The organism is Streptomyces sp. NPDC087906 (assembly GCF_055584925.1).
The window spans coordinates 1-111,883 of the sequence record NZ_JBVJLC010000010.1 but is presented as its reverse complement, the minus strand read 5'-3'; the positions used below and the strand labels follow the sequence as shown (position 1 = coordinate 111,883).

At 70.1% G+C, this 111,883-nt stretch carries 106 protein-coding genes (1 of these 106 cut by a window edge); 59 read left to right on the top strand and 47 right to left on the bottom strand.

Annotated elements, in window-relative coordinates; all coding sequences use genetic code 11:
• On the bottom strand, positions 1-1,143 hold the 5' portion of the coding sequence (locus ACZ63I_RS26315; RefSeq protein ID WP_469341476.1) for an FAD-dependent monooxygenase. 75 nt of this gene lie to the left of the window's left edge; only the first 1,143 of its 1,218 coding nucleotides appear in the window; the start codon lies at positions 1,141-1,143; the stop codon falls past the left edge of the window.
• Positions 1,144-1,459: 316 nt separating this feature from the next.
• Between ACZ63I_RS26315 and ACZ63I_RS26310 the strand changes: the two genes are divergently transcribed.
• The gene (locus tag ACZ63I_RS26310) at positions 1,460-2,395 is read left to right on the top strand and encodes an NADP-dependent oxidoreductase (protein WP_469341475.1); all 936 of its coding nucleotides are present in this window, start codon (positions 1,460-1,462) and stop codon (positions 2,393-2,395) included.
• Positions 2,396-2,416: 21 nt separating this feature from the next.
• Here the strand turns inward: ACZ63I_RS26310 and ACZ63I_RS26305 are convergent, their stop codons facing one another.
• Positions 2,417-3,757 carry a PP2C family protein-serine/threonine phosphatase gene (locus ACZ63I_RS26305; RefSeq protein WP_469341474.1) on the bottom strand — a complete coding sequence of 447 codons (1,341 nt, stop codon included), beginning with the start codon at positions 3,755-3,757 and terminating at the stop codon, positions 2,417-2,419.
• A gap of 167 nt (positions 3,758-3,924) precedes the next feature.
• Between ACZ63I_RS26305 and ACZ63I_RS26300 the strand changes: the two genes are divergently transcribed.
• Positions 3,925-4,668 carry an N-acetylmuramoyl-L-alanine amidase gene (locus tag ACZ63I_RS26300; protein WP_469341473.1) on the top strand — a complete coding sequence of 248 codons (744 nt, stop codon included), beginning with the start codon at positions 3,925-3,927 and terminating at the stop codon, positions 4,666-4,668.
• Between the two features lie 248 nt (positions 4,669-4,916).
• Here ACZ63I_RS26300 and ACZ63I_RS26295 read toward each other — a convergent pair whose 3' ends face one another.
• From ACZ63I_RS26295 to ACZ63I_RS26285, 3 genes are all read right to left on the bottom strand, one after another.
• Positions 4,917-5,375 carry a hypothetical protein gene (locus ACZ63I_RS26295; RefSeq protein ID WP_469341472.1) on the bottom strand — a complete coding sequence of 153 codons (459 nt, stop codon included), beginning with the start codon at positions 5,373-5,375 and terminating at the stop codon, positions 4,917-4,919.
• 44 nt (positions 5,376-5,419) lie between these two features.
• The gene (locus ACZ63I_RS26290; RefSeq protein WP_469341471.1) at positions 5,420-6,250 is read right to left on the bottom strand and encodes a heavy metal-binding domain-containing protein; all 831 of its coding nucleotides are present in this window, start codon (positions 6,248-6,250) and stop codon (positions 5,420-5,422) included.
• A gap of 87 nt (positions 6,251-6,337) precedes the next feature.
• Entirely contained in the window at positions 6,338-7,351 is a 1,014-nt protein-coding gene (locus ACZ63I_RS26285; RefSeq protein ID WP_469341470.1) for a heavy metal-binding domain-containing protein, read from the bottom strand.
• Positions 7,352-7,483: 132 nt separating this feature from the next.
• Between ACZ63I_RS26285 and ACZ63I_RS26280 the strand changes: the two genes are divergently transcribed.
• Together ACZ63I_RS26280 and ACZ63I_RS26275 are read left to right on the top strand one after the other, a co-directional pair.
• Positions 7,484-7,630 carry a hypothetical protein gene (locus tag ACZ63I_RS26280; RefSeq protein WP_469341469.1) on the top strand — a complete coding sequence of 49 codons (147 nt, stop codon included), beginning with the start codon at positions 7,484-7,486 and terminating at the stop codon, positions 7,628-7,630.
• A 251-nt stretch (positions 7,631-7,881) separates the two neighbouring features.
• Positions 7,882-8,784: an RNA polymerase sigma factor SigF gene (locus ACZ63I_RS26275; RefSeq protein ID WP_469341468.1), complete on the top strand. Its 903-nt coding sequence runs from the start codon at positions 7,882-7,884 to the stop codon at positions 8,782-8,784.
• A gap of 122 nt (positions 8,785-8,906) precedes the next feature.
• Here the strand turns inward: ACZ63I_RS26275 and ACZ63I_RS26270 are convergent, their stop codons facing one another.
• Together ACZ63I_RS26270 and ACZ63I_RS26265 are read right to left on the bottom strand one after the other, a co-directional pair.
• Positions 8,907-9,578, bottom strand: coding sequence for an HAD family hydrolase (locus ACZ63I_RS26270; protein WP_469341467.1), 672 nt, complete (start codon positions 9,576-9,578; stop codon positions 8,907-8,909).
• A gap of 2,511 nt (positions 9,579-12,089) precedes the next feature.
• Entirely contained in the window at positions 12,090-12,314 is a 225-nt protein-coding gene (locus ACZ63I_RS26265) for a hypothetical protein (protein ID WP_469341466.1), read from the bottom strand.
• Positions 12,315-12,412: 98 nt separating this feature from the next.
• On the opposite strand from ACZ63I_RS26265, the gene ACZ63I_RS26260 reads away from it, so the two are divergent.
• Positions 12,413-14,350 (top strand): N-acetylmuramoyl-L-alanine amidase, encoded by a 1,938-nt coding sequence (locus ACZ63I_RS26260; RefSeq protein ID WP_469341465.1) that lies wholly within the window; start codon positions 12,413-12,415, stop codon positions 14,348-14,350.
• An 86-nt stretch (positions 14,351-14,436) separates the two neighbouring features.
• On the opposite strand, the gene ACZ63I_RS26255 is transcribed toward ACZ63I_RS26260, so the two are convergent.
• From ACZ63I_RS26255 to ACZ63I_RS26235, 5 genes are all read right to left on the bottom strand, one after another.
• Positions 14,437-15,522, bottom strand: a complete 1,086-nt coding sequence (locus ACZ63I_RS26255) for a DUF5937 family protein (protein ID WP_469341464.1) — start codon at positions 15,520-15,522, stop codon at positions 14,437-14,439.
• 82 nt (positions 15,523-15,604) lie between these two features.
• Entirely contained in the window at positions 15,605-17,614 is a 2,010-nt protein-coding gene (locus ACZ63I_RS26250; protein ID WP_469341463.1) for a CocE/NonD family hydrolase, read from the bottom strand.
• Complete coding sequence (locus ACZ63I_RS26245; RefSeq protein ID WP_469341462.1) at positions 17,611-18,447, bottom strand: substrate-binding periplasmic protein; 837 nt, start codon at positions 18,445-18,447, stop codon at positions 17,611-17,613. The genes ACZ63I_RS26250 and ACZ63I_RS26245 overlap by 4 nt, the downstream gene beginning before the upstream one ends.
• Positions 18,448-18,518: 71 nt before the next feature.
• Positions 18,519-19,253 (bottom strand): amino acid ABC transporter ATP-binding protein, encoded by a 735-nt coding sequence (locus tag ACZ63I_RS26240; protein WP_469341461.1) that lies wholly within the window; start codon positions 19,251-19,253, stop codon positions 18,519-18,521.
• Complete coding sequence (locus ACZ63I_RS26235) at positions 19,250-20,056, bottom strand: amino acid ABC transporter permease (RefSeq protein WP_469341460.1); 807 nt, start codon at positions 20,054-20,056, stop codon at positions 19,250-19,252. Before ACZ63I_RS26235 ends, ACZ63I_RS26240 begins: the two co-directional genes overlap by 4 nt.
• A gap of 414 nt (positions 20,057-20,470) precedes the next feature.
• Between ACZ63I_RS26235 and ACZ63I_RS26230 the strand changes: the two genes are divergently transcribed.
• The 4 genes from ACZ63I_RS26230 to ACZ63I_RS26215 all read left to right on the top strand — a co-directional run bounded on the left by ACZ63I_RS26230 (position 20,471) and on the right by ACZ63I_RS26215 (position 26,510).
• Complete coding sequence (locus tag ACZ63I_RS26230; protein WP_469341459.1) at positions 20,471-22,450, top strand: amidase; 1,980 nt, start codon at positions 20,471-20,473, stop codon at positions 22,448-22,450.
• Positions 22,447-22,614 (top strand): hypothetical protein, encoded by a 168-nt coding sequence (locus ACZ63I_RS26225; protein ID WP_469341458.1) that lies wholly within the window; start codon positions 22,447-22,449, stop codon positions 22,612-22,614. Before ACZ63I_RS26230 ends, ACZ63I_RS26225 begins: the two co-directional genes overlap by 4 nt.
• Positions 22,615-22,825: 211 nt before the next feature.
• Entirely contained in the window at positions 22,826-25,891 is a 3,066-nt protein-coding gene (locus tag ACZ63I_RS26220; RefSeq protein ID WP_469341457.1) for an HD domain-containing protein, read from the top strand.
• The gene (locus ACZ63I_RS26215) at positions 25,875-26,510 is read left to right on the top strand and encodes an SLATT domain-containing protein (protein ID WP_469341456.1); all 636 of its coding nucleotides are present in this window, start codon (positions 25,875-25,877) and stop codon (positions 26,508-26,510) included. Before ACZ63I_RS26220 ends, ACZ63I_RS26215 begins: the two co-directional genes overlap by 17 nt.
• 323 nt (positions 26,511-26,833) lie before the next feature.
• On the opposite strand, the gene ACZ63I_RS26210 is transcribed toward ACZ63I_RS26215, so the two are convergent.
• Together ACZ63I_RS26210 and ACZ63I_RS26205 are read right to left on the bottom strand one after the other, a co-directional pair.
• Positions 26,834-27,454 (bottom strand): TMEM175 family protein, encoded by a 621-nt coding sequence (locus ACZ63I_RS26210; RefSeq protein WP_469341455.1) that lies wholly within the window; start codon positions 27,452-27,454, stop codon positions 26,834-26,836.
• Positions 27,455-27,533: 79 nt separating this feature from the next.
• On the bottom strand, positions 27,534-28,622 hold the full coding sequence (locus ACZ63I_RS26205; RefSeq protein ID WP_469341454.1) for a mandelate racemase/muconate lactonizing enzyme family protein: 1,089 nt from the start codon (positions 28,620-28,622) through the stop codon (positions 27,534-27,536).
• 144 nt (positions 28,623-28,766) lie between these two features.
• Here ACZ63I_RS26205 and ACZ63I_RS26200 point away from each other — a divergent pair, with 144 nt between their 5' ends.
• The 4 genes from ACZ63I_RS26200 (at position 28,767) to ACZ63I_RS26185 (ending at position 31,719) form a co-directional block, all read left to right on the top strand.
• Complete coding sequence (locus ACZ63I_RS26200; protein WP_469341453.1) at positions 28,767-29,090, top strand: L-rhamnose mutarotase; 324 nt, start codon at positions 28,767-28,769, stop codon at positions 29,088-29,090.
• A 77-nt stretch (positions 29,091-29,167) separates the two neighbouring features.
• Positions 29,168-29,863, top strand: a complete 696-nt coding sequence (locus tag ACZ63I_RS26195; protein ID WP_469341452.1) for a GntR family transcriptional regulator — start codon at positions 29,168-29,170, stop codon at positions 29,861-29,863.
• Between the two features lie 459 nt (positions 29,864-30,322).
• Entirely contained in the window at positions 30,323-30,757 is a 435-nt protein-coding gene (locus ACZ63I_RS26190; protein WP_469341451.1) for a hypothetical protein, read from the top strand.
• 185 nt (positions 30,758-30,942) lie between these two features.
• Positions 30,943-31,719 carry a hypothetical protein gene (locus ACZ63I_RS26185; protein ID WP_469341450.1) on the top strand — a complete coding sequence of 259 codons (777 nt, stop codon included), beginning with the start codon at positions 30,943-30,945 and terminating at the stop codon, positions 31,717-31,719.
• 19 nt (positions 31,720-31,738) lie between these two features.
• On the opposite strand, the gene ACZ63I_RS26180 is transcribed toward ACZ63I_RS26185, so the two are convergent.
• Positions 31,739-32,284, bottom strand: coding sequence for a hypothetical protein (locus tag ACZ63I_RS26180; RefSeq protein WP_469341449.1), 546 nt, complete (start codon positions 32,282-32,284; stop codon positions 31,739-31,741).
• 606 nt (positions 32,285-32,890) lie between these two features.
• Positions 32,891-34,579 (bottom strand): bifunctional 3'-5' exonuclease/DNA polymerase, encoded by a 1,689-nt coding sequence (locus ACZ63I_RS26175; RefSeq protein WP_469341448.1) that lies wholly within the window; start codon positions 34,577-34,579, stop codon positions 32,891-32,893.
• Between the two features lie 93 nt (positions 34,580-34,672).
• Here ACZ63I_RS26175 and ACZ63I_RS26170 point away from each other — a divergent pair, with 93 nt between their 5' ends.
• Positions 34,673-35,587, top strand: coding sequence for an NADP-dependent oxidoreductase (locus ACZ63I_RS26170; RefSeq protein WP_469341447.1), 915 nt, complete (start codon positions 34,673-34,675; stop codon positions 35,585-35,587).
• Between the two features lie 162 nt (positions 35,588-35,749).
• Complete coding sequence (locus tag ACZ63I_RS26165) at positions 35,750-36,319, top strand: ATP-binding protein (protein WP_469341446.1); 570 nt, start codon at positions 35,750-35,752, stop codon at positions 36,317-36,319.
• Here ACZ63I_RS26165 and ACZ63I_RS26160 read toward each other — a convergent pair.
• Positions 36,247-36,858, bottom strand: a complete 612-nt coding sequence (locus ACZ63I_RS26160) for a TetR/AcrR family transcriptional regulator (protein ID WP_469341445.1) — start codon at positions 36,856-36,858, stop codon at positions 36,247-36,249. The genes ACZ63I_RS26165 and ACZ63I_RS26160 overlap by 73 nt on opposite strands.
• 43 nt (positions 36,859-36,901) lie before the next feature.
• Positions 36,902-37,459: a sugar O-acetyltransferase gene (locus tag ACZ63I_RS26155; RefSeq protein WP_469341444.1), complete on the bottom strand. Its 558-nt coding sequence runs from the start codon at positions 37,457-37,459 to the stop codon at positions 36,902-36,904.
• An 85-nt stretch (positions 37,460-37,544) separates the two neighbouring features.
• Here ACZ63I_RS26155 and ACZ63I_RS26150 point away from each other — a divergent pair, with 85 nt between their 5' ends.
• Complete coding sequence (locus ACZ63I_RS26150) at positions 37,545-38,801, top strand: DUF2786 domain-containing protein (RefSeq protein WP_469341443.1); 1,257 nt, start codon at positions 37,545-37,547, stop codon at positions 38,799-38,801.
• 14 nt (positions 38,802-38,815) lie between these two features.
• On the opposite strand, the gene ACZ63I_RS26145 is transcribed toward ACZ63I_RS26150, so the two are convergent.
• A complete protein-coding gene (locus ACZ63I_RS26145; RefSeq protein WP_469341442.1) occupies positions 38,816-39,292 on the bottom strand; it encodes a hypothetical protein in 477 nt (158 codons plus the stop codon).
• 281 nt (positions 39,293-39,573) lie between these two features.
• Here ACZ63I_RS26145 and ACZ63I_RS26140 point away from each other — a divergent pair, with 281 nt between their 5' ends.
• Complete coding sequence (locus ACZ63I_RS26140; RefSeq protein ID WP_041986408.1) at positions 39,574-39,816, top strand: DUF397 domain-containing protein; 243 nt, start codon at positions 39,574-39,576, stop codon at positions 39,814-39,816.
• 94 nt (positions 39,817-39,910) lie between these two features.
• Here ACZ63I_RS26140 and ACZ63I_RS26135 read toward each other — a convergent pair whose 3' ends face one another.
• The gene (locus ACZ63I_RS26135; protein ID WP_469341441.1) at positions 39,911-40,405 is read right to left on the bottom strand and encodes an ATP-binding protein; all 495 of its coding nucleotides are present in this window, start codon (positions 40,403-40,405) and stop codon (positions 39,911-39,913) included.
• Between the two features lie 49 nt (positions 40,406-40,454).
• Here ACZ63I_RS26135 and ACZ63I_RS26130 point away from each other — a divergent pair, with 49 nt between their 5' ends.
• The 4 genes from ACZ63I_RS26130 to ACZ63I_RS26115 all read left to right on the top strand — a co-directional run bounded on the left by ACZ63I_RS26130 (position 40,455) and on the right by ACZ63I_RS26115 (position 43,769).
• On the top strand, positions 40,455-40,625 hold the full coding sequence (locus ACZ63I_RS26130; protein WP_469341440.1) for a hypothetical protein: 171 nt from the start codon (positions 40,455-40,457) through the stop codon (positions 40,623-40,625).
• 90 nt (positions 40,626-40,715) lie between these two features.
• The gene (locus tag ACZ63I_RS26125; RefSeq protein WP_469341439.1) at positions 40,716-41,588 is read left to right on the top strand and encodes a helix-turn-helix domain-containing protein; all 873 of its coding nucleotides are present in this window, start codon (positions 40,716-40,718) and stop codon (positions 41,586-41,588) included.
• 89 nt (positions 41,589-41,677) lie between these two features.
• Positions 41,678-43,135: an aldehyde dehydrogenase family protein gene (locus ACZ63I_RS26120; protein ID WP_469341438.1), complete on the top strand. Its 1,458-nt coding sequence runs from the start codon at positions 41,678-41,680 to the stop codon at positions 43,133-43,135.
• 19 nt (positions 43,136-43,154) lie between these two features.
• Complete coding sequence (locus ACZ63I_RS26115; RefSeq protein WP_469341437.1) at positions 43,155-43,769, top strand: PadR family transcriptional regulator; 615 nt, start codon at positions 43,155-43,157, stop codon at positions 43,767-43,769.
• Between the two features lie 9 nt (positions 43,770-43,778).
• Here ACZ63I_RS26115 and ACZ63I_RS26110 read toward each other — a convergent pair whose 3' ends face one another.
• The 3 genes from ACZ63I_RS26110 to ACZ63I_RS26100 form a co-directional block, all read right to left on the bottom strand.
• Entirely contained in the window at positions 43,779-45,227 is a 1,449-nt protein-coding gene (locus ACZ63I_RS26110) for a glutamate decarboxylase (RefSeq protein ID WP_469341436.1), read from the bottom strand.
• 120 nt (positions 45,228-45,347) lie between these two features.
• Positions 45,348-46,658 (bottom strand): ion channel protein, encoded by a 1,311-nt coding sequence (locus ACZ63I_RS26105; RefSeq protein WP_469341435.1) that lies wholly within the window; start codon positions 46,656-46,658, stop codon positions 45,348-45,350.
• A gap of 342 nt (positions 46,659-47,000) precedes the next feature.
• Entirely contained in the window at positions 47,001-47,369 is a 369-nt protein-coding gene (locus tag ACZ63I_RS26100; protein WP_469341434.1) for a YbjQ family protein, read from the bottom strand.
• 171 nt (positions 47,370-47,540) lie between these two features.
• Between ACZ63I_RS26100 and ACZ63I_RS26095 the strand changes: the two genes are divergently transcribed.
• Positions 47,541-48,287 carry a DedA family protein gene (locus tag ACZ63I_RS26095; protein WP_469341433.1) on the top strand — a complete coding sequence of 249 codons (747 nt, stop codon included), beginning with the start codon at positions 47,541-47,543 and terminating at the stop codon, positions 48,285-48,287.
• A 27-nt stretch (positions 48,288-48,314) separates the two neighbouring features.
• Here ACZ63I_RS26095 and ACZ63I_RS26090 read toward each other — a convergent pair whose 3' ends face one another.
• Together ACZ63I_RS26090 and ACZ63I_RS26085 are read right to left on the bottom strand one after the other, a co-directional pair.
• Positions 48,315-49,991 carry a threonine/serine exporter family protein gene (locus ACZ63I_RS26090; RefSeq protein WP_469341432.1) on the bottom strand — a complete coding sequence of 559 codons (1,677 nt, stop codon included), beginning with the start codon at positions 49,989-49,991 and terminating at the stop codon, positions 48,315-48,317.
• A 155-nt stretch (positions 49,992-50,146) separates the two neighbouring features.
• Positions 50,147-50,647 carry an inorganic diphosphatase gene (locus ACZ63I_RS26085; protein WP_041986385.1) on the bottom strand — a complete coding sequence of 167 codons (501 nt, stop codon included), beginning with the start codon at positions 50,645-50,647 and terminating at the stop codon, positions 50,147-50,149.
• A 177-nt stretch (positions 50,648-50,824) separates the two neighbouring features.
• Here ACZ63I_RS26085 and dacB point away from each other — a divergent pair, with 177 nt between their 5' ends.
• From dacB to folE, 6 genes are all read left to right on the top strand, one after another.
• On the top strand, positions 50,825-52,258 hold the full coding sequence (gene dacB / locus ACZ63I_RS26080) for a D-alanyl-D-alanine carboxypeptidase/D-alanyl-D-alanine endopeptidase (RefSeq protein WP_469341431.1): 1,434 nt from the start codon (positions 50,825-50,827) through the stop codon (positions 52,256-52,258).
• Positions 52,259-52,353: 95 nt separating this feature from the next.
• Positions 52,354-53,505 carry a zinc-dependent metalloprotease gene (locus ACZ63I_RS26075; RefSeq protein ID WP_469341430.1) on the top strand — a complete coding sequence of 384 codons (1,152 nt, stop codon included), beginning with the start codon at positions 52,354-52,356 and terminating at the stop codon, positions 53,503-53,505.
• Between the two features lie 202 nt (positions 53,506-53,707).
• Complete coding sequence (gene tilS / locus ACZ63I_RS26070) at positions 53,708-54,724, top strand: tRNA lysidine(34) synthetase TilS (protein ID WP_469341429.1); 1,017 nt, start codon at positions 53,708-53,710, stop codon at positions 54,722-54,724.
• Between the two features lie 87 nt (positions 54,725-54,811).
• Positions 54,812-55,366, top strand: coding sequence for a hypoxanthine phosphoribosyltransferase (gene hpt / locus ACZ63I_RS26065; protein WP_041986371.1), 555 nt, complete (start codon positions 54,812-54,814; stop codon positions 55,364-55,366).
• Between the two features lie 174 nt (positions 55,367-55,540).
• On the top strand, positions 55,541-57,568 hold the full coding sequence (gene ftsH / locus ACZ63I_RS26060; RefSeq protein WP_469341428.1) for an ATP-dependent zinc metalloprotease FtsH: 2,028 nt from the start codon (positions 55,541-55,543) through the stop codon (positions 57,566-57,568).
• 113 nt (positions 57,569-57,681) lie between these two features.
• Positions 57,682-58,287 (top strand): GTP cyclohydrolase I FolE, encoded by a 606-nt coding sequence (gene folE / locus ACZ63I_RS26055; RefSeq protein ID WP_469341427.1) that lies wholly within the window; start codon positions 57,682-57,684, stop codon positions 58,285-58,287.
• Between the two features lie 14 nt (positions 58,288-58,301).
• On the opposite strand, the gene ACZ63I_RS26050 is transcribed toward folE, so the two are convergent.
• From ACZ63I_RS26050 to ACZ63I_RS26025, 6 genes are all read right to left on the bottom strand, one after another.
• Positions 58,302-58,796, bottom strand: coding sequence for a DUF3180 domain-containing protein (locus ACZ63I_RS26050; RefSeq protein WP_469341426.1), 495 nt, complete (start codon positions 58,794-58,796; stop codon positions 58,302-58,304).
• A gap of 66 nt (positions 58,797-58,862) precedes the next feature.
• Complete coding sequence (gene folK / locus ACZ63I_RS26045) at positions 58,863-59,459, bottom strand: 2-amino-4-hydroxy-6-hydroxymethyldihydropteridine diphosphokinase (RefSeq protein ID WP_469341425.1); 597 nt, start codon at positions 59,457-59,459, stop codon at positions 58,863-58,865.
• On the bottom strand, positions 59,456-59,815 hold the full coding sequence (gene folB, locus ACZ63I_RS26040; protein WP_469341424.1) for a dihydroneopterin aldolase: 360 nt from the start codon (positions 59,813-59,815) through the stop codon (positions 59,456-59,458). Before folB ends, folK begins: the two co-directional genes overlap by 4 nt.
• Positions 59,816-60,005: 190 nt before the next feature.
• Positions 60,006-60,479, bottom strand: coding sequence for a nuclear transport factor 2 family protein (locus ACZ63I_RS26035; protein WP_469341423.1), 474 nt, complete (start codon positions 60,477-60,479; stop codon positions 60,006-60,008).
• Positions 60,479-61,348 carry a dihydropteroate synthase gene (folP, locus tag ACZ63I_RS26030; protein WP_469341422.1) on the bottom strand — a complete coding sequence of 290 codons (870 nt, stop codon included), beginning with the start codon at positions 61,346-61,348 and terminating at the stop codon, positions 60,479-60,481. The genes ACZ63I_RS26035 and folP overlap by 1 nt, the downstream gene beginning before the upstream one ends.
• A 27-nt stretch (positions 61,349-61,375) precedes the next feature.
• Entirely contained in the window at positions 61,376-62,548 is a 1,173-nt protein-coding gene (locus ACZ63I_RS26025; protein WP_469341421.1) for an ABC transporter ATP-binding protein, read from the bottom strand.
• Between the two features lie 141 nt (positions 62,549-62,689).
• Between ACZ63I_RS26025 and ACZ63I_RS26020 the strand changes: the two genes are divergently transcribed.
• The 4 genes from ACZ63I_RS26020 to ACZ63I_RS26005 all read left to right on the top strand — a co-directional run bounded on the left by ACZ63I_RS26020 (position 62,690) and on the right by ACZ63I_RS26005 (position 66,430).
• Positions 62,690-63,376 carry an ABC transporter permease gene (locus ACZ63I_RS26020; protein ID WP_469341420.1) on the top strand — a complete coding sequence of 229 codons (687 nt, stop codon included), beginning with the start codon at positions 62,690-62,692 and terminating at the stop codon, positions 63,374-63,376.
• Between the two features lie 2 nt (positions 63,377-63,378).
• Positions 63,379-64,128, top strand: a complete 750-nt coding sequence (locus ACZ63I_RS26015) for an ABC transporter permease (RefSeq protein WP_469341419.1) — start codon at positions 63,379-63,381, stop codon at positions 64,126-64,128.
• A gap of 34 nt (positions 64,129-64,162) precedes the next feature.
• Positions 64,163-65,158, top strand: coding sequence for an ABC transporter substrate-binding protein (locus ACZ63I_RS26010; RefSeq protein ID WP_469341418.1), 996 nt, complete (start codon positions 64,163-64,165; stop codon positions 65,156-65,158).
• A gap of 105 nt (positions 65,159-65,263) precedes the next feature.
• Positions 65,264-66,430, top strand: a complete 1,167-nt coding sequence (locus ACZ63I_RS26005; protein ID WP_469341417.1) for a hypothetical protein — start codon at positions 65,264-65,266, stop codon at positions 66,428-66,430.
• A gap of 28 nt (positions 66,431-66,458) precedes the next feature.
• Here the strand turns inward: ACZ63I_RS26005 and ACZ63I_RS26000 are convergent, their stop codons facing one another.
• Both ACZ63I_RS26000 and ACZ63I_RS25995 read right to left on the bottom strand, forming a co-directional pair.
• Entirely contained in the window at positions 66,459-67,610 is a 1,152-nt protein-coding gene (locus ACZ63I_RS26000; RefSeq protein WP_469341416.1) for an NADH-quinone oxidoreductase subunit D, read from the bottom strand.
• Positions 67,611-67,623: 13 nt separating this feature from the next.
• Complete coding sequence (locus tag ACZ63I_RS25995; RefSeq protein WP_469341654.1) at positions 67,624-68,658, bottom strand: SAM-dependent methyltransferase; 1,035 nt, start codon at positions 68,656-68,658, stop codon at positions 67,624-67,626.
• A 126-nt stretch (positions 68,659-68,784) separates the two neighbouring features.
• Between ACZ63I_RS25995 and ACZ63I_RS25990 the strand changes: the two genes are divergently transcribed.
• Positions 68,785-69,984: a sensor histidine kinase gene (locus ACZ63I_RS25990; RefSeq protein ID WP_469341415.1), complete on the top strand. Its 1,200-nt coding sequence runs from the start codon at positions 68,785-68,787 to the stop codon at positions 69,982-69,984.
• 48 nt (positions 69,985-70,032) lie between these two features.
• The gene (locus ACZ63I_RS25985) at positions 70,033-70,707 is read left to right on the top strand and encodes a response regulator transcription factor (protein WP_469341414.1); all 675 of its coding nucleotides are present in this window, start codon (positions 70,033-70,035) and stop codon (positions 70,705-70,707) included.
• 89 nt (positions 70,708-70,796) lie between these two features.
• On the opposite strand, the gene ACZ63I_RS25980 is transcribed toward ACZ63I_RS25985, so the two are convergent.
• Positions 70,797-72,011, bottom strand: coding sequence for a threonine aldolase family protein (locus ACZ63I_RS25980; protein WP_469341413.1), 1,215 nt, complete (start codon positions 72,009-72,011; stop codon positions 70,797-70,799).
• A gap of 80 nt (positions 72,012-72,091) precedes the next feature.
• Between ACZ63I_RS25980 and ACZ63I_RS25975 the strand changes: the two genes are divergently transcribed.
• From ACZ63I_RS25975 to ACZ63I_RS25930, 10 genes are all read left to right on the top strand, one after another.
• Positions 72,092-73,081: a Rossmann-like and DUF2520 domain-containing protein gene (locus ACZ63I_RS25975; RefSeq protein ID WP_469341412.1), complete on the top strand. Its 990-nt coding sequence runs from the start codon at positions 72,092-72,094 to the stop codon at positions 73,079-73,081.
• Positions 73,078-73,971, top strand: coding sequence for a pantoate--beta-alanine ligase (gene panC, locus ACZ63I_RS25970; RefSeq protein ID WP_469341411.1), 894 nt, complete (start codon positions 73,078-73,080; stop codon positions 73,969-73,971). Before ACZ63I_RS25975 ends, panC begins: the two co-directional genes overlap by 4 nt.
• Positions 73,968-75,797 (top strand): L-aspartate oxidase, encoded by a 1,830-nt coding sequence (locus ACZ63I_RS25965; protein ID WP_469341410.1) that lies wholly within the window; start codon positions 73,968-73,970, stop codon positions 75,795-75,797. Before panC ends, ACZ63I_RS25965 begins: the two co-directional genes overlap by 4 nt.
• A 2-nt stretch (positions 75,798-75,799) precedes the next feature.
• The gene (gene nadC, locus ACZ63I_RS25960) at positions 75,800-76,852 is read left to right on the top strand and encodes a carboxylating nicotinate-nucleotide diphosphorylase (RefSeq protein ID WP_469341409.1); all 1,053 of its coding nucleotides are present in this window, start codon (positions 75,800-75,802) and stop codon (positions 76,850-76,852) included.
• The gene (locus ACZ63I_RS25955) at positions 76,852-77,649 is read left to right on the top strand and encodes a type III pantothenate kinase (RefSeq protein WP_469341408.1); all 798 of its coding nucleotides are present in this window, start codon (positions 76,852-76,854) and stop codon (positions 77,647-77,649) included. The genes nadC and ACZ63I_RS25955 overlap by 1 nt, the downstream gene beginning before the upstream one ends.
• Before the next feature lie 144 nt (positions 77,650-77,793).
• Positions 77,794-78,324 carry a hypothetical protein gene (locus ACZ63I_RS25950; protein ID WP_469341653.1) on the top strand — a complete coding sequence of 177 codons (531 nt, stop codon included), beginning with the start codon at positions 77,794-77,796 and terminating at the stop codon, positions 78,322-78,324.
• Positions 78,325-78,338: 14 nt separating this feature from the next.
• The gene (locus tag ACZ63I_RS25945) at positions 78,339-78,503 is read left to right on the top strand and encodes a hypothetical protein (RefSeq protein ID WP_469341407.1); all 165 of its coding nucleotides are present in this window, start codon (positions 78,339-78,341) and stop codon (positions 78,501-78,503) included.
• A gap of 125 nt (positions 78,504-78,628) precedes the next feature.
• Positions 78,629-79,051: a BlaI/MecI/CopY family transcriptional regulator gene (locus ACZ63I_RS25940; RefSeq protein WP_469341406.1), complete on the top strand. Its 423-nt coding sequence runs from the start codon at positions 78,629-78,631 to the stop codon at positions 79,049-79,051.
• A 10-nt stretch (positions 79,052-79,061) separates the two neighbouring features.
• Positions 79,062-79,601, top strand: coding sequence for an amino-acid N-acetyltransferase (locus ACZ63I_RS25935; protein ID WP_469341405.1), 540 nt, complete (start codon positions 79,062-79,064; stop codon positions 79,599-79,601).
• Between the two features lie 143 nt (positions 79,602-79,744).
• A complete protein-coding gene (locus ACZ63I_RS25930) occupies positions 79,745-80,080 on the top strand; it encodes a histone-like nucleoid-structuring protein Lsr2 (protein ID WP_041986287.1) in 336 nt (111 codons plus the stop codon).
• Here ACZ63I_RS25930 and ACZ63I_RS25925 read toward each other — a convergent pair.
• Positions 80,059-80,652: an SCO3374 family protein gene (locus ACZ63I_RS25925; protein ID WP_469341404.1), complete on the bottom strand. Its 594-nt coding sequence runs from the start codon at positions 80,650-80,652 to the stop codon at positions 80,059-80,061. The two genes, ACZ63I_RS25930 and ACZ63I_RS25925, sit on opposite strands and share 22 nt — an antisense overlap.
• A 450-nt stretch (positions 80,653-81,102) precedes the next feature.
• Here ACZ63I_RS25925 and ACZ63I_RS25920 point away from each other — a divergent pair, with 450 nt between their 5' ends.
• A complete protein-coding gene (locus tag ACZ63I_RS25920) occupies positions 81,103-83,628 on the top strand; it encodes an ATP-dependent Clp protease ATP-binding subunit (RefSeq protein ID WP_041986281.1) in 2,526 nt (841 codons plus the stop codon).
• A gap of 95 nt (positions 83,629-83,723) precedes the next feature.
• Here the strand turns inward: ACZ63I_RS25920 and ACZ63I_RS25915 are convergent, their stop codons facing one another.
• On the bottom strand, positions 83,724-84,569 hold the full coding sequence (locus ACZ63I_RS25915) for an alpha/beta fold hydrolase (RefSeq protein ID WP_469341403.1): 846 nt from the start codon (positions 84,567-84,569) through the stop codon (positions 83,724-83,726).
• Positions 84,570-85,005: 436 nt separating this feature from the next.
• Here ACZ63I_RS25915 and ACZ63I_RS25910 point away from each other — a divergent pair, with 436 nt between their 5' ends.
• On the top strand, positions 85,006-85,734 hold the full coding sequence (locus ACZ63I_RS25910) for a M23 family metallopeptidase (protein WP_469341402.1): 729 nt from the start codon (positions 85,006-85,008) through the stop codon (positions 85,732-85,734).
• Here the strand turns inward: ACZ63I_RS25910 and ACZ63I_RS25905 are convergent.
• Positions 85,724-86,323, bottom strand: a complete 600-nt coding sequence (locus ACZ63I_RS25905) for a TetR/AcrR family transcriptional regulator (RefSeq protein ID WP_469341401.1) — start codon at positions 86,321-86,323, stop codon at positions 85,724-85,726. The genes ACZ63I_RS25910 and ACZ63I_RS25905 overlap by 11 nt on opposite strands.
• 109 nt (positions 86,324-86,432) lie before the next feature.
• On the opposite strand from ACZ63I_RS25905, the gene ACZ63I_RS25900 reads away from it, so the two are divergent.
• On the top strand, positions 86,433-88,052 hold the full coding sequence (locus tag ACZ63I_RS25900; RefSeq protein WP_469341400.1) for an MDR family MFS transporter: 1,620 nt from the start codon (positions 86,433-86,435) through the stop codon (positions 88,050-88,052).
• 95 nt (positions 88,053-88,147) lie between these two features.
• Here ACZ63I_RS25900 and cseC read toward each other — a convergent pair whose 3' ends face one another.
• From cseC to ACZ63I_RS25875, 5 genes are all read right to left on the bottom strand, one after another.
• Positions 88,148-89,467 carry a two-component system sensor histidine kinase CseC gene (gene cseC, locus ACZ63I_RS25895; RefSeq protein WP_469341399.1) on the bottom strand — a complete coding sequence of 440 codons (1,320 nt, stop codon included), beginning with the start codon at positions 89,465-89,467 and terminating at the stop codon, positions 88,148-88,150.
• A gap of 13 nt (positions 89,468-89,480) precedes the next feature.
• Positions 89,481-90,188, bottom strand: a complete 708-nt coding sequence (gene cseB / locus ACZ63I_RS25890; RefSeq protein ID WP_469341398.1) for a two-component system response regulator CseB — start codon at positions 90,186-90,188, stop codon at positions 89,481-89,483.
• A gap of 18 nt (positions 90,189-90,206) precedes the next feature.
• Entirely contained in the window at positions 90,207-90,890 is a 684-nt protein-coding gene (locus ACZ63I_RS25885) for a hypothetical protein (protein ID WP_469341397.1), read from the bottom strand.
• Complete coding sequence (locus ACZ63I_RS25880; RefSeq protein WP_469341396.1) at positions 90,878-91,414, bottom strand: SigE family RNA polymerase sigma factor; 537 nt, start codon at positions 91,412-91,414, stop codon at positions 90,878-90,880. The genes ACZ63I_RS25885 and ACZ63I_RS25880 overlap by 13 nt, the downstream gene beginning before the upstream one ends.
• A 186-nt stretch (positions 91,415-91,600) precedes the next feature.
• Positions 91,601-92,530 carry an HhH-GPD family protein gene (locus ACZ63I_RS25875; protein WP_469341395.1) on the bottom strand — a complete coding sequence of 310 codons (930 nt, stop codon included), beginning with the start codon at positions 92,528-92,530 and terminating at the stop codon, positions 91,601-91,603.
• A 227-nt stretch (positions 92,531-92,757) separates the two neighbouring features.
• On the opposite strand from ACZ63I_RS25875, the gene ACZ63I_RS25870 reads away from it, so the two are divergent.
• Complete coding sequence (locus ACZ63I_RS25870; protein ID WP_469341651.1) at positions 92,758-93,624, top strand: hypothetical protein; 867 nt, start codon at positions 92,758-92,760, stop codon at positions 93,622-93,624.
• 24 nt (positions 93,625-93,648) lie between these two features.
• Here the strand turns inward: ACZ63I_RS25870 and disA are convergent, their stop codons facing one another.
• A complete protein-coding gene (gene disA / locus ACZ63I_RS25865) occupies positions 93,649-94,773 on the bottom strand; it encodes a DNA integrity scanning diadenylate cyclase DisA (protein ID WP_041986243.1) in 1,125 nt (374 codons plus the stop codon).
• A 44-nt stretch (positions 94,774-94,817) separates the two neighbouring features.
• The gene (radA, locus tag ACZ63I_RS25860) at positions 94,818-96,227 is read right to left on the bottom strand and encodes a DNA repair protein RadA (protein WP_041986239.1); all 1,410 of its coding nucleotides are present in this window, start codon (positions 96,225-96,227) and stop codon (positions 94,818-94,820) included.
• Positions 96,228-96,372: 145 nt separating this feature from the next.
• On the opposite strand from radA, the gene ACZ63I_RS25855 reads away from it, so the two are divergent.
• On the top strand, positions 96,373-98,289 hold the full coding sequence (locus ACZ63I_RS25855; RefSeq protein WP_469341394.1) for a hypothetical protein: 1,917 nt from the start codon (positions 96,373-96,375) through the stop codon (positions 98,287-98,289).
• 6 nt (positions 98,290-98,295) lie between these two features.
• Here ACZ63I_RS25855 and ACZ63I_RS25850 read toward each other — a convergent pair whose 3' ends face one another.
• Positions 98,296-99,114: a DUF3109 family protein gene (locus ACZ63I_RS25850; RefSeq protein ID WP_469341393.1), complete on the bottom strand. Its 819-nt coding sequence runs from the start codon at positions 99,112-99,114 to the stop codon at positions 98,296-98,298.
• Positions 99,115-99,155: 41 nt separating this feature from the next.
• On the opposite strand from ACZ63I_RS25850, the gene ACZ63I_RS25845 reads away from it, so the two are divergent.
• The 4 genes from ACZ63I_RS25845 to ilvD all read left to right on the top strand — a co-directional run bounded on the left by ACZ63I_RS25845 (position 99,156) and on the right by ilvD (position 103,726).
• A complete protein-coding gene (locus ACZ63I_RS25845) occupies positions 99,156-100,088 on the top strand; it encodes a Ppx/GppA family phosphatase (protein ID WP_469341392.1) in 933 nt (310 codons plus the stop codon).
• A gap of 43 nt (positions 100,089-100,131) precedes the next feature.
• Positions 100,132-101,127, top strand: coding sequence for a sugar phosphate isomerase/epimerase family protein (locus tag ACZ63I_RS25840; RefSeq protein ID WP_469341391.1), 996 nt, complete (start codon positions 100,132-100,134; stop codon positions 101,125-101,127).
• Positions 101,124-101,747, top strand: a complete 624-nt coding sequence (locus ACZ63I_RS25835; RefSeq protein WP_469341390.1) for a TetR/AcrR family transcriptional regulator — start codon at positions 101,124-101,126, stop codon at positions 101,745-101,747. The genes ACZ63I_RS25840 and ACZ63I_RS25835 overlap by 4 nt, the downstream gene beginning before the upstream one ends.
• Before the next feature lie 128 nt (positions 101,748-101,875).
• Positions 101,876-103,726: a dihydroxy-acid dehydratase gene (gene ilvD, locus ACZ63I_RS25830; protein WP_469341389.1), complete on the top strand. Its 1,851-nt coding sequence runs from the start codon at positions 101,876-101,878 to the stop codon at positions 103,724-103,726.
• 35 nt (positions 103,727-103,761) lie between these two features.
• Here the strand turns inward: ilvD and ACZ63I_RS25825 are convergent, their stop codons facing one another.
• Entirely contained in the window at positions 103,762-105,879 is a 2,118-nt protein-coding gene (locus tag ACZ63I_RS25825; protein WP_469341388.1) for a protein kinase domain-containing protein, read from the bottom strand.
• Between the two features lie 125 nt (positions 105,880-106,004).
• Here ACZ63I_RS25825 and ACZ63I_RS25820 point away from each other — a divergent pair, with 125 nt between their 5' ends.
• From ACZ63I_RS25820 to proC, 6 genes are all read left to right on the top strand, one after another.
• Positions 106,005-106,319, top strand: a complete 315-nt coding sequence (locus tag ACZ63I_RS25820; RefSeq protein ID WP_469341387.1) for a hypothetical protein — start codon at positions 106,005-106,007, stop codon at positions 106,317-106,319.
• A 146-nt stretch (positions 106,320-106,465) separates the two neighbouring features.
• A complete protein-coding gene (locus tag ACZ63I_RS25815) occupies positions 106,466-106,975 on the top strand; it encodes a hypothetical protein (RefSeq protein WP_469341650.1) in 510 nt (169 codons plus the stop codon).
• A 23-nt stretch (positions 106,976-106,998) separates the two neighbouring features.
• A complete protein-coding gene (locus tag ACZ63I_RS25810; protein ID WP_469341386.1) occupies positions 106,999-107,772 on the top strand; it encodes a class I SAM-dependent methyltransferase in 774 nt (257 codons plus the stop codon).
• A gap of 48 nt (positions 107,773-107,820) precedes the next feature.
• Complete coding sequence (locus ACZ63I_RS25805) at positions 107,821-108,588, top strand: ABC transporter ATP-binding protein (protein ID WP_469341385.1); 768 nt, start codon at positions 107,821-107,823, stop codon at positions 108,586-108,588.
• Positions 108,585-109,322, top strand: a complete 738-nt coding sequence (locus ACZ63I_RS25800) for an ABC transporter permease (RefSeq protein ID WP_469341384.1) — start codon at positions 108,585-108,587, stop codon at positions 109,320-109,322. Before ACZ63I_RS25805 ends, ACZ63I_RS25800 begins: the two co-directional genes overlap by 4 nt.
• Positions 109,323-109,448: 126 nt before the next feature.
• Positions 109,449-110,261 (top strand): pyrroline-5-carboxylate reductase, encoded by an 813-nt coding sequence (gene proC / locus ACZ63I_RS25795; protein WP_469341383.1) that lies wholly within the window; start codon positions 109,449-109,451, stop codon positions 110,259-110,261.
• A gap of 28 nt (positions 110,262-110,289) precedes the next feature.
• Here the strand turns inward: proC and trpS are convergent, their stop codons facing one another.
• Positions 110,290-111,288: a tryptophan--tRNA ligase gene (gene trpS / locus ACZ63I_RS25790; RefSeq protein ID WP_469341382.1), complete on the bottom strand. Its 999-nt coding sequence runs from the start codon at positions 111,286-111,288 to the stop codon at positions 110,290-110,292.
• Positions 111,289-111,883 lie beyond the last annotated feature (595 nt).

The following is a 111,883-nucleotide window of genomic DNA, read 5'->3' as shown; positions in this document are numbered from 1 at the left end:
CTCGAACTCCGGCTGGCCCATCGCGGACCAGTCCGGGGTGTTCTCCACCTGCGCGCTGCCCATCCGCCGTGCGAGCGCGACCATGGCCGAGCCCACGGCGCCCCGGTTCACGTCGTACCTCTCCAGGGCTTCCTTCCAACTGCCCCCGGCCACCAGGGCGGCCTCCAGCGCGGTGGCGTCCTGGAGCGCCTTCACGCTGCCGGCGCCGATGTGCGGTCGGGCTACGCTCGCGGCGTCGCCGACCAGCACCATCCGGCCCGAGGTGTAGTGCGGCACCTCCAGGTCGTAGATGGGCTGGATGAAGGTGGTCTCGGCGGGTGTGCCGAGGACCTTCTCCGCCCAGTACGGCGGGAAGTGCTCCGCGACGAGGTCGCGAAGGTGCGCGGTGAGCTGCGAGTTGAGGCGGCCCGGCGGCAGGGAGGTCGGGGTCTTCAGGTCGGGGTGGAGGCCGTCGACCTGCGGGGGCTCGGTGTAGAGCACCCAGTTGAGCAGGTGGCCGCCCGAGCCGTTCGGGATGCGGTAGGCCATGCAATGACCGCCGGGGAACACGATGTTGTGCGCGTCGTTGCCGTCCGACGGAAGCCCCGAGGTGTCCGGCGACGCGCCGCGCCAGCCGATGTAACCGGCGTACGTCGCCCCCGCGCCGGGGAACATGGCCTCACGGACGACGGAGCGGTACCCGTCGGCCCCGATCACGACGTCGAAGCGCTCCTCGTAGCCGTCGGCGAGCCGCAGCGACACGCCCTCGTCGTCCGGGTCCAGGCCGGTCACCACCGCGCCGGAGCGGTAGTCGACGTCCTCGGGCACGCGGCGGCGCAACTCGCTCCACAGCGAACCCCAGTTGTAGGCGCGGAAGGGGAACGGCTGCTCGCCGAGGGCCCTGCCGTGGTGCGCGTCGCCGTCGCGTACGGTCCACACCCGGCGGGTCAGCGGCGCCCACGGCATCTCGGGGGCCACGTACCCGGCGTCCCGCAGCTCGTCGTACCGGTCGCTCTGGAGGGCGATACCCACCCCCCTGTCGCGGAGTTGGGCATCGGCGCGCTCGAAGACGGTGATCTTCTCCGCTCCGCCGCGCGCCGCTGCCAGGGCCGCGGCGCACCCCGCTATGCTGCCGCCGACGACCGCTATGCTGCCTCCACGCATGACTGGCTCTCCACTCACTTGGTGTTCCGGTCGCCGTTCCCCGCGCTGTCGCGCCGGGCGCAACCGGGAGAAAATCCGGCTGAGTTGGCGCTCGTTGTCCCGCTTCGCGCGGTCGGCGCCTGCCGGGGATCCTACCGAGGGGCGCGCGGGCGCCCGGCGGCGCGACCCTGCCGTACGCCGGATCGTCACCCTCCTGACCCCGCCGGGCGGCGCCATTCGGGCCACGGCGCGGTAAGTCCGCCCCGTGTGCAGTGTCCAGGAGGCTCCAGCGACGTACGGTCGTGGTTGAACACCCCCCGGCCCGGAGGAATGACGCATGCGAGCCATCACCGTCCAGGACCGTGACGCCGGAGTCGGCGGCTTCACCCTTACGGATCTGCCGCATCCGCACGCGGCGGAGAACGACGTGATCGTGCGCGTCCACGCAGCCGGGTTCACCCCCGGCGAGCTGGCCTGGCCCGCCACCTGGACCGACCGGGCAGGGCGTGACCGTACCCCCAGCGTGCCCGGCCACGAGCTGTCCGGTGAGGTCGCCGAACTGGGCTACGGCACGACCGGCCTGACGGTCGGTCAGCGCGTCTTCGGGCTGGCCGACTGGACCCGCGACGGTTCACTGGCCGAGTACACCGCCGTGGAGGCCCGCAACCTCGCCCCGCTCCCCGCCGATGTGGACCACACCACGGCGGCGGCCCTGCCGATCTCCGGACTCACCGCCTGGCAGGCGCTCTTCGACCACGCCCAACTGGCCGCAGGCCAGACGGTGCTGATCCACGGCGCGGCAGGCAGCGTCGGGTCCTTCGCCGTGCAGCTCGCCCGCGAGGCGGGCGCCCGGGTGATCGGCACCGGCCGAACCGGCGCCCGCGACACCGCCGTCGGGCTGGGCGTCGACACCTTCGTGGACCTCCAGAACGAGCGCCTTGAGGACATCGGGGAGGTGGACGTGGTCTTCGACGTCATCGGCGGCGACATCCTCGACCGCTCCGCCGCGCTGGTGCGGCCCGGCGGCACGCTCGTCACCATCGCCCAGCCGGTGACCGTCCGCCCCCGCGACGGCCGGGCCGTCTTCTTCGTCGTCGAACCCGACCGCACCGTCCTCACCGAACTCGCCCGGCGGGTACGGGACGGCCGGCTTGAGCCGCTCGTCGGATCGGTGCGGCCACTGGCCGAGGCCGCCGCCGCGTTCGGTCCGGACAGCGGCAATCGCGACAAGCGCACGCCCGGCAGAACCATCATCCGCGTCACGGAGGAATGAGCGCCGCACAGCGGGCGGTGGTCAGACCCGGTCCGGGACCCGGAGCGCCAGCAGCGCCGTGTCGTCGCTCGCCCAGCCGTCGTGGCGCGCCGCCAGGGCCGCCGCGATGTGGTCGATCGTGGCCGCCGCGTCCAGGCCGTGGCAGTCCGCGAGGGTGCGGGCCAGTTCTTCCTCGCCGAACATCGGGCGGGCCGGGCCGCCGTCCTTGCCCGGCCGGGGACGGGCCTCGCAGGCGCCGTCCGTGTAGAGCAGCAGCAGATCGCCCGCGGCCAGCCGGAAGCGGACGTCGGCCAGCCGTACCTTGTCGACCACCCCGAGCAGCGTGCCGAACTTGCCGAGCTGCTCCACCCGCCCGTCGGCCCGTCTGACCAGCGGCGGGGGATGGCCGGCCAGGCACAACCGGCCCGTCACGCCCGACGGCGACGTACGGAACGTCGTGTACGCGGCGGTCAGGAAGCGGGTGGCGCCCTGGCTGCGCATCGCCGTGTTCAGCCGGTCGAGGACCGTCGCGGGGGACAGGTGCTCGGACGCGTCGGCCCGCAGCGTGTACCGGGCCAGCGCCGTGACCTTCGCCGCTTCGACGCCCTTGCCGCAGACGTCGCCCATCACCGCCGACCACCACGGCCCGCGGGCGTGGAACAGGTCGTAGAAGTCACCGACGACGAGGCCGGGGGAGCCGGTGGCGGAGAGGTACAGGGCCGCCGTGTCCAGGTTGGGCACCGGTTGCAGCGACGGCGGCAGCAGGCTGTCCTGCAGGCTGCGGGCCAGATCGCTGGAGACCTCCAGGGCCGCGCGGGTCGCGGCCAGCGAGATCCGCAGATTGATCTCGTTGCTGACGGCGCGCGACAGGGCCGCCATCGTCTCCAGGTCCTGCGGCCGCCATGTGCGCGGACTCGGATCGATCACGCACATGCTGCCGATCGCCTCGCCGCCGGGGCCGAGGATCGGGAAGCCGGCCCAGGCCCCCACCCCCCACGGCTTGATCGCGGGGTGGCCTTCGGTACGCGGGTCGACGGCGGCGTCCTCGATGATGAACGGAGCGCCCATGCCGACGGGGAAGTAGCAGAAGCTGTCGGGGACCGCGTTCTGCCAGGCGGCGACACCGCCGTACTCAAGGCTGGGGACCGACTTCCAGAACGTGCGGTACTCGTCGACGAAGGTGATGGCCGCGAGTGAGCAGCCGGTCACGGCGGCGGCGAGCCGGGTCAGGTCGTCGAAGACGGGCTCGGGGCCGCTGCCCACCAGGCCCGCGGTCCGCAGTGCCGCGAGTCGGTCCGGGTCCGACAGCACGGCCGGCATCCCGTCCGCGCGCACACCGCCCGGATACCTCACGCCATCCACCTGCGACCTCGCTCTCCCCATGGGTGTCAGTGCCAAGGTACTGACAACGGAGCCGTAACCACCAAGAGCGGGTGCACCGGACAGGTAACTCCGAGGGAGGCTGAGCGTCTACTTCGTGGTAGTCGCAAGGTCACTCGACTGGCCGCAGTGAAGTTGGGCGCGGCCGGTAACCGGGCCAGGGTGAGCAGATGTGGCCAAGACGGCTCAAACAGTGGATAGCGCTCCTCCCGCTGACCCTGGTGGTGACATGCGACGCGCCGGGACACGAACACCGGGCGCCCGAGCAGCGGCCCCCCGCCGCGCGGGCGGCACGGCTGGCGCCCCGCCCCGTCATCCTGGGCCGGCGTGAGTGGCACGCGGACGAGAAGGCCGTGCGCGAGAAGCCGGTCTACTCCGGCCCCGTGGAGGTGATCTTCGTGCATCACACGACGCACTCCGACCACTACGACTGCAAGCGGGACGTGCCCGAGATGCTGCGGTCGATGGAGGAGCACCACATCCACGACATGGGATGGAACGACCTCGGATACAACTTCGTCGTCGACCGCTGCGGAAACATCTACGAGGGCCGCCGCGGCGGCATCGACCGGCCGGTGCGCGGCGCGCACACGAAGGGGTTCAACGTCCGCAGCGCCGGTATCGCCGTGCTCGGCAGCTTCGAGAACGGGTCGAAGGCGCCCCGCGCCATGCTGAGGGCGATCGCGGCCATCGCGGCGTGGAAGCTGTCCCCGGGCGTGGACCCGCAGGGTCGGGCGAAGCTGACGTCCACGAGCGACGAGAGCCGGTACCGCAAGGGCACGTCGGTGGAACTGCACACCATCTCGGGCCACCGGGACGGGTACGACACCGACTGCCCGGGTGCCGAGCTGTACGCGGCGCTGCCCTGGATCAGGAAGACGGCGGCGCGCATGCGGCACGACGCGGCGCAGTGAGCAGCCGTGGGGCAGGGCCAGGAGGGGAGAGGGCGGCTGCCGTCGGCAGCCGCCCTCCGTACGTACGGTCCTGAGTCCCGGGGGTCAACGGCACCCGGGCGGAGGTCTTCTCCGTCGACAACGCCACCACCCTGGCGGAGTTCGCGCGGTCCAAGGGCATCCAGGAGCTGTCGTTCCGTGCCCTCGGCCGGGCCAAGGCGTGCGGCAGCGAGAGCAGTTGTCGGTCATCGGGGTACGGTCGGCCGCCCTCAGCCGCCCAGGACCAGCTTCTCCAGCGCCGCCCGCATCCGTGCGTCCGTACGCGCCCGCGCGGCGACCGCCGCGGCGAGCCGCTGCGTCCACTCGTCCAGCGGCACCGGCGTACGGGACAGCACCACGCCCCGTACGACCTTGGCGATCTCGCACGCGGGGCGTCCGTGCGTCAGCGTCAGGATCAGCCGCTGGTCGTCCAGCGAGATCTCGACCCGCTCCACCCGGCCCTCCCGGCCCGCGAGCCGGTCGCTCATGGTGCGCTTGCGGTCGAGTACGACGGCGTCCGGCGGCAGTGCCTCGGCCAGCGAACCGCTCAGCACCTGGGCGTACAGGTCCAGATCGGCGGCGTCCCTGCGGAGCGCGGCGGCGAGTTCGTCGACGGAGCCGGTCGTGGCGTCGTCGGCCTTTTCGATCTGGCCGTCGGGGGCGCTGTCCGCACCGTCGTCGTCGCTCATCGGGCTCCCCTTCGTCGTGTCCCCCCACCCTCACCGGCGGGCGGTCAGCCGTCCAGGCTGAGCACCATGGTCGGGCGCTCGATCTCATGGTCCGGGCGCAGCGGCCGTACCGCCGTGCCGATCGAGAAGAACTCCGTGGTGTGACCGCCCCAGCGGTGGTTGTGCGCGTTCAACTGGACGCCGACGACACCCTCGGCCGCCAGCTCCTCCGCCTCGGCCTGCATCCGCGCCATGGCCAACTCCCGCGCGTCGTAGAGCGCCTGGGTGAACTGCTCGATCTCCACGTTCTTGCCGATGTTGGAGAAAGCGGCCGTCATCCGCTGGTGCGCGATGTGGTAGACGCAGGTGCCCATGACCATGCCGAGCGGCGCGTAGCCCGCCCTGATCAGCGTCCAGAAGTCCTGGCCCGAGAGGTCGGAGGTGAAGGGCTGGCCCTTGTTGTTGCGCCAGATGCCGCCGCCCGGCGGCGGCTCGTCCGCCTTCACCGCCGTACCGATGGCGATGAACTCGGCGATGTCGTTGCCGAACTCCCGCGCCTCGACGCTCAGTCGGACCCCGACGATGCCGTCGGCGCCGAGCTGCGCCGCCTCGGCCTCCATCCGGGTCATCGCCAACTCGCGGGCGTGGTACATCGCCTGGCTGAGCGTCTCCAGCTCCTGGTTCTTGCTCCAGCGGCCGAGCTGGATACCGACGTGGTAGATCGACGAGCCGAGCACCAGCCCGATCGGCCGGAATCCCGCCTCCCTGACCAGCAGGAACTCGTTCACCGACAGGTCGCTCGTGAAGATCGAACCGGCCTTGCCCGGCTCCAGATCCGCCAGCCTGCGCATGGCATCGGCGGGCACACCCTGATCGCTGGGACCTTCACCGCTCACTTCGCCACATCCTCACTGTCGGTGCTGCTGGTTTCGGTGCTGCTGGTTCGGTGCTGCTGGTTCGGCGCTGTTGATCTGGTGCTGCTGTCATCCCTGATCGCCGAGTTCCGCCAGTTCGGCGGCGATCCTGCGCTGCTCGGCCGGGTCGCCGTACGGGCTCGACTCCACCGCTGCGAGCCGCGCGCGCAGCCGCTCCCCGCGCTTGCCGAGCGGCATCACGGCGAGCGTCGGCGGGCGCCGGGACCGCGTGTCGAAGCGGGCGATGGTCGTCCCCACCATCGTCGACTCGGCCACGTGGTCCTCGCCCTCGCCGCCGAACCGGGAGGCCCGCATGCAGGGTTCCCGCCAGACGCGCAGGCCGCCGTTGGCGAGGATGACGCCGTCGCCGCCCTGGCGCGTGCTCTGCAGCTCCAACTGGTGGCGGGCGTCGGCCCGTACGTCACCGACCAGCTCGCTCCACCCGTCCACCTCGATGTTGCCCCACGCCATCGCCTGGGTGCGGGTGCCGAGGTCGTCGTGGCGTACGCCGACGGACATGCCGATGAGCAGCTCGACGGGCACCCAGCCCGCGGCGACGAGCTTCGCGAACCCCTGGCCGTCGAGGTGGCAGGTGAAGGGGCGCGGCGACCGTACGTCGCCGTGCGCCCGTACGGCTGTGCCGATCACCTTGAACTCCAGGCAGTTCGGCTGGGTGGGGAACGGTGCCATGGTCAGTTCGGCGGCGACCACCCCGTCACCGCCGAGCGCGGTGCACTCGGCGGACAGCCGGTCCAGCGCCGTACGCCGCGCGTTGTCGAACACCTCGACCAGCCCGGCGGAGGGCGCCCCGTCGCCGGACAGCGCCACGGGGCCCGGCGCTGTGGACATCGTGAAGCCCGCGTTGAGGTAGAGGCAGTCGTAGTAGCCCCAGTACCGTCCTGCCCGTCCGACGTGGTAGACGGCGGAGCCCATCGCCTGGCCGACCGGTTCGAAGCCGGCCGAGCGGATCGCGGTGAACTCGCCGGTCGAGAGCGCCGACGACCAGGTGCCGCTGCGCCGGGCCCCGTCGATGCGTTCCCGGGCCGCCGGCGGCAGACCTTCACCGCTCCATGGCACCGACACCTGGCCCACCACCTGTCGCCGAGGATCCGCCGCGAAAGTCCGTCCTGTCTCCTCCGCAGCCTAATCGAGGCGGGGGAACGGATCTTGTCCGACGCTCGGGTTCGTTTAGGAAGGAGAAACGGGGCAACCAGTGTGCAGACAGCGAATGAGATCCATGGAGAGCCATGGAAATCCGAGGAAAATCAAGCAAGAGGAGAAACTCAGATGTATATAGGCGTCGGTACCGTGGTGGTTATTCTTATTATTGTCGTCATCGTGCTGCTGATGCGCCGTCGTTGATGGATGGCGTGCCCGGGTCTGCGGGTCGACTCCGGGGGGCGGCCGGTTCTCCGGAGTCGGCGCCCCCCGAGTCATGACCGGGGCAGGCGTGTCCATACATGTCCCATGTGACCTATATGGGCGAATTAAGTTATTTGTTAGTTATGTCGGCACAAGATAATTGCCGTCTAGAAACTGTTGCTCTCTGGGTGGGTAATCGCGGACTTCGGGGGCAGGCGCCTGTTGGCACCCCGACGAGGTAAGGCGATGACATGACGATGCCCACCCCATCCACGAACGCGTCCATACAACTGGCGGACGGTGCTCTCCCCACGCGTACCGACGACGGAACGGGCGCGCTTCCCTGGATCGAGGATGCGGGGAAGGTCGCACCGAAGGACGCACGCGAACTGTCGAGGATGTTCTTCGACCAGTTGCAGATCCTCGAAGAGGGCACGCGCGAGCACCAGTACGCGCGCAACACCCTGATCGAGATGAACCAGTCGCTGGTGCGCTTCGCCGCGAGCCGCTTCCGTAACCGGGGCAGTGGCGACATGGAGGACATTCTCCAGGTCGGCACCATCGGACTGATCAAGGCCATCGACCGGTTCGACCTCTCGCGCGAGGTCGAGTTCACGTCGTTCGCCATCCCGTACATCGTCGGGGAGATCAAGCGGTTCTTCCGGGACACCACCTGGGCCGTCCATGTTCCGCGCAGGCTTCAGGAGTTGCGCGTCGAGCTGGCCAAGGCGCAGGACCACCTGGGCACCGTCCTCGACCGCAAGCCCTCGGTCGCTGAGCTGGCCGAGCATCTCGACCTGACCGAGGAAGAGGTCATCGAGGGGATCGTCGCGGCCAACGGCTACACGGCCGGCTCGCTCGACCTCCCGAACGACACGTCGGACGACGGCCAGGTCAACAAGAGCGGCCGCACGTTCGCCGACACGCTCGGCGGCTGCGACCCCGCCATGGAACTCATCGAGGACTTCCACTCGCTGGCCCCGCTGCTGCATGAGCTGGACGACCGCGAGCGCGCCATCGTCGAGATGCGCTTCGGTCAGGAAATGACCCAGTCGCAGATCGGGGAGAAGCTCGGCGTTTCGCAGATGCATGTGTCGCGACTGCTGGCTCGTACGTTGTCGAAGCTGCGTGCGGGGCTGCTTGTCGAGGAGTAGGAGTGAGCGGAATGGATGCCCGGAGGTGGGAAACGCCTCCGGGCATTTTTTGGTTTTCGGTCGCCGTCTCCCGGTCAGGGATTTTCCGCGTCGGCGATTTTCCGCGTCAGTGGCTTTCCGCGTCAGTGACTTTCCATGTCGGCGAAGAGGCTGGTGTCGAGCCGCGCCAGCAGGTCGGCCGGGTCCTCGTAGACGCCGCCGGCGCCCGCTGATTCGAGCGCGGCGCGCGGGATGCCGCCGGACAGTACGGCGATGCTGCGCACGCCCGCTCGCGCCGCGGCCTCCATGTCCCAGACGGTGTCGCCGACGAACACCGCACGCTCGGCCGACACGTCGGCCAGCCGCAGGGCCTCCCGGACGGGCTCGGGAGCCGGCTTTCCCGCGGATACGTCGTCGGCGCTGGCGGTTCCCGTGATGACGTCGTCGGCGTTGATGGCGCGGCGCAGCGCCTTCAGCTCGGATCCACCGGCGGAGGTGGCGAGCACGATCCGCCAGCCGCGGTCGGCGAGGGCCCACAGCAGCTCGGCCGCGGACCGGAGGGCGGGCAGCCGGTCGAAGTACGTCCCGTAGAGGGTGGAGTGCGCGGCGCTGATGGCGTCGTCCTGGCCGGTGTCCCGCTCGTCACCGAGCAGATGAGCGATGAGATCGCCGGAACCGAGCCCGATGGCGCGGTGAATGGCAGGCATGGGCACCTGGTGCCCGGCCTGCCGGAACGCCTCCCACCAGGAGGTCACGTGGAGGTGATTGGTATCGACAAGGGTCCCGTCGACATCGAACAGCGCCGCCCGCGTCATGTCAGTGCCCGCACGTTGTGGCTCCCGGTGGGTGGGTGGGTTGGTGGGTTGCTCGGTTGTTCGTCGGTGCGTTCGTGTACCCCTCTTCTCAGGGGAGAACCTACGGCGAGCAGCGCCGAGGCACGCACGGAAGGGGTCCGGAAGGGTGACGGGGGACTCACGGGGGCGCGGGGTTCGTGGTGGCGGGTGCTGCGCGGTGGTTGCGTGGGGGGACTCGGGCCGGCTCGGCGTCCACCCCGGTGGGTGGTGGGCTGGGGTGCATGCCCCGCTGGTCACTGTGGGTGGCCGGGTGCAGGTCAGGACGGCATGAGCCGGGTCCTGTGTGGGCCGGAGGGATTAGCCGCCCGTGGGGCCGCCCCCTGAGGTTTGAGTGTCGCGGTTGCGGTCCGGGCGTCAAGGGCGCTCCTTTGTCGCGTCGCTTCGCGATGGGCTGCGCCCACCCTTGACTCCCGGCCCTCCACCGCAAGTACCTCTTTTTTTTGGGGGGGGGCGGCCGGGGGGACCACGGGCAAGCTGGGATCGCGGTGACGGGTGCTCGGCCGGGTGCGGGTGCCACGCACCAGTTGCATGGGGCGACTCGGGCCGTCTCGGCGTCCACCCCCACCGGGTAGTGGTTGCGACTCATGCCCCGCTGGTCACTGGGTGTGGGTGGGGGACGGGAGGGTGCCCTGGTGGGGGTAGTTGGGCTGGGGCGACGGGCCGGTGGGTGGGGCGGGTGTGACTGGGGTGACGGGGGATAGCTCCTGGGGCGGTGGTCCGGAGCCTTTTGCGTGGGGAGTTGCGTTAGGTGCGCGGTAGGGCGCACCCGGCCGGTGGAGCGACTTCGACGGTGGGTCGGGGGCGACTGGGGTGACGGGGGATAGCTCCTGGGGCGGCCATCGGGCGCACTGGGCCGGTGGAGCGACTGCGGCGGTGGGGCGGGTGTGACGGGAGGGACGCAGGGTGGTCCGTGGGGCGACCATCGGGCGCCTTATGCGTGGGGCGTTGCGTTAGGGGCGCCGTAGAGGGCACCAAGCCCATGGATGGGCCTGATGGTGGGGTGGAAGTGAGGGTCGGCCGGGCCTGTTGCGCGGGCGGGTACCCGCAGCCCCTGCCGGGTGCCTCCCTGGGCACACAGGTCACACCGGCCCCGCCGCTCGGACGCTCCATCGGCCTGATGCGCCCCGACGCGCGCTTAACGCAACCACCCACGCATAAGGCTCCAGATGGCTGCCCCAGGAGCCATCCCCCGTCACCCCAGTCACACCCGTCCCACCCACCGGGTGCTCCCACCGGCCGGATGTGCCTGGTGGCGCGCTGAACGCAACTCCCCACGCATGAGGCGCCCGACGGCTGCCCCATAAGCCATCCCCCGTCCCACCCGTCCCACCACCCACCCCCAGTGACCAGCGGGGCATGTGTCTCAGCTACTACCCGGCCTGGGTGGACGCCGAGACGGGCCGAGTCGCCCCATGCAACTGCCGCGTGGCACCCGCACCCGGGCAAGCACCCGTCACCGCGGTCCCAGCTTGCCCGTGGTCCCCCCGGCCGCCCCCCCCAAAAAAGTGGTACTTGCGGTGGAGGTTCGGGGGTCAAGGGTGGAGCGGAGCGGAATCGGCGTAGCCGACGCGACGCAGGAGCGCCCTTGACGCCCGGACCGGAGCCGCGACACTGAAACCTCAGGGGGCGGCCCTACGGGCGGCTAATCCCTCCGGCCCACCCAGCTTCGGGCTCATGCGCATTGACCCGCACCCACCAACCCCGAGTGACCAGCGGGGCATGAGTGGCAACCGCTACCCGGTGGGGGTGGACGCCGAGACGGGCCGAGTCGCCCCATGCAACTGCCGCGTGGCACCCGCACCCGGGCAAGTAGCCGTCACCGCGATCCCAGCTTGCCCGTGGTCCTCCCGGCCGCCCCCCCAAAAAAGGAGGTACTTGCGGTGGAGGTTCGGGGGTCAAGGGTGGGCGCAGCCCATCGCGAAGCGACGCGACGCAGGAGCGCCCTTGACGCCCGGACCGGAGCCGCGACACTCAAACCTCAGGGGGCGGCCCTACGGGCGGCTAATCCCTCCGGCCCACACGGCTTCGGGCTCATGCGCACTCACCCGCACCCACCCACCCCCAGTGACCAGCGGGGCATGTGTCTCAGCCGCTACCCGGCCCGGGTGGACGCTTAGCCGGCCCGAGTCGCCCCATGCAACTGACGCGCGGCACCCGCACCCGGGCAAGCACCCGTCACCGCGATCCCAGCTTGCCCGTGGTCCCCCCGGCCGCCCCCCAAAAAGGAGGTACTTGCGGTGGAGGGCCGGGGGTCAAGGGTGACCGCAGGTCATCGCGGAGCGACGCGACGAAGGAGCGCCCTTGACGGCCGGACCGGAGCCGCGACACTCACACCTCAGGGGGCGGCCCTACGGGCGGCTAATCCCTCCGGCCCACCCGCTCCCCGGCCCATGCGCACTCACCCGCACCCGCACCCGCCGAGCCGGCCCGAGTCGCCCCACGCAACCGCCATGCGGCACCCCCGCCCCCCCCTCAGCGTCGTGCCGTTCTTACCGCCACCGCCAGGGTTACCGCCATCGCTACCAGCGACGACACGATGCCGTAGACGTTTCCCTCCACGATCCAGAAGATCGTCAGGCCGCCCAGGACCACTACTCCGCCCAGGGCCGGGTTTTCGAAGACCGCCTCCACTGCGATACGCCACCACGCGAGGCCGCGGCGGGTGGCGGTGGAGAGTTTGCGGGGGACCTGGTTCATGCGGCCATCATCCTCCCGAATTCCCCACAAGGGCGTTCCAACATCGTTGGCGGGCAAGTGCTTTACTCCCAACGACGCCTGGACGAGAGGAAATCCCCTTGCTGAAGCGAAAGTCAGGACGGTTGCTGCCTGCGATCGTCACGAGCGGCGCGCTCGCCGCGAGCTGTCTCGCGCTGCTTCCGTCCGTCGCCGCGCAGGCGGACGGTGCCACCAGCGCCACGCCCGCAGCCGCCGGCAGACAGGCGGACTTCGCCGCCGCCGCTGCCGAGTTCCACGTACCCGTGTCCGTGCTGCTCGGTGTCGCCTACCAGGAATCGCGCTGGGACGCGCACGCCGGCCAGTACAACACCGGCGGCGGCTACGGCCCCATGAACCTCACCGACGTGACGCCGAAGATGCTGGCCGACGGCGCCGCGGGCGCCGCCGGGCGGGCCGATCTCGGGGCGCTCACCGCCGACCCGGCCCTGCACACCCTCCCCGCCGCCGCGAAGCTCGCCGGTGTTCCCGCCGAGCGGCTGCGCGCGGGCGGCCGGGACAACATCCGCGGTGGCGCCGCGCTGCTCGCCTCGTACGAGAAGGCGCTGACCGGCACCACGTCCGCCGACCCCGCCGAGTGGTACGGCGCCGTCGCCCGCTACAGCCAGTCGCCCGACCGCAAGGCCGCGGCCGGATTCGCCGACCGGGTGTACGCCGGGCTCAAGACCGGCGTGCAGCGGCAGACCACCGACGGCCAGCGGATGCGGCTGCCCGCCGACCCGTCCGTACGGCCCGCCACCGCGCAGCTCGACCGGCTGAAGCTGCGCAAGGCGCCGGACGCCGCCACGCCCACCGCCGCCGCCACCGAGTGCCCCGCCACCGTCGACTGCACGTTCATCGCCGCCGACCCGTCCAACGGGCAGGTCGCCAACCGGCCCGCCGACGGCATGGACGTCAAGTACATCGTCATCCACGACACCGAGGGCTCCTACGCGTCGGCCATCGCCACCTTCCAGCAGCCCGGCGGCTCCTCCGCGCACTACGTCATGCGCTCCTCGGACGGCGCCGTGACCCAGATGGTGCCCACGAAGGACCTCTCCTTCCAGGCGGGCAACTACTGGTTCAACATGCACTCCATCGGCATCGAGCACGAGGGCTTCGCCGCGCAGGGCGCCACCTGGTACACGCAGACCCAGTACCAGGCCACCGCCGATCTGGTGAAGTACCTCGCCGCGCGCTACGACATCCCGCTCGACCGCGAGCACCTCATCGGCCATGACAACGTGCCGGGCCCGGTGAACAGCTCCGTCGCCGGCATGCACTGGGACCCGGGACCGTCCTGGGACTGGTCGCTGTTCATGGGCCTGGTCGGCGCCCCGACCAACGTGCACCGCCCCGGCGTGGGCCCGGTGGGCTCCGTCGTGACGATCACGCCCAAGTTCGCCACCAACAAGCAGACGGTCCGGGTCTGCCCGGCCGAGGACCCCAGCGGCAACACGCCCGCCTGCGTCAACCGCACGCAGCCGGTGAACTTCCTGCCCGTCCGCACGGCGCCCAGCGCGACCGCGCCGCTCTTCGGCGACCAGGCCCTGCACCCCGGCGGCGCCGCCGGTACGAACGAGATCAACGACTGGGGCAGCGTCGTCCAGGACGGCCAGCAGTACGTGGTCGCCGGACGCAGCGTCGACTGGACGGCGATCTGGTTCAGCGGGAAGAAGGTGTGGTTCTACAACCCGCTCGGCAAGAACACCACGATCGCCACCGGAACGAAGGTGATCAAGGGCGCGGGTGCGGCGCCGGTCGACGTGTACGGCTCGGGCTATCCGCAGCCGGGGGAGTACCCGGCCGGGCTCTCGCCCTCCACGGAGACCCCGCTGACCTCGTACTCACTGCCCGCCGGGCAGGCGTACGTGGCGACGCAGCCGCCCGTGAGCACCGACGACTACTTCGCGACCAGCAAGACCCTGGTCGTCGGCGCGGGGAAGATGTACACGATCCAGTTCAACCACCGGGTGGCGCTCGTCAACGCGAGCGACGTCACCGTCGGCACCAGGAACTGACCGCAGGGAACCGACCGCGGGGAACTGACCGCGGGGAACTGACCGCAGAGAACCGACCAGCGGGATCAGCCGCGTGCTCACCACGCTCAGCGCATGACCGTGGTGAGCACGTCGGCCCCCAGGTTCAGCAGCAGCTCCGCATGCAGCCGGTGGTACACCATCCGCCCCTCCCGCTGCGACGTCACCAGACCCACCTCCCGCAGCCGCCGCAGATGCCGGGACACCTGCGGCTCCCCGATGCCCATGCGGACCGCCAGTTCCGACGTGGTGATCGGCTCGCTCAGCAGATGGCGGCAGAGTTCGAGCCGCGCCGGCTCCGAGATCGCGGACAGCCGGTCCCGTACCAGCGACTGCGAGACCGAGGGGCGCTGCTCCCAGTCGTCGGCGATGAAGTGCACGACGAGCGGCAGCCCTTCGTCCAGCTTCAGGATCAGATGCGGCCAGCCGTGCATGGTCGGCACCAGGAAGCAGCCGCGGTCGCGGACCTTCCCGCGCGCCGACTGGAGTTTGTCGTACGAGACGCGCGCCGGCTGCTGGGTCGCGGTGGCGGTCGGGCTGACGGACGCGAGGACCGCGTCGGCGGGTTCGGTACGCAGTTGCTCCCGCACCCGCGCGGCGACATCGCTCAGCCGGGGGCCGACCCTGCGCCACTCCTCGTCGAAGAACGCCTCGGCGCAGTGCCCGACCGTCTCGACCAGGCCGGTGCGGAACGCCTCCGGGTCGTCCACCAGCGCGTTCGCCAGCTCGCCCCGGGAGAAGGAGCGGCGCTCGCACGCCTTGACGAACTCGCGCTGCTCGGTCCTGCCGCTCAGCAGCAGGTTCGAGCCGGGGAAGACCACACCGCGTATCGCGTTGGCGGCGAGCGGTACGAAGGTCGCCAGGTCCAGGTCGAGCAAGGCGTCCAGCTCGTCGTACAGCTCGCGGCCGAGCGGCCCCTGGAGCGGGAAGAACAGCCGGCAGCGGTAGCGCGCCCACAACGGAGAGTAGTACCGCAGCTCCTGCGTGAGACTCGCGGGCAGCCGCTCGCCGGCCCGCGCCAGCCAGGTGCGGGACTCGGGGTGGTGCTCGGGCTCCGCCAGAACATGCAGGCAGGACAGAAGCTCCGCGAGAGGCGACGTACCCGCCACCAGATCCGAAGCGCCTGCCCCCGCTACGTCGAGCACGACTACCACGCGTCAACTGTAGGCGTGCGACGCGCGTCCTGCCAGGGACCGAGGTCCCGGCAGAACACGCGGCGCAAGCCCACCGCCCCGACTACCGCTCCGCCTCTGCCGACGAGGTCTCGGCCGATGCGGCCTCCGACGACGGCAGCACGAACAGCGTCAGCCACGACGGACTCTCCGGTGCCAGATGGATCCGGTTCGTCGCGACGGCCCTGCGCCGCGACGCCGCCTCGCTCTCGCCGGTGTTGGGGTTGACGTCGAACCGGGGGAAGTTGCTGGACGACACGTCCAGCCGGATCCGGTGGCCCGCCTTGAACAGGTTGGCCGTGTCCGGCGCCGTCACGGTGATCTCGTACACCTCGCCCGGATACAGCGGCTCCGGCTTCTCGTACGAGTTGCGGTAGCGGGCGCGCAGGATGCCGTCCGTCAGGTTCATCGCGTACCCGTTCGGATAGTCCGGGGTCGGCGGATGGACGTCCACGAGCTTGACGGTGAAGTCGGTGTCCGGCGCGTTCGACGACACGGAGAGCCGCACCTCGACCGGGCCCGCCACCGCCACGTCCGCGGTCAGCGGCTCCGTCTCGAAGGCCAGCACGTCGGGCCGCGACGCCAGCGGCAGATGCGGCGGCACGCTGCCGTACACCGTGGCGTCGGGCCGCTGGTCGAAGGCGCCGCCGACCATGACGGGCTCGCCCGACGTGATCTGGCCGCCCATGGTCGGTACCGGCCTGGCGGGGTCGAAGTCGTAGGCGACCTGGGTGTCGATCCCGGCCAGCGGCGCGGCCTCGGTCAGCGCGCCCTGCTCGCGCAGATAGAGCCGTACGGGCTCGGTCTCACGCGGCGGCCAGGCGTCGGCCACCCGCCAGCCGCCCCCGTGGTCGAGCCTGCCGGTCTCCGTGCGCCGGCCGGTGCCGCCGCCCATCAGGAAGTACTGCACCCGCGGGTAGTCGTCCTGGTCACCCGCGGCCGACAGCCCCAGATGGCGGTCGAACCAGCGCGCCCGGAACTTCAGATAGTCCGGCGCGAGATTACCGTCCAGCGTCGCCGCAGCGCCGAAGTCCACGTCGCCCGCGTAGCTGTCGCTGCGCGCGCCGTGCGTCCAGGGGCCCACGACGAGGTACGCCGGGCTGGTCTTGCGCGCGCCGAGCTGCTGGAAGTTCTCCACGGCCGTGCGGACGTACGGGTCGTACCAGCTCACCATGTGCAGGCTCGGTACGTCGGGGAAGTCGGCGTAGAAGCCGCGGCCGTAGATGCCGAGCTGCTTCCAGAAGCCGTCGAACGGGCCGCGCTCCCACTGGTCGAGCAGATACTCCTCGTACTCCGGTACGGCGCGCAGCGGCGAGACCCCGCGCCGCCAGGGCATGGCCTGGAACCACTCGCGCATGTCCTGCGACTCCAGCGCGGCCAGCGTCACCGGGTCGGCCTGCACCTTGGGGCTCTGGAACGCGTGCCGGAACGCCCACGTCGCCTGCTTCAGCTCGAAGGCGCCGCCCATCCGGACCCCCGCCTCGTACGCGCTGGCGAAGCCGCCCGAGTCGACGAACATCGCGGCCAGATGGCGCGGCGACAGCGAGGCCAGCGCGGTCTGGGCGTGCGCCGAGTACGAGACGCCGGTGGTCGCGACCCGGCCGTCGCACCACGGCTGCCCGGCCAGCCACTCGACGGTGTCGTACCCGTCGGTGGCCTCGCCGAGGTACTTCACGAACGTGCCCTCGGAGTCGCCCCGGCCCCGGCAGTCCTGCCGTACGACGTTGAAGCCGCGCCCGGCGAAGAAGGCCGCCTGGTCCTCGGGGCTGATCGGGCCGCCGTGCGCGTGCAGACCGTCCGAGTAGCGGCGGTCCCTGCGCCCGTACGGTGTCCGCTCCAGCAGGACCGGCGCCGGGGCCGGCTCCTCGTGCGGGGTGTAGAGGTCGGCGACGAGGACGACGCCGTCGCGCAGCAGGGTGCGTACCGTACGCCGCCAGACGGAGCCGCCGTCGGGCAGCCGGATCTCTTCGGACGTGGTGCCGGTGGAGTCTGTGGTGCCGGTCGTGCCAGTGGTGCCAGTGGTGCCGGTCGTGCCGGTCGTGCCAGTCGTGCCGGTGGTGCCGGTCGTCGTCACTTATTGACCTGCTTCGCCAGACCGGGCCAGATCTTGATCAGCTCCGGGGCCGGCGCCTCGGTGAACCACTTGTTGTAGATCTTCATGAACGTGCCGTCGTCGACCATCTTCGCGAGCTGCTCGTCGGTCGCCTTCTGCAGCTTGGTGTTCGACTTCGGGACGGCCATCGCCGTCGCGTGGTCCACCGGCGCCGAGACGGCGACGCGCAGGTTCTTGTACTGCTTGCGGTACGCGTCCGAGTCCGGGCCGCCGACCACGAACGCGTCCAGGCCGCCGGAGAGCAGCTTGGAGACGGCGGAGGGCTGCGTCTGGAAGCTGCTGAGCTTGGCGCCGGGCATCTTCGACTTCACGAAGTCCTGCTGCACGGAGCCCGTGACGGCGCCGACGTCCTTGCCCTGGAACCCGTCGAGGGCCGTCGCCTTGTCGTCGAGGCGGGTCAGCACGTCGGTCGTGGACCAGTACAGGCCCTTGGTGAAGGCCACCGACTTCTGCCGCTCGGCCGTGACACCGAGCCCGGAAGCCGCGAGGTCGTACTGGCCCGAGGTCAGCCCCTGGAGCGCGCCGGGCACGGTGCTCGCCTTGTAGGTGACCTTGACGTCGAGGCGCTTGGCGACCTCGTCCGTGATGTCGACGATGAAGCCGACGGGCTTGCCGCTCTTGGTGGCGCTGGCGAACGGCGGCTGGTCGGTGGAGACCGCTGCCGTGATGGTGCCCGACTGGTGGAGACCGTACTTGTCACCGGCCGACGAGTCGCCGCCGCCGCACGCGGCGAGGACGAGCATGGCCGAAGCGACCGCTCCGGTGGCTGTTGCCTTCATGGCGAGATTTCTCATGGCACTGTGTCCTGTCTGTGCTGTGATCATCGGGGTGTCGTTCAGAGGACCTGGGTTCAGAGGACCTGGGTTCAGAGGACCTGGGACAGGAACGCGCGCAGCCGCGGGCTCGACGGGTTCTCCAGCAGGTCCTGGGCCGTGCCCTGCTCCGCGATCCGACCCTCGTCCATGAAGATCACCCGGTCGGCGACCTCGCGGGCGAAGCCCATCTCGTGGGTGACGACGACCATGGTCATTCCGGACGTGGCCAGCTCGCGCATCACGTCGAGCACGCCCTTGACCAGCTCGGGGTCGAGCGCGGACGTCGCCTCGTCGAAGAGCATCACCTCGGGCTGCATGACCAGCGCCCGTGCGATGGCCACCCGCTGCTGCTGCCCGCCGGACAGATTGGCCGGCCTGCTGTCGGCGAGATGGCCGAGGCCGAGCCTGCGCAGTTGGGTGTGCGCCCGCTCCTCGGCGTCCTCGCGCTTCATCTTCCGTACGTTGCGCAGGGCGGCCGTCAGGTTGCCGAGCACGGTCAGGTGCGGGAAGAGGTTGAAGTGCTGGAACACCATGCCGATCCGGGCGCGCAGCTCGTCGACGTTCACGCCGGGGTCGGTGAGGGGCACCCCCGACACGACGACCGAGCCGCCGGACGGCTTCTCCAGCAGGTTGAGGCACTTGAGCACGGTCGACTTGCCCGAGCCGGAGGGGCCGATGACACAGACCACCTCGCGGGGCGCGACGTCGAAGCTCACCCCGCGCAGGATCTCGTTCGAGCCGTAGGACTTGTGGAGGTCCTTGACGCTGATCACGGGCTCGCTCATGCCCGTACCTCCTTGTCGAGGGGACCGGCGGACAGGCCGACACCCGGCTGCTCCTCACCGGTCAGCGGAGTGACGGGCGTCGGCGCGGCGGCGGCGGGGCGCGGACCTGACGGGCCGTTGCGCATCTTGCGGTCCAGCCAGTTCACGAAGTAGGTCAGCGGGACCGTGATCACGAGGTAGCAGAGGGCCGCCGCCACCAGCGCCGACGAGTTGTACGTGGCCGCCTGGTGCTCCTGCGCGATGAAGTACAGCTCCCGCTGGCCGACCGAGAGCCCCAGCAGGTAGACCAGGGAGCTTTCCTTGACGTCGACGATGAACTGGCCGGTCAGCGCGGGCAGGACGTTGCGGATGCCCTGCGGCACCACGACGACCCGCATGGTGTTCAGGTACGACATGCCGAGGCTGCGGCCCGCCTGCATCTGGCCCGGCGGTACGGACTGGATGCCGGAGCGGAAGATCTCGGCGCAGTAGGCGGCGGAGATCAGGCCGACGGCGACGACCGCGTACCCGAGCGGGCTGCGCCCGAAGGGCCGGATACCGGCCGCGGGGAGTCCGAGGCCGACGAGGCTGACGGTCACGATCGCCGGCATGCCCCGGAAGACGTCCACGTAGATCCGGGCCGGCAGCCGCACCAGCCAGTTGCCGGAGAGCAGCAGCACGGCGAGCAGCATGCCGACGACGAGGCCGAAGACAATCGCCAGCGCCGCGATCAGCAGGGTGTTGCCGAGTCCCTCGGTGAGGAGGCTGGGCAGCACGTTCCATATCTCGTGCCAACTGAAGAACGTGTGGAGGAAATCGTGCACGGTCGCTCCGCTCGACATGGGACGACACACGCCCCCGACCTCGGTATTCGCGTCACCATAGGGGCGCTGCGGCAGGACGGCCCGGACAGTTGCGCCACAGTGGTAACTGTCGGCGGAGGCTCTGATTCCGTATTGCGTGGGGGATGCAGGCAGTTCTGGACGCCCGGCCGGCGCTGTCGGATGTGGCGGATCTGACACCGTTTGTCCATGGGGTGGTCAGCCGCGGGACGGTCCGGGTGATCAAGCGCAGTTCCGGTCACATGATCGGTACGCAGCCGAAACAGCCTGGTAGGTACGCTGACGGCGCCCATTCGGTGCTTCCTACACATGCCTTCGGCGACCCTCTTTTTCGCCGACTTCACATCCCCCCACGCGTCAGGGCCATCCACCTACGACGACAGGGAAACTCGCCTGATGTCAGCGGACACCACCCCCGTCAGCACCCCCCGTACCTCTTCCGCTCCCGCCTCCCGCGGGCTGAGCCGGCGTGCCGTCCTCGGTAGCGCCGCCGCCGTGACCGGAGCCGCCGCCGTCTCGGCGGCGACCGCAGCCCCCGCCCTCGCCGCGACACCGCCCGCCGCCGTACCCGCCGCTTTCACACCCGCCGCTTTCACCGCCGCGCTCCCGAGCGTGTCGGGCATCAAGAAGCGCGCCAGACTCGTCGACTACGAGGTGATCGAACTCGCCGCGCTGCTGAGAGCCGGGGCCACCACCTCCGTCAAGGTCACCCAGGCGTACCTGGACCGGATCGACCGCTTCAACGGCCCCTTCGAGACGTACGCCGACAACGGCCTCTACAACGCCTTCGTCCGGGTCGACAAGGCCGGCGCCCTGGCCCAGGCCCGCGCGGCCGACGCCCGGTTCGCCAAGGCCAGGCAGCACGGGCACGGCCGTTCCGGCGGCCACGGCGACAACGGCGGTCATGACGACGACGACCTGCCGCCGCTGCTCGGCATCCCGTTCGGCATCAAGGACTCCGTCGCCGTCAAGGGCTTCGAGGCCAAGGACGGCAGCCACGCCTTCGACGGGAACGCGGCCCTGCGGGACGCGACCGTCGTCCACCGGCTGCGCGAAGCCGGTGCCGTGATCCTCGGGCACACCATCTGCTCCGCCTTCTCCGGCTCGATCACCGGCACCTTCGCCGGCAACGCCTGGGGGCTGAAGTACGTACCCGGCGGCTCCAGCCAGGGCTCGGGCGTCGCCACGGTCGCGCGGCTCGCGGCAGCCACCATCGGCGAGGAGACCGGCGGCTCGATCGTCATGCCGTCGGCCGCCAACGGCGCGAGCGGCATCAAGCCGTCGCTCGGCACGTCGTCCGTCGCCGGGCTGATGCCGCTGTCGCCGGGGTACGACGTGCTCGGCCCGATCGCCCGGTCCGTACGCGACGCCTCGCTCATCCTGTCCGTCATGCTCGGCCCCGACCCGGCCAACGACCCGCTGACCCTCGCCGCCCCCGACCCCTTCCCCGCCATGCCGCTCACCCCGCGCAAGGGACGCAAGCCGCTCGCGGGCATCACCATCGGCATCCCGCAGACGGACTGGATGCGCACCAGCGCCGGTGTCCAGGTCGGCGTGCCGCCGCAGGACACGTACGACGACGACCACCGCGCCGCGTTCGAGCGGCTGCGCCGCCAGCTCACCGCGCTCGGCGCGAAGGTGAAGGAGTTCGCCGGGCTCGATGTGACGAAGGCGGAGAACGACCCGTACTTCTCCAGCTCCGACGTGCTCGCCACGGTCGACGGCTCGCCCGTCTCGCCGTCGTCGGCGGTGCTGAGCCCCAACCGGTACGAGATCCGGTACTGGGACGCGGTGAAGGACTTCGCCGCCACCCGCCCCGCCGACCAGGCGAAGACGCTCCAGTCCCAGTACGGGCGGCGCGCCCCCGGCGAGTCGGCGGCCTCGTTCGAGTCGGCCACCCGGTTCGGCGGCGCGATACCGGCGTCCGTGCGGGTGGAGGGCGAGCACCGGCGCCGTACGCTCCAGGCCAACTACCAGGCGGCGCTGGACGACGCCGGGGTCGACTTCATGCTCGTGATGAGCCTCGGGGCGCAGATCGGGCCCCGTACGGGCAGCGGCTTCCCGGTCTACCGGGCGTACTACCAGCTCCCCAACGCCCTTGCCTGGCCCATGGTCTCGTTCCCCGTCGGCTACGACAGCACGGACGCGGGGCTGCCCATCACCGCGCAGTTCTGGGGGCCGCGCTTCAGCGAGCCGGCGATCGTGCAGGCGGCCATCGACTACCAGGACAACTATCCCGAGTACCACAACGCGGCCCCGCCCGACCCGCGTCCGGCGCCGGCCGCCGAGCGCGTACCGCGCGCCCTGACGGCCGAACTGCCCGTGCCGCCCGAGCTGTCCAACGACCCGCTGATCGCCGAGGAGGCCCTGCGATGAGTTTTCTGACCGTGGGCTGGGAGCCGGTGCTGAACGCGGGGCTGCTGCCGCAGCACCCGGGCGACGGCGACGAGCCGGTGGCGACGGTGGGCTGGCTGCCGAAGCTGGGGACGGCGTTCTACCCGTACCCCGACGACGACCCGGAGGCGCCGGAGCGGACCTGACGGTCCGTGAAGGCCAGCCGGGATACCGGGCGGGCCCGCTCCGAGGTCGGTCGGAGCGGGCCCCGTACTAAGTTGCAGGGCGCCAACCTCGAGGGTCAGTTTGCCAGAATCTGCCATGAGGCGGGCCGATAAAGGCTAGCCTCATGGCCAAGACAATGACCAGGGGGGCCTTGTGGCTTTACTACCTTCGTACGCCGAGCAGTCTGCAAGCGTGGCATGTGACCTTCCAGCATTTGGTGGGTTCAGCCTTACTCAGGCTCGAAGGGAGTTGGCGGAGCTATTGGGAAGAATCGGGCAGAGTGGTTTCTTCGATGAATACACCAAGCACGACATCACCCACATTGACGAGATGCTCAAAAAGCTCGACTGGCTTGTCACGCCTCAGACACGCGAGGCTATGACACCGGCCGACTGGCTGCTTCTGGTCCTTTCTGTTTATTTCCATGACCTTGGAATGTTGGTCACCAAGGATGAATATGAAAGTCGCGACGACTCTGAATTCGCCGACTTCTGTAAGGAGATTCTCAACACGCCGGACGCTGAGGGTCGTGACTATTTCGCTCGACTGGGCGGCTTGAGTGAGCCAGATAAAGAGCGATTCCTGTATCAAGAATTTGTCCGCTACTACCATGCCACCAGAGTTCGTAAATGGATCGAGGGGGATCTCTCCCCAAATTTTGGCGTGAACGCAGTTATTGTTGAGGAGATTCAACGACTTCTGGGCTCGATTGACTCGGTCTTCAAGGAAGACTTGGCCAAAGTGTGTGAGAGTCACCATCTGAACGACCTCTATGATGCGAAAAAATATCCCGTTGACCAGTATTACGGATCGACGGAACATGAACGAGCCAACGTGCAGTTCGCAGCCATTCTTCTTCGCACGGTAGATCTGCTTCACATCACACGTGACCGGACTCCTTCGGTTGCATTTCGGGTTTTCAATCCTTCTGATCCTATTAGTCAAAATGAATGGGCTAAGCAGTCGGCCGTGCGTGCCGTTGTGGCGCTGAAGGGTACTGATAAGGACGGAATTCCGTCAGATTCTGCGCCGCAAGACACTATTTCTGTTCATGCGACCTTTACGGATGAGAATGGATTTTTTGGCCTCACTTCATATTTGAAGTACGCGGCCGATCAGTTGCGTAAAAGCTACGAGTGGGTTCAGCGTTCGAACTCAAGCAAGGGCACAAGATACTTCTTTCCTTGGAGGATTATCGACACGACACGTGTTGAGGCACGCGGATTTCTCACCGAACCGTTCCAGTTCACTATTGATCAAGAGCGAGTCCTGGATCTTTTGACTGGCCATACTCTCTACAACGACACGAATGTTGTCCTGCGGGAGCTGGTCCAGAATTCGCTTGATGCTGTTCGAGTGAAGCATGATATCCGAGCGCCCCACGATGGTTCAGTGAGCATTTCATGGAATAGTGAGGAGCGTACTCTGGAAGTATGTGATAATGGCACCGGAATGACACAAGAGGTCATTGAAAACAATCTACTGAGGGCGGGTTCAAGTCTCTATCAAGACCCTGAATTCCGTAAAAAACATCCGTCTTTCAACCCTATTAGCCGATTCGGCATCGGGGTCCTCTCAACCTTCATGGTTGCCGACCAAGTGGAGATCATCACCTGCCACCCGGACGAAGAAAAGGCTCGACAGCTTTCTTTGCGCTCAGTTCATGGACAATACTTGGTGCGCACCCTGGATAAAAACCATGAAGTTCCAGCATCTATTCGGCCTCACGGAACTATTGTTAGACTGACCCTCCGTCCGAGTGCGGAGCTGAAGAATGTAACCAAGACCGCGCAACACTGGGTGGTATTGCCTCAGTGTAATGTCACGGTACAAGAGGACAAAGAAGCCGTCGTGACGGTGGGTTATACCTCTGTGGGAAAAGCCCTTGAAGATGCAATCAAGCGCTCTAGCCCAAGCTCCGCTTCAGCGTTGGAAAAGGGAAATATCAAGGTAGTCGAGCGGCACAACGCAGGTCTGTCTATTGCCTATGGCCTTAGGTGGAACCAGCATTTCAGAGAATGGACGTTCCTGTGGGCCGAGCCACATGGCGCTAGGCGGGGGGTTGTGCATGATGATTTGGTGGTGACCACGGGTGTATGCGTCGCAGGCGTGCGCGTCGAATCATCCACTCCGGGTTTTCGCGGTACTGGCCCTATCGCGGCCCTTGCGAATACTTTTGGCCCTGTGTCTCCTCGCACAAATGTGGCCCGGTCGGCTCTGGAACCTACTTCGGAGCGGAATTCATTCGTTCAACAGTGTTACGAGTCCTACAGTCAGCATGTAATCGAGGAAATTCAGCAGTTGCAAACGGAACGCCAGCATTCGATTACATGGGCGACTGAAGAAGCAGTTATCATCGCTGGGCCACTTAAGGGGCAAGGGAGCCCCGTCTCGCCGGATCTGCTGAGAAATGCTATTCGAGGAATTCCCTTCTTCCTGATTGAAGAGGACGGCATCAGGAAGAGAGTAACAGCGCAAGATTTGCGACAGTATGAAAAGATCGAGACCACAGAGAGCGCCGTCACGGAGCATGTGGAGTATCTGCTTAGGGAGCTTCCAGGAGGCACTCGGGAATCTGTCCTAAATCTCCTTAGCGCTAATCAACAGGAGGGCATCTCATCGAATAATCCTATTTTGTGCTCCCGTCTGGGGAGAACCGATGAAATTGACGAACTATTTCTATCCGAATGGGAGGTATCTGAGGTCGCGGGGGACATCGATAACCGTAGCTGTAGCGTCACATGGGTAAAGAAGGAAGGGAGTACGCGATGGACGCCGGGTGACGTTATGAAGAGCCCACTTGAAACTTTGGAGCGTGAACGCGAAAGTTATGGAGGGAGAGCTGCGCCTCTCGTTCTGATTCCAATTGGTGAAGTCGCTGTCTCGGGCTTCAGTGACAGCATGCAGGGATTTATTGCAGGAGATAGACGATACCTTCTGCCCAACCACCCCTGGCAGAGAATGGTGGATGAACTCGCTACCAAATATGATTCAGAAGATTTCCAGACACGCCTACTTCTGCTCTGTTGGCTCATTACTCGGCGAGTAGGCACCGGTGATCAATTCAATCGTTACGGCACGTCACGTAAAGCATACTCGGTGGCGGAGACGCAAGAAGTTTTGCAGAGGCAAGGGTTTTTGCATTTGGTCGACTGGCCGGAATTTTCGAGAATCGCAAGCTCCAATGGCGGGGCGGTAGATTTTTTTGATACTCGTAAATGGCAGAGGTGGGGTGGGGGGAATGGCCTCTTCTTCTAGTGATGAGACTGGCGAAGTCGTTGCAAACAGTCGTTATCGCGACGGGGACTTGCGGGCTCTTGTGTTGCGGAGAATCTCAGAGCCGGATGATACGGCAGAGGCCGTAAAGGAGCTATTTGTGTGGGTGGAGGAATTCGTCGTAGACTCCATCAACTGGTATACGCGCGAAAAAATATCAAAGGCGAGATGGTCTCGATTCTTGCGAATTTCTGCCGTATTGAGTTTTGCCCTAGGGGCGGTTACGCCAGTGGTCGTGGTAGGAATGGGCTGGTCGCGGCAAGCGATTTGGGGGTACGGGATAATCGGAATAGGCGCCTCCTGTGTTGCTGTGGATAGAGTTTGCGGATTCTCTTCTTCGTGGATGAGGTACGTCTCGACCGCCATCTCTCTCAATCGTCAGTTAATCATGTTTCAGGCGTCGTGGCTGAGAATTGAGGCGAAGTTGACTCATCAGCCGATTTCAGAGAACTTTGCCGAAGCGGTGCAGGAACTAATCAACTTTGTGGATGCGGCCTCCCTGCTGATGGAGAATGAGACCTTGGCTTGGGTGTCGGAGTTCCAAAACCACGTTGTGCAACTTGAGTCCGGATCTATTCCTGCGTTGCCAGCGCGGAGTTAGCAAAGAGAAGGCAGTGTCGTTGCGCTAGTATTCGGGGTTTTGATGAGCGGTACTTGAAAGGCGTTACCGAACTCGCCGAGAGTGCCGCAAAGGCGACCTGGTTGTCTGACCCCGCATCACTGTGTCGTGGGGGGTATTCGAATGGGATGCCCTGGTCAGCAACGTGCCGCTCCTTGACACACTGCCCAGGAAGTAGTCCACCCTTCGCAGGCGGCGCCCTAGAGGAAGTTACGGACGGTATGCGGCGTTCATCGGGCGACTGTCTGCCCACGTTGGCGTGTGTTTGCTAAGCATCTAATAGATGATTCGCGGGTCCGCCGCCGTCAGTCCCGCTCGGTGCGCTTCCTGGCGCGGTGGGCCAGGACGAATCTGAGCGGGACCAGCAGTACCAGCGTCCACAGCGCGCCCCTCGGCGAGGCGAAGGCGATCAGCAGCGCCGCGCCGAACACGACGACGTTCGACGCCAGGTCGGTGATCAGGTTCCGGTGGGCGGGCTCGGGGCCGGAGCCCGCGGCGCGCGGCTGGTAGTGGATCGTGCGGAGCACCGCGATCTGGAGTACGTCGATGACGATGACCGTGGCCGCGTAGATGACCACGGACAGGGTCTGCGACGCGTACTCCGAGAGCAGCGTGGTCGGGAAGGGCAGCAGCGCGATGGCGCCGAGCCCGGCCAGGGAGAGCCGCAGCGACAGGCCCTCGACGCGCTGCGCGAGTTGCAGGATGCGCCGGTGGTCGCGCCAGAAGCCGGCGAGGATCGCGAAGCTCAGCGCGTACGCGCCGATGTGCGGCAGCAGGTCCTCGACCATGTCGTGGAAGCGCGGCCCGTCCAGGTCGGGTGTGACATGGATGTCCAGCACCAGCAGCGTCATGGCGATGGCGAAGATCCCGTCGGACAGCGCGATCAGCCGGACCACGTTCCGCTCGTCGGCTCTGCTGTCGGTCATCGCCCCAGCCTGACCGTGCCGGTGCCGCCGACCGGTTCATTACGCCTCTCGCGGGCACGCCGGTCCGCTCCCGCGGCGGTCATGCGACCCGCAGGTCGGCCATCGCGTCCTCGTCCCACTCGATGCCCAGGCCCGGGGTCTCCGGCGGGACCACCTCGCCGTTCTCGATCGTCAGCGCGCCGCGCGTGATCGCGCCGAGTTGCGGGATGTGTTCGACGTACATCCCGGCCGGTACGCCGCAGGCCAGGCTGGCGTGCAGCTCCATCAGGAAGTGCGGGGCGACCTGCACGCCGAACGCCTCCGCCGCGTGCGCGACCTTCAGCCACGGCGTGATGCCGCCGATCCTGGCCACGTCCACCTGCACGATGCCGGCGGCGCCCGCCGTGAGGTACTCGGCGAAGTGGCCCGCGCTGTAGACCGATTCGCCCACCGCGACGGGAACGGACGTGGCGCGCGCCAGCAGGGCGTGGCCGGTGACGTCGTCGGCGGGGAGGGGCTCCTCGAACCAGGCGATGTCGAGCGGCTCGAAGGTACGGGCGCGACGCACCGCCTCGGCGCGGGTGAGCGACTGGTTGGCGTCCACCATGAGCTCGAACGCGGGCCCCACGGCTGCCCGTACGGCGGCGAGCCGCTCCGCGTCCTCGACCGCCGTCGGCTTGCCCACCTTGAGCTTCGCGCCGCGCAGCCCGGCCGCCTTGGCCGCCGATACGTTCGCGACCAGCTCCTCGGTCGACAGGTGCAGCCAGCCGCCCTCGGTGTCGTACACCGGCAGCCGCTCGTGCGCACCGCCGGCCAGCCGCCAGAGCGGTTCGCCGGCGCGCAGGCAGCGCAGGTCCCACAGGGCGGTGTCGACGGCGGCCAGGGCGAGCGAGGTCAGCACGCCGAAGGCGGTCGCACGGGTCGACGCGAGCATGCGGGCCCAGACCGCCTCGACGTTGCGGGCGTCCTGGCCGACGAGGGTGGCCGCGAGATGGTCGCGCAGCAGCGCGAGTACGGAGCTGCCGCCGGTGCCGATCGTGTACGAGTAGCCCGTGCCGCGCAGCCCGTCGGCGGTCTCGACCGTGACGAGGACCGTCTCCTGCCGGAGGAAGGTCTGAGTGGCGTCCGTGCGGAGCGTCTCGGGTTCGATGGTGACGAGCTTGCAGTCGACGCGCTTGATCTCGCTCATAGGTCAGTTCCGGTGAGTTTCCTATAGGAAATAGAGAGCCCCTGGAGGTTAGTCGTCCGATGCGCCCATACGTCAAGGGCTTGGGCTGGATTTTCCCTGCCCGAGGGGTTCTGTGCCCGCTGCCTTTCCTATAGGTTCCCGGTCATGCAACGCATCGCGCAGGTGATCAGGGTGAAACCGGAGAAGGTGGCCGAGTACCGGGAGCTGCATCGCGCGGTGCCCGAACCCGTACTGGCCAGGCTGCGGGCCTGCCGGATCTCGAACTATTCGATCCATCTGCTGGGTGACCGGCTGTTCGCCTACTTCGAGTACCACGGCGACGACCTGGCGGCCGACCTCGCCGCGATGGCGGACGACGAGGCGACCAAGGAGTGGTGGAAGCTGACCGACCCCTGCCAGGAGCCGGTGCCGGAGGCGGCGGCGGGCGACTGGTGGACCCGGCTTGAGCAGGTCTTCCTGATGGAGTGACCGCGGACGGCTGACGGCCCGGTCCGAGCCCGGGAAACCTATAGAATCCGCGCTGGGCGAGCGGAGGAGGCCGGGCGTTGGACGGTACGGGCAGTACGGGAGGCGGTACGGGCCGGCAGCCGCAGCGCCAGGTGCTGGCCGACAGCGTCTACGAGTCGGTCAAGGCCCTGGTCATGGACCATGAGATCCAGCCCGGCGCCCGCGTCGGTATCGAGGCGCTGGCCCGCAGGCTCGACGTGTCGCCCACGCCCGTACGCGAAGCCCTGGCGCGGCTGGAGGCGGACGGACTCGTCACCAAGCGCTCGCTGGCCGGCTACCGCGCCACCGAACTGCTCACCCGGCAGGGGCTCGACGAACTCTTCGAGATGCGGCTGCTGTTGGAGCCCCGTGCCGCCGCGCTCGCCGCGCTCCACGCCGACGAGGCGCAGCTCGACGCCATCGAGGCGCTGGTCGAGGAGATGCGCGACCGGCCGGGATCGGGCGAACGGTACGCCGTGTACCGCGAGTTCGCCGCGCTCGACCAGCGGTTCCATGACGCCGTCGCCGGCGCGGCGGGCCGGCCGCTGCTCGCCGAGGCGGTCGGCCGGCTCCACAGCCACCTCCATATCTTCCGGCTCGGCAGCATCCCGGGCGCGGGCCCGCTGACTCTCGCCGAGCACGACCGCGTCCTGCGCGCCGTGCTGCGCCGCAACCCGGAACGGGCCGCCGAGGCGATGACCGGCCATCTGCGGCGCAGTCTGGACCGCCAGCACCATCGGCCCCGCGCGGACTGAAACATTTCCGCCGTGCCAGCGCGTCAGTGGGGCTCTTCAACCTCTCTGCCCGGAGCTTCACAGCTTGTCTATCCATCACGGAACTACCTGTTCAGGTCGAGCTCGCGCCACACGTCCAGACCTGCTGACGCCCTGACGCCGGGGGTTTGGCGCGCTCTGACGTTGCCGCCGTGGACCGACAGGCCCCTGCTCGCACTCACCGGGGGAAAAGGTTGAACCGTTCGCCTCACGCACCGGCAGCCACCGCCGATGAATCGAGGCCAGCCAACCCTTTCACGCCAAAAGGTCGACCGCTTTTGAGGTTTTATCTGGGAGGGGGCTGCTCTGCTCGACGGACCCGAGCAGTCAAGGTGTGTCCATTCGCAAAAAGTGGGAAGTAAGCCGCATTTTTTATCCGTTGACCTCCTACGGGTGCGCCGATAGCATCCGAACATATTCGCCCCGCAGGAGGTAATTGACTTGCGCAAGAAGTTGGCTTTCGTCGCTGCATCGGTCGCCGCAGTGGGTTCGCTTTTCGCTTTCTCCGCACCCGCACAGGCCGCGTCCGGTTCGTGTCCCAAGGAGGCCTCCACCGGAATAGGATTTTGCCTGTACTACAACTCGGGCCAGGCCGGTGCCTACTACAGATGGAGTGGGAACACGGCAGGAGTCTCGAACCTCGCCGGTCTCGTGTACCCCAATAACGGTGCTGGTGCGGGACAGGCCGTCAAGAATAACTCCGCTTCCGCTTCTTACACCATGGGCGGCGGCTGCGTGTGCACCGGAGAATACGTGCGCGTCTTCTACAGCTCCGGTTATCTCGGCAACTACGACACCGTGACGTCAAACACCGACAAGCAGCTGGTGGAGACGTACAACCAGAATGCCTCATGGCGGTACTACAGTAACCTGTAGAATTCGTTATTCGCACAGGTGCCCGCCACGAGCGGGCGCCTTTCATTCTCCGCCTGGTATTCCAACGCGCTCTCGATGGGCAAATTTCAATTATGCGAGTTAGAGTTAATTCAGTCACTCTTGGCCTTCTTTTTCTCGCCTTTTCAAGCGGCCTGACCTCGGCGTGTAGTACGAATTCTTCACCCGTGGGCCAGGGCTCCGTTCCCCGAGCTTCGACGTCGCGGATTCCTGCCTCGGTCGCCGGGTCGGGCAAGCTGACCGATCCGCTTCCCGGGCTCAAATTTCCCGTCGAGGCGTACCTGGAGTCGCCCGAGCAATTGCGCAAAGTAGCCATGGCTCAACGCTCTTTATTCGTCCGCTGCTTGGCTTCGGAGCATGTCTCCTACCGCCCTCCGGAACCCTCCCACCAGCAGCCCCCCGCTCTCACCGCCGGCCGTTATGGACCGGTAAACGAAGACCAGGCGGACTACGGCTACCACTTCATGGTGGTCGCGGCAGCCCCACCTGTCCAGCAGAATCAACCGCGGGCCGATGAGCAGAAGGCCGTCGAGGAGTGCTCCGGCAAAGCGGCCAGGCACTTCCCTCCGCTCGATGACGACGGCGTGCCCGACCGCATCAAAGCGGCGAGCTACAAAGACTCCATGATCGAGTCCGGAATGCGCGCGGTTTTTACCCGTTGGTCGAAATGCATGGCGACCGAGGGTTTTAGGTACGCGACACCAGAAGAGGCCATGCGTGATCCGCGCTGGAATTGGCAAGAAGCAAAGGCGAGCAGTATGGAGATACGCGCCGCTCACCAGGATGTCGCCTGTAAGGAGAAAACCGAACTTGTCACCGAATGGTTCGGTATCGAGACTGAAATTCAGAAGGAAGCCGTTAGAGCGAAGAGTAAGAAGCTCGAAAGAGTGCGTGCGAGGATAACTGAACGTGCGGAAACTGCCCGCGAAATACTCAGGTCCTGATCCGGAAGATAGTTCGCACTCAGTCGACCACGTGAATGACGGTCTCTTTTTTGGTGAAATCCCACAGGGCGGCTCCATCCGCGATGCTCTCACGAATGGCGCCGGTCTTCACCGTTCCGTTCGGCGCGGGAGAGGCTCCGTCGACAGCGTTAGAGAAGGCCGATTGGGCCCCGAAATAGACCGCGTGCTCAATCCGAACGCCGTCGCTTCCCGTGCCCTCAGCACGTCGAAAAGCGACTGGATACTTCCCCTCTGTCGGGACTACATTGCCCGGCCATACCGTGAAAGTGCGGACGGTAGACTCGCTCTCGGAGATCAGCCATACCCTTTTCTGGAGAATTGAATAGACAATCCGTCGCCCGACTCCGGAGTTATTGGGAACCTTTTGCATCTTGGGCTTGGTGATTGAAGGATGTGGCTTCTTACTCGGTTTGGAATCGGCCCTCGCGGTATTCTTCACGGGCTTGCTCCGGGAAGCTTGTACCGCCATAAAGGAAACCACGGCGAGGGCGGCGACCAGTAGAACGACAATCCAGGCACCGGCGGGTATCCTGCGGGTCGACACCAGACTGCTCCCTATGTCGTACTCTGCCCTTTATGGGTAAGCCTTCGCGATCATCAGCTTATCCAAGCATGCCCTATCGCGTGCTCGTCATATCACCTGCGACGCATCGAGCGGCGGTAGCCCACGCGGGAGAAGGCATGATGAGGATTTGTCTGTATTCGTCATGTGAGTCCGAAGTTCGAAGGGGGCAACGGTGGCCGAGGCCTGGCTGGCGGAGGGCGGCGAAGCCGAGGACACCCGTGACACGCCGTGCGGCATCCGCGGTCCACTTACCGATCACGATCAGCGAGTGAGCGCCGGTCGGTGCCGTCGAGGCGGCCGCACCTAGCAGCGCGAGTGCCGGATACCGCAGTTCCCGCGTGTCGCGGGGATAGGCGACCAGGACCAGGAAACGTCGCAGATCGGCTGTATCGCTCAACGCGAGGGAATCGGTCGGGAAGCCCAGACGCCTCACCAAGAAAGAACCGGCGATGACATTCGGGCAGGCATGGACTCGCTCGGTCTGCCTGGGCCCCTTTCACTCACGGGACCGGCGAGCCAGACCAAGCCCAAATATGCAATGACCCTGGTATTTAGTGGTCGTGCTCCTAGGGGTAGCAGGGGGTGTCACTTCGCGTCGGAGTACCGCTCCACCGTCGCCGTCGTGAACGGGAAGCGCACCGGTGTCTCGCCGAAGGTGATCCGCCCGGCCAGCTCGCCGGCCGCGCGGATCGCCTCGGCGACGTCCGCCGCCTCCTCGCGCGGGCAGTGCACGATCACCTCGTCGTGCTGGAAGAAGACCAGCTCGGCGCGCATCCCGGCGGTCGCCCGGCGCAGCGCCGCCAGCATCAGCAGCGCCCAGTCGGCCGCACTGCCCTGCACGACGAAGTTACGGGTGAAGCGGCCGCGGGCGCGGGCGCGTGAGCCGCTGTCGCCGCCCCGCGGTGCGTCAGCGTCCGTCCCCGGCGGGCCCTCCTGCGGGAGTCCCGCCTCCTCGTCGTCCGCGGCGCCCGCAGCGCGCGGACTCGTCCGGCCCAGCCACGTCCGTACGAGCCGGCCCTCCTCGCCCGCCCGCGCCGCTTCGTCCACGTACGCGACGGCCAGCGGGAACCGGCGGCGCAGCGCGGCCAGATTCTTCAGGCCGTCCCCGGACGTCTGGCCGTAGATCGCGCCCAGCAGCGCGATCTTCGCGTGGTCGCGGTCGCCGGAGAACGCGCGGTCGGACAGGGCCGTGTACAGATCGCCGCCATGCCCGGCGACCTCCATCAGCCCGGGGTCGCGGGAGATCGCGGCCAGCACCCGCGGCTCCATCTGGTCGGCGTCCGCCACGACAAGGCGCCAGCCCTCGTCGGCGACGACGGCGCGGCGGATCACCCGGGGGATCTGCAGCGCGCCGCCGCCGTTGGTGGTCCAGCGGCCCGAGACGGAGCCGCCCGGCTGGTACTCGGCGCGGAACCGGCCGTCCCGTACCCAGTCCTGGAGCCAGCCCCAGCCGTGCGCCGTCCAGATGCGGTACAGCTTCTTGTACTCGATGAGCGGCCCGACCGCCGGATGGTCCAGCTCGGCCAGCTCCCAGCGGCGCGTCGACTTCACCTTGATGCCGGCCTGCCCGAACGCCTTCACCACGTCCGCCGGCAGATCGGGCCGCACCCTGCGGCCGAACGCCGCCGAGACCTCGTCCGCCAGCTCGGCCAGCCTGCGCGGCTCACCGCCGCCCGCGTACCGGTCGCCCAGCAGCTCGGCCAGCACCTCCCGGTGCACGTCCGCCCGCCACGGCAGCCCCGCGCGGTGCATCTCGGCGGCCACCAGCATGCCCGCCGACTCGGAAGCGGTGAGCAGCCGCATCCGGCCGGGGTGCTCGGCCGCCGCATGCCTGCGCTGCTGCTCCGCGTACACGTCGAGAAGCGCGTCGAACGACAGCTCGGCCCCGGCCGACGGCTCGAACAGGGAGGACTGCGAGCCGGGCTCCGCCGAACGGGCCGGCGGATCGGGCGGTACGGGGCCGTGCCGCAACCGGGCCCAGGCGGCGGCGGCCGAGCGGGGCTCGCCGAGCTTCCCCTCATGGCCGAGCAGCAGCCCCTCGGCCACCTCGATGTCGTAGCACCGGTCGATCCGCACCCCGGCGGCCAGTAGCCTCGGAAAGAGGGCCGCGGTCGAACGCCAGACCCACCGGCCGGCCTCCGGCAGCCGCGCGCGGACCGCACCGACCAGATCTGGCTCCCGCAGCACCGGCCCCGCCGGACGGCCGTCAGGACCGAGCGGCGCCAGCAGCGCGCCTCCGTCGCCCGTCTCCGCCACCGCCCACCGTTCGGTCATGCCAGCGAGTTTCGCAGGCAGGACTGACAGCGGCGGGGCAAGATCGATCGTGGAGACGCGGAGACGCGCCGACGGACCCCTATGGAGGCTGATGTGAAAGCGATCGTGTTCGACGAGTTCGGCGGCCCCGACGTACTGCGGCTGCGCGACGTCGAGGAGCCGCACCCCGCCGCCGACCAGATCCGGATCCTGGTCAGGGCCGCGGGCGTCAACCCGATGGACTGGAAGATCCGCAACGGCTGGTTCCAGCAGATGACGCCCACCACCTTCCCCGCGATCCCCGGTGTCGAGGTGGCGGGGGTCGTGGACGAGATCGGGGACTCCGTGACCGGCTTCACCGTCGGCGACGAGGTCGTCGGCTGGTCGGCCACCGGCTCCTACGCCCAGTACGCCATCGCCGGGGTCATCGCGCCCAAGCCGGCGGGGGTGGCCTGGGACGAGGCCGTGGCGATCCCCGTCGCGGGAAACGCGGCCGAACGGGGTCTTGACCTGCTCGACCTGCGGGAGGGCGAGACGCTGCTGGTGCACGGCGCTGCCGGGGCCGTCGGCTCGATGGCCGTGCAGCTCGCCGCGGCGCGCGGCGCGACCGTGGTCGGCACGGCGTCGCCCGCCAACCACGACTACGTGCGCTCGCTGGGCGCGGTCCCGGTCACGTACGGCGACGGGCTCGTGGACCGCGTGCGCGACGTCGCCCCCCAGGGCGTGGACGCCGTCTTCGACGTCGCCGGCAAGGGCGCGCTGCCCGACTCGATCGAGCTGCGCGGCGGTACGACGGAGCGGATCGTCACCATCGCCGACATGGACGCCGAGAAGCACGGCGTGGTCTTCTCGGCCGGCGGTATGACCGACGAAGAGCGGCGGGACGTCCTGCTGCGCCATCTCGGTCTCGCGGCGGAACGGGCGCTGCGGACGCAGGTCGCGCACACGTACCCGCTGGCTGAGGCGGCGAAGGCGCAGCAGACGAGCGAGGCGGGGCACGTGCGGGGAAAGCTCGTCATCGCCCCCTGACGTACCCCCTGACACACCCCCCGACCCGCCTCCCGGCAGCCGCCCCCGCATCGCGTGCGCCCCTGACGCGCGCTCCCCTGACACGCGCTGAAGTGGCATCGCGGCGCTCCTCTCGTGCACGATGGGTAGCTCACAGTGACCTAGTGATGTCCGAGAGTAATGATGCTCACCGACAATGGACTTGTGGCCCACGACGTCTACGCACCCGAGCGGCCCTGGCTGCCCCTCACCCGGCTGCCCCTGCCGCACAAACCGGAGGCCGCTTCCAGGGCCCGTCGGCACACCAGGGAGATCCTCGCCGTCCGGCGGGTGGACAGCGAACTCGCCGCTTCCGTGGAGCTGGCCGTCAGCGAACTCGTCACCAACGCGGTACGGCACGGGGTGTGCCCCTGCGGCTGCACCCGCGGCACCGTCTCCCTCGCCCTGCTCGGGGCGGGGGAGCGGTTACGGGTCGAGGTCCGCGACCCGTCCCGTACGCCGCCGCGCTGGCCGACCGGGGTCGGCGCCGTGGACGCCGAGTCGGCGGCCGCGGAGGGGCGCGGGCTGCTGCTGGTCACGGGCCTCGCGACGGACTGGGGCGATCACGCGCGGCAGTACCGCGGCAAGGTGGTGTGGTGCGAGTTCGCGGCGGCGGCCGTAGCGGCGGCGGGCGCGGTCCCTCAGCCGCCGGTGCCCGCTCCGGCCCTGTGGCGCAGCGCGTCCAGAGCCTCGGCCAGCCCCTCTTCGAGATAGCTCAGCCGGTCGGTCGCGATCAGCAGCGTCGCACCGCCGGTGACGGCCGTCAGGATCGCCGTCGCCGACCGGCCCACGTCGACCCCGGCGTCGATCTCGCCGCTGTCCTTCAGCGCCTGCACCCCGGCGACCAGATACGCGTGCCACCGGTCGTACAGCTCGGTGACGATGGTCCGGGTGGCCGGGTCGGCCAGCCCGAGCTGCGCGGTGAGGGCCGACAGCGGGCAGTTCCTGCGCTGCGCGTCGTACTTCGCGATCACCCGCTCCCGCCACGCCTGCCAGGCGGCCCAGCTCGTCAGCTCCCCGAGCATCGGCTGCTGGTCGGCGAGGACCTGCCCCGCCTCGTACTCCGCGACGGCCAGCAGCAGATCGGACTTGCCGTCGGGGAAGTAGTGGAAGAGCTGGCTCTTGCTGGTCGAGGTGACGGCCCGGATGTCGTCGAGGCCGATGGCCGTGCCCCGCTCCCGGATGAGCGTGGCCGCGCCCTCCACGATCCGCTGCCGGGTGGCGGCACCCTTCGGCGTCAACACGCGCTCCATACGACCCACGATAGGCGACACCCGCCGCGGCGGCGCCGGGCGTTCAGCCGTCCAGCCGCCTGATCACCCGGGCCGGGTTGCCCACCGCCAGCACGCCGGCGGGCAGATCCTTCGTGACGACGGACCCCGCGCCGACCACCGTGCTCTCACCGATCGTCACACCGGGGCAGACGATCACGCCGCCGCCCAGCCAGACGTTGTCCCCGACGGTCACCGGCAGGGCCTTCTCCCAGCCGGCCCTGCGGCGCTCGGCGTCCATTTCGTGGGCCGGGGTGAGGAGCTGGACGTTCGGGCCGATCTGGACGTCCGAGCCGATGGTGATCGCCGCCGCGTCGAGGAAGACCGCGTTGAAGTTGATGAAGGTGCGGTCGCCGATGGTGATGTAGGAGCCGTAGTCGCAGTGGAACGGCGGGCGTACCTGCACGCCCTCGCCCACCGAGCCGAGCAGCTCCTCCAGGGCCTTCTCCCGCGCCGCGCGGCTCGCGCCGCCCGCGTTGTAGGCGGCGCAGAGCGCGATCCGGGTCTCGGTCTGCGCCATCAGCTCCGGGTCGTCGGGGATGTACCAGTCCCCGGCCAGCATGCGGTCCTTGTTCTCGCCCACAGGGGTCCTCTCGTCGCCGCCCGCTCCTCCCGCCACCGTAATCGATTCGTGATCCACAGCCTGTGGACGGTGGGATCATGGCGGCATGGGTGAGACGAACGGCGGCGGTACGGGCGGTACGGGCGAGACGGGGGGTACGGGCGGTACGGGCGGTACGACGCCGGGGACCGTCGAGCGCGCGCTGCGCGCCGCCCTCTCGGCGGACACCGACACCGGAGCCTCCCTGCTGGCCGCCGACCCGGCGGCCGACGCCGAGCTGCGGCGGCGCGGCGAGGGGTACGTCCGGCTGGCCTGGGAGCGCGGCTGGCAGCCCGCCGACGTCGTACGGATGGTGCGGCGCGACCTCGAAGAGGCGCATGTGCGGCTCGTCGCCGAGCTGATCGAGGCGGAGACGGGACGGTACGAGCGGCTGCCGCGCCGCTGGAGCGGGCAACTGGCCGACCTGACCGCGACGGCCGCGAGCACCGGCCGCCCGGAGCGGCGCGCCGACCGCTTCTCGTACGCCGTCTCCGTACTGGAGCTGTACCGGCTGCTGGCCAGACTGCCGGCGATCGAGCCGGTCGGCCCGGTGCCCGGCGCCCCCGTCCATCTGCCGCCCGCCGACGCGGCGGACGAGCCGCGCATGCTCACCCGGATCCGCGCGCTGCTCGCCAAGGCCGAGGCGACGGGCTATCCGCCGGAGGCCGAGGCGCTCACGGCGAAGGCGCAGGAGCTGATGGCGCGGCACAGCATCGACGAGGCGCTCCTCGCGGACCGCGCGCACAGCGGCGACGTGCCGGGCGCCTGCCGGATCGGGGTGGACGCGCCGTACGAGGCGGCGAAGGCGATCCTGCTCGACGCGGTCGCTTCGGCCAACCGCTGCCGGGCGGTGTGGAACAGCGCGTTCGGCTTCTCGACCGTGGTCGGTTTCGAGCCGGATCTCGCGGCCGTCGAGCTGCTGCACACCTCGCTGCTCGTGCAGGGCACGGCGGCGATGACCCGCGCGGAGGCGGACCAGCGGGCAGCGGGGCGGCGGCGGACGAAGACCTTCCGGCAGTCGTTCCTGCTGGCGTACGCGCACCGCGTCGGCGAGCGGCTGGCGGCGGCGACCGAGCAGGCCACCGAGCAGATGACGGCCGAGGCGGACGGCGGCGGCGGCGCGCTGCTGCCGGTGCTCGCCGCCAGGGACGTGGCGGTGACGGACCGCGCCGACCGGATGTTCCCCGAGACGGTGGCGACCCGGGTGCGCGGCGCGACCGACGCCGAGGGCTGGACGCAGGGGACGTCGGCGGCGGACCGGGCGCGAGTGCCGGGCGCCCGAGGGGCCGTTGACGCTCGTGCGCGGCGGACCCGGAAGGAGTAGGGGAGCAGGGCGGCTCAGAGGGAGGGGACGGCCGTCGGAAGTCCCTTGCCCGGCGCCTCGGTCTTCTTCAGGGTGTCCTGCTTGGTGCCCCAGGAGATCACCAGCGTCTTGCCGTCGTGGGACGTGATCGTCCCCATGGCGCGGTCGGTGTTCCCGTCGGTGCAGGTCATCGAGAGCATCGGCTGTCCCATGTCCTGCACGGACCCCTGACACACGTGCTGCTCGGCGACGAGCGCCGCCTTGCCGCTCTGCACGACGAGCGCGACGGACTTGCCGTCGGTCAGCCCGGCCCAACTGCCCTCGATGTCCTTGGCGACCTCGGCGGCCGAACTGGCGCCGGGGGCGGCCGAGATGCTCGGCGCCGCGCTCGGCGGCGGCGTACTGCTCTTGTCGGCGGCGGCGCTGTCGTCGTCACCGCCGCCGCACCCGGTGAGTACGAGTGCGGCGGCGACGCCCGCCGCTGTCACGCCGGTCCGTATGAACTCGCGCATGGTCAGGTCCCCCTCGTCGACGCCGGAGCGCGCCAAGTTATCAGCAGGGACCGGGTCCTGTCGGGGGTGCGCCCCGGCGCGAGGACTGGACCATTTCCGGGGTAGGGGATCCGAAAGGGCTCTTCGTGCGTCTCTCTTTTCAGTGCGCCCGCGCGAGGCGGCAACGCCTGTAACCAAGGGAACACCCCGCGTGCACGTGCATATGCTCATGCAGTAGCACATGAACACAGCTATGATCCGGGATAGTTGACACCTGCACCTTGCAACTCGGGGAGCGACCTGTGCACCACGTGTACAACGGCATGGCGGCCACAGAGCTGCACGGAGCGGCCTGGCAGAAGAGCAGGCACAGCAACTCGCAGGGTTCCTGCGTGGAGTTCGCCAAGCTGCCCGGCGGGGAGGTGGCGGTGCGCAACTCACGCCATCCCGACGGACCTGCTCTGGTGTACACGCCCGCGGAGATCGAGGCGATGCTCCTCGGCGTCAAGGACGGTGAGTTCGACCACCTCACCGCGACCGGCTGAGCGTACCGACGACAGAGACGACACAGACGACACAGACGACGGAGGGGCCGGCGAGCCGGCCCCTCCGATGGTCATCGGTCGTCGGTCGTCCGCCTCAGTCCTTCTGAAGCTGGAACAGCGCCCAGACCACCTTGCCGTGCAGCGCTCCGGCGAGCGGGTGCCAGCCCCAGGTGTCGCTGAACGACTCCACCAGGAACAGCCCGCGACCGGATTCGGCCGCACAGCTCTCGTCGACCTCCTGCGTCTCCGGGCTGGCGTAGCTCGGGTCGCGTACGGCGCAAACCAGCCGGGCCTGCCACCGCATCAGATGCAGCCGGACGGCGGAGTCGGACCGCTCGCGCGGGGCGTCGGCGGGCAGGGCATGCCGCAGGGCGTTGGTGACGAGTTCGGAGACGACGAGCGCGACATCGTCGAAGCGGTCGTCGAGACCCCACTGGTCGAGCGTGGCCCGGGTGAACTGGCGTGCCCCGCGCACCGCTTCGTACCTGGCGGGCAGGGCGCACGACGCCGAGCTGGACGCAGCCGTCGGATCGATCGGAGGGAGCCCGCGCCTTAACGGCTCAAGCATGGTCGATCCATTCGTCCCCATGCGGGCACTCCCGGGGTTCGCGGCCGTGGCGATACTGCGATGGTCTGATATGAGCACGCAGGTGCGCGAGCACCATGGTTCCCAATGCGCAGGGCAGATGCAAGGGCAGATGCACGTGCAGGTGCCCGCCTTGACCCTTCGTGCGGCGGTTGCAACCGATTTCTTCTTCTGGCTGCTTCTGTCCGCTTCCCAAAGGCTTCTTATTTCCGTAATCGAATGAGTACGCGCTGAAGCGTTTTGGTGGCAGAATCCGGCACTTGGGGTTCGGGGGTGCTCCAGCAGATGTCCATGGATGGGGAGGGTTGGAGACGTGACCGCAACCGAATCGGGCGGTTCCGTGGTGCGGCGCATCCTTCTTGGCTCACAGCTAAGAAGACTGCGCGAGACACGCGGCATCACACGTGAGGCCGCCGGCTACTCGATCCGCGCATCCGAATCCAAGATCAGTCGTATGGAGTTGGGACGGGTGAGCTTCAAGGCCAGAGACATCGAGGACCTGCTGACCCTCTACGGCGTCGCCGACGAACGCGAGCGAGGGGCGCTTCTCGGCCTCGCGCGCGAGGCCAACGTCGCGGGCTGGTGGCACAGTTACAGCGATGTGCTGCCCGGCTGGTTCCCAACCTACATCGGTCTGGAAGGCGCGGCCTCGCTGATCCGGGTCTACGAAGTGCAGTTCGTCCACGGCCTGTTGCAGACCGAGGCGTACGCGCACTCCGTGGTCACCCGAGGCATGCCCAACCCGGAGGCGCACCGCGCGGAGATCGACCGCCGGGTCGCCCTGCGCCTGGAGCGGCAGAAGGTCCTGGTCTCCGAGCGCGCGCCGCACTTCCATGCCGTGCTCGACGAGGCGGCGCTCCACCGTCCCTACGGTGACGCCTCGGTGATGCGGGGTCAGCTCACCCATCTGATCGAGGCGTCCGAGCAGCCGAACATCACGCTCCAGGTCATGCCGTTCAGCTTCGGCGGCCATGCCGGCGAGACCGGTTCGTTCGCGATGCTGACCTTCCCCGAGTCCGATCTGTCCGACGTGGTGTTCATGGAGCAGCTCACGAGCGCGCTCTACGTGGACAAGCGTGAGGAGGTCGCCCAGTACGAACGGGTGATGCAGCGGCTGCACGCGGACAGTCCGGGACCGGAGAAAACGCGCGATCTGCTGCACCGTCTGCTGCGGCAACTGACCTGAAGGATTTGCCCCAACTGTCTTCGGCCGCCCGTACGATGGCGGGACATCAGTCCGCGCGCTTGTGCGACGACGAAGCGACGAGGGGTCCCATGTCCTTCTTCACCAACCTGGCCCACCAGTACATCGACGGTGAGTGGAAGCCCGGGAGTGGGTCCTGGGACATCATCGACTTCAACCCGTACAACGGGGAGAAGCTCGCGTCGATCACGGTGGCCACGGCTGACGAGGTGGACCAGGCGTACCGGGCAGCGGCGCGCGCGCAGGAGGCGTGGGGCGCGGCCAACCCGTACACCAGGCGGCTGGTGTTCGAGCGCGCGCTGCGGCTGGTCGAGGACCGCGAGGCCGAGATATCCGATGCCATCGTGGCCGAGCTGGGCGGTACGCGGCTGAAGGCGGCCTTCGAGCTGCATCTCGTCAAGGAGTTCCTGCGCGAGGCCGTGCAGGTGGCGCTGCGGCCCGAGGGCCGGATCCTGCCGTCGCCGATCGACGGCAAGGAGAACCGCGTCTACCGGCTGCCCGTCGGGGTGGTCGGGGTCATCAGCCCGTTCAACTTCCCCTTCCTGCTGTCGATCAAGTCGGTCGCGCCCGCGCTGGCGCTCGGCAACGCCGTGGTGCTCAAGCCGCACCAGAACACGCCGATCTGCGGCGGGGCGCTGGTCGCGAAGATCTTCGAGGACGCGGGGCTGCCCGCGGGCCTGCTGAACGTCGTGATCACGGACATCGCCGAGATCGGTGACGCGCTCATCGAGCACCCGATCCCCTCCGTCATCTCCTTCACCGGGTCCGACGCGGTCGGCCGCCATGTCGCGACCGTCTGCGCGGCGAACTTCAAGCGCGCCATCCTCGAACTGGGCGGCAACAGCGCGTTGATCGTGCTGGACGACGCCGACATCGACTACGCGGTCGACGCGGCGGTGTTCAGCCGCTTCGTGCACCAGGGCCAGGTCTGCATGGCGGCCAACCGCATCCTGGTGGACCGCGCGGTGGAGCGGGAGTTCACCGAGAAGTTCGTCGCCAAGGTGCGGACGCTGAAGGTCGGTGATCCGGCCGACCCGGCGACGCACATCGGTCCGCTCATCAACTCCCGTCAGGCCGAGGCCGTTTCGAAGACCGTCACGGACGCGGTGGCGGCGGGTGCGACGGCGCTGCTGCACGGCGGCACCGAGGGCAACGTCGTCTCGCCTTCCGTCCTGACCGGCCTCGCCGCCGACTCGCCCCTCCTGTCCCAGGAGATCTTCGGGCCGGTCGCGATCCTCGTCCCGTTCGACGGGGAGGACGAGGCGGTCCGTATCGCCAACGACACCCCGTTCGGGCTGAGCGGCGCCGTGCACACCGCCGACATCGAGCGCGGCGTGAAGCTGGCGCACCGGGTGCGGACCGGCATGATCCACATCAACGACGGCACGGTCCACGACGAGCCGATCGTCCCGTTCGGCGGCGAGAAGCACTCGGGCTCCGGCCGGCTGAACGGTGAGTCGATGATCGACGCGTTCACCACCCAGAAGTGGATCTCGGTCCAGTACGGGCGCTCGCAGTTCCCGTTCTGAGGGGCAATAGCCTGGACGGATGTCAGCGATCCGTTTGCTCGTGCTCGGCGCGGTACGCCAGCACGGCCGGGCCCACGGTTACCAGGTCCGCAACGACCTGGAGTACTGGGGCGCCCACGAGTGGTCCAACGCCAAGCCCGGCTCGATCTACCACGCCCTGAAACAGCTCGCGAAGCAAGGCGCCCTGCTGGCGCACGAGGTCGCGCCGAGCACGGCGGGCGGTCCGCCGCGCACCGAGTACGAGCTGACCGAAGCGGGCACGGCCGAGTACTTCCGGCTGCTGCGCGCGTCCCTCGTCTCCTACGACCAGAAGATGGACGTGCTGTCGGCCGCGCTCGGCTGCGTCGTCGATCTGGAGCGGGCCGAGGTCGTCGAGCTGCTCGGCGAGCGGCTGCGGGCGATCCGGGCCTGGCGGGACGAGGTGACGGAGCACTACGTACCCGACGAAGGACCGGAGTCCCTCGGCCATATCGGCGAGATCATGCACATGTGGATCCACACGGCCGACGCCGGCGCCGAGTGGACGCGCGGCCTGATCCGGCGCATCGAGGCCGGCGCGTACACCTTCGCCGGTGAGGGCGAGCCGTTCGTCGGGGTGCTCGCCGAGGGTCGGGTGAATCCGTACGGCGGATAACGCCGCCGCTCAGTGGTGGAACGCCGTGACCTGCGACTTGTCCCGGTTCAACGGGTGCTCCTGGAGCCGCAGTTCCGGCACGATCTGCTCCAGGTCGGCGAGCAGCAGAGCGCCCAGGTCGGCGGAGAAGCCGTTGCGGCAGACGATCCGCAGCACGGACAGATCCTCCCGGTGGGCGGGGAAGGTGTACGCGGGGACCAGCCAGCCGCGCTCGCGCAGCCGCCGCGACACGTCGAACACGTCGAAGTTCGTCACGCCCGGCGCCGTCGTGAAGGCGAAGACCGGCAGCTCGTCGCCCCGGGTGAGCAGCAGGAACTCGTCCATGGCGCCGATCCGGTCGGCCAGCCGCATCGCGATGGACCTGGCCGTCTGCTGCACCGCGCGGAACCCCTCCCTGCCCAGCCGCAGGAAGGTGTAGTACTGCGCCACGACCTGCGCGCCGGGACGGGAGAAGTTCAGCGCGAAGGTGGGCATGTCACCGCCCAGGTAGTTCACCCGGAAGACCAGCTCCTCGGGCAGCTCGTCGGGCGTGCGCCACAGCGCCCAGCCGACGCCCGGGTAGACGAGCCCGTACTTGTGCCCCGAGGTGTTGATGGACGAGACGCGCGGCAGCCGGAAGTCCCAGACCAGGTCCTCGTCGAGGAACGGCGCGATCATGGCGCCGGAGGCGCCGTCCACATGGACGGGGACGTCCAGGCCCGTACGCTCCTGCAAGGCATCCAGTTCGGCGCACAGCTCGGCCACCGGTTCGTACGACCCGTCGAAGGTCGAGCCGAGCACGGCCACCACCCCGATGGTGTTCTCGTCGCAGAGGCCGACGGCGGCCTGCGGGTCGAGGTGGAAGCGGTCGCCCTCCATGGGCACCTGCCGCATCTCCACCTCCCAGAAGTTGCAGAACTTCTCCCAGCAGACCTGGACGTTGATGCCCATGACGAGATTCGGCCGGGCGGTCGCCGGATAGCGGCCCGCGTTGCGCTTGGCCCAGCGCCGCTTCAGGGCCATCCCGGCGAGCATGCACGCCTCGCTCGACCCGGTGGTCGAGCAGCCGACGGTCGTCGAGGGGTCGGGGGCGTTCCACAGGTCGGCGAGCATGACCACGCAGCGCCGCTCCAGCTCGGCGGTGCGCGGGTACTCGTCCTTGTCGATCATGTTCTTGTCCAGGCACTCGTCCATCAGCCGCCCGGCCTGCGGCTCCATCCAGGTGGAGACGAAGGTGGCGAGGTTGAGCCGCGAGTTGCCGTCGAGCATCAGCTCGTCGTGGACGAGCTGGTACGCCGTCTCGGGCGGGATCGGACCGTCGGGCAGCCGGTGCGTGGGCGGCGCCGAGTTCATCTCGCTGGTCGGGTCGGCGGCGCCGAAGAACGGGTTGAGCGAGAGACGGCGCATCTCGGCGTGGTCCTTGGCCGCGGCGTCGGCGTCGGCGTCGCCGGAGTCGTTCGTACCTGGGCGGAGCGGCATGAGCTGGTCTCCTCGCGACGGGTCCGGTCCCTCTCCCGCGAGGATACGAAGGAACCCGCCGCACCGCCCGGCGGCGTGCCCCGGTTTCCCGCGGTCCGTCAGCGGTCCGTCGGCGGTCCGTCAGCGCAGCGAGCCGCCGTCCTTCTTGAGCTGCATCAGCGGACGGCCGGTGACCAGCAGCCAGGCCGGGATCGTCGCCACGCAGAGCAGCGGCAGCACATTCGGGTCGGCGACCAGGACGGCGGCGGTGAACAGGCTCAGCCAGCCCTGCCGGGTGACGGCGAGCAGCACGCCCAGCGCGCCGCAGACCACCCCGAGCGTGGCGGGTACGGCGGGGACGAGCGCGTGCGCGCACAGGCCGAGGGAGACGCCGGCGAAGAGGGCGGGGAAGATCCGGCCGCCCCGGAACCCGCAGGCCGTCGCGACGACGACCGCCACCAGCTTCACCGCCGCCATCAGCGCGAACGACCCCGCCGACCAGCCGCCCGGGTCGGCGGCGAGGGTCTTCACCTGGTCGAGCCCCTTGAACAGGGTCAGCTTCCCGCCGAGCGCGCCGAGCAGCCCGAGGACGATCCCGCCGGCCGCCAGGGTCAGCACGGGGTTCCTGAGCGTGTGGAACGCGGTGTGCGCGTACGGCAGGCAGTACACCGCCGCCATGCCGAGCACCGCGGCGGCCGACGCGATGACCAGCGCGGCCAGCAGGTCGCCCCAGGTGGTGCCGTGGTAGCTCGGCAGGTCCAGGTCGAAGGTGGGGTGCGAGATGAGCACCGTGGTCAGCCCGCCGGCGCCCGCGGCGATCAGCGGGCCGAAGAGCTTGTCCCACAGCGAGCCGGGGCCCGGCTGGGAGCTGAGCGTCTCGGAGAGGACCAGCGCCGCCGCCACCGGCGTACCGAACAGCGCGCCGATCGTCCCGGCGGCGCCGAGCGCGACCCAGAGCATGGTGGGGCTCTGCGGCGCGATCTTGCGGCCGAGCCAGTAGGTGAGGGCGATGTTGGCGGCGGTGATCGGGTTCTCGGGCCCGACGCTCACGCCGCCCGCGAGGGCCAGCGTGGCTGTCAGCAGCAGACTCGGCAGCACCCCCGGGGCCATCGGCTTGTCGACGAGCCCGGTGGTGGCCGGATCGGGTCCCGCGTGCCCGGGTACGAACAGGACGACCAGCCCCACGGCGATCCCCGTCGCCGTGAGGATCACGAGCATCCACAGGACGGAGTAGCGGCCGATCCCGAGGGCGTCGGGCAGCGTCTGCCACAGGACGTCCTTGAGCAGATCGGCCAACTCGCTCACGCCGAGAAGCACCAGGCTCGCGACGACGCCGATCAGCAGCGAGGGAAGAACCAGCGGCAGCAGAGTGCGCGCTGACGGCGCGGGGGCGGCGGAAGCAGCGGGCTGAGCGTCGGTGGCCACGCGGCCACCGTAACGGGACAAATGCATCAGTTGGGGCGCGCACGCCCGGCCCGGCGGCCCGAGGTCCGCTGCCTGGCGGCCCCTGCCGGCGTCGGCACCGGAGTGCCCCGGCAAACCCGGGAACGAGCTAGCGGACGGGGCCGGTCGGGTCGCGGGGCCGAACCCGACGGTCGTGCCGACTGCGGCTCCGGACGGGCCCGGCGCTTCGGCCGGCCGGGCCGCCGACCGGCGCGCTCCGGTCGGCGGCCTGAGGCCCGCGCCGACGGCTGCACCGGCGTGCTCCGGCCACCCCGGAAACGAGCCGGTACGCGGCCGCTCGGGCCCGGGGCCGTGTGCGGCGGCCGTGCCGAGGGCGGCACCGGACGCGGGTCAGGACGTGGGTTCGAGCACCACCGCCGTGCCGTACGCGCACACCTCGGTGCCCACGTCGGCCGCCTCGGTCACGTCGAAGCGCATCATCAGCACCGCGTTGCCGCCGCGCGACCTGGCCTGTTCGACGAGTCGTTCCATCGCCTGGTTGCGGGTCTCCACGAGCGTCTTCGTCAGCCCCTTCAGCTCGCCGCCTACCAGGGACTTCAGCCCGGCGCCGAACTGGCTGCCGACGTTGCGGGAGCGGACGGTCAGGCCGAAGACCTCGCCGATCACCTGGCGGACCTGGAAGCCGGGCACGTCGTTCGTGGTGACGACGAGGACGTCGTCGCCGGTACCCTGGCCGCCGCCGTATTCTTCCGTTCCCATGTGCCGTCCCTCTCGCCGGTCGCTCTCGGGTCTCACCTTCGTACTCGTCTGCCCCGCCCGCATCCCGGCAGACGAGTGGAACCGCAGGAGCCCGGCGGACGTTGATAGCTTTGGGCCGGCCGACAACGCCGATTCGACGATCGACCGACACGACACAGGAGTCCCGAACCCGTGACCACCATTGCGCTCGGACCGAGCTGGCTGGACCCGGACCAGTTGATCGGGACCTTCGGTCTCCTCGGCGTCCTGGTGGTGGTCTTCGCCGAGTCCGGCCTGCTCATCGGGTTCTTCCTGCCGGGCGACTCGCTGCTGTTCACGGCCGGGCTGCTGGTCACGGCCGGCTCGCTCGACCAGCCGCTGTGGCTGGTCTGCACGCTGGTCGCCGTCGCGGCGATCGTCGGAGACCAGGTCGGCTACCTCTTCGGCCGCAAGGTCGGCCCCTCGCTGTTCCGGCGGCCGGACTCCAAGATCTTCAAGCAGGAGAACGTCGAGAAGGCGCACGAGTTCTTCGAGAAGTACGGCCCCAAGTCGCTGGTCCTGGCCCGGTTCGTGCCCGTGATCCGTACGTTCACGCCGATCATCGCCGGCGTCAGCAAGATGAACTACCGCTCGTTCATCACGTTCAACATCATCGGCGGCATGCTCTGGGGCGCCGGGGTCACGCTGCTGGGCGCCGCGCTCGGCAAGGTCGCCTTCGTCAACGCGCACATCGAGCTGATCCTGGTCGCCATCGTGCTCGTCTCCGTGGTGCCGATCGCGATCGAGTTCCTGCGGGCCCGCTCGAAGTCCAAGAAGGCCGCGGCCCAGGCGCCGCAGCCGCCCGCCGGTACGGCGGGCCGTGACGGTACGGGCCGTGACGGTACGCAGGGCCCCGAGGCGCCGGGCACCGGCGGCCGCAGGCGCCACGCCAAGAACTGACGCGGGGCACCCGCACCGGCGGCAGGGTCAGAACCCGCGCGTCCGTTTGGCCGCGCGGCGGCCCGAGGTGCGGCCCCCGCCCGGCACCCGCAGGAACAGCCGGGAGATCTCCCCACCGAGGTTCACCCCGATCGCGATGGCCAGGGCCAGTGCCACCGCCTTCGACAGCGAGGCGAGCCCCTTGTCCAGATCGTTCTGGGCGATGCCGAGCAGTCCGAAGTACGTCGCGGAACCGGGCAGCAGCGGACCGATCGCCGCCGTCACGTACGGCAGCGCCGAGGCGAACTGGTAGCGCGACAGCAACTGCCCGAACAGGCCGACGAGCCCGGCGGCCACCGCCGTCGCAGCGACCGGCGAGATATGGCCCACGTCGTGCATCGCCGCGTACACGACCCACGCCACCCCGCCGTTGAGCGAGACCAGCAGCACCGTCGACCGCTCCTGCTGGAGCAGGATCGCGAAGGCGAAGCTCAGCGCCACCGACACCAGGATCTGCAGCAGCGGCCGCGGATGGGTGTGGATCGACGAGTCCGGGTTCAGCTCGGCGCCGAGCTGCACGCCGAGATAGAGCACGAGCAGCACGCCGATGACGATCGCGATGAAGAAGTACATGACCTCCAGCAGGCGCGCCGCCGCGGTGATGTAGTAACCCGTCAGCCCGTCCTGCACGCCCGCGACCAGGGCCCGTCCCGGCAGCAGGGCGAACAGCCCACCGGTGACGACGGCCGACGGCCTGATGTCCCAGTGCTCGGCCGAACTGAGCAGGGTCAGCGCCACCCCCATCGCGGCCGGCGGCATCGCGGCGACCACGAACTGGTAGAACTCCGGCAGCCCGCGCCCCGCGCACAGCCAGGCCAGCCGGTCGCCGAGCATCGCGCAGAGCGCCGCCGCGACGAACACCACCAGATCACCGCCGACCAGCACGGAGGCGGAGCCCGCCAGCACCCCGCTCGCCACCGTCAGCGCCCAGCCGGGGTACGGGTGGCGGTTGCGGCGGATCTCGGCGAGCCGCCGGTACGCCTCCTCCAGCGTGACGTCCGTCGACTCGGTGGTGATGTCGTCGATGAGCGTGTAGACGGCCGCGAGCCGCGTGTAGTCGGTGCCCCTGCGCCGTACGGTCCTACTGGCCGTCACCGGGTCCTCGACCAGGGACGGCTGATGCGAGATCGACAGCAGCGTGAACGTGACGGTCGGCTCGCAGCGGTCGAGTCCGTACGCCCGGCTCACGCCGAACATCGCCGTCTCGACGTCCTCCGCGCCCTCACCGCCCGCCAGCAGCAGCTCCCCGATACGCAGCGTCAGGTCCAGCACGCGCGGCACGGCGGGCCCCGCCTCGTCGTGCCGCTGCACCGGCTCGGGTACGGGCCGCTCGCCGACCGGCATCCGCAGCAGGGTGCGCATCTGGTCCTGCCAGGGCGCCTCCTTGACTATGCGGACCATCGGGATGCCCTCGGCCGGGGTGAAGGCGGGCGGCGACTGCCGGACCCCGTACGAGGCGGGCAGCCCCGGGGGAGTGTCGAAGGCGGAGCCCCCGCTGCCGGCCGGCTGCTCGGTGTTCAGCCCCTCCGGCAGGGCGAATTCGGAGGTCGGACGGTCGTCGTCGGGGACCGGCGGCTGCTCCACCCCGAAGGGTGGGGTGAAGGCGCTGTGTGCCTCGTCCGACTGAGGTTTCCGGTCCTCCGGACCGTCCGGCTCGGCCACCACTGCGCTTCCACACTTCCTCTCGTGCCCGTCCTGTCACACCCGCCCCGCCCGCGTCTGCCCAGTATGGGCACGGTCATGGGCTGCCACATGCCGACGGGCGGCACCCCCCGGAGGGTGTGCCGCCCGTCGTGGCGCTCGGCTCGCCGCGCGTACCGTCAGTGCTGGTGCGTGCCGCCCTGCGCCTGGAGGCGCTTGTACGAGTTCTCGATCTCGGCCTCGGCCTCGGCGCGGCCGACCCAGTCGGCGCCCTCGACGGACTTGCCGGGCTCCAGGTCCTTGTAGACCTCGAAGAAGTGCTGGATCTCCAGCCGGTCGAACTCCGACACGTGGTGGATGTCCCGCAGGTGCTCGACGCGGGGGTCGGAGGCGGGGACGCAGAGCAGCTTGTCGTCGCCGCCCGCCTCGTCCGTCATCCGGAACATGCCCACGGCGCGGCACTTGATGAGGCAGCCGGGGAACGTCGGCTCGTCCAGGATGACCAGCGCGTCCAGCGGGTCGCCGTCCTCGCCGAGGGTGTTCTCCACGAAGCCGTAGTCGGCCGGGTAGCTCGTCGAGGTGAAGAGACGACGGTCAAGGCGGATGCGACCGGTCTCGTGGTCCACCTCGTACTTGTTCCGTGATCCCTTGGGGATCTCGATGGTGACGTCGAACTCCACGGGTGGCTCCTCCATGATCAACACATCTGTCCGGTGATGGTGTGCCCGCGCGCGGAGGAGGGCCCCCCGGATCGCCGCCTGACAGGCCGCATGGGCAGGGGTGCCATGCTCGCGGCAAGGCGCAATGGTTAAGTGTCCCCCACGCAGCAGTGTGATCGCGAAAGGGGCTGGTCAGCCGTGCTTGAGCCGAAAGTGTGGCAGATCACGGCAGGTTCCGTGGTCGTCGGGCTGCTGGTTGCGGCCGGTGCGGTGGCGGCGGCCGGCCCCTGGGACAACGGTCAGCGTAAGGCCGAGCGGCAGTGGGCGGTCGCCCAGGGCCGTACGGGTGGCGCACATCACCAGGTGCGCCCGGCGCCCGGATCCGCGCCGGAGCCCGCGCCCGCGCCCAGCGCCGGCGCCGTCCTGGCCGCGCTCGGCGGGTCGGGGCACGAGTCCGACCTCGCGTCCGAGAAGACGCCGACGAGCGTGCCGAGGACCATCGCCCGCAAGCTCGACCCGCTCTTCGCCGACCCGGCGCTCGGCTCCCGGCACACCGGGGTCGTGGTCGACGTGGCGACCGGCAAGCAGCTCTACGCGAAGGGCGCGGCGGTCCCGATGACGCCCGCGTCGACCGTGAAGCTCGCGACGATGACCGCCGCCCTGTCCGCGCTGGGGCCCGACCACCGCATCGCGACCACCGTCGTCGCGGGATCGGACGGGCGGAAGGTGACCCTGGTCGGCGGCGGCGACGCCACCCTCGACAGCAAGGGGCTCGCCGCGCTCGCCGACCGGACCGCGAAGGCCCTGCGCGACCGCGGCGTCAAGAAGGTCCACCTGGGCTTCGACACGTCCCTCTACTCGGGGCCGCGCGAGCACCCCATCGGCCCCAACGACAACATCGCCCCCGTCGTCGCGCTGATGAGCAACGAGGGCCGCCTGGACAGGTCCACCACCGGGCCCGCGCCGCGCAGCGGCGACCCGGCGGGCGCCGCCGCCCGGGAGTTCGCCGCGCTGCTGCGCGACCGGGGCATCGGTACGACGGCGCCGCCGCGCCCCGAGCGCGCGGCCAAGGGCGCCGAGCGCGTCGCCAGGATCTGGTCGGCGCCGCTCTCGGACCTCGTCGAGCGGGCCCTGACCCAGAGCGACAACGACATCGCGGAGTCCCTGGCCCGGCAGACCGCCGTCGCGGCCGACCAGCCCGCCAGCTTCGCGGGCGCCGGCCGGGCCGTGCTGGCCCGGCTGAAGAAGCTGAAGCTGCCGCTCACCGGCGCCCGGCTCGCCGACGGCAGCGGGCTCAGCCGCCAGGACAAGGTCAGCGCCGCCCTGCTCACCGCGCTGCTCGTACGGGACGGCGACCAGCAGTCCCCTGAGCTGCGCCCCGTACTCACCGGGCTGCCCATCGCCGGGTTCAGCGGCACCCTGCGGACCCGGTTCGCCGACGCGGCGCCGGCCGCCGGGCTGATCCGGGCCAAGACCGGCACCCTCACCGGCGTGAACACGCTCGCCGGCACGGTCGTCGACGCCGACGGGCGGCTGCTGGCCTTCGCGTTCATGGCGGGCTCCACCCCGGGCCCTGACGCGGCGCAGAAGGCCCTCGACCGGCTGGCCGCCACCCTCGTACCGACCGCCTGACCGCACGTGCCCCCTTCCCCTCAGGGGGCACCTAGGGAAAGAACCGGGCCACCGACACCTGACCGCATTCGGCGCGGACAACGTACGGTTGACGCATGACGAGCATCGGTGGTGCCGAGATGGTCGACTGGAATCTCGCGGTGGCGACCGCGACCCGCCTCGTGCGGCCGGGTCCCGAAGTGAGCCGCGAGGAAGCGCGCGAGATCGTCGCGGAACTGCGGCGGCACGCGAAGTCGGCGGAGGAACACGTCCGCGCCTACACGCGGATGATCCCCGAAGGAACGGAACCGGTGGACACCCCGGTCCTGGTCGTCGACAGGGCCGGCTGGGTGAAGGCCAACGTCGCCGGGTTCCGCGAGCTGCTGAAGCCCCTGCTGGAGAAGATGCAGGAGCGCAGGCAGAGCAGCAGCGGTCCGGGAGCCGCCGTCTTCGGCGCTGTCGGCGGCAAGGTCACCGGCGTCGAGCTGGGCATGCTGCTGTCGTTCATGTCGTCCCGGGTGCTCGGCCAGTACGAGACCTTCGCCCCCGACACCCGCGACCTGCCCTCGGCGGGCGGTGGCGGACGGCTGCTGCTCGTGGCGCCCAACATCGTCCATGTCGAGCGCGAACTGGACGTCGACCCGCACGACTTCAGGCTCTGGGTCACCCTCCACGAGGAGACCCACCGCACCCAGTTCACCGGCGTGCCCTGGCTGCGGGACCACCTGGAGGGCGAGATCCAGTCGTTCCTCCGCGAGACCGACGTCGACCCGATGACGATCCTGGAGCGGCTCAGGGAAGCCGCCCAGTCGCTCGGCGGCAACCGCGCGGACAGCGCGGCGGACGGTACGGCCGAGGACGACGACGAGGGCCGCTCGATCGTCGAACTGGTGCAGACCCCGGGCCAGCGCGAGGTACTCAGCAGGATCACCGCCGTCATGTCCCTGCTCGAAGGGCACGCGGACTACGTGATGGACGGGGTCGGCCCGCAGGTCGTGCCGTCCGTCGCCGAGATCCGCGAGAAGTTCCAGCAGCGCAGGGCCAGCGGCGCGAGCCGGCTCGACCAGGCGCTGCGCAAGCTGCTCGGCCTCGACGCCAAGCTGCGCCAGTACCGCGACGGCGAGCGTTTCGTCAGGGCCGTGGTGGAGGAGGTCGGCATGGACGGCTTCAACCGGGCGTGGACCTCGCCGAACACGCTCCCCACCAAGTCGGAGATCGCCAAACCGGCGGAGTGGATCGCGCGGGTGCACCGCAAGGCGGATTCCTGACCGGGATTCCTGAGCACCGGAAACTGTCCGTAGCGTAAGAACGCCCCAGGTATCACCCATCCGAGGGACCGTAGGTGATGGGTAGGCGTGCGATGCTCGGGTATCGGCTCGGTTCTGTCACCATCGACGCACTCTGAGTGACGGACATCGTCCCGAATCCGAGCGAGGCACCTCCCGAAAAACATCACGAAGGGCACCGGACATGGGTCCCCATCCTGCGGTCGCGGCGATACGCCTGGCGGTTCGCCGCGTACTTCACGACATCCTCACCGACAGCTCCCCGGCTTCCCGCGCCCCCGAGGCGGGACCGCCCCTGGTGCTCGTCGCCTGCTCCGGCGGCGCCGATTCCATGGCGCTCGCCTCCGCCCTCGCCTTCGAGGCCCCCAAGCTCTCCGTACGCGCCGGCGGTGTCACCGTCGACCACGGCCTGCAGAGCGGCTCCGACCGCCGCGCCGCCGAGGTCGTCGCCCGGCTCGGCGCCATGCGGCTCGACCCGGTCGAGGCCGTCGCCGTGACCGTCGGCCAGGCGGGCGGTCCCGAGGCCGCGGCGCGGGACGCCCGCTACGCCGCACTCGACCAGGTCGCCGAAGAGCACGGCGCGGCGGCGGTCCTGCTCGGCCACACCCGCGACGACCAGGCGGAAACCGTTCTGCTCGGGCTCGCACGGGGCTCCGGCACCCGGTCCCTGTCCGGTATGGCGGCCGTCTCGGGGGCGGCCGGCAGATACCGCCGCCCGTTCCTCGCGATCGACCGCCAGACGGCCCGCAAGGCCTGCCTCGTCCAGTCGATCCCCGTCTGGGACGACCCGCACAACACCGACCCCGCCTACACCCGCTCCCGGCTGCGCCACGAAGGGCTGCCGGCCCTGGAGAAGGCGCTCGGCAAAGGCGTCGTCGAGGCCTTGGCCCGTACCGCCCAGCTCTCCCGCGACGACGCCGACGCGCTCGACGCCTGGGCCGCCGACGCCGAGGGGGCCGTACGGGACGCCGCGGGGCAGTTGGAGTGCGCCAAGCTGTACGCGCTGCCGCCCGCGGTCCGCCGCCGGGTGCTGCGCAGGGCCGCCATCACCGCGGGCGCTCCGGCCGGTTCGCTGTTCGCCCGGCACATCGAAGAGGTGGACCGGCTGATCACCGGCTGGCGGGGTCAGGCGGCCATCAACCTGCCCGGCCGCGTCGAGGCCAGACGGCAGGGTGGCAGACTGGTCATCCGGCAGGGCTGAAGTGCTGGGACCTGACGGTCTGAAGTTCTCCGGCTGTGTCCACCGGGGCCGCGATCCCGGACCCCGGCCGACAACGAAAGTGAAGCGGTGGACGACAAGGACCTCGGCAGCGACCTCCAGTCGGTGCTCATCACCAAAGAAGAGATCGACGCGAAGCTGGCCGAGCTGGCGGCGAAGATCGACGCGGAGTACGCGGGCAAGGACCTGCTCCTCGTCGGGGTGCTCAAGGGCGCCGTGATGGTGATGGCGGACCTGGCACGCGCGCTGTCCTCCCCCCTGACCATGGACTGGATGGCCGTCTCCTCGTACGGGGCGGGCACCCAGTCCTCCGGTGTCGTCCGGATCCTCAAGGACCTGGACACCGACATCAAGGGCAGGCATGTCCTGATCGTCGAGGACATCATCGACTCCGGACTGACCCTGTCCTGGCTGCTGTCCAACCTGGGCTCACGGGAACCGGCCTCGCTGGAGGTCTGCACCCTGCTGCGTAAGCCGGATGCCGCAAAGGTCGCGATCGATGTGAAATGGATCGGTTTCGACATTCCCAGCGAGTTCGTCGTGGGTTATGGCCTTGATTACAACGAGAAGTACCGCAACATGCCTTTCGTCGGCACGCTGGCACCCCACGTCTACGGCGGCTGAGCGGGGCGGGAACCCCTGCCACCCGCCCGGCGTTGGAGCATGGGAAGGCGGGTTTGTCGCCGGTCCCGTGCGGTCGCGGGTGACAATGCTGGGGTACCGTCCGAAGAACAGTCTTTTTCTCACAGCAGCATTTACCTACGGGCAGGAGGGACGGAGCGTCATCGCTCCGTATGGATGGACGTGAAGCGATACTTCCGTGGGCCGGTCATGTGGATCGTGCTGGCCGTCCTCGCCGTGGTCGTGTTGATGCAGGTCGTCGGCTCGTCGGGCGGCTACAAGACAGTGGACACCGGCGAGGTCGTCCAGGCGATCTCCAAGAACCAGGCCGAACAGGTCAAGCTGACCACTGGTGACGAACAAGTCATCAAGGTCGAACTCAAGTCCGGCCAGAAGATCAAGGGCAGCGACAAGATCCAGGCCAGCTACATCGGCACCCAGGGTGCCGACCTGGCCAAGACGCTGCAGTCCAAGTTCAACAACGGCGACATCAGCAAGGGCTACACGGTCTCACCGTCGAAGCAGAGCCCGTTCCTCTCGGTACTGATCTCGCTCGTTCCGTTCGTCCTCCTTGTCGTGGTGTTCCTGTTCCTGATGAATTCGATGCAGGGCGGCGGCTCCCGGGTCATGCAGTTCGGGAAGTCGAAGGCCAAACTGCTCACGAAGGACACGCCGAAGACGACCTTCGCCGATGTGGCCGGGTCCGACGAGGCGGTCGAGGAACTGCACGAGATCAAGGAATTCCTCCAGGAACCGGCGAAGTTCCAGGCGGTCGGCGCCAAGATCCCGAAGGGTGTGCTGCTCTACGGCCCGCCCGGTACGGGCAAGACGCTGCTCGCCCGTGCCGTCGCCGGTGAGGCGGGCGTCCCGTTCTACTCGATCTCGGGTTCCGACTTCGTCGAGATGTTCGTCGGTGTCGGCGCCTCCCGGGTGCGCGACCTCTTCGAGCAGGCCAAGGCGAACGCCCCGGCGATCGTCTTCGTCGACGAGATCGACGCCGTCGGCCGGCACCGCGGTGCGGGTCTCGGCGGTGGCCACGACGAGCGCGAGCAGACGCTGAACCAGCTCCTCGTGGAGATGGACGGGTTCGACGTGAAGGGCGGCGTCATCCTGATCGCCGCCACGAACCGGCCCGACATCCTCGACCCGGCGCTGCTGCGGCCGGGCCGCTTCGACCGGCAGATCGCGGTCGACCGCCCCGACATGCAGGGCCGGCTGGAGATCCTGAAGGTCCACCAGAAGGGCAAGCCGGTCGCCCCGGACGTCGACCTGGGCGCTGTCGCCCGTCGTACGCCCGGCTTCACCGGCGCCGACCTGGCGAACGTGCTGAACGAAGCCGCGCTCCTCACGGCGCGCGGCGACCGCAAGCTCGTCGACAACAACGCGCTGGACGAGGCCATCGACCGCGTCGTGGCGGGCCCGCAGAAGCGGACCCGGATCATGTCCGAGAAGGAAAAGAAGATCACCGCGTACCACGAGGGCGGCCACGCCCTGGTCGCGGCGGCGTCTCCGAACTCCGACCCGGTGCACAAGATCACGATCCTGTCCCGAGGCCGGGCCCTGGGTTACACCATGGTCCTGCCCGACGAGGACAAGTACTCGACCACGCGCAACGAGATGCTCGACCAGCTCGCCTACATGATGGGCGGACGCGCGGCGGAGGAACTGGTCTTCCACGACCCGACCACCGGCGCCGCCAACGACATCGAGAAGGCGTCGGCGACGGCACGCGCCATGGTCACGCAGTACGGCATGACCGAGCGCCTGGGCGCGATCAAGTTCGGTGGCGACAACACCGAGCCCTTCGTCGGCCGTGAGATGGGCCATCAGCGCGACTACTCGGAAGAGGTCGCCGCGCTGGTCGACGAAGAGGTCAAGAAGCTGATCGAGACCGCGCACAACGAGGCCTGGGAGATCCTGGTCGAGAACCGCGACGTCCTCGACAATCTGGTCCTCCAGTTGCTGGAGAAGGAAACGCTCAACAAGGAGCAGATCGCCGAGGTCTTCTCGACGATCGTGAAGCGCCCGGCCCGTCCGGCGTGGACCGGCTCCTCGCGGCGTACGCCTTCGACGCGGCCGCCGGTGCTCTCCCCGAAGGAGCTGGCTCTGACCAACGGGGCCAACGGTACGAACGGCGGCCTGCCCGCCGTGACGACCGGTGAGACACCGACCGAGGCGGTCCCCGAGGACCGTCCGGAGAACTGATCCCGGGCGCCCCACCAGGCCCGGAATGGATGCCGCGCCCCCCAGGTTTTAGCCTGTGGGGGCGCGGTATTTGTCTGCCCGCCCGCGGGGACGGAACAGGAACGAGGCACCACATGAGGGACCCGATGACGCTGGACGGCGAGGGAGCCATCGGCGAATTCGACGAGAAGCGCGCCGAGAACGCCGTACGCGAACTGCTCATCGCCGTCGGGGAGGACCCGGACCGGGAGGGCCTGCGGGCCACGCCCGGCCGGGTGGCGCGGGCGTACCGGGAGATATTCGCCGGACTGTGGCAGAGCCCCGAGGACGTCCTGACGACGACGTTCGACCTCGGGCACGACGAGATGGTGCTGGTGAAGGACATCGAGGTGATGTCCTCCTGCGAGCACCACCTGGTGCCGTTCGTCGGGGTCGCGCACGTCGGCTACATCCCGTCCGCCGACGGGAAGATCACCGGTCTGTCGAAGCTGGCCCGGCTGGTGGACGTCTACGCCCGCCGCCCGCAGGTGCAGGAGCGGCTGACGACCCAGGTCGCCGAGTCCCTGATGAAGATCCTCCAGCCGCGCGGAGTGATCGTGGTCATCGAGTGCGAGCACATGTGCATGACGATGCGCGGCGTACGCAAGGCGGGGGCCAAGACGATCACCTCGGCGGTCCGTGGCCAGTTGCGCGACCCGGCGACCCGCTCGGAAGCGATGAGCCTGATCATCGGCCGCTGATACCGGGCCGGGACCTAGCGTATGGGGCTCGCCCCGTGGTGGTCGTGGTCGTCGTCCGGCCCTTCCGGGAGCTTGCAGACCCGCTCGAGGAAGAAGGCGGCGGCGATGACGGCGAAGCCGGCCAGCACCGAGAAGCCCGCGTAGATGGCCTGGTCGCGGCGGGGCGGAATGTCGAGCGAGCCCAGCAGGAACACGCCCGCGCCGCCGTAGATGCCGGCGACGAGCGCCGCCACCAGCGCGCTGGCCTGGCCGAAGACCACGGCGCGCGCCGCCATCAGCGGATCGACGCCCTTCGCCCCCGGGCGCCGCTCGCGCTGGGCCTTGAGCTGGCCGCGGAGCGAGATCGCCGTCGCGAAGAGGATGACGGCGATCAGTGCGAGGACGATGGGCGCGGCGAGCGGGACGCTCGGCAAGGTGCCCACCGAGTCCCAGAGGCGGGCGCCGCTCCAGGAGAGCACACCGGCCACCACGAACAGCCCGGCCAGGACGCCGATCCTCAACTGCTTCACCGAGAAAGCCGCCCTTCGCCTCGCCTCGAACCCTCGCCTACCTGACTGACCCGCTGAGCCTAACGACTACTCGGGCAGGCGGAGTTCCAGGTCGACCCGGTGCTGTACGCCGGTCTCGCCGACACCGGCCAGCAGCTCCGGCACGGCGCCGTGTCCGGGGAGCCGCGCCTCCGGGTCCACGTCCCGCCAGGGGGCGAGGACGAACGCGCGCTGATGGGCGCGCGGATGGGGCAGCGTGAGCAGCGGGTCGTCCGACACGACGTCCGCGTACGCCAGGATGTCCACGTCGAGGGTGCGCGGGCCCCAGCGCTCGTCCCGTACCCGGTCGAACGCCTCCTCGATGGCCTGGCCGCGCTCCAGCAGCGAGGACGGCGGGAGCGTCGTCTTCACCAGGACGACCGCGTTGAAGTACGAGGGCTGGGAGCCGGGTTCGACGCCCCACGGCTCCGTCTCGTACACCGGGGAGACCGCCTTCACCCGCAGTCCCGGGGTGTCCTCCAGCGCGTCGACCGCGCCTTGCAGGGTCTCCAGCCTGTTGCCGAGGTTGGAGCCGAGGGCGATGACGGCGCGCTGCGGGTTGGACAGGGTGACATCGGCTGCGTCCACCTGGGCGACCACGGAGGCGGGGACCGGCTGGACGGTCGGATCGCTCTGGGTGTTCATACTCGGCTCCGGGTGATGGTGATGGTCACGTCGTCGAACGGCACGGTGATCGGGGCGTCGGGCTTGTGGACGACCACCTCGACCTCCTCGACCCCGTCGTGCTTCAGGCACTGCTGGGCGATGCGCTCCGCCAGCGTCTCGATCAGGTCGACCGGCTCGCCCTGGACGACACCCACGACCTCCTCGGCCACGATGCCGTAGTGGACGGTCTTCGCCAGGTCGTCGCCGGCTGCGGCGGGCCGTGTGTCCAGGCTCAGCACGACGTCCACGACGAAGGTCTGGCCCTCCTCGCGCTCCCGTGGGAAGACGCCATGATGCCCGCGGGCCTTGAGGCCGCGCAGCGCGACACGATCCACGCGAATCACTCCTGCTGTCGTTGGTCGGCGAATGCCCCGGCCGCGTGCGGGCGGCCAGGTCATCCCGATCGAATCTACCTGCGAGCACCGACAGCACTCGCCCGTGGGGTCAGGACGGGGAGCGGCGGTGCCGGTCGCTCCGCCCATACCCGTGCGGCCGTGAACCAACCCACGCCGGGCCCACAGCCACTCAAGCGGGTGGCTCGTCGTCCTGTTCCTCGTCCGTCTCGGCCAGTACGGGCGAGCCGTGGTGCGACCAGATCTTCCAGCCGTCGGCCGTGCGCCGGAACACGTTCGTGGCGACGACGAGCTGGCCGACGAGCGGGCCCAGTTCGCCCGCCTCCGCCGCGGGGCCGCCGCTGAGGATGTTCTCCGTGCAGGTCACCAGCGCGGTGTCGGCCGCGAGCGACACCGCGACATCGGTGAGGAAGAACTGGATGTACTCGGTGTCCGCCATGATCAGCGCGTAGGACCGCAGCACCTCGCCGCGGCCGGTGAGCACCGGCCAGCCCGGGTGGACGCAGGAGACGCCGTCGTCCTCGCCGTCCAGCCAGAGCCCGGACAGCGTCTCGATGTCGCCGCGCTCCATGGCCTCGTAGAACGTGGTGTTGGCCAGCTCGACCTGCTCGCTGTCCGGGTGCGCCGTGCCGCGTCCCTCGGCCATCAGACGGCGCCTTCCACGGCGTGTGCCACCCGTACGGCGTCGGCCGTGGCCCGTACCTCGTGGACGCGGACGGCCCAGGCGCCCTGGAGCGCGGCGATGGCCGAGATCGCGGCCGTGGCCGCGTCGCGCTCCCTGGCGGGCGGCGGTGCGCCCTCGCCGCCGGCGAGTACGTGTCCGAGGAACCGCTTGCGGGAGGCGGCGACCAGCAGCGGCCTGCCCAGCGCGTGCAGCTCGGCCTGGTGGGCGATGAGGCTGAGGTCGTGCGGTGCCTGCTTGGCGAAGCCGAGGCCGGGGTCGACGACGATACGGGCGGGGTCGACACCGCCGGCGATCACGGCGTCCATCCGCTCCCGCAGCTCGGCGACGACCTCGGCGACCACGTCGGTGTAGACGGCGCGGCTGTTCATGTCCTGGCTGAAGCCGCGCCAGTGCATGACCACGAAGGGCACTTCGGCGGCAGCGACGGTGGGCACCATGGCGGGGTCGGCGAGACCGCCGCTCACGTCGTTGACGAGGACGGCGCCGGCGGCGACCGCCTGCTCGGCGACGGAGGCGCGCATCGTGTCGACGGACACGAGGACGCCTTCGGAGGCCAGCCCCCGTACGACGGGCACGACCCGGCGCAGCTCCTCGTCCTCGTCCACGCGCGAGGCACCGGGACGGGTGGACTCACCGCCGACGTCGACGAGGTCGGCGCCCTCGGTGACGAGGTGGAGGCCGTGCTTGACGGCGGCGGTGGTGTCGAACCAGCGGCCGCCGTCGGAGAAGGAGTCGGGCGTGACATTGACGACACCCATCACCGCGCACCTGCCCCACTCCGGCAGCCCTGCGACGGTGTTCCCCTCGCGTCCTCCGCGCAACGTACTCATGCCCCCAACCCTATGGCCGGGTCCGGCTCAGTGCGGGGCGACCGTGCTGACCGTCTCCAGCTCCACCGCCGTGCGCGGGATGGCCTGCGCGTCCGCGTCGATCGACCTGCGCAGCGCCTCGTGCAGCCGGGCCGGGGTGAGGACGCCGAGGAACCGGCCGGTCTCCTCCTTGTCGATGACCGCGATCCAGCCAGCGTCGTGCTGGAGCATCGTGGCGAACGCCTGCTTGAGCGAGGCGCCGACCGGCAGCCACGCCTCCATCCGGCGGGCGCGCTCCCGTACGGTCCCCGAGGCGCCGGTCTGCTCGGTGGAGATCCAGCCGTGCAGCTTGTCGTCGGGGCCGAGGACGACGGCCCAGCGCGCGCCGTCCTTCGCGAGCCGCGCCGCCGCCGTCTCCAGCGGGTCGTCGAGGTGCAGCACCGGCGGCTGGTCCAGGTCGCCCTCCTCGATGGGCGTCACGGAGAGCCGTTTGAGGCCGCGGTCGGCGCCGACGAAGTCGGCGACGTACGGGGTGGCGGGGGCGCCGAGCACGGCGGCCGGCGGGTCGAACTGCTCGATCCTGCCCTGGCCGTAGACGGCGATGCGGTCGCCGAGGCGGACGGCTTCCTCGATGTCGTGTGTGACGAACAGCACGGTCTTGTGTACGGCGGCCTGTAGCCGCAGGAACTCGCTCTGCAGGTGGTCGCGTACGACGGGGTCCACCGCGCCGAACGGCTCGTCCATCAGCAGCACCGGCGGATCGGCGGCCAATGCCCTGGCCACGCCGACGCGCTGCTGCTGGCCGCCGGAGAGCTGGGCCGGGTAGCGGTCGCCGTAGACGGACGGGTCGAGACCCACCAGGTCGAGCAGTTCGGCGGCGCGCTTCTTGGCCTTGGCGCGCTGCCAGCCGAGGAGATGGGGGACGGTCGAGGTGTTCTCCAGGACCGTTTTGTGCGGGAAGAGACCGACCTGCTGAATCACGTAGCCGATACGGCGCCGCAACTCGACCGGGTCGATCTTGGCTATGTCGTCCCCGTCGAGGAATATCCGGCCCTCGGTGGGCTCGATGAGCCGGTTGACCATTTTCATGGTCGTGGTCTTCCCGCAGCCGGACGGTCCGACGAGCGTGACCAGTTCACCCGCTGACACCTCGAAGGAGAGGTCGTCGACGGCGGTGGTGCCGTCCGCGTACCGCTTGGTGACGTGCTCGAATCGGATCATGGTTCCCCATTGTGAGCCGTGTTGTGTGAAGGCCATGTTGCTGGAATGTGGCGGACTTCCGCGAATGTCAGTGGTCGGGGATAGGGTCCCCAGACGTGGGTCAGAGACATACGTTCGGGGAGTCGGGGGAGGTGGGGACGGATGAGCGCGCAAGGATGCATGGCGGCCAACGACTGGATCTGCGGTGAGTATCTTCACTCCCGCAGTCACGAGCTGATCGATGCCACGGTCCAGCATGTGTGGATCACGGCGGTCTCGGTCGCCATCGGGCTGCTGGTGGCATTCCCGCTGGCGCTGCTGGCCCGGAGCAAACCGGCTTTCGCCGCTCCCGTGCTCGGTCTGACGACTCTGCTCTACACGATTCCCTCGCTGGCGATGTTCTCGCTGCTGCTGCCGCTCTTCGGGCTCTCCGCCGGTCTGGTGATCACCGGACTCGTGCTCTATTCGCTGACCATTCTCGTGCGGAACATCATCGCGGGTCTCGAATCGGTACCGGAAGAGGCACGGGACGCCGCACGCGGAATGGGATATGGACCCGCCAGGTTGCTCTGGGAGGTCGAGCTGCCGCTCGCGCTGCCCGCGCTGATGGCCGGGCTGCGCATCGTGACGGTCTCGACCATCGCCCTGACGACGATCGGCTCGATCGTCGGCCGGGGCGGACTCGGCAATCTGATCAGCGACGCGCTGCAGACGTTCTTCAAAGCACAGGTGCTCACCGCTTCCGTGCTCTGCGTCCTGCTCGCCGTCGTCGCCGATCTGCTGCTGCTGGGCGTGCAGCGACTGCTTACGCCCTGGACCCGGATACGCACGCTGAAGGCGGTGAGCTGACGATGGGGGAGCTGGGCGGAGCCTGGACATGGCTCACCACAGGTGCCAACTGGTCCGGGCAGAACGGGGTGTGGCACCGGCTCGGCGAGCATGCGTACGTGAGCGGCGTCTCGATGCTGCTGGCGTGCCTGATAGCCCTGCCGCTCGCGCTGTGGCTCGGCCACATCGGCAAGGGCGGCGCGCTCGCGATCAACATCTCCAACGTGGGCCGCGCGATTCCGGTCTTCGCCGTCCTCGCGATCTTCATGATCTCCCCGCTGCGCAACTCGGGCTTCGTCCCGACGATCATCGCGCTCGTGCTCTTCGCCGTGCCGCCGCTGCTCACCAACGCGTACGTGGGCATGCGCGAGGTCGACCGCGCGGTGGTGGAGTCGGCCAAGGGCATGGGCATGTCCGGCACCCAGGTCTTCGCCCGGGTCGAGCTGCCGCTCGCCTACCCGCTGATCATGACCGGGCTGCGGTCGGCCGCCGTGCAGGTGGTGGCCACCGCCACCATCGCGGCGATGGTCGGTCAGGGCGGGCTCGGCCGGATCATCACCGCCGGCTTCAACACGTACAACACGGCCCAGGTCGTCGCCGGCGCGATCCTCGTCGCGCTGCTCGCGCTGCTCGTCGAGGGCGCGCTGCTGCTGCTCGACCGGCTGATCGCGCCCGCCAGGCCCGCCGCCTCGGCGGCCACCCGCCCCACCGCCGCGTCCCCCGCACCTCCCACCGCGACGACCCCCACAACAAAGACCCGCACAACCGTGTGACGACCGAACTTCGGCCTTTTGGATGGTGAACCTGATGAGCAAGACCTCGCAGATCGCGGGTGCGGTACTCGGAGTGGCGGCCCTGACCGTTTCGCTCGCCGCATGCGGCGGCGACAGCCTGGAGAAGGACAAGGGGGGCTCGGCGGCGAGCAGCGGCACGAGCGCCGGCTCGGGCTCCGGCAGCAAGGGCTCGCTGGTCGTCGGCGCCGCCTCCTTCACCGAGTCGAAGGTGCTGGCGGAGCTGTACGCGCAGACCCTGGGCAACGCCGGATACAAGACGTCCGTCACCACGGTGAGCAACCGTGAGCTGTACGAGCCGTCGCTGGAGAAGGGCGACATCGACGTCGTACCGGAATACGCGGCGACGATCACCGAATTCCTCAACGCGAAGGTGAACGGCGCGAAGGCGGCGCTGGCCAAGCCGCTCGCCTCCAGCGACGCGGCCGCCACCGTCGCCGAGTTGAAGAAGCTCGCCGAGCCGCGCGGGCTGAAGGTGCTCCAGGTCGGCGAGGCCGTCGACCAGAATGCCTTCGCCGTGACGAAGGAATTCGCCGAGAAGAACAAGCTCAAGACCCTTTCGGACCTCGGGAAGTCGAAGCTCAAGGTGAAGGTCGCCGCCGGTGACGAGTGCACCGTACGGCCCTTCTGCATCCCCGGTCTGAAGAAGACCTACAAGATCGACGTGACCGGTCTCGACCCGAAGGGCGTCGGCACCCCGCAGTCCAAGCAGGCCGTCAAGGACGGGGTGGACCAGGTGGTTCTCTCCACCACCACCGACGGCACGCTCGACAGCTTCGGCCTGGTCGTCCTGGAGGACGACAAGAAGCTGCAGAACGCCGACAACCTGCTGCCGGTGGTCAATGCGAAGGACGCCGGTTCGCCGGAGATAGCCGCGGCGCTCGACAAGCTCACGGCGACGCTCACGACCGACGATCTCGCGCAGTTGAACCTCAAGGTCGACGCCGAGCGCGCCAAGCCGGCGGATGTCGCGAAGGATTACCTGGAGTCCAAGGGCCTGCTCAAGAAGTAGTTCCGCCGGGCAACGGGAGTGGCACGGGAGGGGAGTCGGCAACGGGCGGGGAAAGATTGTCCGACCGGCCCCCCATTCCGCCCCCACGCACGGTAAATTTCCGCCATGCCACGTGGACGCCACCGCCATTCCCCACCCCTCCACAAGCTCCTGCCGCCGATCTCGGTCGCCGGAGCCGCGGTTGTCTGCGCCGCGGGCGCCTGGTTGTTCGCCGATCCGGTGGCCCTGCGGACCTGCGCGGCGCTGGCCGCCGTCGCCGCGGCCACCGGTGCCTTCTTCATGCGCCGCTGGGACGAGGACGCCGGTCACCGCGTCGCCGATCTGACCCGCGCCCGCGAGAGCGACCAGTGGCAGACGGAAGAGCGGATAGCCGAACTGGAGGCGGACATCGACGAGTCGAGGGAGATCCGCGTCAAGCTCGACGGCCGGCTGCGTGCCAAGCGCGTCGAACTGGCCCGGCTGCGCGGCGAACACGCCGCGCTGCTGCGGCGGTACGCCACGGCGGAGACCGAGCGCGCGACCGCGCTCGAAGGCCGCCGCCAGCTCGCCATCGAAGCGGCGGCCGAGCCCAAGGCCCTGCCGGCGGGCAACGCCGCCACGCCGTCCGCGTACCTCATGGCCAGGCGCGCCATGGAGAACATGCCGCGCAACCACGCGAGCCAGCAGGTGAAGCGGACCGTCCGGGCCGCTCTCGACCGGGACAGGGGCAGGGGCGAGCAGCGCGCCGAGTCCAAGAAGCCGTTCAAGGAGCCGACCAAAGAGCCGGCGAGAGAGTCGGCGAAAGTGCCGGCCAAAGAAGGGGCCACGGAGCAGTCCAGGGAGGCGCTGGGGAAGCATGCGGCTGCCGCCGGAGGAGAGCAGCACAGCCGCACGTCGTCCACTCTCCCCGCCACCCGCGTCCCCACCGCTTCGGCGATCGTCCCGTACTCCGCGCAGCGCGGCCCGGTGCGGCTGCCCGGCGGGGGCTTCGACTTCTTCGGCACCCAGATCCCCGCGACCACGCACAACACGGCTGCGGCGCCCGCCGAGCAGCAGGCCGACGATGACAAGGCCGACGAGGCCGACAACGCCGACGAGCCCGACAAGACCGAGGAGCCCGGCGCCGAACTGGCCGACGTCGAAGGCGAGGACCTCGCCGACGTGGTCGGCGAGGAAGCGGTCGCCGAGCAGCGCACCACCGGGGAACCGGCCGCAGGCCAGGTCATCGATCTGACCGAGCACGACGAGACCGAACAGCTCCAACTGGGCGGCCTGCGCCGCGCGACCGGCTGAGACCGGCTGAACGCCCTTCGGGGACCGGCTACTTGTCGATGTCTCCGACGACGAAGAAGAGCGAGCCCAGGATCGCCACCATGTCGGCGACCTGGGTCCCCGGCAGCAACTCGGTGAGCGCCTGGATGTTGTTGAACGAGGCGGAGCGCAGCTTCAGCCGGTACGGCGTCTTCTCGCCCTTCGACACCAGGTAGTAGCCGTTGATGCCGAGCGGGTTCTCGGTCCAGGCGTACGTGTGCCCCTCCGGCGCCTTCAGCACCTTCGGCAGCCGCTGGTTGATCGGCCCCGGCGGCAGCTCGGCGAGCCGGTCGAGACACGCGTCGGCCAGCGCCAGCGCGTTGTGGGTCTGCTCCAGCAGGCACTCGAAGCGGGCCAGGCAGTCGCCGTCCTCGCGGGTGACGACCGTGAGCGTGTCGGCCAGTTCGCCGTACGCGAGATACGGCTCGTCGCGCCGCAGGTCGAAGTCGACGCCGGAGGCGCGGGCGATCGGCCCCGAAACGCCGTACGCGTGGACCGCGTCCCGCGACAGCACACCGACCCCGCGGGTACGGCCGCGGAAGATCTCGTTGCCGAGGACGAGACCGTCGTAGACGTCCATCCGCGACCTGACCTCGGCGACCGCGTGCCGGGCCCGGCCCGTCCAGCCGGCCGGCAGGTCCTCCTTGAGGCCGCCGACCCGGTTGAACATGTAGTGCATCCGTCCGCCGGAGATCTCCTCCATGACGCTCTGCACCTCCTCGCGCTCCCGGAACGCGTGGAACACCGGGGTGATGCCGCCCAGTTCGAGCGGATAGGAGCCGAGGAACATCAGATGGTTGAGCACCCTGTTCAGCTCGGCGAGCAGGGTCCTGGTCCACACGGCGCGCTCGGGCACCTCCATGCCGAGCATCCGCTCGACGGCCAGCACCACACCCAGCTCGTTGGCGAACGCCGACAGCCAGTCGTGGCGGTTGGCGAGCATCACGATCTGCCGGTAGTCGCGCGCCTCGAAGAGCTTCTCCGCGCCCCGGTGCATATAGCCGATGACGGGCTCGGCGCTGCGGATGACCTCGCCGTCGAGCACCAGCCGCAGCCGCAGCACGCCGTGCGTGGAAGGGTGCTGGGGGCCGATGTTGAGCACCATGTCGGTGCTCTCGGCGGCGCCGCCGACACCGACCGTCGTCCGGGTGGTCTCCGTCATGGGCGACAGTCTCTCAGAGCCAGAAATCCGCCGGGTCGGTGCCGACGGGCTGGAGGAGCCAGCCGAAGTCGCCGAGGCCACCGCGCGCCGTCAGCTCCGCCGCTTCCCCGGCCGCCGACAGGGCCCGCAGATAGCCCGCCGGGTCGGTGGCCGCCAGCTCGCGGGGCGGGCGCTGCCCCGACACCCCGAGGCGGTGCAGCGCGTCGCGCTGGCTGATCAGTTCCGCGCCGGGCAACGCGCAGGCGTCCAGCGCCACATGGGCGGTCAGGTCGCAGCTCCCGTCGGGGACGGGCGGCACCTCGCGGCCGTCCCGGAAGCCGGTCAGCGTCCCGAACGGCGGGCGGGAGTCCCGGAGATGGGCGTAGTCGGCGGCGACCGCGAGACCGCGCTCCAGCGAAGCGACGGCGGCGGCCCACGCCTCGTCGCGCGGCCGGCCGATCTCCGCCCGCGAGGTCTCCGCCCGCGAGGTCTCCGCGCGCCAGGTCTCCGCCCGTTCGCCGGGGCGGTGCGACGGCCACCAGCGGGCCAGCCACGCGGCGTCCGGCCCGTCCACGGGACCACCGGGCTCCTCGCCGCCGTCGGGCCGTACGAGGACATAGCGCGCGACACCGTCGGCGCCCGTCTCGGCCACGTCCAACGGCACGTTGTCCAACCACTCGTTGGCGAACAGCAGCCCCCGCACCCCGGCCGGCGGCTCTGCGCACCACTCGACCCGCGGATCGAGACCCGCCGGGCGCGGGGCGCGCTCGACGGCGTACGCCCGTACGGCGAGCCCGGCCGGTACGGCGGCCAGCACGCCCGCCGCCAGCTCGCCGCGGCCCGCGCCCATGTCGACGAAGGCCACCTCGCCGCCGCCGAGCGCCCGCGCCGTACCGGCCAGCAGCCGGGCGACCGCCGCGGCGAACAGCGGGGAGGCGTGCACGGACGTGCGGAAGTGCCCGGCGGGGCCCTCCGGGCGCAGATAGAAGCCGCCGGGCCCGTACAGCGCCGCCTCGGCAGCCGTACGCCAGCGGCGCGGCCCCCCGGCGCCGCTCAGGTCGCCCCGCACCCCGTCAGACTGATCTGTCTCATCCGTCACGGCGCCAAGTCTCCACCTTGGGGAGTACGCTTCCGCCGACCGGATCGGTCCTCCGGTTGACCCCTCGTCCTTTTACACATCCCTACGCTGGGTTACGTGCAGCGCCTCTACGACTTCCTCCGCAGACACCCGACGGGCGTCGACAGTTTCTGGGCTGTCGTGCTCTTCGGGATCTCACTGCTGTGGGCGATCCAGGAGACGCTGGGCGTCGAGCCGAGGCTGACCGCCATGGCCGTGGCGGCGCTGCTGAGCCTGGTCGTCGCGCTGCGCCGCAAGGCACCCGAGCGGATGCTGCTGCTGGTGACGGCCATCGGCCTGGTCCAGCTCGCGGTGGACGTGCGGGTGGGGCCGGGCGACTTCGCGATGCTGGTCATCATCTACACCGTCGCCGCCCAGGGCCGGCCGCGCTGGGCCTCGCTGCTCGCGCTGTTCGGCGGGCTGTGCGCGGCGCCGCTGTCCCAGTTGCGCTGGCCGGCGAACACGACGAGCACCGGCGGGCAGATCTTCTTCACGGTCGTGCTGGCCGTGCCGTTCGTGCTCGCCTGGGTGCTCGGCGACTCGATCCGCACCCGCCGTGCCTACTTCGACCAACTGGAGGAGCGCGCGACCCGGCTGGAGAAGGAGCGCGAGGCGCAGGCCAAGGTGGCGGTCGCGGGGGAGCGGGCCAGGATCGCCCGCGAACTGCACGACGTCGTCGCGCACAACGTCTCCGTGATGGTCGTCCAGGCCGACGGCGCCGCCTACGTCCTGGACGCGGCGCCCGACCAGGCCAAGCAGGCGCTGGAGACCATCTCCAGCACCGGCCGGCAGGCGCTCGCCGAGATGCGCAGGCTGCTCGGCGTGCTGCGCACCGGCGACACCAAGGAGGGCGGCGAGTACGTGCCGCAGCCCGACGTCGAGCAGATCGAGGACCTGGTCGAGCAGGTGCGCAAGACCGGCATCACCGTCGACTTCAAGATCGAGGGCACCGCGCGCGCCCTGCCCAGCGGCGTCGAACTCACCGCCTACCGGATCGTGCAGGAAGCCCTCACCAACAGCCGCAAGCACGGCGGCCCCGACGTCGGCGCCAGCGTGCGCCTGGTCTACTTCGACGACGGCCTCGGGCTGCTCGTCGAGGACGACGGCAGGGGCGCGGCGCACGAGATGTACGAGGACGGCGGCGCGGACGGCCACGGCCACGGGCTCATCGGCATGCGCGAGCGGGTCGGCATGGTCGGCGGCACGCTCGACGCGGGGCCGCGGCCCGGCGGCGGCTTCCGGATCAGCGCCCTGCTCCCCCTGAAACCCGCGCACTGACCGCGTACGACCCCTCGCCCACCGCTCCTACCGGACAGGAACCCGCTGATGTCGATCCGCGTCATGCTCGTCGACGACCAGATGCTGCTGCGCACCGGCTTCCGGATGGTGCTGGCGGCGCAGCCCGACATGGAGGTCGTCGCCGAGGCGGGGGACGGCGCCGAGGCGATAGAGAACCTGCGCGGCAGGGCGGTGGACGTCGTGCTGATGGACGTACGGATGCCGCGCCTCGACGGCGTCGAGGCCACCCGCCGTATCTGCGCGGCGCCGAACCCGCCGAAGGTGCTCATCCTGACCACCTTCGACCTGGACGAGTACGCCTTCTCCGGGCTCAAGGCGGGGGCCAGCGGCTTCATGCTCAAGGACGTACCGCCGGGCGAACTGCTCTCCGCCATCAGGTCGGTGCACAGCGGCGACGCGGTCGTCGCGCCGTCCACGACCCGCAGGCTGCTCGACCGGTTCTCCCCGATGCTCCCGTCGGCGGCCGAGCCCGAGCACAAGGAACTCGACCGGCTGACCACCCGCGAGCGCGAGGTGATGATGCTCGTGGCGCAGGGCCTGTCGAACGGCGAGATCGCGGGGCGGCTCGTGCTCTCGGACGCGACGGTGAAGACCCACGTGGGCCGGATCCTCACGAAGCTGGGCCTGCGCGACCGGGTGCAGGTCGTGGTGCTGGCCTACGAGACGGGCCTGGTACGAGCAGGCGGCGGCGCAAGCGCCTAGGCGCCGGGCAGCGCGTGCCCCGCAGCCCAACACCCGCGCCTGCGGCGCCGGGGCGTCCCAGCCGGCGCAGCTCACCACGGTCCCGCCGCCTACGCCCGCAGCTCGCGTTCCTGTTCCTCGACCACCAGGGCGACGAAGTCCGCCACCGCCGCCCGTACGTCGTCGGGCGTCCACTCCAGGCCGGCCTCCGCCACCGTCACCTCCGTCATCGCGACGCCGGGCAGGGACGTGCCGGCGGCGCTCCAGTGGCCGAACAGGGCCACCTTCGTCTCCTCCGCCTGGCGCAGCGACGCCTCGTTCAGCACCTGCGGCCCGAACGGCAGCCACACCTGGAACTGGTGCGTGTGCGGCGGGTCGGGGTGCACCCGGAACCACGGGGCCGCCGACGTCGCGAACCCTTCAGCGAGCGCCGCGGCCACCACGCGCGCGTGCGCCACGTACGACGGCAGCCGGGGCAGTTCGCGGTCGAGGCCCACCAGCGCGGCCAGCGCCGCCGGGTACTGCTGGTAGAGCTGGCCGCCGTAGCGGTGGCGCCAGACGCGGGCCTCGTCGACCAGGCTCTCCGAGCCGGCGAGCACCGCGCCCGAGAGACCGCCCATGGACTTGTAGAACGACACGTACACGCTGTCCGCGAGCCCCGCGATCTCGGCGAGCGGGCGGCCGAAGTGCGTCACGGTCTCCCACAGCCGGGCGCCGTCGAAGTGCACGACCGCGTCCCGCTCCCGCGCCGCGTCCACGACGTCGATCAGCTCCTCCCAGGACGGCAGCACGAACCCCGCGTCCCGCAGCGGCAGTTCCAGCATCAGCGTGCCGAAGGGCTCACCGAGGTCGCGGACCTCGTCGGCGGTCGGCAGCCGGGGCTCCCGGGTCGGATGGACCGTACGCACCCCGCTGACGGCCGGCAGCGCGCCCTGCTCGTGGACCTCGGGGTGGGCCAGCGGATGGATCGCGACGACCGGGTTGCCGGTACGCCCCGCCCAGCAGCGCAGCGCCACCTGCTGCGCCATCGTGCCCGTCGGGAAGAACGCGGCGGCGTCCGTCTCCAGCAGTTCAGCGACCCGGCGCTCCAGCTCGGCGACGACCCCGTCGCCGTAGATGTCGGGCGAGGCCGTCATGTCGTACACCGAGGCGCCGTCCTCGGCGAGCGCGGTGAGAGACGCGCTCATCGACCGGTCCCAGGCGCCGCGCGCCAGCACCCGTTCGGCGCCGCGGTGCGCGGCCCGCCTGCGCCGGCCCGCGTCCCGCTTCGACGCCGGACCGTCCTGTTCCGGCTGTTCGGCCGCCTGCTCGCTCGTGTCACCCATGAGCCGATCATCGCTCAGCCGCCGCCCGTTTCCCAGCCCGGTCCCTGTGCCAGGGGAAGTGCCCCGGGTGCTGGCGTAGCATGGCCAGAAATCGTCCGGTACCCCCCGCGGACTGGAACGGAAGGCCCCGCCGCGTGAACACCAGAGCAGCACAGGAACCTCTCGATCCGCGCGATCGGCCGGCCCGGCTGACCGTCGGTGTGGTCGGTGCGGGACGCGTAGGTCCCGCCCTCGCGGCGGCGCTGCGGCAGGCCGGGCACCGCCCCGTCGCCGTGTCCGGCGTGTCGGACGCCTCCGTACGGAGGGCGGCGGAACTGCTGCCCGACGTGCCGCTGGTGACCCCCGCCGAGGTGTTCGCACGGGCCGAGCTGGTCCTGCTGACGGTCCCCGACGACGCCCTGCCGGGACTGGTCGAAGGGCTCGCCGAGACCGGCGCCGTACGGCCGGGGCAGCTCCTCGTGCACACCTCGGGGCGGTACGGAGCCCGGGTCCTCGACCCGGCCCTGCGCGCGGGGGCCCTGCCGCTCGCGCTGCACCCCGCGATGACCTTCACCGGGACCTCCGTCGACGTGCAGCGGCTGGCCGGCTGCTCCTTCGGCGTCACCGCCCCCGACGAGCTGCGGCTGGCCGCCGAGGCGCTGGTCATCGAGATGGGCGGCGAGCCCGAGTGGATCGCCGAGGAGTCCCGCCCGCTCTACCACGCGGCCCTGGCGCTCGGCGCCAACCACCTGGTCACGCTGGTGGCCCAGTCGATGGAACTGCTCAAGACGGCGGGCGTCGCCGCCCCCGACCGGATGCTCGGCCCGCTGCTCGGCGCCGCCCTCGACAACGCCCTGCGCTCCGGCGACAGCGCCCTGACAGGACCGGTCGCGCGCGGCGACGCGGGCACCGTCGCCGCGCATGTCAGCGAGTTGCGCAAGCACGCGCCCGGCGCCGTCGCCGGCTACCTCGCGATGGCCCGTACGACGGCCGACCGGGCGCTCGCGCACGGCCTGCTCAAGCCGGAGCTGGCCGAAGACCTGCTCGACGCCCTTTCCGACGACGCCCTCGCGGACGGAGACAGCCGATGACCCCCCTCGCACTCGCGCCCACCCGCGCCGACCTGCACCGGCTGCTGGCCGCCCGGGAAGGCCGCGGGCGTACGGCGGCGGTGTTCACCATGGGCGCGCTGCACGAGGGCCACGCGAGTCTGGTGCGCGCGGCGCGCGAAGCCGTCGGGCCCGCCGGGTTCGTGATCGTCACCGTCTTCGTCAACCCCCTCCAGTTCGGCGCCGGGGAAGACCTCGACCGCTACCCGCGCACCCTCGAAGCCGACCTGAAGACCGTGGAGGCGGCGGGCGCCGACGCCGTGTTCGCCCCACCGGTCGAAGAGGTCTACCCGGGCGGCGCCCCGCAGATCACCGTCGCCGCCGGGCCCATGGGGGAGCGCTACGAGGGCGCCTCGCGCCCCGGGCACTTCGACGGCATGCTCACCGTCGTCGCCAAACTGCTCCATCTCACCGCGCCCGACGTGGTGTTCTTCGGCGCGAAGGACGCCCAGCAGGTCGCGCTGGTCCGCCGGATGGTCGCCGACCTGAACTTCCCCGTCGAGGTCGTCGCGGCGCCGACGGTCCGTCAGGACGACGGCCTGGCCCTGTCCAGCCGCAACCGCTACCTGTCCGACGCCGAGCGGCAGACCGCACTCGCCCTGTCCCGGGCGCTGTTCGCGGGCCGCGACCGGCTCGCGGCGCAGGAGCCGGCCGGACCCGACGCCGTACGGGCCGCCGCCCGAGCCGTCCTCGACGAGGCGGCGAGCGCCGAACCGCCGCTGGACCTCGACTATCTGGCCTTGGTCGACCCGGCCGACTTCACCGAGGCCGCCGAAGGCCACACGGGCGGGGCGATCCTCGCCGTGGCGGCCAAAGTCGGCACCACCCGGCTGATCGACAACATCAGCCTGACCTTCGGAGCCCGCACGTGAACGGAATACGGCTGACAGCGCCCGCACCCGGCTGGGCGGTCGACGCGGACGTCGTCGTCGTGGGCTCCGGCGTCGCCGGACTCACCGCGGCCCTGCGCTGCACCGCCGCCGGACTGCGTACGGTCGTCGTCACCAAGGCCCGGCTGGACGACGGCTCCACCCGCTGGGCGCAGGGCGGGATCGCCGCAGCGCTCGGCGAGGGCGACACCCCCCAGCAGCATCTGGACGACACGCTCGTCGCGGGCGTCGGGCTGTGCGACGAGGACGCCGTACGGACCCTCGTCACCGAAGGCCCCGGCGCCGTACGCCGGCTGATCGGGACCGGCGCCCACTTCGACCTGTCCGCCGTCGGCGACCTCCAGCTCACCCGCGAAGGCGGCCACCACCGGCGCCGTATCGTGCACGCGGGCGGCGACGCGACGGGCGCCGAGGTCTCCCGCGCGCTGGTCGACGCGGTACGCGGCGCGGCGCTCACCACGGTCGAGAACGCCCTGGCGCTCGACCTGCTCACGGACGAGCACGGCCGTACGTCGGGCGTCACCCTCCACGTCATGGGCGAGGGCCAGCACGACGGCGTGGGCGCCGTCCTCGCCCCCGCCGTCATCCTGGCGACCGGCGGCATGGGCCAGGTCTTCGCCGCGACCACCAACCCCGCCGTCTCCACCGGCGACGGCGTCGCGCTGGCGCTGCGCGCCGGGGCCGAGGTCTCGGACCTGGAGTTCGTGCAGTTCCACCCGACGGTGCTGTACCTGGGCGCGGGCGCCGAGGGCCAGCAGCCGCTGGTCTCCGAGGCGGTACGGGGCGAGGGCGCCCACCTCGTCGACGCCGACGGGGTGCGCTTCATGCTCGACCAGCACGAACTGGCCGAACTGGCGCCGCGCGACATCGTCGCCAAGGCGATCACGCGCAGGATGCTGGAGCAGGACGCCACGCACATGTACCTGGACGCGCGGCACTTCGGCGCCGAGATGTGGGAGACCCGCTTCCCCACGATCCTGGCGGCCTGCCGCGCGCACGGCATCGACCCGGTCACCGAACCGATCCCGGTGGCGCCCGCCGCCCACTACGCGTCGGGCGGCGTCCGCACGGACCTGCGCGGCCGTACGACGGTGCCGGGCCTGTACGCCTGCGGCGAGGTGGCCTGCACGGGCGTGCACGGCGCGAACAGGCTGGCCTCCAACTCGCTGCTGGAGGGACTGGTGTTCGCGGAACGGATCGCGGCGGACATCACCGAGCACCGCACGCCCGCAACCAAAGAGCACCGCTCTCCTGAAGCGGGTGTCTCGGCTTCCGAGCTGGCCGGTGCCCCACTGCCGCTCGTCGCCCCCGAGGCCCGGCTCGCCGTCCAGCGGATCATGTCCGAGGGCGCCGGCGTCCTGCGCTCCGCCCGGAGTCTGGCCGCGGCCGCCGAGGCGCTGGAGGCCGTCCACCAGGACGTCCCGTACGCCGACGGCAAGGCGGCCGAGCCCGGTGTCGACTCCTGGGAGACGACCAACCTGCTCTGTGTCGCCCAGGTGCTGGTCGCCGCCGCCCAGCAGCGCGCGGAGACCCGTGGCTGCCACTGGCGCGAGGACCGGCCCGACCGGGACGACGAGCACTGGCGCCGGCATCTGGTCGTACGGCTGACGGCCGACCAGGGCCAGGACCAGGACCAGGGCCAGGACCAGGACCAGGGCCAGGACCAGGACCAGGGCCAGGACCAGGGCCAGGGCGAGACTCGGGGCCTGGCCCGGCAGCTCGTGCTCACCCGTACCGAAGGATCCGGGTTCCCACCCGTGTCGCCGTCCCCGTTCACCCTTCCCGCCGACGTCCCCAGGGAGCCGTAACCGTGAGCACGCCCGAAGAAAATCAGCGTCCCGAGCCGGTGGCCGTACCGCTGATCCAGATCGGCGCCCCGGCCGCCTCGGCGTCCGCCGGTGCCTGCGGCGACGGCTGCGCCTGTGCCACCGGCGACGAGGGGTTCAGCCTCGACGACCTGGAGTGCGGCCTCGACCCCGCGCTCGCCCGGCTGCTCGCCGAGGCGGGCCTGGACCCCGTCCAGGTCGAGGACGTCGCGCACGTGGCCGTCGAGGAGGACCTCGACCACGGCATCGACGTGACGACGGCGGCGACCGTCCCCGAGGACGCCGTGGCCACCGGCGACTTCACCGCGCGCGAGGCCGGTACGGTCGCCGGGCTGCACATCGCCGAGGCCGTGCTGTCCGTCGTCTGCTCCGACGAGTTCGAGGTGGAGCGGCACGTGTCCGACGGCGACCGGGTCGCCGCAGGCCAGAAGCTGCTCAGCGTCACCACCCGCACCCGCGACCTGCTCACCGCCGAGCGCAGCGCGCTCAACCTGCTGTGCCGGCTTTCCGGCATCGCGACCGCGACCCGCGCCTGGGCCGACGTACTCGAAGGCAGCCACGCCAAGGTCCGCGACACCCGCAAGACGACGCCGGGGCTGCGCGCCCTGGAGAAGTACGCGGTGCGCTGCGGCGGCGGGGTCAACCACCGGATGTCGCTCTCCGACGCGGCCCTCGTCAAGGACAACCACGTCGTCGCGGCCGGCGGGGTGGCCGAGGCGTTCAAGGCCGTCCGCGCCCAGTACCCGGACCTGGCGATCGAGGTCGAGGTCGACACCCTGCACCAGGTGCGCGAGGTGCTCGAAGCGGGCGCCGACCTGATCCTGCTGGACAACTTCACCCCGGAGGAGACGGCGGAGGCGGTGGCGATCGTCGACGGCCGGGCCTTCCTGGAGTCCTCCGGACGGCTCGCCCTGGAGAACGCCCGCGCCTACGCGGAGACCGGCGTCGACTACCTGTCGGTCGGCGGGCTCACCCACTCGTCCCCGATCCTCGACATCGGTCTCGACCTGCGCGAAGCGGACGGGACGACGAGCTGATGCTGCTCACCATCGACGTGGGCAACACCCACACCGTGCTCGGTCTGTTCGACGGTGAGGAGATCGTCGAGCACTGGCGCATCTCCACCGACGCCCGCCGCACCGCCGACGAGCTGGCGGTGCTCCTCCAGGGCCTGATGTCCATGCACCCGCTGCTCGGCGACGACCTGGGCGACGGGGTCAGCGGCATCGCGATCTGCGCGACGGTCCCCTCCGTGCTGCACGAGCTGCGCGAGGTGACCCGCCGCTACTACGGCGACGTGCCCGCCGTGCTGGTCGAGCCCGGCATCAAGACGGGCGTGCCGATCCTGGTGGACAACCCGAAGGAGGTCGGCGCCGACCGCATCATCAACGCGGCCGCCGCCGTCGATCTGTACGGCGGCCCCGCGATCGTCGTCGACTTCGGTACGGCGACGACGTTCGACGCGGTCAGCGCCCGCGGCGAGTACGTGGGCGGGGTGATCGCGCCCGGTATCGAGATCTCCGTCGAGGCGCTCGGCGTCAGGGGCGCCCAGCTCCGCAAGATCGAGCTGGCCAGGCCGCGCAGCGTGATCGGCAAGAACACCGTCGAGGCGATGCAGTCCGGCATCCTCTACGGCTTCGCCGGGCAGGTCGACGGGGTGGTCGCGCGGATGGCGCGCGAGCTGGCCGACGACCCCGACGAGGTCACGGTCATCGCCACGGGCGGCCTCGCCCCGATGGTGCTGGGCGAGGCGTCGGTGATCGACGAGCACGAGCCGTGGCTGACCCTGATCGGGCTGCGCCTGGTGTACGAGAGGAACGTCGCCCGGATGTGAGCGGGCGCGCGCCGCGCGAACCGGAGCCGGGTGCGAGCCGGGTGCGATGTGCGAGCCGCGCCCACCAATGAACGTTAAACGGATTTTGTCCGGTTCGGTGCGTAAGGTCGCCGCATGCCCACGCCATACGGATTCCGCGGCGGAATGGCGTTCGGCGCTGACGAGCTGCGTGTGCTCCGACGCGCCCTCGCTGTCGCCCTCGACCCTGCCCCGCTTCCTGACGACGCCGTACGGGACTGCCTGACGCTCGCCAGGTCCGTCGACGAGGCGGACCAGGAGGCAGGCCGGCTGCGCGCGTTCCTCGTCGCCGACCTCGCGCGGTACCGCTCGGCCCTGCCCGGCTCGCTCAGCGGCTATCTGGAGCTGCTTCAGGACGCGCTGGCCGTCGGGTACCAGGCCCGGCCCGACGACCTCGCCGCGCTGCGCGCCCTGCGCGGCAACCCCGCGGCCGCCGCGATGCTGGAGCGCTGCCGCGGCGCCCGGGTGCTGACGCTCGTCGGGGCGGCCGAAGGCCCCCGGAAGCCCGAGCGGCCGGAGCGGCCCGAGCCCAAGGAACCGCACCAGCCGAAGCCGGGCGAGCGGCCGGCGCCGGGGCGTCCGATGCCCAAGCCGTCCGAGGTCTTCCCGCCACGCCGCCGTCCGGCGCCCCCGCCGGAGGAACGGGCCGCGGGGTAGCTAGTCTGGTCGGTATGGACTATGTATCCGCGCTTGTGCCCCCCGTGGTGATGGCTACTTTCTTCATCTTCCTGGTCCGGACGATCGTCAAGAGCCAGGGCGGCCCGAACAAGGCGAAGGAAGACGCCGCCGTCGACGCGGCCATCGCGCGCGCGGAAGCGGCCACCCAGCAGAAGTGAGCCGCCGGCCGGCTCGGGGGACGTACGACCGGCGCCGCCGCCGGTCGTACGTCCTTTTTGTGCTGTCCGCGCCGTCCGCGCAGCGGATAAGTGGCTATTCGGACATCTCGCACTAGGGTGACCGTGTGCCCCGTCAATTGGGAGACCTGGAAGACGCCGTCATGACTCGCGTCTGGCAATGGAACCGTCCGGTCACCGTCAGGGAAGTCCTCGAAGACCTTCAGCGGGAACGGTCCATCGCCTACACGACCGTCATGACCGTAATGGACAATCTCCATCAGAAGGGCTGGGTCCGCAGGGAAGTCGACGGCCGCGCCTATCGATATACGGCGGTCTCCACCCGCGCCGCCTACGCGGCGGCTCTCATGAACGAGGCATGGGGGAAGAGCGACAACCCGGCCGCCGCGCTAGTCGCCTTCTTCGGCATGATGTCGGCGGAGCAGCGCACGGCTCTGCAGGACGCGGTCCGTATGGTGCGCGTCGAACCGGAAGAGGATCCGGAAGCCCCGGACGAGCCCGCCGACGGGGGCGCGGACGCGGGGCGATAGCGTCCCGGTCATGTCCTCAGTGCTTCCGCTTCCCAATGCCGCCGCAAATGCCGTCACCGTCCGGCGCGCCAGGACCAGGGATGTACCCGCTGTCCGCCGACTCGTCGACGCTTACGTGAGCGAAGGCATCCTCCTCGACAAAGCGCCGGTGACCCTTTACGAGGACATCCAGGAGTTCTGGGTGGCGGAACGCGACGAGGACGCGAGTGTCATCGGCTGCGGGGCCCTTCATGTGATGTGGGAAGACCTCGCGGAAGTGCGCACGCTCGCGGTGGATCCTGCGGTCAAGGGCCTCGGAGTGGGCCATCAACTGCTGGACAAGCTGCTGGAGACGGCACGGTGGCTCGGAGTGCGCCGGGTATTCTGCCTGACCTTCGAAGTCGACTTCTTCGGCAAGCGCGGCTTCGTGGAGATCGGTGAGACACCGGTCGACCGAGATGTGTACCGGGAGCTGCTGCGTTCCTATGACGAGGGTGTTGCCGAGTTCCTGGGTCTCGAACGAGTGAAGCCGAACACCTTGGGCAACAGCCGGATGCTTCTGCACCTGTGACAGCGGAACCTGCGGGAACCCTATGTCCGAATCGCGCACGTTTCCCGTCTTCTTGCTCCTCTGAACCTCTGCCGAGGGTTTGTGTTTTTCCGAGAAAAGCGGTTTCCTTTCCGCGTACTGCATTTTCGATGAAAGGAAATCCGGTGGCACAGAAGGTTCAGGTCCTTCTTGTCGATGACCTCGACGGTGGCGAGGCGGACGAGACCGTCACGTTCGCGCTCGACGGCAAGACCTACGAGATCGACCTCACGACTGCCAATGCGGACAAGCTCCGCGGGCTGCTCGATCCTTACACCAAGAGTGGCCGCCGTACCGGTGGCCGTGCGGCGGGGGGCCGCGGGAAGGGCCGCGTCGCCACCGGTGGGAACAAGGACACCGCGGAAATCCGCAAGTGGGCCAAGGACAACGGCTACAGCGTGAACGACCGCGGCCGTGTTCCGGCCGAGATCCGCGAGGCTTACGAGAAGGCCAACGGCTGACCATTCGCACGATTATTTCCGCAAGAGAGCAGCCGGGCCCGGTGGCACTCGGTCGCCGCCGCGTCCACGAGTCGTACGAGATCGGGGGCACCCCCACCCCTGCCCCCGCTGCGAGCGCCGTCCCCGAACGGCGCCAGGACCGGCAGAGCCGGTACCGCCTCGCGTCCGGGCTCGGGGGGCCGCACCCACACGGCGGCCCCCTGCGCGGCGGCGTACGGCCACCGCGGCGGCGTGGGCGCCCGCATCAGCCCGCCGGCGCCCAGCGCCGTGAGACCCAGCTCGATACCGCCCCACTCCAGCCAGCTCAGCAGCCCGGGAAGCTCCTCGGCGCTGCCCGGCGCCACCAGGAACCGCAGCAGCCGCCGGTCGCCGCTGAGCGCCACCGGGCCCGTGCGGCCGATTCTGCGCAGTACGGCGGCGCCCGCACCGGCCGGCACCTCCAGGACGTCGAAGCGCAGCCCGGTCCGCAGCCGCAGCGGGGAACCGTCCCGCGCCGCCCAGCCGAGTTCCTGCTCGTACCACCGCGCCGCGCCGTCGAGCGGGCCGCGCGGGTGCGGGACTGTGGAGGCCATACCCCAGCAACTCCCGATCACGGCACGGAGTTACGCTGTGTCGGCGGCCGTACGCGCTGAGTGTCCGGTCTCGGGGCGCGCGGAAGCATTCGGGAGTGCAATGGTGTTCGCCCGTAGCGGAGTGAAACCGTGCGCGCCGCATGGACTGTCACTGCTTGCGGGTAAGACATTCCTAGTGGGGAGGGGCGACACGCTGTCCCGGGCGTCTCACGTTCGCCATCGGCGTAGTGATGGTGAGGGTATGTGGCTGGCCTGGGGGAACATCGTCTCGCACCATCAGGTTGGAGCTGTTGTCACCTGTTCGGGATGAGCGTCCCTTGTCGTAGCGTGGGTGTTCCGGACGGATCCGGCAGTTGGAATGAGCGGTCCCCGCTTGCGGGACTAAGCTGCGGAAGGACAGGGAGGGGACCGACCCCTTTACTGCCTGACCGCTCTGAGGAGCGATTAACGATGTTCGAGAGGTTCACCGACCGCGCGCGGCGGGTTGTCGTCCTGGCTCAGGAAGAAGCCCGGATGCTCAACCACAACTACATCGGCACCGAGCACATCCTCCTGGGCCTGATCCACGAGGGTGAGGGTGTCGCCGCTAAGGCCCTGGAGAGCCTCGGGATTTCGCTCGAGGCGGTCCGCCAGCAGGTGGAGGAGATCATCGGCCAGGGCCAGCAGGCCCCGTCCGGTCACATCCCCTTCACTCCCCGCGCCAAGAAGGTGCTGGAGCTGTCGCTCCGCGAGGCCCTTCAGCTTGGCCACAACTACATCGGCACCGAGCACATCCTGCTCGGCCTGATCCGCGAGGGCGAGGGCGTCGCCGCCCAGGTCCTCGTGAAGCTGGGCGCCGACCTCAACCGGGTGCGGCAGCAGGTCATCCAGTTGCTCTCCGGATACCAGGGCAAAGAGGCCGCCACAGCCGGCGGTCCTGCCGAGGGCACGCCCTCCACGTCCCTGGTCCTCGACCAGTTCGGCCGGAATCTCACCCAGGCCGCTCGTGAGTCCAAGCTCGACCCGGTCATCGGGCGCGAGAAGGAGATCGAGCGGGTCATGCAGGTGCTGTCCCGCCGTACGAAGAACAACCCTGTGCTCATCGGCGAGCCCGGCGTCGGCAAGACGGCGGTCGTCGAGGGCCTCGCGCAGGCCATCGTCAAGGGCGAGGTGCCCGAGACCCTGAAGGACAAGCACCTCTACACGCTGGACCTCGGCGCGCTGGTGGCGGGTTCCCGCTACCGCGGTGACTTCGAGGAGCGGCTGAAGAAGGTCCTCAAGGAGATCCGCACCCGCGGCGACATCATCCTGTTCATCGACGAGCTCCACACCCTGGTGGGTGCGGGCGCCGCCGAGGGCGCGATCGACGCCGCCTCGATCCTGAAGCCGATGCTGGCCCGCGGCGAGCTGCAGACCATCGGTGCCACGACGCTCGACGAGTACCGCAAGCACCTGGAGAAGGACGCGGCCCTTGAGCGCCGCTTCCAGCCGATCCAGGTGGCCGAGCCGTCGCTGCCGCACACGATCGAGATCCTCAAGGGGCTGCGCGACCGTTACGAGGCGCACCACCGCGTGTCCATCACGGACTCCGCGCTGGTCGCCGCCGCGACGCTGGCCGACCGGTACATCTCGGACCGCTTCCTGCCGGACAAGGCGATCGACCTGATCGACGAGGCCGGCTCCCGGATGCGTATCCGCCGGATGACCGCGCCGCCGGACCTCCGCGAGTTCGACGAGAAGATCGCGGGCGTGCGCCGCGACAAGGAGTCGGCGATCGACTCGCAGGACTTCGAGAAGGCAGCGTCTCTCCGCGACAAGGAGAAGCAGCTCCTGGCGGCGAAGACCAAGCGCGAGAAGGAGTGGAAGGCCGGCGACATGGACGTCGTCGCCGAGGTGGACGAGGAGCTGATCGCCGAGGTCCTGGCGACGGCCACCGGCATCCCGGTCTTCAAGCTCACCGAGGAGGAGTCCTCGCGGCTGCTCCGCATGGAGGACGAGCTGCACAAGCGCGTCATCGGCCAGAAGGACGCCATCAAGGCGCTCTCGCAGGCCATCCGCCGTACGCGAGCGGGTCTGAAGGACCCGAAGCGCCCCGGTGGCTCGTTCATCTTCGCCGGCCCGTCCGGTGTCGGTAAGACCGAGCTGTCCAAGACGCTCGCCGAATTCCTCTTCGGCGACGAGGACGCGCTGATCTCCCTCGACATGTCGGAGTTCAGCGAGAAGCACACGGTTTCCCGTCTCTTCGGTTCGCCCCCCGGTTACGTGGGCTACGAAGAGGGCGGCCAGCTCACCGAGAAGGTCCGCAGGAAGCCGTTCTCCGTCGTTCTCTTCGACGAGGTCGAGAAGGCCCACCCCGATATCTTCAATTCCCTGCTCCAGGTGCTGGAGGACGGTCGGCTGACCGACTCCCAGGGCCGGGTCGTGGACTTCAAGAACACGGTCATCATCATGACGACCAACCTCGGGACCCGGGACATCTCCAAGGGGTTCAACCTGGGCTTCGCCGCCCAGGGCGACACCAAGTCGAACTACGAGCGGATGAAGAACAAGGTCAACGAAGAGCTGAAGCAGCACTTCAGGCCCGAGTTCCTCAACCGTGTCGACGACACGATCGTCTTCCACCAGCTCACCGAGGAAGACATCATCCAGATCGTCGACCTCGAGGTCGCCAAGGTGGACGAGCGCCTGAAGGACCGGGACATGGGCCTTGAGCTCAGCCCGGCCGCGAAGTCGCTCCTCGCCAAGAAGGGTTACGACCCCGTGCTGGGCGCCCGGCCGCTGCGCCGGACCATCCAGCGCGAGATCGAGGACTCGCTCTCCGAGAAGATCCTCTTCGGGGAGCTGCGCCCCGGCCACATCGTGGTCGTGGGAGCCGAGGGCGAGGGCGAGGCGGAGAAGTTCACCTTCCGTGGCGAGGAGAAGTCGGCTCTGCCGGACGCTCCTCCGATCGAGCAGGCGGCCGGCGGCGCCGGACCGAACCTGACCAAGGAAGCGTGACGCTCGCTCGGAGCTGAACGACTGAAGGGGCTGCCCCGGACCGTACGGTCCGGGGCAGCCCCTTTTTCGCTGTCCCCAGGTGCTTTGCGGCAGGCTCAGTCCGGCAGTACCCCGTTCGCGAACGACCGCAGGTCGGCGGTCAGCCGGGCGGCGTGCGTGGCGAACATGCCGTGGCCGCCGTTCTCGTACACCCGCAGGGCCGCGTGCGGCAGCAGCTCCGCCGACCGGCGCCCGGTGCAGGCGAGGGGCGCCGAGGTGTCGTGCGTGCCGTGCAGGACCAGGACCGGCAGGTCGAGCCGCGGCAGTTCCGCCGCCAGATCGACGTGCGCGCCGATGTCCTGCATCGCGAGCCCTGCCCGCAGCGTGGAGGCGGCGCAGCGCCCGACCAGGTACCGCACGTACGCGGGCGAGACCTCGTTGCCGGGGAGGTGGGAGGCGAAGAAGGAGTCGGCGCCCCGCTCGAAGAAGTCCAGCCTGTCCCGGCGGAACCAGTCGCTCGACGCCCGCAGCTCGGCGGGTGTCATCCCGTCCGGGTTGTCGGCGGATTTGGCCAGCCCGGGGGCGATGCTCGCCACCAGTGCCAGCCTGGCCACCCGGCCGCGCCCGCCGGACCGGGTGAGGTGGCGGACCGCCTCGACGCCGCCCATGGAGTGGCCGACCAGGGTGACCTCCCGCAGATCGAGCAGGTCCAGCAGGGCGGTGACATCCGCCGCGAGGGTGTCCAGGTCGAAGCCGTCCCAGACGTCGTCGGAGCGCCCGTGCCCGCGCCGGTCGAGGCCGACGCAGCGGTGGCCGGCCTCCGCCAGCGGGACGATCTGCTGGTCCCACATCTCGGAGCCGAGGTAGTTGCTGCTCAGGAAGATGATCGCTGAGCCGTCCCGCGGTCCGTGGTCGACGTAGTGCAGCCGGCTGTCGTCGGTGGGGGTGGTGAAGTACGGCATGGTCCTGGCCCTTCCCGTTCGGCCCCGGCGGGGCTCCGGTACGGGACCCATCCTGCGGCGGGCCCTTTCCGGCGTCGATTACGCGGCGGGTAATGCGCGGGGAGTCGCGGGGCGCGGAAATGCGGCGGCGCGTTCGTAAGGTCCTTGGTCCCGAATCGGACAGCCTTAGTACCCGGCGGCCGTGACAAGGCGCACAGGCGTTTTCCGCGCTACTAGCCGGAATAGTGCCGCATGTTTGGCATTTCGCATTAATAGGTGCATTCGATGCGGCCCGGGGACGTGTGGTGCCGACGTCAAGGGCCGGACTGCCATGACCAGGACTACGACCCCATGTCGTAGATGGGCGTTTTGGGGGGAGATGGGTGTTCGGGTTATCAAGGTGTGGTCAGCCCGGCTTCCCGTGCCGGGTCCATTCTTGCCCGGAGGTTCATTCCGTATGTCGCAGCGCACACAGTCCCGTTCTTCCCGCTCGTCCGTCATGCGTACCCGCGCCGTTGTGCTGGCCGCAGGACTGGGTGTGGCGATGGCGTCCGGGGCCGGGGCCGCGTTCGCAGCGACCGGCAGCGATGCCGGCGCCGACGCCGCCACGCTCGGGAAGGTGTCCAACGTTTCGGCCGCTTCCGACGTCTCGGCCGTCACCGCCGTACACAAGCAGGCGGACGCGCAGGCCACGGCCGCCGTCCACGCCAAGCAGACCAAGGCCGCGAAGGCCGCGGCGGTGAAGAAGGCGGCGGCGAAGAAGGCCGCTTCCTGGATCGACCCCGTATCCAAGTACCAGCTCACCGCGAAGTTCGACGACTCGGGCAGCCGCTGGGCGCACAAGCACTCGGGCCAGGACTACGCGGTGCCGATCGGCACCCCGGTGCACGCCGTGCACACCGGCACCGTCGTGAAGGCGGGCGGCTACGGCGCGGGTGACGGTCCCGCCTACGGCAACGCCGTCGTGATCAAGCACGCCAACGGCAAGTACTCGCAGTACGCGCACCTGTCGAAGGTGCAGGTGCACATAGGCGAGCAGGTCAAGACGGGCGAGCAGATCGCCCTGTCCGGCAACACCGGCAACACGACGGGCCCGCACGTGCACTTCGAGATCCGGACGACCCCGAACTACGGCTCGGCGATCAACCCGGTCGCGTTCCTGCACTCGGTCGGCGTCAAGGTGTGACGCTCTGCTCCGAGCCGGCCCGCTGGTAGGCCTGGCTGATCAGTTCGACGGCGACTTCGAGGATGGCTTTCCGCTTCTCCTCGGGGTCGCCTTCGACGTCCCGCAGGGCGAACATGCCCGCGTGCATCGTGAAGAGCGCCGACGAGCAGCGGACCCGGTCGATCAGTGAGGGTTCCGGGACCAGCAGCAAACTGGCGAGGCCCATCATGCGGCCCTTGAAGGTCTCGCCGATGCTGAGGTCGCGCACCTCGGCCTGGTTCTCCTGCATGAACCGGAACAGCGGTGTCGCGCCTTGCAGCGCCTCGCTGTAGCGGCGCAGGATCTCCTGCTTGGCCTCCAGTGTCTGGGGCTGCTCCTTCGCCCAGTCGATCAGTTCGTCGAGCGGCCGCGCCAGGTCCTGGAACAGGCTGACCAGGATGTCTTCCTTGGTCTTGAAGTGGTAGTACAGCGCCGCCTTCGTGACGTCGAGCCGTTCGGCGATCTCCCGCAGCGAGGTCTTCTCGTACCCCTGCTCCACGAACAGTTCCAGGGCCACGTCCTGGATCCGCCGGCGGGTGTCCCCCCTACGTGGGTGCTGCGTGCTGCCCATACGACTCTCCTGAGAATTACTTACTTGACGCCCGGCTAGTACGAGGCTACCTTCCCAGTGTAACCAACTTGCCGGGCGGCAAGTAAGTGTCAGGAAACGAGTGGGGACCATGACTTCTTCTCCGGGGAAGCTGTCGAAAGACAAGCCGGCCAAGGCCGAACCTCAGCCGCGCAGCGTACGGGTCGTACTGCTGGCGCTGATGATCGCCATGCTGCTGGCGATGCTGGACAACATGATCGTCGGCACCGCGATGCCGACCATCGTCGGCGAGCTGGGCGGACTGGAACATCTGTCCTGGGTGGTAACGGCGTACACGCTGGCGACGGCGGCATCGACACCGATCTGGGGCAAGCTCGGCGACCTGTACGGGCGCAAGGGGGTCTTCCTCACCTCGATCGTAATCTTCCTGATCGGCTCCGTGCTGAGCGGCATGGCGCAGAACATGAACGAGCTGATCGGGTTCCGGGCCATCCAGGGCCTCGGCGCGGGCGGTCTGATGGTCGGCGTCATGGCGATCATCGGGGACCTCATCCCGCCCCGCGAGCGCGGCAAGTACCAGGGCATGATGGCCGGCGTGATGGCCCTCGCCATGATCGGCGGCCCGCTGGTCGGCGGCACCATCACCGACCACCTCGGCTGGCGCTGGAGCTTCTACATCAACATTCCGCTCGGCGCCGTGGCGCTGATCATGATCACGACCGTGCTGCACCTGGAGAAGAAGGACCGCTCCAAGGTCAAGGTCGACTACCTCGGCGCCGGACTGCTGACCGTGGGCATCACCGCCATCGTGCTCGTCACCACCTGGGGCGGCACGCAGTACGACTGGTCGTCCGCGATCATCATGGAGCTGATCGCGCTCGGTGTCGTCGCCCTCATCGGCTTCGTCGTCGTCCAGACCAGGGCGCCCGAGCCGATCATGCCGCTGCACATCTTCCGCAGCCGCAACTTCACCGTCATGTCGCTGATCGGGTTCGTGACCGGCTTCGTGATGTTCGGCGCGACGCTCTTCCTGCCGCTCTACCAGCAGGCGGTGCAGGGCGCTTCGGCCACCAACTCCGGTCTGCTGCTCCTGCCGATGCTGCTGGCCATGATGGTCATCTCGCTGGTCGCCGGCCGGGTCACCACCAACACGGGCAAGTACAAGATCTTCCCGATCCTCGGCGGGGCGCTGATGGTCGTCGGCCTCTACCTGCTCTCCACGATGGACACCGGCACCAGCCGGCTGACCTCCGGCATCTACATGGCGGTGCTCGGCGCGGGCATGGGCTTCCTGATGCAGATCACCATGCTCGTCGCGCAGAACAGCGTCGAGCCGAAGGACATGGGCGTCGCCTCCTCGTCCACCACCCTCTTCCGTACGCTCGGCAGCTCCTTCGGTGTCGCGATCATGGGCGCGCTGTTCACCAGCCGCGTGCAGAACGAGATGGCCGCCAGCGCCCACGCCGCAGGACAGGGCGCACCCGCGCTCCAGTCGGCGCAGCTCGACGCGGCGAGCCTGGCGAAGCTGCCGGACGCGATGCGCGAGGCCTACCAGCACGCGGTGGCGGTCGGTACGCACGCCTCGTTCACGCTGGGCGCCGCCATCGCCGTGATCGCCTTCGCCGCCGCCTGGTTCGTCAAGGAGACCCCGCTCAGGGGCGCCGCCCCCAAGCCCGCCGCGACCGACGGCGCGGCCCCCGCGGCAGCGGCCGCGGCCACGGCCGACGGCAAGGTCTCCCAGTCCGCCTGACACCCCTCCCCACTCACTGACGGCCCCCGGCGCAGAGCGCCGGGGGCCGTTGCCCGCTTCCGTACGGGGCCGGGGCCGGGGGCCGGGCCGGCGCGCTACGGCTGGTCGGGGAACGCGATCATCGGGAAGCTGCCGGTGTTCGTCGGGGCGTGCTCCGGCAGCCAGAGCACGGCCACCGCGCCGCCCGGCTCACCCGGTTCGCCGTCCACACTCTCGGGTCCGGCGTTGCGGAACGTCAGCCGCGCGCCGAGGACCCGCGCCTGGCCCGCCGCGATGGTCAGCCCCAGGCCGTGGCCGTGGCCCGCGCGGTCGGTCGCGCCCGTACGGAACCTGCTGGGGCCCTCGCGCAGCAGCGCGTCCGGGAAACCCGGGCCGTGGTCCCTTATCCGGACGACCCGTCCCTCGACGGTCACTTCGACCGGCGTACCGCCGTGCTTCGCGGCGTTGGCCAGCAGATTGCCCAGGATGCGCTCCAGCCGCCGCGGGTCCGTGTTGACGAACGAGTCGTGCACCAGCCGGAACTTCACCGCGGGGTCCACCGCGGCCACCCGGCGCGCCACGAACTCGCCGAGGGCGATCTCCTGCATTTCGGCCCGCTCCGAAGCGCTGTCGAGCCGGGCCACCTCCAGGACGTCCTCGACGAGGGTCCGCATCGCCTGCGCCCGGTCCCGTACCAGCTCGGTCGGGCGGCCGGGCGGCAGCAGTTCGGCCGCCGTGAGCAGTCCCGTCACCGGGGTGCGCAGCTCGTGCGCGATGTCGGCGGTGACCCGGCGCTCCGCCTCGATCCGTTCGTTCAGCGCGTCGGTCAGCGCGTCGATCGCGCCGGCCAGATCGTCGGTCTCGTCGCGCACGATCCCGCCGACCGCGTCCCCGACCCGTACGTCCGTGTTGCCCTGCGCGACCCGGCCCGCCGCTGCCGCCGCCTTGCGCAGCCGCCGCGAGAGCTGGCCGCCGATCAGCACACCCAGCGCGCAGCCGCCGAAGACCACCGAGACCGAGCCGATCAGCAGCGCCCGGTCCAGATCCGTCATGATCGCCGTGGACCGTCCGGCGAACCGGCTGTGCAGCGAGAGCACCGTGCCGTTGCCGAGCGGTACGGCCGCCCAGACGTCGGGGCCGCCGCCGGTGTCCTGGACGTAGGTGGCGCGGCGGCCGTGCCGCGTCTTGTCCCTGAGGTCCCCGGGCAGCGCCGGGTCGTTGATCTTCGTGTTGAACTTGGCGTCCTTGGTGGTGTCGTACATCCGCTGCGCGAACAGCAGCCGCTCCAACTGCACCTCGCGCGCGTTGTCGAGCATCGAGACCCGGGCCGCGTTGTGCACCACCAGGCTCAGCGCCGCGGCGACGAGCGCGCCGACGACGGCGATGGCGATGCTGATCTTCCACCGGACCCCGGTGCGCAGGGCGAGTCGCTTCATATGAGGAGCCGCTTCATGCCTTGAGCTTGTAGCCGAAGCCGCGGACGGTCTCGATCCGGTCCTGGCCGATCTTCGTGCGCAGCCGCTGTACGTGGACGTCCACGACGCGCGTGTCACCGCCCCAGCCGTAGTCCCACACACGTTCGAGCAGTCTGTCACGCGAGAAGACCGTGCCGGGCGCGGCCGAGAACTCCAGCAGCAGCCGCATCTCGGTCGGTGTCAGCGACACCGGCCGGCCGGCCCTGCGGACCTCCATGCCCTCCGTGTCGATCTCCACGTTCCCGAACGTCAGCACCCCGCCCCTGGCGCCCGGCTCCGGCTGCCGGCCCTGGCCGGGCGCCGGCCCGCCGGCATGGCCGAACCGGCGCAGCACGGCGCGGATCCGGGCGACCAGGACCGCGCCGTCGAACGGCTTCGTCACATAGTCGTCGGCCCCGGCCTCCAGGCCGAGCACCACGTCGATCGAGTCGGCGCGCGCCGACAGCATGATCACGGGCACCGTCGACTCGTCGCGGATCCGCCGGCACAGGCTGACCCCGTCGAGCCCCGGCACCATCACGTCGAGCAGGGCGATGTCCGGCCGGTCGCTGCGGAACGCGTCCAGACCGGAGAGGCCGTCCTGGACCGCGGTGACCACGAAGCCGTCGCGCTCCAGCGCGAGCTGGGTGGCTTCGCGGATGACGTCGTCGTCCTCGACGAACAGGACATGGGTCTCGGCCATTGCCGTGGCTCTCAGCTCTCAGTTCTCGCTCGGTACGGTCTGCCCGGACTCCGACTCGGGGACCGTCTCGTCCAGCCCGCCGCCGCCGACCGCCCTGCTGTAGCTGTTGCGCACCCGGTAGCGCTCGGTGAACTTGGAGTTCGTCCAGGCGTACGTCACCACGTCCTCGCTCGACGGGTACGACACCGGGTCGCCCTTCGCGTACACGGGCTGCGTGACGACCAGCTCGCCCCGGTCGATGGTCGCGTAGACGGCGGGCTCCTCGGCGGCGAACACGTTCCGGTACCCGCCGGTCAGGGTGTCCACCGGGTCCTCCCGGTACACGTACGTCCCCACGCCCATCGCGTCGCCGCACGTCATCACGTTGACCACCACGTAGTGGGCGGTGCTGCCGGTGAGATCGCCGTACGAGGTGTCCACCGGGTACGCGTCCTTGTCGCACGGCCGCAGACCGTCCTTGACGCGCTTGCTGACCGCCGGGTCCTTGCGCAGCAGCGCCACGGCGTCCACGGACTTGGGCGGCGGCGAGGCGGGGACCGACGGCGTGGGCACACCGCGCTCCAGGGGCGCCGGAGCGGCGGGACCCTCGTCCCGCGTGCCCGTACCGCCCGTCGAGCAACCGGTCGTGAGCAGGCCGAAAGCGGCGAGCCCGGCCAGTGCCGTACCGCTCGCCGCCAACGATCCGCTTCTCAGGCCGCGCACCTCTCCTGCCCCCGTCCCTCACGATCCTCTTCGCACCGCCGGCTCTCCAGCTCCTCGCGGAGCCGGGCCAGCGCCCGGTGCAGCGTGCTCTTGACCGTACCCGCCGACATGCCGAGCGCGGCGGCGGTCTCCTCCGTGCTCATCTGCTCCCAGTGTCGCAGGACGACCACACTGCGCTGCTTGGGTGCCAGCACGGACAGGATGTCCATCAGCAGGGCCCGGTCGGCGTGCTGCTCCGTGCCGTCCTCGACGCTCGCGTCGGGCAACTGCTCGGTGGGGATCTCGTCGAGCTTGCGCGCCCGCCACCACTCGGTACGGGTGTTGATCATGACGCGGCGCAGATAGGCGTCGGCCAGCGACTTGTCGGCGATGCCGTCCCAGCGGCGGTACGTACGCGCCAGCGCGGTCTGCAGCAGGTCCTGCGCGTCGACGGGATCGGGCACGAGCCGCCGGGCGCTGCGCAGCAGGGCGTCCTGCCGCGTCCGTACGTACTCCTCGAAACCGATTACCTCACCGTGCGCCATGCCAACCGCCTCCGACCCCTGGACCTTCCCCGCCGTTCTCTGCCACAGCAGAAATTACGGAGCTGTTGTCACGGGGCTGTGCGGGTCAGCCATAGGCGGGCGCACGGCTGTCCATCGGTTGTGTAACGACCGGACAAATGCCCGACCTGCGGCGGCCGGGCACGGGTCCACGCGGTGCTCTCGCCGCTACCTCTGCTGTCCCTGCGGCAGTTGGTACCTGCCGTGCTCCAGCGGTTCGACCAGTCCGTCGGCGACAAGGCCGTCCAGCGCACGCGCGCGCTGCACCGGTTCGTCCCACACCGCGTCGAGCACGCGCTGCTCCACCGGCGTCACGGCCTCGCGCAGCACGGCGAGCAGCTTGCCGCGCACCTGCCGGTCGGTGCCCGCGTACGTCTGGCCGCGCCGCGCGGCGCCCTCGTGCGCCGGCTTGCCCGCCAGCCGCCAGGCGCAGGAGGACCGGATCGGGCAGCGCTCGCAGGACTCGTTCTTCGCCGTGCAGAGCAGGGCGCCCAGCTCCATGGAGGCGGCGGCCCAGCGCGCCGCCGTGCCGCTGTCCTGCGGCAGCAGCGCGCGGGCGAGTTTGCGCTCGGCGGCCGTCGTCGCGTTCGGCGGGTACTGCGTCCCCGTGACGGCGCGGGCGAAGACCCGGCGCACATTCGTGTCGAGCACGGCATGGCGCTGCCCGTACGCGAACGAGGCGACGGCCGCCGCCGTGTACTCGCCGATGCCGGGCAGCGCGAGCAGTTGCCCGTGCTCGCGCGGTACGTCACCGCCGTACCGTTCCGTTATCGCCTGCGCCGCCCCGTGCAGCCGCAGGGCCCTGCGCGGGTAGCCGAGTCTGCCCCAGGCGCGCACCGCCTCGCCGGGGGGCTCGGCCGCCAGGTCGGCGGGGCGCGGCCAGCGGGCGAGCCACTGCTCGTACACGGGCAGCACCCGGCTCACCGGGGTCTGCTGGAGCATGAACTCACTGACCATCACACCCCAGGCACCCGCCTCGGGGCGGCGCCAGGGCAGGTCGCGCGCGTGCGTCTCGAACCACGCGATGACGGGAGTGTGCAGGGCGGCCGGGTCGCCCGGGGTCGCGGATGCGGCGGTCGTCTCAGGAGTAGCAGTCATGGCAGCACCGATCCTGGCATGCTCCGGCGGCCCTGGGCGATCAGCCCCGCGCACCGCGCTGGTGGAACGCGACCGGGGGCGCGCCGGGGGCGGGACGGGAACGTACTGGACGAAAGCGGATGCGCCCGCCGCTACCCCGGGATGATGATCCGTAAAACTTGCCGAGCCAGCGGCATGTGGGGCAGGAGTTGGCCCTGATCTCTCGTACAGTTTGCGCCGTGGGATCTATGCGCAATCCGGTCGGGCCGCTTCCCTCCTCCATCTACTGGCGACGGAGGGCAGTAGCGGCGACGCTGGTTGCGCTGCTCGCGCTCCTGATCGTGTGGATCGTCACGCAGGGCGGCGGCGGGAAGAAGAAGCCCGACGACAACAACGGCGGCGCTGCCCCCGCGACCTCGATCACCCCTGGCCCCTCGGGCTCGGGCCCCGCCATCAGCGAACAGCCGGGCGGGCGCGACGAGTCGGGCGGCACCGGCAGCGGTGACACCGGCGGCGGCGGTGACGGCGACAAGAACGGCGACACGGCCGGTGCGTCGGGCGGCGGCACAGGCCCCGGTGCGACCCAGCCCCCCGGTGCCACCGGGTCGGGCGGCGTCGGCGGGATCACCGGCGGTACGGGTACGGGCGGTGGCGCGGGCGGTACGGGCGGCAGCACCGGCCGCCAGGTGCCGGTCAGCTCGACGCTCCCCACCTGCGCGCGCAACTCCCTCACGCTGCGGCTCGACAGTACGAAGGTCGCCTACGCGCCGGGCGAGAAGCCGTCGTTCCGGCTCGTCGCCACGAACACGTCGAACACCGCCTGCAAGGCGGACTTCGGGCCGAAGGCCGTCGTCCTGACCGTCACCAACGCGGACGACGACGACGTCTGGTCCTCCAAGGACTGCCCGAAGACCGGGCGGGCGTACTTCGAGGTCCCGGCCGGCGGGACGATCACCCGCGTCGTGCAGTGGGACCGCAAGCAGAGCGCCCCGAACTGCCCGACCCCGGCGGCCAAGGCGAAGTCCGTGGGCCCCGGCACCTACCTGGTGGAGATCGAGTCCGCGGGCGCCTCGGTACAGCTCGGCCAGAAGTCCATCCGGCTCGACAAGGACTAGGTCGGGTCCGGCCGGTCCCGTCCGCTAGACGTAGCGCTCCAGGATGGACGACTCCGCCAGCCGGGACAGGCCCTCGCGGACGCTGCGGGCGCGGGCCTCGCCGACTCCGTCGACCGTCTGCAGATCGTCCACGCTCGCCGCGAGCAGCTTCTGCAGACCGCCGAAGTGCTCCACGAGCCGCTCGATGATCGCGCCGGGCAGCCGCGGCACCTTCGCCAGCAGCCGGTAACCACGCGGCGACACCGCCGAGTCCAGCGTCTCCGGTGAGCCGCTGTAGCCCAACGCGCGTGCCACGACGGCCAGTTCGAGCAGCTCCGCATGGCTGGGCGAGCCCAGGTCGGCCAAGGCCTCGTCCACCGTGCGCGAGCGCTTCGCGGTCGGCTCCGGGACGTAGTCCCGTACGACCAGCTCGCGCTCGGGCTCCACGCCCGCGATCAGCTCGTCCAGTTGCAGCGAGAGCAGCCGGCCGTCCGTGCCCAGCTCCACCACGTACTCGGCGATCTCCGTGGCGATCCTGCGCACCATCTCCAGGCGCTGCGCGACAGCCGTGACGTCGCGGACCGTCACCAGATCCTCGATCTCCAGCGCGGAGAGCGTGCCCGCGACCTCGTCGAGCCGCAGCTTGTAGCGCTCCAGCGTCGCCAGCGCCTGGTTCGCGCGGGAGAGGATCGCCGCCGACTCCTCCAGGACCCGGCGCTCGCCGTTCACGTACAGCGCGATCAGCCGCATCGACTGCGAGACCGAGACGACGGGGAACCCGCACTGCTTGGAGACCCGGTCGGCCGTGCGGTGCCGGGTGCCGGTCTCCTCGGTGGGGATCGAGGACTCGGGGACCAGTTGCACACCGGCCCGCAGGATCTTCGTGATGTCCTTGTCGAGGATGAGCGCGCCGTCGAGCTTGCACAGCTCGCGCAGGCGCGTCGCGGTGAACTCCACATCCAGCACGAAGCCGCCCGTGCACATCGACTCGACGGTCTTGTCCATACCGAGGACGATCAGACCGCCGGTGTTGCCGCGCAGGATCCGCTCCAGGCCGTCGCGCAGCGCCATTCCAGGCGCGACGGCGCTCAGCGAGGCGCGCATCAGAGCTTCGTTGCCGGAGCCCGCGCCGGACTTTCCGGGTGCTGATGCCCGGTCGTTGGCTGCCACAGCATTCCTCCGGCTCGTACGGATGGGCGAGACCAGGGCAAAGTCTACCGGCGCGCGTTGTCCTCCCGTGGTGCCTCGGCGCGACCCCGGCGCGGCAGGGCCCGCAGCGCTTCACCTATGTCGGCGACTTCTATGACCTTCATACCGGCCGGGATCTTGCCCGGATCGCGCGGTACGAGGGCGTGCGTGAAGCCCAGCCGGTGCGCTTCGGAGAGCCTGCGCTGCACGCCGGTGACCCGTCTGACCTCACCCGCGAGCCCCACCTCGCCGATCGCGACGAGGTTCTTCGGCAGCGGGGTGTCGCCCGCGGCCGAGGCCAGCGCGAGCGCCACCGCCAGATCGGCGGCCGGCTCGGACAGCTTCACCCCGCCGACCGTGGCGCAGTAGATGTCCCGTTTGCCCAGCGCGCTGATCCGGCCGCGCTGCTCCAGCACGGCCAGCATCATCGACACCCGGGAGGTCTCAAGACCCGAGGTCGTGCGCCGGGGTGACGGGATCTGCGAGTCCACGGTCAGCGCCTGCACCTCGGCCACCAGCGGCCTGCGGCCTTCGAGCGTGACGGTCAGACAGGTGCCGGGCACGGGCTCGTCACGCCGGGTGAGGAACAGGCCCGACGGGTCGGCGAGTCCGGTGATCCCCTCGTCGTGCAGCTCGAAGCAGCCGACCTCGTCGGTCGCCCCGTACCGGTTCTTGATGCCGCGCACCAGCCGCAGCCGGGCGTGCCGGTCGCCCTCGAACGACAGCACCACGTCCACCAGGTGCTCCAGCAGCCGGGGCCCGGCGATCGCGCCGTCCTTGGTGACATGGCCCACCAGGATCGTGGACATGCCGCGCTCCTTCGACGCGCGGATCAGTGCCCCCGCGACCTCGCGGACCTGCGCCATCCCGCCGGGCGCGCCGTCGATCTCCGGCGAGGCGACGGTCTGTACGGAGTCCAGCACCAGCAGGGCGGGTTTGACGGCGTCGAGATGACCGAGCACGGACGACAGGTCCGTCTCGGCCGCGAGATACAGATGGTCGTCGATGGCCTTGATCCGGTCGGCGCGCAGCCGCACCTGGCTGGCCGACTCCTCGCCGGTCACATACAGCGTCTTGTGCCCCTCGTCGGCGGCCTTCGCCGCGACGTCCAGCAGGAGCGTCGACTTGCCCACGCCCGGCTCGCCCGCGAGCAGCACGACGGCGCCGGGCACGAGCCCGCCGCCGAGCACCCGGTCCAGCTCGGGCACGCCCGTCGAGCGCGCCGTCGCCGTACGGCCGTCGACCTGGCCGATGGGCAGCGCGGCCGTGGAGACCCGGCCCGCTGCCGTGGTCCGCACCGCGGGCGCGCCGTACTCCTCGACCGTCCCCCAGGCCTGGCACTCGGGGCAGCGGCCGAGCCATTTGACGGTCGTCCAGCCGCATTCCGTGCAGCGGTAGGACGGCCGGTCCTTGGCGGTCTTCGTACGGGTGGCCATGGCGTCACCGTATAGGCCCCCACCGACAACGCCGACCACAGCGGTCACGGGGCTCTTCCGCACCCTCGCCGACAGCTTCACTCATACGGATTAAATGTGCTCAAGGGGGGCGGAGGGCGCGTATTTCTCTGTCTACCGTCGGCAGGTGACGAGCAGCAGTCCCGAGACCTCCATGCACACCACCGGCGTACACCGTGCGCCCCGTCGTGCGCCCCGTTCGGCGGCGCAGCGCCCGCCCGAGCGCTACGAGCCTTATCTGGACGGGCTGTTCACCTACTGCCTCTCCGTACTCTGCGACCACGACGCGGCGATCGAGGTGCTCGGTGACGTCCTGGCGCTCGCCGAGAGGCAGTTCGGCCGCTGTCCTTCGGGCGAGGGGGAGCGCAAGGCCTGGCTCTATGCGCTCGCCCGTTGGGCGTGCCTTCGCAAGCTCACCGAACAGCGCAACAGCCGTCAAGGCGCGCATGTGAAGGGCCAGGCGCCGGCTGCGGAGGCGACGCCCTCGGCGGCCGACTCCGCCGTCGCGCCCGAGACCGCCGAGCGCCGCCGCCGCGAACTGGCCATGCTGGCCTGGCCGGAGGCAGCGGGCACCACACCCGAGCAGCGCGAGATCCTGGAGCTGGCCGTACGCCACCAGCTCGGCCCGCGCGACGTCGCCGCCGTGCTGTCGATGGAACTGCTCGCGGCCCGCGAGCTGTTGGCGTCGGCGGCCTGCGAGGTGGAGCGCACCCGCGCGGCGCTCGCCGTCGTCGAGAGCGGCAACTGCCCCTCCGTGGCCCGGCTCACCGGCGACAGCCAGGTGCTCCTGTCGGCCGCGCTCCGCCGCGAGCTGGTGCGGCACGTGGACGACTGCCCGCGCTGCCGGCGCGCCGCCGAGCAGGTCGAGGCGTCGGGGCCCTGGCCGGGCGCGGGCACCGCCGCCGCGCAGGGCGCGTCCCGCGCCACGACCCCGAGGGCGCCCGCCGTGCTGCCGTTCGTCGAGGCGCCGCGCGCCGCCGCGTACACCGCGATGATCCACGCGCCACGGGCCCGCGGCAGCGCACCGCGCTTCGGGCGAAACGGTTTCCCGATGGACCCCAAGGACCGCGCCGCGCGCCGCGACCGGCTGCGGGCCCGCGCCGTGACGACGACGGTCGTGGCGACCGTCGTCGCAGCGCCCGTACTCGCCCTGTGGGCGGCGTACCGCAGCGCGCCGCAGACGGGGGAGGGGCACAACGGCGCCTCGGTCAGCGCGGGCGACCAGGACGGTCCAGGACGGGGCGAAGGGCAGCCGTACGACCGGTTCGAGAACGCGGGCAACGCCAGCCCCGGGTCCCGCTTCACCGCGGGCAGCCGCGCCCCTGACGTGTCCGTGGAGGTCATCAGCGACGGTACGGCCGTGCCGCCCACCGAGACCGGCAGGCCGGGCGCGGGCGCCGGCGGCCTCGCGGTCTCCGCCTCGTCCAGCGGCGACGTGACGACGATCACGCTGAGGGCGACGGGTCCGGCGGGCAGCGCGCCGGTCACCTGGGCGGCGACGACCGGGGTGAACTGGCTGCGGCTGAGCCGCAACTCCGGCATCCTCGCCCCCGGCGAATCGGTCACGTTCCAGGCCGTCGTGGACCCCGCGCGCGAGCCGGCCGGAGCGTGGACGGCGCGGATCGCGCTGTACCCCACCGGCTCGGTCGTACGGATCGACGGATACGGCGCCCTGCCGCCGTCGTCGGACCAGCCGGGCACCCCGGGGAAGCCGGGCCGTCCGGGAAAGCCCGGCCACCACGGCGGAGGCGGCCAGGGCGGGCAAGGTGGGCACGGTGGCCACGGCGGCCACGGCGGACATCAAGGTGGCGGTCAGGGCGGTGGCGGGCACCACGGCGGCAACCCCGGTCATCCAGGACCCGGCAGGCCCACCCAGCCGGGCAGCCCGGACCCCGGTTCGTCGGCGCCCACGGACCCCGGCTCCTCAGGCCCGACCACCCCGGCGGAGCCGACCCCGCCGGCCTCCACCACCCCCGAGCCGCCGGGCCCGCCCCCGGCGGACCCGACGGGAGGCTCCGGGCAGCAGCCGGCCAAGACCGGCTGAGCGTGGTTACGAGCTGACCGGGTCCGCCGGGTGCGGCGCCACCAGCGGCAGCTCGCTCGCCACGCGCCGCTCGCACAGCTCCGCCAGCACGTCGTACCCCTCCTTGCCCATCAGCTCGGTCAGCTCGGGGCGGTACGTCTTGTACACCGGCTCACCCGCGCCGTGCGCCGACGTCGCCGACGTGCACCACCAGTGCAGGTCATGGCCGCCCGGACCCCAGCCGCGCCGGTCGTACTCGCCGATCGACACCCGCAGCACACGCGTGTCGTCGGGCCGGTCGATCCAGTCGTACGTGCGGCGCACCGGCAACTGCCAGCACACGTCCGGCTTCGTCTCCAGCGGCTCGCGGCCCTCGCGCAGCGCGAGGATGTGCAGCGAACAGCCCGCGCCGCCCGCGAAGCCGGGGCGGTTCTGGAAGATGCAGGAGCCCTGCCAGCGGCGCGTCTGGCGCTCACCGTCGTCGTCGGTCTGGGTCCAGCCCGTCGACGTCCCCTCGCCGTGGAACTGCCACAGCTCGGGCGTGAGCCGCGCCACATGCCCGGCGACCCGCTTCTCGTCGTCCTCGTCCGAGAAATGCGCCCCCAGCGTGCAGCAGCCGTCATCGGCGCGGCCCGCCTCGATGCCCTGGCAGCCGCTGCCGAAGATGCATGTCCACCGCGAGGTGAGCCAGGTCAGGTCGCAGCGGAAGATCTGCTCGTCGTCCGCCGGGTCCGGGAATTCCACCCAGGCACGGGCGAAGTCCAAGCCCTTCTCGTCATTCCGGCGCGGATCCTGCTTGTCCGGGGCACTGGCTTTGCCCTGCTTCGCCTTTTTCGTCTTTGGCACAAGCCCCAGCGTATGCGCGTGACGGCGATAGCGTTCCGCCCATGAGACTCGGAGTCCTCGATGTCGGTTCGAACACCGTTCATCTGCTAGCGGTGGACGCCCACCGCGGCGCGCGCCCGCTGCCCGCCCATTCACACAAGGCGGAGCTGAGGCTCGCCGAACTCCTCGACGAGGACGGTGCGATCGGGACGGAGGGGCTCGACCGGCTGGTCGCCACCATCGCCGAGGCCGCCCAGGCCGCCGAGGACCAGGGCTGCGAGGACGTGCTGGCCTTCGCGACCTCGGCCGTACGGGACGCCAGCAACGTCGAGGTCGTCCTCACCCGGGTCAGGGACGAGACCGGTGTCGACCTCCAGGTGCTCACCGGCGAGGAGGAGGCCCGGCTCACCTTCCTCGCCGCCCGCCGCTGGTTCGGCTGGTCCGCGGGCAAGCTGCTGGTGCTCGACATCGGCGGCGGCTCGCTGGAGATCGGCTACGGCCTCGACGAGGCGCCGGACACCGCAGTCTCGCTGCCGCTGGGCGCTGGCCGGCTGACGGCGGGCTGGCTGCCGGCCGATCCACCGGACCCGACGGACGTACGGGCGCTGCGCCGCCATGTGCGGGCCGAGATCGCCCGCATCGTCGGGGAGTTCGCCCGGTTCGGCCAGCCCGACCATGTCGTGGCGACGTCCAAGACCTTCCGGCAGCTCGCCAGGATCGCCGGCGCGGCCCGCTCGGCGGAGGGGCTCTACGTCCAGCGCGAATTGAGTCGTTCGTCACTGGAGGAGTGGGTGCCGAAGCTCACCGGCATGACGGCGGAGCAGCGCGCGGAGCTGCCGGGCGTCTCGTCAGGACGGGCGCCTCAGCTCCTGGCCGGAGCGCTGGTCGCCGAGGCTGCGATGGATCTGTTCCGGGTCGGCACCCTGGAGATCTGCCCCTGGGCGCTGCGCGAAGGCGTCATCCTCCGCCGTCTCGACCACCTCCCGGCCACCTGACGCGGGCTCCCGACCACCTCAGGCGGGCCCGTACGCTGTCTTCGTGGCAGATCCAGTGGTGCGCGTCCCCGATGCGAAGGTCGCCCTGTCGACGGCCTCTGTTTACCCGGAGTCCACGGCGACGGCCTTCGAGATCGCCGCACGCCTCGGTTACGACGGCGTCGAGGTCATGGTCTGGACGGACCCCGTCAGCCAGGACATCGAGGCGCTGCGCAGACTCTCCGACCACCACGGCGTGCCGATACTCGCCATCCACGCGCCGTGTCTGCTGATCACGCAGCGGGTCTGGTCGACCGACCCCTGGACGAAGCTGCTGCGCGCCCGCGCGGCGGCCGAGCGGCTCGGGGCCTCCACGGTGGTCGTGCACCCGCCGTTCCGCTGGCAGCGGCAGTACGCGCGCGACTTCGTGGACGGTATCTGGCGGATGGCCGACGAGACCGACGTGCGGTTCGCGGTCGAGAACATGTACCCGTGGCGCTACCGCGACCGCGAGATGCTGGCCTACGCGCCGGACTGGGACGTCACGAAGGACGACTACCGGCACTTCACCGTGGACCTCTCGCACACGGCGACCGCCCGCACCGACGCCATGGCGATGATCGACCGCATGGGCGACCGGCTGGGGCACGTCCATCTCGCGGACGGGAACGGCTCGGCGAAGGACGAGCACCTGGTGCCGGGGCGCGGCACGCAGCCGTGCGCCGAGCTGCTGGACCGGCTGGCGGTCGGCGGGTTCGAAGGCCATGTGGTGATCGAGGTCAACACCCGGCGGGCGATGTCGGCGGCGGAGCGGGAGGCGGACCTGGCGGAGGCGCTGGCGTTCACCCGGCTCCACCTGGCGTCACCTTCGCCCTCGCGGCTGCCTGCCACGCCCGTGAGCCCGGCGCCTGCGGCATCCCAGGCCCCGGCGCCTTCGAAGCCCCAAGCCCCGTCGCCTTCGCCGTCGAAGCCGCGGTCGTCCGAGCCCCGGTCGTCCGAGGGCCGGTCGCCGAAGGCCCGGCTGCCCAAGGGGCGGCCGTCCAGGTCCCGCCGCTCATGACCGACCCGCATCCGGCCCCCGGCAGGCGCGGCCGCGGCCGTCCCGCCCGTACCGAGCGGGACGAAGGACCCGGCGCCCGGGAGCGGATCCTGACGGCGGCGCGTACAGAGTTCGCCGAACGCGGGTACGACAAGACGTCCGTACGGGGCATCGCCAAGGCGGCCGGTGTGGACGCCGCGCTCGTCCACCACTACTTCGGTACGAAGGACGAGGTCTTCGCCGCCGCCATCGAGGTCTCCTTCGAACCGGCCCTCCAGGTGCCGTCCCTGCTGGCGGGCGACACCGACCACCTCGGGGAGCGGCTGGCCCGCTACTTCATCGGCGTCTGGGAGAACCCGGCCACCCGGGCCCCGCTGCTCGCGATCGTCCGCTCGGCCCTCACGCACGAGGCGGCGGCGAACGTCCTGCGCGCGTTCGTGCTGCGCCAGCTCCTCGGCCGGATCGCGGGCGAGCTGGACGTACCCGACCCGACGTTCCGCGCCGAGCTGGCGGCCTCGCACCTGATCGGGATCTCGCTGCTGCGCTACGTGATCAAGGCAGAGCCGCTGGCGTCGGTCGATCCGGAGGAGATCATCGCGATGGTGGCCCCCACGCTGCAGCGGTACTTGACCGAAAGCTGAACACGCGTCCCGCATTCCGGACAAGCTGTCCAGATCTTGGATTCGGGGCGTACGCTCGAAGGCAATCATTTCTGCTGGAGGATCTGCCGACGCAGCAGTCGACCGATCCCATGAAGGAGCGAGCGACGATGCCCGAGCTGAGGTCCCGCACTGTCACCCACGGCCGCAATATGGCGGGCGCGCGTGCCCTTATGCGTGCGTCGGGCGTAGCGAGCGAGGACATCGGCAAGCCGATCGTCGCCGTCGCCAACTCCTTCACCGAGTTCGTGCCGGGCCACACCCACCTCGCACCGGTCGGCCGGATCGTCTCCGAGGCGATCAAGGCGGCTGGCGCGGTGCCGCGCGAGTTCAACACGATCGCTGTCGACGACGGCATCGCGATGGGCCACGGCGGGATGCTGTACTCGCTGCCGTCCCGCGACCTGATCGCCGACTCCGTCGAGTACATGGTCGAGGCGCACTGCGCCGACGCGCTGATCTGCATCTCCAACTGCGACAAGATCACGCCGGGCATGCTGATGGCCGCGCTGCGGCTCAACATCCCCACGGTCTTCGTCTCCGGCGGCCCGATGGAGGCAGGCAAGGCCACCCTGGTCGACGGCACGGTCCGCAAGCTGGACCTGGTCAACGCCATGTCGGACGCGGTCAACGAGGCCATCTCGGACGCCGACATGCTCCGTATCGAGGAGAACGCCTGCCCCACCTGCGGCTCCTGTTCGGGCATGTTCACCGCCAACTCGATGAACTGCCTGGCCGAGGCCATCGGGCTGGCCCTGCCCGGCAACGGCTCGGTCCTCGCCACCCACACGGCACGCAAGGCGCTGTACGAGAACGCCGGCCGGACGGTCGTGGAGATCACCAAGCGCCACTACGAGCAGGACGACGCGACGGTCCTGCCGCGCGCCATCGCCACCCGCGCCGCCTTCGACAACGCCATGGCCCTGGACATCGCCATGGGCGGCTCGACCAACACGATCCTGCACCTGCTGGCGGCGGCGCAGGAAGCCGAGCTCGAGTACACCCTCGAAGAGATCAACGCCGTCTCGCGCCGCGTCCCCTGCCTGGCCAAGGTCGCGCCGAACGTCGCGCCCGGCGGCACGTACTACATGGAGGACGTGCACCGCGCAGGCGGCATCCCCGCGATCCTCGGCGAGCTGTACCGGGGCGGGCTGCTCAACGAGGACGTGCACACCGTCCACTCGACCGGCATCAAGGACTGGCTGGAGACCTGGGACGTGCGCGGCGGCTCCCCGTCGCAGGAGGCCGTCGAGCTGTGGCACGCGGCCCCCGGCTGCGTCCGCTCCGCCACCGCCTTCTCGCAGTCCGAGCGGTGGGAGACGCTGGACACGGACGCGGCGGGCGGCTGCATCCGCGACGTCGCCCACGCGTACAGCGTGGACGGCGGCCTGGCGGTCCTGCGCGGCAATCTCGCCGAGGACGGCTGCGTGGTGAAGACGGCGGGCGTGGACGAGTCCATCTGGACGTTCGAGGGCCCGGCGGTCGTCTGCGAGTCGCAGGAGGAGGCCGTCGACAAGATCCTCCGCAAGGAGATCACCGACGGCGACGTGGTCGTCATCCGCTACGAGGGCCCGCGCGGCGGCCCCGGTATGCAGGAAATGCTGTACCCCACCTCGTACTTGAAGGGCCGCGGCCTGGGCAAGACCTGCGCCCTGGTCACCGACGGCCGCTTCTCGGGCGGCACTTCGGGCCTGTCCATCGGCCACGCCTCGCCGGAGGCGGCGTCGGGCGGCACGATCGCGCTGGTCAACGACGGCGACCGGATCCGGATCGACATCCCGAACCGCTCCATCGAACTGCTGGTGAGCGACGAGGAGTTGGCCACCCGCCGCGCGGCCCTGAACGGCGTCTACGCCCCGGCCAACCGGGAGCGCAAGGTCTCGGTGGCGCTGCGCGCGTACGCGGCGATGGCGACGAGCGCGGACAAGGGAGCGGTGCGGGACATCACGCGCCTGGGCTGACGGCTTCGCCGTCGCCGCTCATCCGGTCCGCCGGGTCACCAGCGGGCCGGATCGCGGCTGTCGACGGCGAACACCGACCCGTCGGGCGCGGTGGCGACGACCTTGCCGGGCGCGACGACGGGCGGCGGCAGCGTGGGCACGAGCGTCCGCGCCGCGGCGTCCATCCGGGGCTTGGTCTGCCCGAGCAGCGCCCCGGTCACCCCGTCCACGGCGAGCAACCGCCCGTCCCCTGCGCTGACATACACCCGCTTCCCGTCGACGGCGGGCCGCGAGGCGCGCGTGACGGAGGTCTCCAGCCGCCAGCGCTGCACACCTTCGCGGGTGTCGACGGCGAGGAGCGAGCCGGTGTAGCCGACGACGTAGACGATGTCGTCGGCGACGGTGGCTTGGGCCTGCTCGACGGGGGCGGGGAGGTGGGTGCGCTTGACGGCGCGGGTCTTGGCATCCAGCCGGATGACGGCGTTCGCCGCGTCGTCGATGTCCCGGGACAGCAGGAACAAGGCGTCGTCCGAAGCGCCGGTGGCGGTCAGGGAACCCGTCAGCCGCTTCTTCCAGAGCTGGGTCCCCGTCACGGGGTCGATCGCCTTCGCGTCGGTGAAAGCTCGGTCCGGTGACTCCGTCGCGATGAACAGCCGGCCGCCGGTACCGCTCGCCCAGAGGGAACCCGGCTGCGCCAACCGCAGATTCCAGCGCTCCCTCCCGGTGGCGCTGTCCAGCGCCCGCACCTGTCGGCCGTCGCCGGTCATCAGGACGACCGAGTCTTCCGCGTAACGGACCGTGGGGTACTGGGAGATGTCCGCTTCCCAGCGCTTGGCTCCCGAAGCGGGGTCGATCGCCTCCAGACGCTGGGTGCCCGGCGCGACGACGTACAGCAGGCCGCCGGTGAGGACCGGGGCGGTGTCCCCGGCGGCGACGCCCGTGACATCGGTGTCCTTCACCGACCAGTCGACGTGGCCGTCCACCTGATCGAGGCGCGCTGCCGCGATACCAGGAGCCGTGCAGTAGAGGCTCGGGCCCTCGGCCGAGCACAGGGGGGCCCTGTTTGCCGTCGTCGAGCTGCGGAGCATCGTCTGCCAGGGACGGAACTTCTTCTCCACCGGGGAGCCGGCGTGCGTGCTGCCGGATGTCTTGGTTCCCGAAGCCATCTGTACGCCGAAGAGGCACCCGGCCGCCACTGCGACGAGGGCGACGCCCGCCGCCGCCCAGCGCACCCGCGGGCGGGCCAGCGGGCCGCGCGGGCGGGCGGCGGCGCGTGGATGCGTCGCCGCAGCCGCGCTCCCGGTACGGTCCGCGCCCCGCCGCGCCGGTACGAACGGTGTCGCGCCGCGTGCCGACGGATGGAGCATGGCCATCAATTCGTCCGGTGTCGGCCGGTCTTCCGGCTGCTTTGCCAGGCACCTCTTGATCAGCGGAAGAAGATTCTCCGGGACGCCGGTCACGTTCGGTTCGTTGTGCACGACTTGGTAGGCGACCACATACGGGCTGTCCGAATCGAAGGGACCGCGCCCGGTCGCCGCGTGGACCAGCACCGCACCCATCGCGAAGACATCGGCCGCAGGACCGACATCGCGTGGCCGCTGGAATTGCTCGGGTGCCATGAACGGCGGTGTACCGATCAATTTGCCGGTCTCGGTCCGCAGATCACTGTCCGTCGGCCGCGAGATACCGAAGTCGATCACCTTCGGGCCGTCCGCCGCCAATAGGACATTGCTCGGCTTGAGATCGCGGTGCACCACACCGGCGCGATGGATGTCGCGCAGCCCCTCGGCGAGTCCCGCGCCGAGCAGAACGAGTTCGTCAGCCTTGAGCGGACCGTTCCGCTTCACCTGTTCGGACAAGGTGGGGCCGTCGATGAAGAGGGTGGCCATCCACGGCCGCCGCGCCTCCGGATCCGCGTCGACCACGGGCGCGGTGAAGGCACCGCTCACCAGCCGAGCCGCAGCGACCTCCTGCCGGAAACGGGCCCTGAACTCGGAGTCCTGCGCATGGTCGGCATGAATGACCTTGACGGCGAGACGCATCCCCGATGCGGAGGTGGCCAGATGGACCACACCCATCCCGCCCGAACCCAGACAGGACTCCAGCTCGTACCGGCCGGCGTACTCCGGAAGTTCCGCTTCCGGGGCAGATCCAGTGTTGCGCAGTGGTGGCATTGCCCACCCCCGTGTGTTCGTGCACAAGCGCGACGCACCGACCTTAGTCGATGATGCGTGCGATCCAGCCATGGGTTGCTAGCGTGCGCGGCGCAAGGAGTACGCCATCAACGAGGGGGGACCTCATGGCTGTTGAAGAAGTCGAGAACACGGCAGAGGAAGTCGGGACGCCGGCCGCGCAAGGGCTCGCATCCACGCACTATCCGCTCGCGCCGGGCTACCGCGTAAACGTCCGCAGCGGTCCGGGCACCAACTTCGGAGTCGTGCGCATTCTGCCCGCAGGAACGCGGGTCCCGATCAACTGCCAGACACCGGGGACCACGGAAACAGGGCCCTACGGAACGTCGAACATCTGGGACAACATCGCCAACGGGCAGTTCATCTCGGACGCCTTTGTGAAGACAGGCAGTGACGGTTATTTCACCGTCCGCTGCGCCTGACCACCCCCCTCCGCCCACCGGGGATAATCGACCCCGTGAGCGAGCACACCGAGCACCCCGAGCAGCAAGACGTACCGGACGGGCATCCCGAAACCACCCGGGCCGCCGCCTCCGCAGCCGCGGGGGCGGGCGGTTCGGGCGGCCCGGTGCCCGAGGGGCTGCGGTTCTTCGGGACCACCTGGGTCCGGCGCGACCGCGGCTACGCCGCGCGGCGCTTCGGCGTCGCCGTCGGGTCGCTGGTCACCGCCTTCGCCGCCTGTCTCGTCATGCGGTTCGCCTACGACGGGATCGAGCTGGCGAAGGTCGGCTCCTTCGTCGGGCTGCTGGTCGTCGTGGTCTTCGCGGTGTGCAGCGCCGTCGCCTTCCGCAAGACCTGGGAGGGCTTCAGTCGGCGCCCCGCCGACCCCGCCCGTGAGGAATCGCTGCGCAGCTTCAAGGCCATCGGCTTCATCGGGTCGCTGATCGCGTACTTCCTCCGCTCCCTCTACGAGGCCCCCGGGGAGACCCTGCGCCGCAAGGAGTACGAGCAGGCCCTCGTCGAGTACGAGCGCCGGCGCACCACCCGCTCAGGCAACCCGGCCGCCCGGCGCGGCGGCGGCGCGGGCGGCGGCGCGGGCGGCGGCGGCGCCAAGCGCAAGCGGGCCAGGCGCCCCTGACAGCGGGCGGTCCCTTCGTCAGGATGGGCCGTATGACCGATCGCGCGCTCTCCTTCGACTCCGTCGCCGCCCAGTACGCCGCCGCCCGCCCCGGCTACCCGCCCGTCCTCTTCGACACCGTCGAGACCCTGGCCGGCCGGCCCCTCGCCGGCGCCCACGTCGTCGATGTCGGTGCCGGCACCGGTATCGCCACCCGGCTGCTGCGCGAACGCGGCGCGCACGTCACCGCCGTCGAGCCAGGACCCGGCATGGCGGCCGAGTTGCACCACGACCTCCCCGACGTACCGCTCGTACGGGGCATCGGCGACGCCCTGCCGCTCGCCGACGGCACGGCCGATCTGATCACGTACGCCCAGTCCTGGCACTGGACCGACCCCGCGCGCTCGCTCCCCGAGGCACTGCGCGTGCTGCGGCCCGGCGGGGCGCTCGTCCTGTGGTGGAACGTCGCCGACCCCGATGTGCCGTGGATCGCCGCGCAGGACGCCCGGCTCCGCAGCGTGGCGGGGGACGGCGCGCACGGCGGGCACGGCGCCCGAGCCGCCACGCCGGACCGGCCCGACGGCGCGGGCTTCACCCGCCGCCGGGTGCACTGGACCCGCACGGTGTCCCTCGACACCCACCTCACCAACCTCGGCAGCCACTCCATCTTCCGGGTGCTCGGCGCCGAGGCCACCGCCGCCTTCCTCGCGGCCGAGCGCGCCGAACTGCTCGGCCTCTTCCCCGGAGGAACGGTCGAGGAGGCGTACGCCGTGGACCTGGCGGTCCTGCGGCGCGACCCCGCGCCCGCCGCCGAGTAACCCCGCCCACTCTTGACGGCGTTCACCCTCACGCGCATTATTCATCACATGATGAATTCCTCGGAGGCTGCCATCCGCGCCCGCGGCCTCACCGTCGTACGCGGCGACCGCACCGTCCTGCGCGGCCTCGACTTCGCCGTACCCCCCGGCCAGATCACCGGACTCCTCGGCCCGTCCGGCTGCGGCAAGTCGACCCTGATGCGCTCCGTCGTCGGCACCCAGGCCAAGGCCACCGGCACCCTCGAAGTCCTCGGCCTGGCGGCCGGCGACGCCGCGCTGCGGGCGCGGATCGGCTACGTCACCCAAGCCCCCTCCGTCTACGACGACCTGACCGTCCGGCAGAACCTCGACTACTTCGCCGCCGTACTCGACCCCGGCCGGACCCGGCGCGAAGCGCGCCACGAGAGCGTCACCCGCACCATCTCCGACGTCGACCTCTCCTCCCACGCCCAGTCCCTGGCCGGCCGGCTCTCCGGCGGTCAGCGCAGCCGCGTCTCCCTCGCCGTCGCACTGCTCGGGAAGCCCGAACTGCTCGTCCTGGACGAACCCACCGTCGGCCTCGACCCCGTACTCCGCCGCGACCTCTGGGACCTGTTCCACCGCATCGCGCGGGAACGCTCCGCCACGATCCTCATCTCGTCCCACGTCATGGACGAAGCCGAACGCTGCCACCGGCTGCTCCTCATGCGCGACGGCGAGATCCTCGCCGACGACACCCCCGACGCCCTGCGCGCCCGCACCGGCTCCGACACCGTCGAAGACTCCTTCCTCCACCTGGTCGACGAGGCCAACGCCCTTCAGGAGAGCGCCCGATGACCGCCACCCGCACCCTCGCCACCGCGGCCCGCGTACTGCGCCAGCTCCGCCACGACCCCCGGTCCATCGCGCTGCTGATCCTCGTCCCGTGCGTGATGCTGTTCCTGCTCCGCTACGTCTTCGACAGCAGCCCGCGCACCTTCGACTCCATCGGCGCCTCACTGCTCGGCATCTTCCCCCTCATCACCATGTTCCTGGTGACCTCGATCGCCACCCTCCGCGAACGCACCTCCGGCACCCTCGAACGCCTCCTCGCCATGCCCCTCGGCAAAGGCGACCTCATCGGCGGCTACGCCCTGGCCTTCGGGCTGCTCGCCGTCGTCCAGTCCGCACTCGCCACCGGCCTCGCCCTGTGGGTGCTCGGCCTCGACGTGACCGGCTCACCCTGGCTGCTCCTGCTCGTCGCCCTGCTCGACGCGCTGCTCGGCACCGCGCTCGGACTCTTCGTCTCGGCCTTCGCCGCGTCCGAGTTCCAGGCGGTCCAGTTCATGCCGGCCGTGATCTTCCCCCAGCTCCTGCTCTGCGGACTGTTCACCGCACGCCCCACCATGCAGCCCGTCCTGGAGGCGATCTCCGACGTGCTCCCCATGTCGTACGCGGTCGACGGCATGAACGAGGTCCTGCGCCACACCGACATCACCGGCGACTTCGTCCGCGACCTCCTCATCGTCGCGGGCTGCGCCCTGCTCGTCCTCACCCTCGGTGCGGCCACCCTCCGCCGCCGCACCGCCTAGACCGCAGGCGAACGCCCCGCACCTCGCGTACCGCCCCTCGGACACGGCACGCCCGACGGCCCGTCCCGGTGCAAGGATGAAGTCGTTGACAGCGAGACCCAGCACCACCGGCGAGGTGACCCCCGAATGACCAAGACAGTCGCAGTCCTCGGCACAGGCAAGATCGGCGAAGCCCTGCTCAGCGGCATGATCAGGGCCGGCTGGCGGCCGGCCGACCTGCTGGTCACCACCCGCCGCACCGAGCGCGCCACGGAACTCCGCGACCGCTACGGCGTCGAGCCCGTCACCAACGCCGACGCCGCCAAGCGCGCCGACACCCTGATCCTCGCGGTCAAGCCGCAGGACATGGGCAAGCTCCTCGACGAACTCGCCCCCCACGTCGCCGCGCAGACCACGCTCGTCATCAGCGCGGCGGCCGGCATCCCCACCTCCTTCATCGAGGAACGCCTGGCCACCGGCACCCCCGTCGTCCGTGTCATGCCCAACACCCCCGTCGTCGTGGACGAGGGCATGTCCGTCATCTCGGCCGGCAGCCACGCCGTCGCCGAACACCTCAGCCACGCCGAGGAGATCTTCGGCGGGGTCGGCAAGACCCTCCGGGTCCCCGAGTCCCAGCAGGACGCGGCGACCGCGCTCTCCGGATCAGGCCCGGCCTACTTCTACTTCCTGGTCGAAGCCATGACCGACGCCGGAATCCTGCTCGGACTGCCCCGCGCCCAGGCCCACGACCTGATCGTCCAGGCCGCCATCGGCGCCGCCGTCATGCTGCGCGACAGCGGCGAGCACCCGGTCAAGCTCCGCGAGGCCGTCACCTCACCGGCAGGCACCACCATCAGCGCCATCCGCGAGCTGGAGAACCACGGCGTACGGGCCGCCCTGATCGCCGCCCTGGAAGCGGCCCGCGACCGCAGCCGCGAACTCGCCTCCGGCAACGGCTGACCGGGGCGCCCGCCACCGTCCTGACGGCTTACGTCGCCGGCAGCAGACCGATGGCCCGACAGGCCGCGTCGACCACCGGCCGGGCCATCCCCCTGGCCCGCTCAGCTCCCTCCCTCAGCACTCCGTCCACATGGTCCGGATCGGCGGCCAGCGCCGCATGCCGCTCCCGCAGCGGTCGCAGCAGCTCGACCACGGCGTCGGCGGTGTCCTTCTTGAGTGCGCCGTACGACTCATATACACCGGCCAGCTCGTCCGGGTTCCGCCCTTCGCAAGCGGCCAGGATCTCCAGCAGATTCGCCAGCCCCGGCCTGGCCTCGCGGTCGTACGCGACCTCGCGCCCGCTGTCGGTGACGGCCCGCATGATCTTCTTGCGCACCACGTCGGCCTCGTCCAGCAGATACACGATCCCGCTGGTGGACTCGTGCGACTTGCCCATCTTCGACGTCGGATCCTGGAGGTCCATCACCCGCGCCGCCACGGCCGGCGGAGTGGCCCGGGGCACCGTGAACGTCGGCCCGTACCGCTGGTTGAACCGCTCGGCCAGATCCCGGGTCAGCTCGACGTGCTGGGTCTGATCGGCGCCCACCGGCACCTCGTCGGCGCTGTAGGCGAGGATGTCCGCCGCCATCAGCGCCGGGTACGACAGCAGGGAGAACCGGACGCTCTGACCGGTGGTCCGGGCCCGCTCGCTCTTCTCCTTGTACTGGATCATGCGCCGCAGCTCGCCGTCCGTGGCCACGCACTCCAGCAGATACGACAGCCGCGTGTGCTCAGCCACATGACTCTGTACGAACACGGTGCACAAGGCCGGATCCAGACCGGCGGCCAGCATCAGCGTGGCGGCCTGGCGACTGAGTCTGCGCACCCGCGCCGGATCGTGCTCGATGGTCAGCGCGTGCAGATCCACCACACAGAACAGCGCGTCGGCCCGGTGCTGGTCGACGTCCGCCCACTGCCGCAGAGCGCCGAGGTAGTTGCCGAGGGTCAGATGCCCGGTCGGCTTGAGCCCGCTGAAGATCCGTGTCATCCCGCTTCAACCTCCTGGTCGGAGCCGCCGCCTGCGGCGTCGCCCGGACTCTTGGGAGGAGAACGCGAACGGCCGCCGAAGCGGCGGCCGTTGAGTGCATACGTGAGGAGCGGCCGCCGTCAGGCGGGCCACCACTGAGAGGCGCACGTACGCGTTGTCATGAGCTGAAGACTACCGCGCTACCCCCAAGTTGACACGCCAAACGTGCCTCCGTAATGTTCTCCGAGCTGTCCGACGTGAGCACCGGCTCAGGCCGGCCCCGGGCAGTCATTCCGCAGGGCCACAAGAAGCAGAGCGACCAGCTCGGTCGCCTCGTTTCGCGCGGCCCATTGCGAAATGAAGAATCCGCGTTCGAATGAGCGCAACCCCGATTAGCGTCGGGGCCGGTGATTCGCTAAAGTCTCACTCGTCGGAACGGCCGAAGGGCCGGGAAGACAAATCCCGCTGACTGGGAATCAGGTTCTGAAAGAGTCTGATAGAGTCGGGAACACGAAGTACGAAGTACCGGAGGGAAGCGCCCGGAGAGTCCTGAGAGGGATTTGAAGGAAGCGTCCGTTCCTTGAGAACTCAACAGTGTGCCAAAAGTCAACGCCAG

Excerpts from the sequence above, each read along its gene's own strand:
- ACZ63I_RS25805 (WP_469341385.1), top strand. The coding sequence starts at position 107,821 with ATGATGAATTCCTCGGAGGCTGCCATCCGCGCCCGCGGCCTCACCGTC.
- ACZ63I_RS26005 (WP_469341417.1), top strand. The coding sequence starts at position 65,264 with ATGCCACGTGGACGCCACCGCCATTCCCCACCCCTCCACAAGCTCCTG.
- ACZ63I_RS25900 (WP_469341400.1), top strand. The coding sequence starts at position 86,433 with ATGACTTCTTCTCCGGGGAAGCTGTCGAAAGACAAGCCGGCCAAGGCC.
- ACZ63I_RS25945 (WP_469341407.1), top strand. The coding sequence starts at position 78,339 with ATGGACTATGTATCCGCGCTTGTGCCCCCCGTGGTGATGGCTACTTTC.
- ACZ63I_RS25920 (WP_041986281.1), top strand. The coding sequence starts at position 81,103 with ATGTTCGAGAGGTTCACCGACCGCGCGCGGCGGGTTGTCGTCCTGGCT.
- ACZ63I_RS25925 (WP_469341404.1), bottom strand. The coding sequence starts at position 80,652 with ATGGCCTCCACAGTCCCGCACCCGCGCGGCCCGCTCGACGGCGCGGCG.
- ACZ63I_RS25875 (WP_469341395.1), bottom strand. The coding sequence starts at position 92,530 with ATGACTGCTACTCCTGAGACGACCGCCGCATCCGCGACCCCGGGCGAC.
- ACZ63I_RS26000 (WP_469341416.1), bottom strand. The coding sequence starts at position 67,610 with ATGACGGAGACCACCCGGACGACGGTCGGTGTCGGCGGCGCCGCCGAG.
- trpS (WP_469341382.1), bottom strand. The coding sequence starts at position 111,288 with ATGACACGGATCTTCAGCGGGCTCAAGCCGACCGGGCATCTGACCCTC.
- ACZ63I_RS26295 (WP_469341472.1), bottom strand. The coding sequence starts at position 5,375 with ATGAGCGACGACGACGGTGCGGACAGCGCCCCCGACGGCCAGATCGAA.
- ACZ63I_RS25985 (WP_469341414.1), top strand. The coding sequence starts at position 70,033 with ATGTCGATCCGCGTCATGCTCGTCGACGACCAGATGCTGCTGCGCACC.
- ACZ63I_RS26240 (WP_469341461.1), bottom strand. The coding sequence starts at position 19,253 with ATGAGCGAGCCCGTGATCAGCGTCAAGGACCTCCACAAGTCCTACGGC.
- ACZ63I_RS25950 (WP_469341653.1), top strand. The coding sequence starts at position 77,794 with ATGGCGTTCGGCGCTGACGAGCTGCGTGTGCTCCGACGCGCCCTCGCT.
- ACZ63I_RS26160 (WP_469341445.1), bottom strand. The coding sequence starts at position 36,858 with ATGGAGCGCGTGTTGACGCCGAAGGGTGCCGCCACCCGGCAGCGGATC.
- ACZ63I_RS25820 (WP_469341387.1), top strand. The coding sequence starts at position 106,005 with ATGGCTGTTGAAGAAGTCGAGAACACGGCAGAGGAAGTCGGGACGCCG.
- ACZ63I_RS26120 (WP_469341438.1), top strand. The coding sequence starts at position 41,678 with ATGTCCTTCTTCACCAACCTGGCCCACCAGTACATCGACGGTGAGTGG.
- ACZ63I_RS26175 (WP_469341448.1), bottom strand. The coding sequence starts at position 34,579 with ATGACCGAACGGTGGGCGGTGGCGGAGACGGGCGACGGAGGCGCGCTG.
- ACZ63I_RS25935 (WP_469341405.1), top strand. The coding sequence starts at position 79,062 with ATGTCCTCAGTGCTTCCGCTTCCCAATGCCGCCGCAAATGCCGTCACC.
- ACZ63I_RS26075 (WP_469341430.1), top strand. The coding sequence starts at position 52,354 with ATGACGAGCATCGGTGGTGCCGAGATGGTCGACTGGAATCTCGCGGTG.
- ACZ63I_RS26010 (WP_469341418.1), top strand. The coding sequence starts at position 64,163 with ATGAGCAAGACCTCGCAGATCGCGGGTGCGGTACTCGGAGTGGCGGCC.
- ACZ63I_RS26165 (WP_469341446.1), top strand. The coding sequence starts at position 35,750 with ATGCTCACCGACAATGGACTTGTGGCCCACGACGTCTACGCACCCGAG.
- panC (WP_469341411.1), top strand. The coding sequence starts at position 73,078 with ATGACCCCCCTCGCACTCGCGCCCACCCGCGCCGACCTGCACCGGCTG.
- ilvD (WP_469341389.1), top strand. The coding sequence starts at position 101,876 with ATGCCCGAGCTGAGGTCCCGCACTGTCACCCACGGCCGCAATATGGCG.
- ACZ63I_RS26305 (WP_469341474.1), bottom strand. The coding sequence starts at position 3,757 with ATGGGGAGAGCGAGGTCGCAGGTGGATGGCGTGAGGTATCCGGGCGGT.
- ACZ63I_RS25835 (WP_469341390.1), top strand. The coding sequence starts at position 101,124 with ATGACCGACCCGCATCCGGCCCCCGGCAGGCGCGGCCGCGGCCGTCCC.
- cseC (WP_469341399.1), bottom strand. The coding sequence starts at position 89,467 with ATGAAGCGACTCGCCCTGCGCACCGGGGTCCGGTGGAAGATCAGCATC.
- ACZ63I_RS26245 (WP_469341462.1), bottom strand. The coding sequence starts at position 18,447 with ATGAGAAATCTCGCCATGAAGGCAACAGCCACCGGAGCGGTCGCTTCG.
- ACZ63I_RS26100 (WP_469341434.1), bottom strand. The coding sequence starts at position 47,369 with ATGGGAACGGAAGAATACGGCGGCGGCCAGGGTACCGGCGACGACGTC.
- ACZ63I_RS26230 (WP_469341459.1), top strand. The coding sequence starts at position 20,471 with ATGTCAGCGGACACCACCCCCGTCAGCACCCCCCGTACCTCTTCCGCT.
- ACZ63I_RS26015 (WP_469341419.1), top strand. The coding sequence starts at position 63,379 with ATGGGGGAGCTGGGCGGAGCCTGGACATGGCTCACCACAGGTGCCAAC.
- ACZ63I_RS25800 (WP_469341384.1), top strand. The coding sequence starts at position 108,585 with ATGACCGCCACCCGCACCCTCGCCACCGCGGCCCGCGTACTGCGCCAG.
- ACZ63I_RS26145 (WP_469341442.1), bottom strand. The coding sequence starts at position 39,292 with ATGCGCGAGTTCATACGGACCGGCGTGACAGCGGCGGGCGTCGCCGCC.
- folE (WP_469341427.1), top strand. The coding sequence starts at position 57,682 with ATGAGGGACCCGATGACGCTGGACGGCGAGGGAGCCATCGGCGAATTC.
- ACZ63I_RS26035 (WP_469341423.1), bottom strand. The coding sequence starts at position 60,479 with ATGGCCGAGGGACGCGGCACGGCGCACCCGGACAGCGAGCAGGTCGAG.
- ACZ63I_RS26200 (WP_469341453.1), top strand. The coding sequence starts at position 28,767 with ATGCAACGCATCGCGCAGGTGATCAGGGTGAAACCGGAGAAGGTGGCC.
- ACZ63I_RS25915 (WP_469341403.1), bottom strand. The coding sequence starts at position 84,569 with ATGCCGTACTTCACCACCCCCACCGACGACAGCCGGCTGCACTACGTC.
- ACZ63I_RS26300 (WP_469341473.1), top strand. The coding sequence starts at position 3,925 with ATGTGGCCAAGACGGCTCAAACAGTGGATAGCGCTCCTCCCGCTGACC.
- ACZ63I_RS26205 (WP_469341454.1), bottom strand. The coding sequence starts at position 28,622 with ATGAGCGAGATCAAGCGCGTCGACTGCAAGCTCGTCACCATCGAACCC.
- ACZ63I_RS26105 (WP_469341435.1), bottom strand. The coding sequence starts at position 46,658 with ATGCATTTGTCCCGTTACGGTGGCCGCGTGGCCACCGACGCTCAGCCC.
- ACZ63I_RS26135 (WP_469341441.1), bottom strand. The coding sequence starts at position 40,405 with ATGGGGACGAATGGATCGACCATGCTTGAGCCGTTAAGGCGCGGGCTC.
- ACZ63I_RS25975 (WP_469341412.1), top strand. The coding sequence starts at position 72,092 with ATGGCCAGAAATCGTCCGGTACCCCCCGCGGACTGGAACGGAAGGCCC.
- ACZ63I_RS26215 (WP_469341456.1), top strand. The coding sequence starts at position 25,875 with ATGGCCTCTTCTTCTAGTGATGAGACTGGCGAAGTCGTTGCAAACAGT.
- proC (WP_469341383.1), top strand. The coding sequence starts at position 109,449 with ATGACCAAGACAGTCGCAGTCCTCGGCACAGGCAAGATCGGCGAAGCC.
- ACZ63I_RS25870 (WP_469341651.1), top strand. The coding sequence starts at position 92,758 with ATGCGCAATCCGGTCGGGCCGCTTCCCTCCTCCATCTACTGGCGACGG.
- ftsH (WP_469341428.1), top strand. The coding sequence starts at position 55,541 with ATGGACGTGAAGCGATACTTCCGTGGGCCGGTCATGTGGATCGTGCTG.
- ACZ63I_RS26210 (WP_469341455.1), bottom strand. The coding sequence starts at position 27,454 with ATGACCGACAGCAGAGCCGACGAGCGGAACGTGGTCCGGCTGATCGCG.
- ACZ63I_RS25905 (WP_469341401.1), bottom strand. The coding sequence starts at position 86,323 with ATGGGCAGCACGCAGCACCCACGTAGGGGGGACACCCGCCGGCGGATC.
- ACZ63I_RS25955 (WP_469341408.1), top strand. The coding sequence starts at position 76,852 with ATGCTGCTCACCATCGACGTGGGCAACACCCACACCGTGCTCGGTCTG.
- cseB (WP_469341398.1), bottom strand. The coding sequence starts at position 90,188 with ATGGCCGAGACCCATGTCCTGTTCGTCGAGGACGACGACGTCATCCGC.
- ACZ63I_RS26150 (WP_469341443.1), top strand. The coding sequence starts at position 37,545 with ATGGGTGAGACGAACGGCGGCGGTACGGGCGGTACGGGCGAGACGGGG.
- ACZ63I_RS26115 (WP_469341437.1), top strand. The coding sequence starts at position 43,155 with ATGTCAGCGATCCGTTTGCTCGTGCTCGGCGCGGTACGCCAGCACGGC.
- tilS (WP_469341429.1), top strand. The coding sequence starts at position 53,708 with ATGGGTCCCCATCCTGCGGTCGCGGCGATACGCCTGGCGGTTCGCCGC.
- ACZ63I_RS26310 (WP_469341475.1), top strand. The coding sequence starts at position 1,460 with ATGCGAGCCATCACCGTCCAGGACCGTGACGCCGGAGTCGGCGGCTTC.
- ACZ63I_RS26020 (WP_469341420.1), top strand. The coding sequence starts at position 62,690 with ATGAGCGCGCAAGGATGCATGGCGGCCAACGACTGGATCTGCGGTGAG.
- ACZ63I_RS26265 (WP_469341466.1), bottom strand. The coding sequence starts at position 12,314 with ATGAACCAGGTCCCCCGCAAACTCTCCACCGCCACCCGCCGCGGCCTC.
- ACZ63I_RS25810 (WP_469341386.1), top strand. The coding sequence starts at position 106,999 with ATGGGCCGTATGACCGATCGCGCGCTCTCCTTCGACTCCGTCGCCGCC.
- ACZ63I_RS26130 (WP_469341440.1), top strand. The coding sequence starts at position 40,455 with ATGAGCACGCAGGTGCGCGAGCACCATGGTTCCCAATGCGCAGGGCAG.
- ACZ63I_RS25980 (WP_469341413.1), bottom strand. The coding sequence starts at position 72,011 with ATGGGTGACACGAGCGAGCAGGCGGCCGAACAGCCGGAACAGGACGGT.
- ACZ63I_RS25845 (WP_469341392.1), top strand. The coding sequence starts at position 99,156 with ATGAGACTCGGAGTCCTCGATGTCGGTTCGAACACCGTTCATCTGCTA.
- ACZ63I_RS25880 (WP_469341396.1), bottom strand. The coding sequence starts at position 91,414 with ATGGCGCACGGTGAGGTAATCGGTTTCGAGGAGTACGTACGGACGCGG.
- radA (WP_041986239.1), bottom strand. The coding sequence starts at position 96,227 with ATGGCCACCCGTACGAAGACCGCCAAGGACCGGCCGTCCTACCGCTGC.
- folP (WP_469341422.1), bottom strand. The coding sequence starts at position 61,348 with ATGAGTACGTTGCGCGGAGGACGCGAGGGGAACACCGTCGCAGGGCTG.
- ACZ63I_RS26110 (WP_469341436.1), bottom strand. The coding sequence starts at position 45,227 with ATGCCGCTCCGCCCAGGTACGAACGACTCCGGCGACGCCGACGCCGAC.
- ACZ63I_RS26025 (WP_469341421.1), bottom strand. The coding sequence starts at position 62,548 with ATGATCCGATTCGAGCACGTCACCAAGCGGTACGCGGACGGCACCACC.
- ACZ63I_RS25910 (WP_469341402.1), top strand. The coding sequence starts at position 85,006 with ATGTCGCAGCGCACACAGTCCCGTTCTTCCCGCTCGTCCGTCATGCGT.
- ACZ63I_RS26270 (WP_469341467.1), bottom strand. The coding sequence starts at position 9,578 with ATGACGCGGGCGGCGCTGTTCGATGTCGACGGGACCCTTGTCGATACC.
- ACZ63I_RS25825 (WP_469341388.1), bottom strand. The coding sequence starts at position 105,879 with ATGCCACCACTGCGCAACACTGGATCTGCCCCGGAAGCGGAACTTCCG.
- folK (WP_469341425.1), bottom strand. The coding sequence starts at position 59,459 with ATGAACACCCAGAGCGATCCGACCGTCCAGCCGGTCCCCGCCTCCGTG.
- ACZ63I_RS26225 (WP_469341458.1), top strand. The coding sequence starts at position 22,447 with ATGAGTTTTCTGACCGTGGGCTGGGAGCCGGTGCTGAACGCGGGGCTG.
- ACZ63I_RS26275 (WP_469341468.1), top strand. The coding sequence starts at position 7,882 with ATGACGATGCCCACCCCATCCACGAACGCGTCCATACAACTGGCGGAC.